The organism is Streptomyces sp. CCM_MD2014 (genome assembly GCF_000772045.1).
GTDB lineage: Bacteria > Actinomycetota > Actinomycetes > Streptomycetales > Streptomycetaceae > Streptomyces > Streptomyces salinarius.
Map to the genome: position 1 here is coordinate 1 of NZ_CP009754.1, position 113,457 is coordinate 113,457.

Annotated in this window: 103 protein-coding genes, 13 pseudogenes and 2 riboswitches (1 of these 118 only partly in view); of the genes and pseudogenes, 43 read left to right on the forward strand and 73 right to left on the reverse strand. The window is 70.1% G+C overall.

Annotation, left to right across the window (positions count from 1 at the left end; genetic code table 11):
* Positions 1-82: 82 nt before the first annotated feature.
* Positions 83-379, reverse strand: coding sequence for a hypothetical protein (locus NI25_RS00005; RefSeq protein ID WP_061440421.1), 297 nt, complete (start codon positions 377-379; stop codon positions 83-85).
* 247 nt (positions 380-626) lie between these two features.
* On the opposite strand from NI25_RS00005, the gene NI25_RS00010 reads away from it, so the two are divergent.
* From NI25_RS00010 to NI25_RS00020, 3 genes are all read left to right on the forward strand, one after another.
* On the forward strand, positions 627-968 hold the full coding sequence (locus tag NI25_RS00010; protein ID WP_061440422.1) for a hypothetical protein: 342 nt from the start codon (positions 627-629) through the stop codon (positions 966-968).
* A gap of 84 nt (positions 969-1,052) precedes the next feature.
* On the forward strand, positions 1,053-1,472 hold the full coding sequence (locus tag NI25_RS00015; protein ID WP_148315096.1) for a hypothetical protein: 420 nt from the start codon (positions 1,053-1,055) through the stop codon (positions 1,470-1,472).
* Positions 1,473-1,503: 31 nt separating this feature from the next.
* Positions 1,504-4,170, forward strand: coding sequence for a DEAD/DEAH box helicase (locus NI25_RS00020; protein ID WP_078884460.1), 2,667 nt, complete (start codon positions 1,504-1,506; stop codon positions 4,168-4,170).
* Between the two features lie 47 nt (positions 4,171-4,217).
* Here the strand turns inward: NI25_RS00020 and NI25_RS00025 are convergent, their stop codons facing one another.
* The 6 genes from NI25_RS00025 to NI25_RS39330 form a co-directional block, all read right to left on the reverse strand.
* Positions 4,218-4,796: a DUF6262 family protein gene (locus NI25_RS00025; protein ID WP_061440424.1), complete on the reverse strand. Its 579-nt coding sequence runs from the start codon at positions 4,794-4,796 to the stop codon at positions 4,218-4,220.
* Positions 4,797-4,824: 28 nt separating this feature from the next.
* On the reverse strand, positions 4,825-6,759 hold the full coding sequence (locus NI25_RS39860) for a tyrosine-type recombinase/integrase (protein WP_233520657.1): 1,935 nt from the start codon (positions 6,757-6,759) through the stop codon (positions 4,825-4,827).
* Positions 6,760-7,386: 627 nt separating this feature from the next.
* Positions 7,387-7,743, reverse strand: a complete 357-nt coding sequence (locus NI25_RS39865; RefSeq protein WP_233520658.1) for a tyrosine-type recombinase/integrase — start codon at positions 7,741-7,743, stop codon at positions 7,387-7,389.
* Entirely contained in the window at positions 7,740-8,564 is an 825-nt protein-coding gene (locus NI25_RS00050) for a hypothetical protein (protein ID WP_233520659.1), read from the reverse strand. Before NI25_RS00050 ends, NI25_RS39865 begins: the two co-directional genes overlap by 4 nt.
* 180 nt (positions 8,565-8,744) lie before the next feature.
* Entirely contained in the window at positions 8,745-9,395 is a 651-nt protein-coding gene (locus NI25_RS00055; RefSeq protein WP_233520660.1) for a DUF6308 family protein, read from the reverse strand.
* 265 nt (positions 9,396-9,660) lie between these two features.
* On the reverse strand, positions 9,661-13,476 hold the full coding sequence (locus NI25_RS39330; RefSeq protein ID WP_158508425.1) for a hypothetical protein: 3,816 nt from the start codon (positions 13,474-13,476) through the stop codon (positions 9,661-9,663).
* Between the two features lie 76 nt (positions 13,477-13,552).
* Between NI25_RS39330 and NI25_RS37070 the strand changes: the two genes are divergently transcribed.
* Positions 13,553-14,370, forward strand: a protein-coding gene (locus tag NI25_RS37070) for an IS5 family transposase (RefSeq protein ID WP_420710689.1) whose coding sequence is annotated in 2 segments (ribosomal slippage) — positions 13,553-13,916 and positions 13,916-14,370 — 819 coding nt in all. Because the reading frame shifts where the segments join, the coding sequence is not laid out codon by codon here.
* Here the strand turns inward: NI25_RS37070 and NI25_RS39205 are convergent.
* The 5 genes and pseudogenes from NI25_RS39205 to NI25_RS00090 form a co-directional block, all read right to left on the reverse strand.
* Complete coding sequence (locus tag NI25_RS39205; protein ID WP_061440432.1) at positions 14,272-15,018, reverse strand: hypothetical protein; 747 nt, start codon at positions 15,016-15,018, stop codon at positions 14,272-14,274. The two genes, NI25_RS37070 and NI25_RS39205, sit on opposite strands and share 99 nt — an antisense overlap.
* 16 nt (positions 15,019-15,034) lie before the next feature.
* A pseudogene (locus tag NI25_RS37075) lies at positions 15,035-15,888 on the reverse strand (IS5 family transposase).
* Between the two features lie 15 nt (positions 15,889-15,903).
* On the reverse strand, positions 15,904-16,392 hold the full coding sequence (locus tag NI25_RS00080; RefSeq protein ID WP_061440433.1) for a hypothetical protein: 489 nt from the start codon (positions 16,390-16,392) through the stop codon (positions 15,904-15,906).
* Positions 16,383-17,321 carry a caspase family protein gene (locus NI25_RS00085; RefSeq protein ID WP_078884461.1) on the reverse strand — a complete coding sequence of 313 codons (939 nt, stop codon included), beginning with the start codon at positions 17,319-17,321 and terminating at the stop codon, positions 16,383-16,385. Before NI25_RS00085 ends, NI25_RS00080 begins: the two co-directional genes overlap by 10 nt.
* Positions 17,318-17,686: an effector-associated constant component EACC1 gene (locus tag NI25_RS00090; protein ID WP_233520662.1), complete on the reverse strand. Its 369-nt coding sequence runs from the start codon at positions 17,684-17,686 to the stop codon at positions 17,318-17,320. The genes NI25_RS00085 and NI25_RS00090 overlap by 4 nt, the downstream gene beginning before the upstream one ends.
* A gap of 924 nt (positions 17,687-18,610) precedes the next feature.
* On the opposite strand from NI25_RS00090, the gene NI25_RS00095 reads away from it, so the two are divergent.
* On the forward strand, positions 18,611-18,886 hold the full coding sequence (locus NI25_RS00095; RefSeq protein WP_061440434.1) for a hypothetical protein: 276 nt from the start codon (positions 18,611-18,613) through the stop codon (positions 18,884-18,886).
* A gap of 9 nt (positions 18,887-18,895) precedes the next feature.
* Complete coding sequence (locus NI25_RS00100) at positions 18,896-19,909, forward strand: helix-turn-helix domain-containing protein (RefSeq protein ID WP_061440435.1); 1,014 nt, start codon at positions 18,896-18,898, stop codon at positions 19,907-19,909.
* Positions 19,910-20,074: 165 nt separating this feature from the next.
* On the opposite strand, the pseudogene tpg reads toward NI25_RS00100, so the two are convergent.
* A pseudogene (gene tpg / locus NI25_RS00105) lies at positions 20,075-20,631 on the reverse strand (telomere-protecting terminal protein Tpg).
* Between the two features lie 14 nt (positions 20,632-20,645).
* A pseudogene (locus NI25_RS40680) lies at positions 20,646-20,827 on the reverse strand (hypothetical protein); the annotation flags it as partial.
* Between the two features lie 362 nt (positions 20,828-21,189).
* Here NI25_RS40680 and NI25_RS40685 point away from each other — a divergent pair.
* Positions 21,190-21,348, forward strand: a complete 159-nt coding sequence (locus NI25_RS40685; protein ID WP_404054559.1) for a DUF6924 domain-containing protein — start codon at positions 21,190-21,192, stop codon at positions 21,346-21,348.
* A gap of 110 nt (positions 21,349-21,458) precedes the next feature.
* Positions 21,459-21,599 (forward strand): DUF6924 domain-containing protein, encoded by a 141-nt coding sequence (locus tag NI25_RS40690; protein WP_404965563.1) that lies wholly within the window; start codon positions 21,459-21,461, stop codon positions 21,597-21,599.
* A 22-nt stretch (positions 21,600-21,621) separates the two neighbouring features.
* Here the strand turns inward: NI25_RS40690 and NI25_RS00110 are convergent.
* Positions 21,622-22,743, reverse strand: a pseudogene (locus NI25_RS00110) (IS630 family transposase).
* 83 nt (positions 22,744-22,826) lie between these two features.
* Positions 22,827-23,702 carry a glycosyltransferase family 2 protein gene (locus NI25_RS00115; RefSeq protein WP_061440436.1) on the reverse strand — a complete coding sequence of 292 codons (876 nt, stop codon included), beginning with the start codon at positions 23,700-23,702 and terminating at the stop codon, positions 22,827-22,829.
* A gap of 82 nt (positions 23,703-23,784) precedes the next feature.
* Between NI25_RS00115 and NI25_RS39870 the strand changes: the two genes are divergently transcribed.
* From NI25_RS39870 to NI25_RS39210, 5 genes are all read left to right on the forward strand, one after another.
* Entirely contained in the window at positions 23,785-24,141 is a 357-nt protein-coding gene (locus NI25_RS39870) for a hypothetical protein (RefSeq protein WP_233520663.1), read from the forward strand.
* On the forward strand, positions 24,108-24,395 hold the full coding sequence (locus tag NI25_RS39875) for a hypothetical protein (protein WP_233520664.1): 288 nt from the start codon (positions 24,108-24,110) through the stop codon (positions 24,393-24,395). The genes NI25_RS39870 and NI25_RS39875 overlap by 34 nt, the downstream gene beginning before the upstream one ends.
* A gap of 102 nt (positions 24,396-24,497) precedes the next feature.
* Complete coding sequence (locus NI25_RS00125) at positions 24,498-24,629, forward strand: hypothetical protein (RefSeq protein ID WP_404055105.1); 132 nt, start codon at positions 24,498-24,500, stop codon at positions 24,627-24,629.
* A 71-nt stretch (positions 24,630-24,700) separates the two neighbouring features.
* The gene (locus tag NI25_RS00130; RefSeq protein WP_061440437.1) at positions 24,701-24,982 is read left to right on the forward strand and encodes a hypothetical protein; all 282 of its coding nucleotides are present in this window, start codon (positions 24,701-24,703) and stop codon (positions 24,980-24,982) included.
* 92 nt (positions 24,983-25,074) lie between these two features.
* Positions 25,075-25,398 carry a hypothetical protein gene (locus NI25_RS39210; protein WP_148315097.1) on the forward strand — a complete coding sequence of 108 codons (324 nt, stop codon included), beginning with the start codon at positions 25,075-25,077 and terminating at the stop codon, positions 25,396-25,398.
* A gap of 31 nt (positions 25,399-25,429) precedes the next feature.
* On the opposite strand, the gene NI25_RS00140 is transcribed toward NI25_RS39210, so the two are convergent.
* Together NI25_RS00140 and NI25_RS00145 are read right to left on the reverse strand one after the other, a co-directional pair.
* Positions 25,430-25,825: a cupin gene (locus NI25_RS00140; protein ID WP_061440439.1), complete on the reverse strand. Its 396-nt coding sequence runs from the start codon at positions 25,823-25,825 to the stop codon at positions 25,430-25,432.
* On the reverse strand, positions 25,822-27,270 hold the full coding sequence (locus NI25_RS00145) for an MFS transporter (protein WP_061440440.1): 1,449 nt from the start codon (positions 27,268-27,270) through the stop codon (positions 25,822-25,824). Before NI25_RS00145 ends, NI25_RS00140 begins: the two co-directional genes overlap by 4 nt.
* Before the next feature lie 57 nt (positions 27,271-27,327).
* Between NI25_RS00145 and NI25_RS00150 the strand changes: the two genes are divergently transcribed.
* On the forward strand, positions 27,328-27,996 hold the full coding sequence (locus tag NI25_RS00150; RefSeq protein WP_061440441.1) for a TetR/AcrR family transcriptional regulator: 669 nt from the start codon (positions 27,328-27,330) through the stop codon (positions 27,994-27,996).
* 189 nt (positions 27,997-28,185) lie between these two features.
* On the opposite strand, the pseudogene NI25_RS00155 reads toward NI25_RS00150, so the two are convergent.
* From NI25_RS00155 to NI25_RS00170, 4 genes and pseudogenes are all read right to left on the reverse strand, one after another.
* Positions 28,186-28,921, reverse strand: a pseudogene (locus tag NI25_RS00155) (transposase).
* 65 nt (positions 28,922-28,986) lie between these two features.
* Complete coding sequence (locus NI25_RS00160; RefSeq protein ID WP_061440442.1) at positions 28,987-29,667, reverse strand: hypothetical protein; 681 nt, start codon at positions 29,665-29,667, stop codon at positions 28,987-28,989.
* A gap of 186 nt (positions 29,668-29,853) precedes the next feature.
* Positions 29,854-30,387 carry a hypothetical protein gene (locus NI25_RS00165; RefSeq protein WP_148315098.1) on the reverse strand — a complete coding sequence of 178 codons (534 nt, stop codon included), beginning with the start codon at positions 30,385-30,387 and terminating at the stop codon, positions 29,854-29,856.
* A 709-nt stretch (positions 30,388-31,096) separates the two neighbouring features.
* A complete protein-coding gene (locus tag NI25_RS00170; protein WP_078884462.1) occupies positions 31,097-34,354 on the reverse strand; it encodes an RHS repeat-associated core domain-containing protein in 3,258 nt (1,085 codons plus the stop codon).
* Between the two features lie 536 nt (positions 34,355-34,890).
* On the opposite strand from NI25_RS00170, the gene NI25_RS00175 reads away from it, so the two are divergent.
* Complete coding sequence (locus NI25_RS00175) at positions 34,891-35,205, forward strand: hypothetical protein (protein WP_061440444.1); 315 nt, start codon at positions 34,891-34,893, stop codon at positions 35,203-35,205.
* Positions 35,206-35,434: 229 nt separating this feature from the next.
* Positions 35,435-35,761: a hypothetical protein gene (locus NI25_RS40695; protein WP_061440445.1), complete on the forward strand. Its 327-nt coding sequence runs from the start codon at positions 35,435-35,437 to the stop codon at positions 35,759-35,761.
* Positions 35,762-35,963: 202 nt separating this feature from the next.
* On the opposite strand, the pseudogene NI25_RS37090 reads toward NI25_RS40695, so the two are convergent.
* Positions 35,964-36,148 (reverse strand): annotated as a pseudogene (locus NI25_RS37090) (transposase); the annotation flags it as partial.
* A gap of 255 nt (positions 36,149-36,403) precedes the next feature.
* Between NI25_RS37090 and NI25_RS00185 the strand changes: the two are divergent.
* Positions 36,404-37,036, forward strand: coding sequence for an IS5/IS1182 family transposase (locus tag NI25_RS00185; protein WP_061440446.1), 633 nt, complete (start codon positions 36,404-36,406; stop codon positions 37,034-37,036).
* Between the two features lie 77 nt (positions 37,037-37,113).
* On the opposite strand, the gene NI25_RS00190 is transcribed toward NI25_RS00185, so the two are convergent.
* Entirely contained in the window at positions 37,114-37,542 is a 429-nt protein-coding gene (locus NI25_RS00190; RefSeq protein WP_061440447.1) for a VOC family protein, read from the reverse strand.
* 343 nt (positions 37,543-37,885) lie between these two features.
* Between NI25_RS00190 and NI25_RS37095 the strand changes: the two genes are divergently transcribed.
* The gene (locus NI25_RS37095) at positions 37,886-38,269 is read left to right on the forward strand and encodes a hypothetical protein (RefSeq protein ID WP_233520869.1); all 384 of its coding nucleotides are present in this window, start codon (positions 37,886-37,888) and stop codon (positions 38,267-38,269) included.
* Positions 38,270-38,274: 5 nt separating this feature from the next.
* On the opposite strand, the pseudogene NI25_RS00195 reads toward NI25_RS37095, so the two are convergent.
* From NI25_RS00195 to NI25_RS00245, 11 genes and pseudogenes are all read right to left on the reverse strand, one after another.
* Positions 38,275-39,104: pseudogene (locus NI25_RS00195) on the reverse strand (IS5 family transposase); the annotation flags it as partial.
* A gap of 217 nt (positions 39,105-39,321) precedes the next feature.
* Positions 39,322-40,809, reverse strand: coding sequence for an NF041680 family putative transposase (locus NI25_RS00200; RefSeq protein ID WP_061440448.1), 1,488 nt, complete (start codon positions 40,807-40,809; stop codon positions 39,322-39,324).
* Between the two features lie 572 nt (positions 40,810-41,381).
* Positions 41,382-42,239 (reverse strand): class I SAM-dependent methyltransferase, encoded by an 858-nt coding sequence (locus tag NI25_RS00205; protein ID WP_061440449.1) that lies wholly within the window; start codon positions 42,237-42,239, stop codon positions 41,382-41,384.
* 21 nt (positions 42,240-42,260) lie between these two features.
* Positions 42,261-42,605 (reverse strand): VOC family protein, encoded by a 345-nt coding sequence (locus NI25_RS00210; protein ID WP_061440450.1) that lies wholly within the window; start codon positions 42,603-42,605, stop codon positions 42,261-42,263.
* A 1-nt stretch (position 42,606) separates the two neighbouring features.
* Positions 42,607-42,786 carry a CopG family transcriptional regulator gene (locus NI25_RS00215; RefSeq protein WP_061440451.1) on the reverse strand — a complete coding sequence of 60 codons (180 nt, stop codon included), beginning with the start codon at positions 42,784-42,786 and terminating at the stop codon, positions 42,607-42,609.
* A gap of 72 nt (positions 42,787-42,858) precedes the next feature.
* Positions 42,859-43,011: a hypothetical protein gene (locus tag NI25_RS39575; RefSeq protein WP_199561143.1), complete on the reverse strand. Its 153-nt coding sequence runs from the start codon at positions 43,009-43,011 to the stop codon at positions 42,859-42,861.
* Positions 43,012-43,243: 232 nt separating this feature from the next.
* The gene (locus NI25_RS00225) at positions 43,244-44,626 is read right to left on the reverse strand and encodes an MFS transporter (RefSeq protein ID WP_061440452.1); all 1,383 of its coding nucleotides are present in this window, start codon (positions 44,624-44,626) and stop codon (positions 43,244-43,246) included.
* Positions 44,627-44,678: 52 nt separating this feature from the next.
* Positions 44,679-45,602 (reverse strand): amidohydrolase family protein, encoded by a 924-nt coding sequence (locus NI25_RS00230; protein WP_061440453.1) that lies wholly within the window; start codon positions 45,600-45,602, stop codon positions 44,679-44,681.
* A gap of 14 nt (positions 45,603-45,616) precedes the next feature.
* Positions 45,617-46,300 (reverse strand): 4-carboxy-4-hydroxy-2-oxoadipate aldolase/oxaloacetate decarboxylase, encoded by a 684-nt coding sequence (gene ligK / locus NI25_RS00235; protein ID WP_061440454.1) that lies wholly within the window; start codon positions 46,298-46,300, stop codon positions 45,617-45,619.
* A 64-nt stretch (positions 46,301-46,364) separates the two neighbouring features.
* Positions 46,365-47,390, reverse strand: coding sequence for an amidohydrolase family protein (locus NI25_RS00240; protein ID WP_061440455.1), 1,026 nt, complete (start codon positions 47,388-47,390; stop codon positions 46,365-46,367).
* A complete protein-coding gene (locus tag NI25_RS00245) occupies positions 47,387-48,574 on the reverse strand; it encodes a 4-oxalomesaconate tautomerase (protein WP_061440456.1) in 1,188 nt (395 codons plus the stop codon). Before NI25_RS00245 ends, NI25_RS00240 begins: the two co-directional genes overlap by 4 nt.
* 224 nt (positions 48,575-48,798) lie before the next feature.
* On the opposite strand from NI25_RS00245, the gene NI25_RS00250 reads away from it, so the two are divergent.
* Complete coding sequence (locus tag NI25_RS00250) at positions 48,799-49,464, forward strand: GntR family transcriptional regulator (protein WP_061440457.1); 666 nt, start codon at positions 48,799-48,801, stop codon at positions 49,462-49,464.
* 192 nt (positions 49,465-49,656) lie between these two features.
* On the opposite strand, the pseudogene NI25_RS40700 reads toward NI25_RS00250, so the two are convergent.
* A pseudogene (locus NI25_RS40700) lies at positions 49,657-49,839 on the reverse strand (hypothetical protein); the annotation flags it as partial.
* Between the two features lie 62 nt (positions 49,840-49,901).
* A riboswitch (cobalamin riboswitch) is annotated at positions 49,902-50,028 on the reverse strand.
* A 68-nt stretch (positions 50,029-50,096) separates the two neighbouring features.
* Positions 50,097-51,077 (reverse strand): ferric reductase-like transmembrane domain-containing protein, encoded by a 981-nt coding sequence (locus NI25_RS00260; protein WP_061440459.1) that lies wholly within the window; start codon positions 51,075-51,077, stop codon positions 50,097-50,099.
* A 283-nt stretch (positions 51,078-51,360) separates the two neighbouring features.
* A riboswitch (cobalamin riboswitch) is annotated at positions 51,361-51,510 on the forward strand.
* Positions 51,511-51,583: 73 nt separating this feature from the next.
* Between NI25_RS00260 and NI25_RS00265 the strand changes: the two are divergent.
* Positions 51,584-52,423, forward strand: a pseudogene (locus NI25_RS00265) (asparagine synthase-related protein); the annotation flags it as partial.
* A 167-nt stretch (positions 52,424-52,590) separates the two neighbouring features.
* On the opposite strand, the gene NI25_RS00270 reads toward NI25_RS00265, so the two are convergent.
* Positions 52,591-52,788, reverse strand: a complete 198-nt coding sequence (locus NI25_RS00270) for an antitoxin (RefSeq protein ID WP_053639679.1) — start codon at positions 52,786-52,788, stop codon at positions 52,591-52,593.
* Between the two features lie 145 nt (positions 52,789-52,933).
* Complete coding sequence (locus NI25_RS00275) at positions 52,934-53,722, reverse strand: sulfite exporter TauE/SafE family protein (protein ID WP_078884826.1); 789 nt, start codon at positions 53,720-53,722, stop codon at positions 52,934-52,936.
* A gap of 102 nt (positions 53,723-53,824) precedes the next feature.
* On the opposite strand from NI25_RS00275, the gene NI25_RS00280 reads away from it, so the two are divergent.
* The 4 genes from NI25_RS00280 (at position 53,825) to NI25_RS00295 (ending at position 56,455) form a co-directional block, all read left to right on the forward strand.
* On the forward strand, positions 53,825-54,631 hold the full coding sequence (locus tag NI25_RS00280; protein ID WP_061440460.1) for an AraC family transcriptional regulator: 807 nt from the start codon (positions 53,825-53,827) through the stop codon (positions 54,629-54,631).
* A 219-nt stretch (positions 54,632-54,850) separates the two neighbouring features.
* On the forward strand, positions 54,851-55,033 hold the full coding sequence (locus NI25_RS39580; RefSeq protein WP_061440461.1) for an ATP-binding protein: 183 nt from the start codon (positions 54,851-54,853) through the stop codon (positions 55,031-55,033).
* An 886-nt stretch (positions 55,034-55,919) separates the two neighbouring features.
* The gene (locus NI25_RS40445; protein ID WP_267886327.1) at positions 55,920-56,045 is read left to right on the forward strand and encodes a hypothetical protein; all 126 of its coding nucleotides are present in this window, start codon (positions 55,920-55,922) and stop codon (positions 56,043-56,045) included.
* A gap of 179 nt (positions 56,046-56,224) precedes the next feature.
* On the forward strand, positions 56,225-56,455 hold the full coding sequence (locus NI25_RS00295; protein ID WP_061440463.1) for a hypothetical protein: 231 nt from the start codon (positions 56,225-56,227) through the stop codon (positions 56,453-56,455).
* Between the two features lie 18 nt (positions 56,456-56,473).
* On the opposite strand, the gene tatA is transcribed toward NI25_RS00295, so the two are convergent.
* Positions 56,474-56,746: a Sec-independent protein translocase subunit TatA gene (gene tatA, locus NI25_RS37115; protein WP_078884464.1), complete on the reverse strand. Its 273-nt coding sequence runs from the start codon at positions 56,744-56,746 to the stop codon at positions 56,474-56,476.
* Positions 56,747-56,897: 151 nt separating this feature from the next.
* Here tatA and NI25_RS00305 point away from each other — a divergent pair, with 151 nt between their 5' ends.
* Complete coding sequence (locus NI25_RS00305; RefSeq protein WP_061440464.1) at positions 56,898-58,454, forward strand: LCP family protein; 1,557 nt, start codon at positions 56,898-56,900, stop codon at positions 58,452-58,454.
* On the opposite strand, the gene mgtA is transcribed toward NI25_RS00305, so the two are convergent.
* Positions 58,445-61,174, reverse strand: coding sequence for a magnesium-translocating P-type ATPase (gene mgtA, locus NI25_RS00310; protein WP_078884465.1), 2,730 nt, complete (start codon positions 61,172-61,174; stop codon positions 58,445-58,447). The two genes, NI25_RS00305 and mgtA, sit on opposite strands and share 10 nt — an antisense overlap.
* Positions 61,167-61,529: an ArsR/SmtB family transcription factor gene (locus NI25_RS00315; RefSeq protein ID WP_037798922.1), complete on the reverse strand. Its 363-nt coding sequence runs from the start codon at positions 61,527-61,529 to the stop codon at positions 61,167-61,169. Before NI25_RS00315 ends, mgtA begins: the two co-directional genes overlap by 8 nt.
* 530 nt (positions 61,530-62,059) lie before the next feature.
* Here NI25_RS00315 and NI25_RS37120 point away from each other — a divergent pair.
* The gene (locus NI25_RS37120) at positions 62,060-62,245 is read left to right on the forward strand and encodes a hypothetical protein (RefSeq protein WP_078884466.1); all 186 of its coding nucleotides are present in this window, start codon (positions 62,060-62,062) and stop codon (positions 62,243-62,245) included.
* A gap of 1,024 nt (positions 62,246-63,269) precedes the next feature.
* Here NI25_RS37120 and NI25_RS00325 read toward each other — a convergent pair.
* Genes NI25_RS00325 through NI25_RS00340 form a run of 4 tightly spaced genes read right to left on the reverse strand, consistent with a single transcriptional unit; the run spans position 63,270 to position 69,389 of the window.
* Complete coding sequence (locus tag NI25_RS00325) at positions 63,270-66,737, reverse strand: serine/threonine-protein kinase (protein ID WP_061440466.1); 3,468 nt, start codon at positions 66,735-66,737, stop codon at positions 63,270-63,272.
* A complete protein-coding gene (locus NI25_RS00330) occupies positions 66,734-67,471 on the reverse strand; it encodes a hypothetical protein (RefSeq protein ID WP_061440467.1) in 738 nt (245 codons plus the stop codon). Before NI25_RS00330 ends, NI25_RS00325 begins: the two co-directional genes overlap by 4 nt.
* Positions 67,468-68,709: a protein kinase domain-containing protein gene (locus NI25_RS00335; protein WP_061440468.1), complete on the reverse strand. Its 1,242-nt coding sequence runs from the start codon at positions 68,707-68,709 to the stop codon at positions 67,468-67,470. The genes NI25_RS00330 and NI25_RS00335 overlap by 4 nt, the downstream gene beginning before the upstream one ends.
* Positions 68,710-68,720: 11 nt before the next feature.
* Positions 68,721-69,389 carry a DUF7019 family protein gene (locus NI25_RS00340; protein WP_061440469.1) on the reverse strand — a complete coding sequence of 223 codons (669 nt, stop codon included), beginning with the start codon at positions 69,387-69,389 and terminating at the stop codon, positions 68,721-68,723.
* 187 nt (positions 69,390-69,576) lie between these two features.
* Here NI25_RS00340 and NI25_RS40705 point away from each other — a divergent pair, with 187 nt between their 5' ends.
* On the forward strand, positions 69,577-69,792 hold the full coding sequence (locus NI25_RS40705) for a LacI family DNA-binding transcriptional regulator (RefSeq protein WP_199560792.1): 216 nt from the start codon (positions 69,577-69,579) through the stop codon (positions 69,790-69,792).
* 356 nt (positions 69,793-70,148) lie between these two features.
* Here NI25_RS40705 and NI25_RS00345 read toward each other — a convergent pair whose 3' ends face one another.
* Complete coding sequence (locus tag NI25_RS00345) at positions 70,149-71,459, reverse strand: phytase (RefSeq protein WP_061440470.1); 1,311 nt, start codon at positions 71,457-71,459, stop codon at positions 70,149-70,151.
* 226 nt (positions 71,460-71,685) lie between these two features.
* Here NI25_RS00345 and NI25_RS40710 point away from each other — a divergent pair.
* A pseudogene (locus NI25_RS40710) lies at positions 71,686-71,861 on the forward strand (transposase); the annotation flags it as partial.
* Between the two features lie 83 nt (positions 71,862-71,944).
* Here the strand turns inward: NI25_RS40710 and NI25_RS39885 are convergent.
* From NI25_RS39885 to NI25_RS00360, 4 genes and pseudogenes are all read right to left on the reverse strand, one after another.
* Positions 71,945-72,404, reverse strand: a pseudogene (locus tag NI25_RS39885) (hypothetical protein); the annotation flags it as partial.
* Between the two features lie 67 nt (positions 72,405-72,471).
* On the reverse strand, positions 72,472-73,404 hold the full coding sequence (locus NI25_RS00350; RefSeq protein ID WP_061440471.1) for an MBL fold metallo-hydrolase: 933 nt from the start codon (positions 73,402-73,404) through the stop codon (positions 72,472-72,474).
* A gap of 144 nt (positions 73,405-73,548) precedes the next feature.
* Positions 73,549-73,779 carry a TetR/AcrR family transcriptional regulator C-terminal domain-containing protein gene (locus NI25_RS39890; RefSeq protein WP_061440472.1) on the reverse strand — a complete coding sequence of 77 codons (231 nt, stop codon included), beginning with the start codon at positions 73,777-73,779 and terminating at the stop codon, positions 73,549-73,551.
* On the reverse strand, positions 73,776-74,771 hold the full coding sequence (locus tag NI25_RS00360) for an amidohydrolase family protein (RefSeq protein WP_061440473.1): 996 nt from the start codon (positions 74,769-74,771) through the stop codon (positions 73,776-73,778). Before NI25_RS00360 ends, NI25_RS39890 begins: the two co-directional genes overlap by 4 nt.
* A 99-nt stretch (positions 74,772-74,870) precedes the next feature.
* Here NI25_RS00360 and NI25_RS00365 point away from each other — a divergent pair, with 99 nt between their 5' ends.
* The 3 genes from NI25_RS00365 (at position 74,871) to NI25_RS39340 (ending at position 76,333) form a co-directional block, all read left to right on the forward strand.
* Complete coding sequence (locus NI25_RS00365) at positions 74,871-75,497, forward strand: TetR/AcrR family transcriptional regulator (protein WP_061440474.1); 627 nt, start codon at positions 74,871-74,873, stop codon at positions 75,495-75,497.
* A 319-nt stretch (positions 75,498-75,816) separates the two neighbouring features.
* The gene (locus NI25_RS00370; RefSeq protein WP_061440475.1) at positions 75,817-76,122 is read left to right on the forward strand and encodes an SMI1/KNR4 family protein; all 306 of its coding nucleotides are present in this window, start codon (positions 75,817-75,819) and stop codon (positions 76,120-76,122) included.
* A gap of 70 nt (positions 76,123-76,192) precedes the next feature.
* Positions 76,193-76,333: a hypothetical protein gene (locus NI25_RS39340; protein WP_158508426.1), complete on the forward strand. Its 141-nt coding sequence runs from the start codon at positions 76,193-76,195 to the stop codon at positions 76,331-76,333.
* Positions 76,334-76,373: 40 nt separating this feature from the next.
* Here NI25_RS39340 and NI25_RS00375 read toward each other — a convergent pair whose 3' ends face one another.
* Positions 76,374-77,192, reverse strand: a complete 819-nt coding sequence (locus NI25_RS00375) for a DUF1963 domain-containing protein (protein WP_061440476.1) — start codon at positions 77,190-77,192, stop codon at positions 76,374-76,376.
* Positions 77,193-77,560: 368 nt separating this feature from the next.
* Here NI25_RS00375 and NI25_RS00380 point away from each other — a divergent pair, with 368 nt between their 5' ends.
* Both NI25_RS00380 and NI25_RS00385 read left to right on the forward strand, forming a co-directional pair.
* Positions 77,561-79,276, forward strand: a complete 1,716-nt coding sequence (locus NI25_RS00380; RefSeq protein ID WP_061440477.1) for a CocE/NonD family hydrolase — start codon at positions 77,561-77,563, stop codon at positions 79,274-79,276.
* A 23-nt stretch (positions 79,277-79,299) separates the two neighbouring features.
* Positions 79,300-80,697: an alpha/beta hydrolase family protein gene (locus NI25_RS00385; protein ID WP_199560793.1), complete on the forward strand. Its 1,398-nt coding sequence runs from the start codon at positions 79,300-79,302 to the stop codon at positions 80,695-80,697.
* 69 nt (positions 80,698-80,766) lie between these two features.
* On the opposite strand, the gene NI25_RS00390 is transcribed toward NI25_RS00385, so the two are convergent.
* From NI25_RS00390 to NI25_RS00425, 8 genes are read right to left on the reverse strand one after another with little or no spacing between them, the layout of a single operon-like run.
* Complete coding sequence (locus NI25_RS00390; protein WP_061440478.1) at positions 80,767-82,239, reverse strand: MDR family MFS transporter; 1,473 nt, start codon at positions 82,237-82,239, stop codon at positions 80,767-80,769.
* Positions 82,232-83,485: a 2-hydroxyacyl-CoA dehydratase family protein gene (locus NI25_RS00395; RefSeq protein ID WP_061440479.1), complete on the reverse strand. Its 1,254-nt coding sequence runs from the start codon at positions 83,483-83,485 to the stop codon at positions 82,232-82,234. The genes NI25_RS00390 and NI25_RS00395 overlap by 8 nt, the downstream gene beginning before the upstream one ends.
* Complete coding sequence (locus tag NI25_RS00400; protein WP_061440480.1) at positions 83,482-84,633, reverse strand: 2-hydroxyacyl-CoA dehydratase subunit D; 1,152 nt, start codon at positions 84,631-84,633, stop codon at positions 83,482-83,484. The genes NI25_RS00395 and NI25_RS00400 overlap by 4 nt, the downstream gene beginning before the upstream one ends.
* A gap of 58 nt (positions 84,634-84,691) precedes the next feature.
* Entirely contained in the window at positions 84,692-85,930 is a 1,239-nt protein-coding gene (locus tag NI25_RS00405; protein ID WP_061440481.1) for a CaiB/BaiF CoA transferase family protein, read from the reverse strand.
* Positions 85,927-87,069: a CapA family protein gene (locus NI25_RS00410; protein ID WP_061440482.1), complete on the reverse strand. Its 1,143-nt coding sequence runs from the start codon at positions 87,067-87,069 to the stop codon at positions 85,927-85,929. The genes NI25_RS00405 and NI25_RS00410 overlap by 4 nt, the downstream gene beginning before the upstream one ends.
* Positions 87,066-87,866, reverse strand: coding sequence for an amino acid ABC transporter ATP-binding protein (locus tag NI25_RS00415; protein ID WP_061440483.1), 801 nt, complete (start codon positions 87,864-87,866; stop codon positions 87,066-87,068). Before NI25_RS00415 ends, NI25_RS00410 begins: the two co-directional genes overlap by 4 nt.
* Positions 87,863-88,792, reverse strand: coding sequence for an amino acid ABC transporter permease (locus NI25_RS00420; protein WP_233520665.1), 930 nt, complete (start codon positions 88,790-88,792; stop codon positions 87,863-87,865). The genes NI25_RS00415 and NI25_RS00420 overlap by 4 nt, the downstream gene beginning before the upstream one ends.
* A 3-nt stretch (positions 88,793-88,795) precedes the next feature.
* Positions 88,796-89,650, reverse strand: a complete 855-nt coding sequence (locus tag NI25_RS00425) for a transporter substrate-binding domain-containing protein (RefSeq protein WP_107071573.1) — start codon at positions 89,648-89,650, stop codon at positions 88,796-88,798.
* Between the two features lie 206 nt (positions 89,651-89,856).
* On the opposite strand from NI25_RS00425, the gene NI25_RS00430 reads away from it, so the two are divergent.
* Positions 89,857-90,861, forward strand: coding sequence for a PaaX family transcriptional regulator C-terminal domain-containing protein (locus tag NI25_RS00430; RefSeq protein ID WP_061440485.1), 1,005 nt, complete (start codon positions 89,857-89,859; stop codon positions 90,859-90,861).
* 109 nt (positions 90,862-90,970) lie between these two features.
* Here NI25_RS00430 and NI25_RS00435 read toward each other — a convergent pair whose 3' ends face one another.
* The gene (locus tag NI25_RS00435) at positions 90,971-91,435 is read right to left on the reverse strand and encodes a MarR family winged helix-turn-helix transcriptional regulator (protein WP_061440486.1); all 465 of its coding nucleotides are present in this window, start codon (positions 91,433-91,435) and stop codon (positions 90,971-90,973) included.
* Positions 91,436-91,622: 187 nt separating this feature from the next.
* On the opposite strand from NI25_RS00435, the gene NI25_RS00440 reads away from it, so the two are divergent.
* Genes NI25_RS00440 through NI25_RS00455 form a run of 4 tightly spaced genes read left to right on the forward strand, consistent with a single transcriptional unit; the run spans position 91,623 to position 95,458 of the window.
* Positions 91,623-92,534 carry an SDR family oxidoreductase gene (locus NI25_RS00440; protein ID WP_061440487.1) on the forward strand — a complete coding sequence of 304 codons (912 nt, stop codon included), beginning with the start codon at positions 91,623-91,625 and terminating at the stop codon, positions 92,532-92,534.
* A gap of 16 nt (positions 92,535-92,550) precedes the next feature.
* Positions 92,551-93,423, forward strand: a complete 873-nt coding sequence (locus tag NI25_RS00445) for an amidohydrolase family protein (RefSeq protein ID WP_148315173.1) — start codon at positions 92,551-92,553, stop codon at positions 93,421-93,423.
* 11 nt (positions 93,424-93,434) lie between these two features.
* Positions 93,435-95,003, forward strand: coding sequence for an acyl-CoA synthetase (locus tag NI25_RS00450; RefSeq protein WP_061440489.1), 1,569 nt, complete (start codon positions 93,435-93,437; stop codon positions 95,001-95,003).
* Positions 95,000-95,458, forward strand: coding sequence for a MaoC family dehydratase (locus tag NI25_RS00455; protein ID WP_061440490.1), 459 nt, complete (start codon positions 95,000-95,002; stop codon positions 95,456-95,458). The genes NI25_RS00450 and NI25_RS00455 overlap by 4 nt, the downstream gene beginning before the upstream one ends.
* A 252-nt stretch (positions 95,459-95,710) precedes the next feature.
* On the opposite strand, the gene NI25_RS00460 is transcribed toward NI25_RS00455, so the two are convergent.
* A complete protein-coding gene (locus NI25_RS00460; RefSeq protein WP_061440491.1) occupies positions 95,711-96,436 on the reverse strand; it encodes a glycoside hydrolase family 11 protein in 726 nt (241 codons plus the stop codon).
* Positions 96,437-96,919: 483 nt separating this feature from the next.
* Positions 96,920-97,297, reverse strand: coding sequence for a hypothetical protein (locus NI25_RS00465; protein ID WP_061440492.1), 378 nt, complete (start codon positions 97,295-97,297; stop codon positions 96,920-96,922).
* Positions 97,298-97,431: 134 nt separating this feature from the next.
* Between NI25_RS00465 and NI25_RS00470 the strand changes: the two genes are divergently transcribed.
* Positions 97,432-98,994, forward strand: coding sequence for a glycoside hydrolase family 43 protein (locus tag NI25_RS00470; protein ID WP_061440493.1), 1,563 nt, complete (start codon positions 97,432-97,434; stop codon positions 98,992-98,994).
* 132 nt (positions 98,995-99,126) lie between these two features.
* Here the strand turns inward: NI25_RS00470 and NI25_RS00475 are convergent.
* Positions 99,127-99,599: pseudogene (locus tag NI25_RS00475) on the reverse strand (carboxymuconolactone decarboxylase family protein).
* 142 nt (positions 99,600-99,741) lie between these two features.
* Here NI25_RS00475 and NI25_RS00480 point away from each other — a divergent pair.
* Positions 99,742-100,347 (forward strand): dihydrofolate reductase family protein, encoded by a 606-nt coding sequence (locus tag NI25_RS00480; RefSeq protein WP_061440494.1) that lies wholly within the window; start codon positions 99,742-99,744, stop codon positions 100,345-100,347.
* Positions 100,348-100,375: 28 nt separating this feature from the next.
* On the opposite strand, the gene NI25_RS00485 is transcribed toward NI25_RS00480, so the two are convergent.
* Positions 100,376-101,023: a TetR/AcrR family transcriptional regulator gene (locus NI25_RS00485; protein WP_061440495.1), complete on the reverse strand. Its 648-nt coding sequence runs from the start codon at positions 101,021-101,023 to the stop codon at positions 100,376-100,378.
* Positions 101,024-101,197: 174 nt separating this feature from the next.
* On the opposite strand from NI25_RS00485, the gene NI25_RS00490 reads away from it, so the two are divergent.
* Positions 101,198-102,166 (forward strand): ABC transporter permease, encoded by a 969-nt coding sequence (locus NI25_RS00490; protein WP_061446677.1) that lies wholly within the window; start codon positions 101,198-101,200, stop codon positions 102,164-102,166.
* Between the two features lie 398 nt (positions 102,167-102,564).
* Here the strand turns inward: NI25_RS00490 and NI25_RS00495 are convergent, their stop codons facing one another.
* The 5 genes from NI25_RS00495 to NI25_RS00515 form a co-directional block, all read right to left on the reverse strand.
* Positions 102,565-104,229 (reverse strand): ADP-ribosyltransferase domain-containing protein, encoded by a 1,665-nt coding sequence (locus NI25_RS00495; protein ID WP_061440496.1) that lies wholly within the window; start codon positions 104,227-104,229, stop codon positions 102,565-102,567.
* 124 nt (positions 104,230-104,353) lie between these two features.
* Complete coding sequence (locus NI25_RS00500; protein ID WP_061440497.1) at positions 104,354-105,022, reverse strand: macro domain-containing protein; 669 nt, start codon at positions 105,020-105,022, stop codon at positions 104,354-104,356.
* Positions 105,023-105,246: 224 nt separating this feature from the next.
* Entirely contained in the window at positions 105,247-106,218 is a 972-nt protein-coding gene (locus tag NI25_RS00505) for a hypothetical protein (RefSeq protein WP_148315099.1), read from the reverse strand.
* A gap of 195 nt (positions 106,219-106,413) precedes the next feature.
* Positions 106,414-106,902 carry a MarR family winged helix-turn-helix transcriptional regulator gene (locus NI25_RS00510; protein WP_061440499.1) on the reverse strand — a complete coding sequence of 163 codons (489 nt, stop codon included), beginning with the start codon at positions 106,900-106,902 and terminating at the stop codon, positions 106,414-106,416.
* A 640-nt stretch (positions 106,903-107,542) separates the two neighbouring features.
* Positions 107,543-108,895, reverse strand: coding sequence for an MFS transporter (locus NI25_RS00515; protein ID WP_061440500.1), 1,353 nt, complete (start codon positions 108,893-108,895; stop codon positions 107,543-107,545).
* Positions 108,896-109,544: 649 nt separating this feature from the next.
* Between NI25_RS00515 and NI25_RS00520 the strand changes: the two genes are divergently transcribed.
* Together NI25_RS00520 and NI25_RS00525 are read left to right on the forward strand one after the other, a co-directional pair.
* The gene (locus NI25_RS00520) at positions 109,545-110,024 is read left to right on the forward strand and encodes a hypothetical protein (RefSeq protein ID WP_061440501.1); all 480 of its coding nucleotides are present in this window, start codon (positions 109,545-109,547) and stop codon (positions 110,022-110,024) included.
* 168 nt (positions 110,025-110,192) lie between these two features.
* Positions 110,193-111,059, forward strand: coding sequence for a phenylalanine 4-monooxygenase (locus tag NI25_RS00525; RefSeq protein WP_061446678.1), 867 nt, complete (start codon positions 110,193-110,195; stop codon positions 111,057-111,059).
* Between the two features lie 349 nt (positions 111,060-111,408).
* Here NI25_RS00525 and NI25_RS37135 read toward each other — a convergent pair.
* The 3 genes and pseudogenes from NI25_RS37135 to NI25_RS00540 all read right to left on the reverse strand — a co-directional run.
* A pseudogene (locus tag NI25_RS37135) lies at positions 111,409-112,262 on the reverse strand (IS5 family transposase).
* A 69-nt stretch (positions 112,263-112,331) separates the two neighbouring features.
* Complete coding sequence (locus NI25_RS00535; RefSeq protein ID WP_061440502.1) at positions 112,332-113,207, reverse strand: LysR substrate-binding domain-containing protein; 876 nt, start codon at positions 113,205-113,207, stop codon at positions 112,332-112,334.
* A gap of 146 nt (positions 113,208-113,353) precedes the next feature.
* Positions 113,354-113,457 carry the 3' end of an SDR family oxidoreductase gene (locus NI25_RS00540; RefSeq protein WP_061440503.1) on the reverse strand. Its footprint extends 646 nt past the window's final position, so 104 of the gene's 750 nt are visible here — the last part of the coding sequence; the start codon falls outside the window, past its right edge — the gene reads right to left on this strand; its stop codon occupies positions 113,354-113,356.

Here is a 113,457-nt window from a genome sequence, read left to right on the forward strand (position 1 = left end):
AGACTGTGAACAGACCACATGGCTCCGCCCGGCAGGCGTGGTCGGGGCCTGGCCGTGCTCCGCGAGCAAGGGTGACGGGCTCTCAGGCGTGGGCGTGGCGGCGGGTGCTTGGCAGCTTGTGCGGGGCAGCGTGGTGCGCGGGCCGGCCCGTTGCGGGAACTGCGAGGCGGCGAAGGGCGAGGCTCGCGGTGACGAGCAGTACGGCGAAGACGGCCAGGAGGAGGACGGACACCCACATCTGCCGGCTCCCCGGGGCCTGCCAGCCCGTCCAGGCAGTCGTCCCCGTCCACAGCAGGATGGCCGCAGCGTAGAAGGAGCGGATACGGCGCAACTGCCGCACGGCCCGCAGGAACTGGATGCGTTCGGTCTTCGGTGCCATGCGGCACCGTGTACCCCCGATGCGTGATGCCCATCAGGTCGGACGGGATCTCGTGGAGGGATCTGTCGAGGGAGTCTCACAAGACTGCCTCTCAATGTGATGCAGCATGTAGCATTAGCGCAAAGTGGGGACACCCGGTAGCAGGTCATATCAGCCTCGATACTTAGCGCTGCAGCGGGCTGATGACCTGGATACCGGTCGAGCTGAGCGGCGGCGGTGGTCGCCGTGCTTGGGGAGGAGCGGGGTTGTGGGCTGGTACGTGCTGGTGGAGCGGGTCAGTTACGGGGAGTGTGAACTGGTGGACAAGATCGCCGTCGAAGGCGGAGAGGAGGCGGCTGTTGCGCGCGCCGAGGAGAACGCTCGTACACGTCGCCCGAGGTACGGCACTGACTCCAGCCGGTCCGGCCGATTGGTCTTCCGCACTTCACCGACGAGCTGGCTTGTGGAGTTGACCGTGTCGTCCTGGAGCAAGGGCGACAAGTCGCCGACCACGTCCAGGGAGCACTTGCACATCCGTGTGGCCGAACTCGTCCACGTACAGGAGTTGGTCCCTGCCGAGCCTCCGAAGAAGGGCCGCTTCGGCCGGTGAAAGCATCGCGCTTCCTCGCCCTCGCACCGGCGGAAACTCCAGGGAGTGCGCGTGCCGAATGATCGCGGGCCTTCGTCCCTCGGCTTGGACTCCACTTATGGCGACGCCTCGATCTACGTGGACGCGGAGGCTGCCCCGCGGGTCCTGGGCCGGCTTCGAGGCGCCCTCGGTCTCATCGAGGACGACGGTCCGGAGCTGACTGTCGGGCCGGTGCGCGTGTACGGCGAGCGCAATGACTATGCCGCAGGCCGGCGCGCCCATCCCTTCGACTTCCTTCAGTGGCCGACCGTGCTGGAGTGCGAGGCCCCCGAGGGGACGCCTGCCGAGGTGGTTCAGGCCGTCACGGCCGTGCTCGAAGCGCTGTGGCACGGTGGCTTCAAGGCCCTGGCCGCCTGCGACTTCGAGGACGAGCTGCCTGCACGCGGCGGGGCAGACAGGTATCCCCGCCCCGCTCCTGCCCCGACGGGAGCGGGGGCTCTTCGAGCACGTGGTGGAAGAACCTGATTTTGCCCGGAAAAAGGAAAGGTAGAAATCTGTGATCAGCCTCCGGGAACATCAGGTGACCCAGAAAAAGGCCATTCGGGAATGGGTCAAATTCTTTGCAAGATCTTCTGTTCTCGAGCAGGGGGCTCGGGGCACGCTGGTGTCCGCCACCGGATCCGGTAAGACGATCACGGCTGCCGCGAGCGCGCTGGAGTGCTTCCCGGGCGGGCGGATCCTCGTGACCGTGCCGACCCTGGACCTGCTCGTGCAGACCGCCCAGGCGTGGCGGGCGGTCGGGCATCGGGCGCCGATGGTGGCGGTGTGTTCGCTGGAGAACGACCCGGTGCTGGGCGCGCTGGGGGTGCGCAGCACCACGAATGCGATCCAGCTGGCGCTGTGGGCTGGAACCGGGCCGGTGGTCGTGTTCGCTACGTATGCCTCGCTGGTGGACCGTGAGGACTTCGACGACCCGATGGGCCAGGGGAAGGTTAGTGGGCCGCTGGAGGCCGCTCTGGCGGGCGGGGAGCGGCTGTATGGACAGCAGATGGACGGTTTCGCGCTCGCCATCATCGACGAAGCCCACTCAACCGCAGGTGATCTTGGTCGGCCGTGGGCGGCGATCCACGACAACCAGCGGATCCCCGCCGATTACCGGCTCTACCTCACCGCGACCCCGCGCATCCTCGCCGCGCCCCGCCCGCAGAAGGGCGCGGGCGGGATGGAGGTGGAGCTCGCGAGCATGGCCGACGACCCGGACGGCACCTTCGGGGCCTGGCTTCCCGGCGCCGAACTGGGGCTCTCGGAGGCGATCGAGCGGGGCATCCTCGCCGGGTTCGAGATCGACGTCCTCGAGATCCACGACCCCTCCCCCATCGTCGGGGAGTCAGAGGAGGCGCGGCGGGGCCGGCGCCTGGCGCTGCTGCAGACCGCACTTTTGGAGCACGCCGCGGCGTACAACCTGCGTACGGTCATGACGTTCCACCAGAAGGTCGAGGAGGCCGCGGCGTTCGCGGAGAAGCTGCCGGAGACGGCCGCCGAGCTGTACGCGCGCGATGCCTCCGGCGAGGACCTGGCGGCCGCGGAGAAGCTGCCCGCGTCGTCGATCGGCGCTGGGTTCTACGAGCTGGAAGCCGGCCGGCACGTGCCGCCGGAGCGGGTGTGGTCGGCGTGGCTGTGCGGCGACCACCTCGTCACCGAACGACGCGAAGCCCTCCGCCAGTTCGCCAACGGCATCGACGCAGAGGGCCGGCGCGTCCACCGGGCGTTCCTCGCCAGCTGCCGCGTCCTCGGCGAAGGCGTCGACATCACCGGCGAACGCGGCGTCGAGGCCATCTGCTTCGCCGACACCCGCGGCTCACAGGTCGAGATCGTCCAGAACATCGGCCGGGCACTCCGACTCAACCAGGACGGCTCCACGAAGATCGCACGGATCATCGTGCCCGTCTTCCTTCGGCCCGGCGAAGACCCCACCGACATGGTCGCCAGCGCCTCGTATGCCGGGCTGGTCGCTGTCGTCCAAGGCCTGCGCTCCCACGATGAACGACTCGTCGAGCAGCTCGCCTCCCGCGCGCTCACCAGCGGCAAACGCAAGACCCACATCCAGCGCGACACCGACGGGCGGATCATCGCAACCAGCGGCGGGGACGCCGGCGAGGACCAGGAGGGCGGCACCGACGGTGCGGTCGAGTCCGCATTGCTCCACTTCTCCAGCCCGCGCGACGCGGCCACGATCGCGGCGTTCCTGCGCACCCGCGTCTACCGGCCCGAATCCCTGGTCTGGCTGGAGGGCTACCAGGCGCTGCTGCGCTGGCGGAAGGAAAACGAGATCACCGGGCTGCACGCCGTTCCCTACGACACGGAGACCGGGGTCGGCGTCACAAAGGCCTTTCCGCTGGGGCGATGGGTGCACCAGCAGCGCAAAGCGCTACGGGCCGGGGAACTCGAACCGCGGCGCAAGAAGCTCCTCGACGCCCCCGAGGCAGGCATGGTCTGGGAGCCCAGCGAAGAAGCTTGGGAAACCAAGCTCGCCGTGCTCCGGTCCTACCGGCGCGCCACCGGACACCTCGCACCCCGCCAAGACGCGGTCTGGGGCGAGAGCGAGACCGAGGACCTCGTACCGATCGGGCAGTTTCTGGCGAACCTGCGTCGCAAGGGCGGCCTCGGCAAGAACCCCGAACGCGCGGAGACACGCGCCGCGCAGCTGACCGGGATCGACCCGGACTGGGACTGTCCCTGGCCACTGGGCTGGCAACGCCACTACCGCCACCTCACCCACCTCGCCGCCGATGAACCCGACGGAGTCCTGCCCGACATCGCACCCGGCGTACAGGTGGACGGCGACGACATCGGACGATGGCTCCATCGGCAACGCCGGAACTGGAGACTGCTGTCGAGCGAGCAGCAGGACCGGCTGACCAAGCTGGGCGTACAGCCCGCCCAGGAGCCGCCTCCCGCCCCAACGATCAAGGGCGCGGCAAAGGGGAGCAAGGCCCAGCAGGCTTTTCAGCGCGGACTGGCAGCCCTCACCCAGTGGGTCGAACGGGAAGGCTCTCACCGGCCCGTACCGCGTGGTCATGCCGAGGAGATCGTGATCGACGGCGGGGCGGAGCCAGTGACCGTGAAGCTGGGTGTGTGGGTCTCGAACACCAAATCGAGGCGGGACAAGCTCACCCAGGACCAGCTCGACGCATTGCGGAAGCTGGGCATCGACTGGATCTGACGGTCCTCGGCCAGGGCCCTCTCGTTTGGCATCGATCCGAGGTTGGGTCAGGGACGCGGGGGTGGTGTGGTGAGGTACGGCGCGAGTTGGGCTTCAAGATCTGCGATGTGTTTGTCCAGGAAGCGGTTGTTCTGGCGGGCGCTGGCTAGACGCTCTTGGAGGCGCTGGTTGTCCTGGGTGAGTTGTCGTACGTGCTGCTTCAGCGTGGTGTTCTCGGTGACGATCCGTTGAAGTGAGCCTTCGGGGAGATCGTGTTCGAGGTCGCGGATCTTGCCGAGGAGTTCTGCGATGCGGGTGCGCTGGGTGCGGATTTCGCGCTGGGTCTGGGTGAGTGCGTCTTCGGCGTTGAGGGCGCGCTCCCTCCAGGCGGGGTGTGTGCGGCTGCGGCTGCTGGAGGTGCCGGATTGGGGTCTGCTTGTGCGGGTGACCTGTTCGATCAGGGCTCTGGCCTGCTGGTTTTGGTAGAGAAAAGTGCGTGAGACACGGGCGGTACGGGCGAGGGCTGCGACGGTGACAGGCGTATGGTCGCGGACTGCGGCCGCCAGGGCGGTTTGGAGGCGTTGAAGCATCTCTTGGGTGGCTTGGCGGCGGGCTCGGACGGCCGCGTCTGTGCGGGAAGTGCTCATGCCTGTCCTGTGGCGTCGTCGGGGGCCTTCAGTGATGCGAGATCGCGGGCGCGGAAAGCGGTGCTCCAGGTGCGGTGGAAGTAGTCCTGGGGGCGCCGCAGGTCGAGGGTGAGGGCTTCGTCGAGGATGCCGAGGGCGGCCAGGGCCTGCTCGAGTCCTTTGATGGCCTTGGCGGTGGGTTCGAAGACGGTGTGGAGGTAGTCGGCGGTGGCATCGTCGGGGGCGTTCTCGGCGATGGATCGCCACTGTTCGGCTTTGCGTCGCCAGTAGAGGAGGTCTGCGGCGGAGAGGACGAAGTTGTCGCAGTTCTCGCAGTCGAGTTTCCAGGGGCAGGATCCGCCGTCGACGACGGGTTGGTAGGTGCAGAATCCGCCGTCGGCGGGGGTGCTGCGGCGGGAGAGGTCCAGGGCCAGGGCCAGGGCTGTCTCGCGGTTGATGGGGGTGGTGTCGCAGGAGAGGAGTTTGCCTGGGTTGGGGCGCCGGGCCCGGCTACCCAGATGGTGTTCAGGACGTCTTCGAGGTCGCTGTTGGTGATCTTCACGTAGTGCTCGGCCATGCGTTCGGAGAGCTGGCCGAGGTAGCGGCGGATGTGGGTGAGTGTGGCGCCGGCGCGCAGCAGGTTGGTAGCGAGGGTGTGGCGGGCTTGGTGGGCGACGTAGGCGCCGCCGAGGTCGAGGTCGGCGATCCAGGTCTTGAAGCGCTGGTTGAAGTGTCCGTAGGAGATCGGCTGTCGGCCGTTGGGGTTGCGGATGCGGGAGGGGAACAGGGCCAGGCCGGGGCGTTCAGCGGCTGCTGGGGTGCGGCCGTAGCGTTTTTCGAAGAGCTGGAGTGTCTTGGTGCGGCGGGTATCGAGGCGCTGGTAGATGGGCTCGGGGATGCGGATGCCCTCGTTGTAGTTGCCGACCTTGGTCTGGTCGTGCCACAGCATGGCCAGACCGCGGTAGCGGCCGATGCAGTCCAGCCGCAGTCCGACGACCTCGCTGCAGCGACGTCCGGTGGCGACGATGGTCTCCCAGATGTCCCGCAGGCCACGGTCGTTGAGGTCGAGTTCCTCCAGGCGGCGCAGGTTTGTCTCGTCGGTCAGCGCGCGGGCGACGTCGTCGCTGAAGGGCTGCGGGAACGCTGCTTGAGGCCGGTGCCGCCGAAGGGGATGGCGGTCAGGAAGCCGGTGTCGATGCCGAGGCGTTCGGCGTGGCCGGCGGTGATGGCGCTGTAGAGCAGCTTGCGGGCTTGGTTGAAGACGAATTGGCAGCTCAGGTCGGTGACGGTGGGGGATCGTCCGTCGACCAGGACCATGCCCAGGGGCGGCAGGCCGTGGCGGGCGCGGTGGCGCTGGTCGGCGACAAACCGCTCGGGTGCTCACGGCGCAGCACAGTGGGGTCGTGGCCGGCGTCGGGGGCGTCGGCTTGGAGGAAGGCGCCCAGTTCGACGGCGGCGCGGCGCATCTGGTCGAAGGGGCCTCTGGAGCGGGGGCACTGCGGGGGTCTGAGCCACTCGGCGAGGTGATCCAGAGCAGGTCACGCAGCCACCGCTGGGAAACGGCGGTGATGTCGAAGTTGCTCTGGGCGTTCTTGAAGCGTCGTCCGAAGTGATCGGTTTCCAGGAAGCCGGCGTCCTTGGTGTCTGAGGGGCTGTAGTAGACGCAGCGCAGGCCGTTGATGATCTCCCGGATGATCTTGCGGACTTCGGAGTCCATCTGCTTGCGGGTCAGGTCTTTGAAGTCGGCGTCGTGCAGGTCCATCAGGGACGTGATGCTGCCTCGCCAGCAGTATCTGACGAGATTCCTGATGCCGTTGGTGGTCCATTCGGAGTGTTGTGCGGACTGGGCGTGGGCATGCAGGCCCCACTGGATCTCGGCCCGCAGCAGCGCGGGCAGGCAGTGGAGGTTGACCAGCCCTGGCTGCGTGACCGGCTCCGCAGTGGCGCACCAGGCGCGGAATGCCTTCTCGTCGCCGTAGGTCACCGGGAGCGGCTGGCCGTCCTTGAGGGGGCCGCGTAAGTTCTGCGACCGGGCTGCCCCCGGACGGTTGTCGATCTTGTACCGGTTCAGGTGTTGGAGGCACAGGCCCAGTGAGGTGCAGGCCAGGAAGGGGCAGCGTGCCTGGCACAGGCCGTAGCCGGGCAGTGGGTGCTGGGTGCTGGGTGCGGGCCCATTGCTCGAACTGGTCTCGGTCCATGTCGGCGGCCTCGCCGTACTGCCACCTGGTCTGGTGTTGCTGGCACAGCCGGGTGGTGGGGTTGATCGCCGGGCGGTCGGGGCAGATCAGGCACCGGCCGTAGTCCACTCCCCGCGCGGCGGGCAGGGCGGTGGCCGCGTCCATGAAGGCGCGCTTGGTCTGCCCCGTCTGTTCGGCCTGCTCCCACTCCAGGTTGTGTGTGTTGCACAGGTTGTGGCTGATCCGGCGGATGCGCTTGCAGCCGTCAATGGCGCACTGCCAGGCGTAGACCGGGTGCTGGGGCGGGATGAAGATCAGCGTGTCGCGAAAGAGCGGGTCGAATGCGGGGGCCTCGATGAGGGCTGTGAGCAGTTCGAGCCGGTCACGGCCGATGCGGGTGGTGTCGGTGCGGCCGGGCAGCAGCGTCAGCGGGATCACGGCCGTGTCCCCCACACCTGCTCCAGCGCCGCGGTGAAGACCGGGTCGTGGACGTCCACGTGGCCGTAGACCTGCTCGACGGTCGCGGCCGAGGCCCAGCCGCCGGCCTCCCGTGCGATCACCGCATTGCCCCGTGCGGCGTCCAGCACTGCGGTGGCGAAGCTGTGCCGGAAGGCGTGCGGTACCACCCGGCCGATCTGACCACGGGCTGCGGCCCGGCGCAGCATGCCCCGGGCCGCAGCGGTGGTCCACGGCTGGCCTCGGGAGGGGCCGTGCAGGCTGACCAGGAGCATTCCGTGAGCAGTCTGGGCGGGGTACTGGGTGGTGATGTACTCGAAGTAGGTGTGGATCATCGCCGGCTCGCCCGGCGCACCGTACCCCCGCACACGGCGTTGTCCTGCCAGGTCCAGGGCGTCTTGGTCTTGACCCGGGCCCGGTTGGTGTTGTCCTCGCGGTGGCAGAGGTGCACGTGCGGCCCCCGGCATTGACCGCACGCGGCTTGCTCCCGCAGGTGCAGATTGACCAGGCGCAGCCCGCACAGCTCGCCGATCCGGAACCCACCGTCGGCCAGCCACGTGACCACCATCCGGTCCCGCGCGCACGAGGCCGCCCCCAGCAACAGATCCCGGGCACCCTCGGGCAACATCTTCGGATGCCGACGCACCCGCTCCGCGGGAGCCAGAGGGTTCGCGGGCATGCTGTGCAGGACGTGTCCGAGCATCGCCCGCCGCCGGTCCGCCCGCGTCGGCAAACGGGTAACGCGCAGTGCCTCCGCCAGTGCCGGGTTCACGCCGCGGGTGCCCAGGTGGAGGTAGAAGCCCTTCAGGCAGGCCGCCGCGGTCTTCAACGTGCTGTGTCCGTAGGGGCGCTTGCCTTCCCGCCACGGCAGACCGAACGGCCCCGGGTAATCCGCCCCGAGGGCCGCCATGTAGTGCCGTAGGTCCTCAAGCGACACCGACTCTGTGTCCAGGCCCGCGAACCGCAGCCACCGCAGATGATCCACCAGCACATACGCGTACGTCCGGTCCGTACCCGCCCGGCAGGTACGCAGGAACCCGTCCGCCTCCTCCACCACCGAGCAGTCCGCATCCACGACCGTGTAGCAGACCCGCCCGTCGGCACGGACGATCTCCTGCACTCGTAAGTCGCCCACCACCAGTCGGCTATCCATCATGTACCGCCCCCTCCGAACCGGGAACCACCCCGCCGGCGGCACCTTCCGGTCCCGAGTCCACACCCCTCCCCCACCCCCACGGACCACTCCACACGAACGTCCCACACACCCCGGCGACGGTTGGTAAAGTCCGTCACCCTCACACGCCAGAACGCCGCAGGAGCAATTTCGCTGCCGACGTCAGCGAGGACAGGCGTGCCCCTCCGCCCGGTGCCCCATCCACACCGCCACGTCGCACACCCGCAGCGCACTCACCGTCTCCGGCACCCCGGCGATCTTGCGCAGCGCGAGCAACTGGCGATGCAGGGCGCAGTCGTCCGCGCGCAGCTCGGCATGCAGCGCCAGCCAGAACGAGGGGCGCGGGCGGCCCAGAGCGCAGCGCACCACACGGTCGTAGACCGGCAACAACCGCGGACGCTTGCGAGCCAAGAGCTTGCCAGCGATGACCCTGTTAACTCCGCGCTGGGCGCAGAGGAGGTGCCAGGCCTGGTCCGCCGGCGAGCCCTCGACCAAGACGTCCGCTTCGGCGTCGACCATGTCGATGTCCCTGGGAATGGCGTGCAGCAGACCGGACAGCCGCACGCCGAGAGGGCCCTCCAGAAGATCCAACGCGACAGACGCCGGAACGGTCACCGACAACGTCTGCACCGCGACCAAGTCCTCCGCCGTGACCCGGTCGGCAACGTCCGGCCGGTCTCCCCCACCCGCCAGATGCTCGAACCGACTGCCGGTGAACACCACCGCGCCGGGCGGCAGGCCCATGCCGAAGTAATGCCGCAGGTCACCGACAACGCGCTCGGAACTCAGCAGTCCGTGCAGCCGCTGCCCCAACGGCGACGACGCCCCACCAGATACACCGGGCGCAGCGGTAGGAGAGGCCATGAGAACTCCGTCCTTCGTCGAGCTCGTGAGCGGGTGAGCAGCGCCAGAAGGTCCTGCCCGAGAAGCATCTGGTCAACGCTCTGCCGCAGCCACACCGGAGTTCCTCCACCAGCTGATGGCGGCCGGTGCCCCTGCGTGACCCACCGACCGGCTCGCCACAAGGCTTGAGGGGGTTGTACATCGGCTTGAGAGTGCCGCTGGCGGCTGGTCGGCATTACTCGTCGATGCGTTGAAGCTCGACAGCTTCTCGGTCGCCAGCGGCGGCGAGGCCGTCGACAACGCGGCGCCATCGGCTCAGAGCAGCGGTGCCAGGTAGCCCGGTTTCGCGGAGTTCGGTGAGCCAGCCGGTGACGTTCCAGCAGTGGTTGGCGAAGGCGTCATAGCGGCCGTCGATCACGTGTTCCAGCCATGGCAGGCCTGTCGCATACTGCCAGGTGGACGGGGTGGTGCGGGCGAAACGTGCCAACGTATCGGCGGCCTTGGCCTCGCCTCGGGCCCGGTCGAGCCATCGTTCGGTCGCGTCGCTGATGGCGCTGGGTGCGAGCCAGTCGCGGTTCGCGCGGTTGAGGGTGTCGTCGGGGTTGAGGTCGGAGGTGCGCAGTTGTGGAGTGGGAAGCAGTGCAGCAATGGCGTACTCAGCCCAGCGACTGTTGTCCGCTCGCAGGGTGGCGCCTGCGTCAAGAGCATCGAGCGTGGTGGTGAGGATCAGCGGCCACACTGCTGGGAGAAGTGCGCGAAGCGGGGCGTCGTAGGTAAAGAGGGTAGCGGCGTCGTGCAGTAGCTGTTGCAGGGCGTTGGCGTTGTCAGCGAACGTCCGCAAGTGCGTGGTGAGGGGTTCCGTACTGCCTGCGGCGGCGAGGGTGATGAGGGTGCGGACGACGAGTTCGCGCTCGGGGCTGTCGTATCCGGCGTAGCCCTCGGTCATCCAGTGGTCGGCGCCGTTGCGGTGCGCATCCATCAGGATCGGGAGGAGGAGGGTGGCCTGTTCGGCCAGGCAGGTGGTACTGCGGGCGGCGGCTGTGCAGGCGATCGGCATGGCAAGCCGGTTCACGAGCAGGTCGGTGGCCGGAACGGCGGGCAGAGTGTCGGAGTAGGGGGGCGGCAGGAACTCCGGCTGACGGTTTCCTGACCGCCAGGGGCCGAGGCGACAGCCTCCGAGGCCTGCTTGGACGGCGGCCCACAGGGGCTGGTGGCGCCGGCAGGGTGTGTCCGTGTCCTTGTCCGCTTCGCAGGGGGACTCCCACACGGGGGCGCAGCCAGCGGCGAAGAGGGTGCGGATGCCGTCTGGCAGCGCGGCCAGGGCGATGGTGTTCTGTTCGATGCGGTCCTGCGCGATGCCGAGGTGATCGAACTGGGCGAGGAGGAGAGAGGGGAGGGCGCGGGCGGCTGAGCCGGAGGCAGCCATCGGATATACCCAGCTGTCGTCGTCCCTGCTGCCGGGGGGCGCGGTCGTAGGGGTGGTGAGGAGCCTGTCGGCGGCCCATAGCAGGTCGTCGTCGGGGACGACCGCGAGCCCGCGAGCGTGGCTGACGACGGCGGCGGCCGCGACGGCGGTCGGAGCGTCTTGCGGATGCAGGGTGCCGAACAAGGGTGGATCGGAGGCGACCTTCCGCGCGAGCGCAAGATCAGCGAGAAGCGCATCGGCCTGCCACTTTTCGGGCCAGTTGTCGTAGTCGCCGTAGGTGTGCTGCAGGCGCAGCGCTTCACTGCCGGCTGCGACCTGGGCGGCGAGCGGAGCGAACTGCTCGGCGACTTCCGCGGGAGGCGTGTACTGCAGGACGACCATGTCGTTAGTCCGGTAGGCGGGATGGTTTTCCGACCGCAGCAGTGACGCCCACCCCTGGACCCTGGTGAGTTGCCCGTCGGAGTTGTCGCCGGCTTCGGCTCGCGCGGTAGCAACCAGTCGGTCGGCGACCTCGGCCAAAGCGTCCAGCCGTGCCTGATCTCCTGCGACCATGGCACGCTGAGTCAGATCAGCGGCAACTTCGCGCGGGGGCGTCGTGCGCCGGTCGGCACCGGCCACATCGTCCAGCGCCGGTCCCCGCACATGGAAGTGGCCCTCGGTAGTCGTCCTCGAGCTCTCCAGGCCCCACACTGCCGGCGAAGTGAGCCAGACATCCAGCAGATCCCCGGCGTCTTCGAGACGACGGACGAGCAGGCCGACGACCAGGCCGGCCATAGCGAGATTGTTGCAGCCGCGCAGCAGCAGACGCACGACCCTCTCGTAGGGCATACCCGCCGCGATAAGGCTGTCGGCAAGCTGCTCGACCGCCATCAAGGCGCTCATGCACGGGTAGGGGCCGACGGTCGAAGCGCGGTACCAGCCCCAGACATGGCTGTCGCCGACGAAGTGGCGAGGCCCGATGCCAGGGATGTCGAGGCTGATTCCCTCGAGCGGGGCATCCAGCTCGTCAAGGTTCGAGCTGAGCTGGTGGAGCGTGCGGACACGACGTTCCGCTGCATGGTCGAGCATCCGATTGATCATGTCGAGGGCGTCGCCGGGCAGGCTGTGCAGAAGCCAGTAGAACGGTCCGAAGTGCCAGGCGGCGAAGGGCGGGCCGAAGCCCGTGTGGCGGTGGCTGCGGATCCCCTCGTCGCGCAGTCCTCCGCCGCCCCAGCGGCTTCGCTTGGGCTGGTGGATGTAGTAGGCCTCGGTGAGGTCCAGGAGCAGTCGCGGATGAGTCCGGGCCATGAAGACGGCACCGAGCGACTCCACGGCGGCTGCCAGGTGGCTTGGGGCCTTGGCGGCTGTGTTCCGCAGCCACTGCTCGCTGGCTTCGTCGGTGTCGGGCCCCAGGGTGGCGAGTGCCTCGACCGCAAAGTCGTCGTAGCGTTCCGGGTGCGCGGCGAGGACGCGATCGCGGACCTGCTGGCGCAGCGGGTCGGGCCCCTGGGTGTCGCGGGCCATGCCGCGCAGCCATGCCAGCACGAGTTCGCGGATAGTCTTGCCCATCCCCCGGGGGTATGCATCGTTCTGTCCCAAGTCACGGTCGGTGCAGTAGGTCAGGGCGACCACCGGTGCAAGGGTGAACGGGTCTGCGACGGTGCTGGTGATGTAGCGCAGGTCGGCTAGGCGCAGCAGGGTTTTGAGGCCGCGGTGGTCATCGGCGGCGAGGTCGTCCCAGACGTTTTCGATCGCGGTCTGGGCGTTGCCGAGGGTGAGGAGTGCTTCCATCGGAACTTCCGTCCACCGCTCCCCCTCGTCCTCACCGAGCTGCCGGAATTCGCTGTGCAGTTCGCGCCAGGCGGCTGCTCGGTCCCCGGCGAGCAGCTTCGCCTGGCAGGCGAGTCGTACCGCGCGGATCGCCCAGCGGGGCGCTCCGGCCTTCCTCAAGGGCTCCCATCCTTCGATGAAGAACAGGCGACACAAGGCGAAGTCGCGCATTAGGTCGGTGGCGAACTCGTCGCCTGCGGCGAACGCGGGGTTGGCCGGGGGGCGCAGGACCGCGTCGGATCGCAGTCGCGGCAGTGACGCACCAGCGGCGGGTGGGCTGTCCGGCAGCTTGAGCGCGCGGCGGGCAACGGCGAGGACGGCCTGTTCCCGCTCGTCCGGTGACGCGCCTCCGGGAAGGTACTCCTCGCCGTTTCGGACGAGTCCGTTCCAGACGGCGACGAACACATCGGCTTCGGACAGCAGCGTGCTGGTCTCAGTGACGGTGCCGGCCCGCAGCAGGACATCGACCAGGCCCGGCCGACCGACCAGCCAATCGGCTCGCGTGTCGGCGCTGAAGCGGATCAAGGTGTGAAAGGTCTCGGCGAGCTGGCGACGCTCGTCGAGAGTGAGCCGTGATACGACGTGCTGGGCCACCGTTTCGGGGCGGTCAGCCTGCGTTGCGGCGGACTGCACAACCTCGCGCACCCGCGTGGCCCCGTCACTGCGGGTCACGGCAACCACTCCGAGCCCGGCCCTGAAAGCAGCAGTGGCGACGTCCCTCAGCAGATCACGGCGACCCTCCAGGACGGCTTCTGCACCATCGATCACGAGCAAACGAACCGCCCGGATCTCTCCCGCCGCGAACACATCCGTCAACGGGCGCCCGCCTAACTGGCTCTAACAAAAGCTGCTGATCATGAGACTGTCGGCCTCTCCGCTCGTAGGTCTGGGCATGGGAAACCGTCAGTCGCGGCCGTGGATCGTGTCGGATGAACTGTGGTCGCTGGTCGAGCCGTTGCTGCCGACGCCAGGTCCGAAGAAGGTCCAGGGCAGACCGCGGGTGCCGGACCGGCAGGCCCTGTGCGGAATCCTCTTCGTCCTGCACACCGGCATCCAGTGGGAGTACCTCCCTCAGGAACTCGGCTTCGGCTCGGGCATGACCTGCTGGCGGCGCCTTGCGTCCTGGAACGAGGCCGGCGTCTGGGACCAGCTCCACCAGCTGCTGCTGAACGAGCTGCGGTCGAAGGACCGGCTGGACTGGGAACGGGCGGTGATCGACTCCTCGCACGTGCGGGCTGCCCGACGGGGCCCAAAAGCGGACCGAGCCCGGTCGACCGCGCACGGCCGGGCAGCAAGCACCACCTCATCGTCGATGGTCAGGGCATCCCGCTCGCGGTATCGCTGACCGGCGGCAACCGCAATGACGTCACCCAGCTGCTGCCCCTCCTCGACAAGATCCCGCCCGTCGCGGGCCGGGTCGGCAGGCCCCGCCGGCGGCCGGACGCTCTGCTGGCCGACCGCGGCTACGACCACGACATCTACCGCCGCCAGCTCTGGCAGCGCGGCATCCGGCCCGTGATCGCCAGACGGGGCGAGCCACACGGCACCGGCCTGGGCATCTTCCGCTACGTCGTCGAGCGCACGATCGCCTGGCTCCACGGCTTCCGCCGCCTACGCATCCGCTGGGAACGACGCGACGACATCCACGAAGCATTCCTCGGCCTCGCCACCTGCCTGATCACCCACCGCCACGTCCAACGCCTTTGTTAGGACCTCTAAGAGGTGTTGGACCTGCACTACCGATTCGGGAAGGTCACGCAGGCTCAAGCAGGCCACTGCCGCGCCGTGTTCGGTGAGCTGCTGTGCGGTTCGGATCGTCAGAGCGGACTTCCCGACGTCGGGCTCCCCCGTTACCACCAGGCCCGAACCCGCCCGGCCGGTCTGATCCATCAAAACGGCGAGCCGCGCCCGCTCCTCGGTCCGGTCGAGTTCCAGCCTCACTTCGCCAGCCTGCAAATCCGGGCGGGTCCCCTCCCGGAGGCGATCCGCCATACCGTCCAGCATCGACCAGGCCTGCTGGTAGGAAAGGGTCCGGACCAGCGGGAAGCCGCTGAGTTCACGGCGCACCATCGTCCGGTCCAGGTCCGCGGCAGACGAAGCCCAGGCACCGGAGCGCTCCGCAAGGTGAGCGAAGACGCCGTCAGCCGCTGCCGTCGCTTCGTCAGCAACGATGCGCCGCAGCGCGGAGACGGCCGTGCTCCGGTCGGACTCATCCACGCCCTCCAATCGCATCTGCCGTACCCGCAACGCCATCAGCCAGCGCCACGTCAGCTCCTCGGCATCAACCTGCGACAAATCGTCCTGGTCCTTGACGGCAGCAACGACCAGGGCATCCAGATGCTTGAGACGTGTCCGCACGGCGGCCTTAGAGGTCCTAACAAAGGCGTTGGACGTGGCGGTGGGTGATCAGGCAGGTGGCGAGGCCGAGGAATGCTTCGTGGATGTCGTCGCGTCGTTCCCAGCGGATGCGTAGGCGGCGGAAGCCGTGGAGCCAGGCGATCGTGCGCTCGACGACGTAGCGGAAGATGCCCAGGCCGGTGCCGTGTGGCTCGCCCCGTCTGGCGATCACGGGCCGGATGCCGCGCTGCCAGAGCTGGCGGCGGTAGATGTCGTGGTCGTAGCCGCGGTCGGCCAGCAGAGCGTCCGGCCGCCGGCGGGGCCTGCCGACCCGGCCCGCGACGGGCGGGATCTTGTCGAGGAGGGGCAGCAGCTGGGTGACGTCATTGCGGTTGCCGCCGGTCAGCGATACCGCGAGCGGGATGCCCTGACCATCGACGATGAGGTGGTGCTTGCTGCCCGGCCGTGCGCGGTCGACCGGGCTCGGTCCGCTTTTGGGCCCCGTCGGGCAGCCCGCACGTGCGAGGAGTCGATCACCGCCCGTTCCCAGTCCAGCCGGTCCTTCGACCGCAGCTCGTTCAGCAGCAGCTGGTGGAGCTGGTCCCAGACGCCGGCCTCGTTCCAGGACGCAAGGCGCCGCCAGCAGGTCATGCCCGAGCCGAAGCCGAGTTCCTGAGGGAGGTACTCCCACTGGATGCCGGTGTGCAGGACGAAGAGGATTCCGCACAGGGCCTGCCGGTCCGGCACCCGCGGTCTGCCCTGGACCTTCTTCGGACCTGGCGTCGGCAGCAACGGCTCGACCAGCGACCACAGTTCATCCGACACGATCCACGGCCGCGACTGACGGTTTCCCATGCCCAGACCTACGAGCGGAGAGGCCGACAGTCTCATGATCAGCAGCTTTTGTTAGAGCCAGTTAGCCGCCCCGGGACGCTGCACAGCAGTGCGAAATCCGGCAGCAGAGGACACGGACCGCGCGATCCGGGCCAGCGCGTCGGTCTGCTGCACAGCCGTACTGGAGACGCCGACCGCGAGCGCCACCCGCCAGCGACCGGCCGCCACCTCATCCCAGTGTCCGGTAACCACCCGCAGGAAAGACCGCACCAGCGGGACCGACTTCTCATCGCTCGTGGTCAGGCTGGGATCCCGGCGTACCCCGATCGACACCCGCCGCACGAGGCCGTCACGGGTGCTCCCCTCCACTACGACGTCGTCGATCGGGCTGATGTAGCTGGCCTGAAGACGTACAGAATGCGGGACGACATCGTCACCGAGCTCGCTAATCGGATCCTCGGTCAGCAGGGCGGCAGCCAGCGTCGCCGCGTAACGGTGTTCGATCCAGACACCGCCCCCACCAGTGGAGTACGGAGAAGAGGCATCAGTCGTCATCGGCACGCCTGCCAGCTTACGAGCAGGCACTGACACCCCGACCGGCCGGCAGAACGCTCGCCGACTGCCCGGTGGGTCAGGCCGCTGATCACCCGGACGTCTGCAAGGGCGGTGAAGAAGCCCGTGACGGTGCGGACGGACCGCGGATCCGGCCATGGTCGCTCACCGGTCACGGTGCCGAATGCAAGAACGGCCGGGGAAGCGGGTAGGGCTGCGTGGTTGCGTCCAAGTGCCAGCCGGGCACCGCTGTTGCGGTCCCTGGCCTGCGGGACGGGATGTCCCCTCGCTTCCAGGGTGCGGCGCAGATGCTGGTAGAGGGCCGCGAGATCGAGCAGGGCCGGACCGCCCGGAATGCCGTGGTGCAGGGTGTCGAGCAGTGCGCCGGTGAAGGCGGTGCAGGTGTCCCCGACCGGCGCCAGGGCGGTCCGGGTCTCTGCGGCGGCCGCCAGGAGGAAGCTGCCCTCCACCGCGGCCTGGTCAGCGAGCCCGGGTGAGGCGCTCATCCTCCCCGGAGCCAGGCCGCTGCAGCAGCAGTCCAGAATCACGACGTGCCGCTCGGCACGGGAGTCAAGGAGGAGAACCTGGCGCAGCCAGTCATAGGGCAGGCTGGTCTCGATGCGCCCGTACTCGGTGTCCGGCAAGGCCAGGCTGAGCGCGTCCGCATCGACCGAGCCGTGCCCGGCAAAGTAGACGATCAATGTGTCGGTGGCTTCGGCAGCCGCCTGCCTCACTGCCCCCACCGCGCTCTGCCCGGCGGCCGGGCTCTCGACGACGCGGACATTCTGGGCGGGCAGGTGCAGGGACACCGGGCTGGTCAGGAGGCCGGCGAGGGCCCGTAGATTGTTCGAGACCGCCGGCAACTGCTCGAGGTGCCGGTAGCGGCTCGTGCCGATCAGGACCGCGCGCGACGCTCCCGGGTCGGGCAGCACACTCACCGGCCTGCCTCCCCGTCGCCGTCGAGGTGGTCAAGTGCCCGCGTCGCCTGCTGGATCTCCTGTTCGGAACAGTCGGTGAGAACGATGACCGTGTCCCCGCGGCGAATCTCCACCCGCGGCCGCTGCGGGCGCGTCTGCCGCCACGCCGCCACCGCCAGCACGAACGATGCCGCACTCCACCCATTGCCCGTCACCAACTGCAGGACATCAAGCGCCGTGCCCATGTCTCCCGGACCGGGGACACCGCCCCGCACGTATGCCGTCGCCGACCGGCGCGCCTCGGGATCCGCACGCAACCAGCCTTGCAGTGAACGCAGTTCCCCCGCAGACGGATCGACCCGCACCTCTAGCAGCACTGCGCCCACCCCGGCTCCCGCACCGATTCCAACGACGATGCAGACCTATCCCCCGCGATGGCTGGAGAATCCAGAACGCTCGCGCGGGCTGTCTCCGTACCGGCCCCGCAGCCGTGCCCAGTACGCGGCACGGTAAGGGGAATGCGGGCACTCAAGAAGAAGGCATCCCATCCGGCACGCTGCCTGAAGGCCGCGGTATGACGGTCGCGTTGCGGCGGGCGCGGCGCCGTCGCCCGGCCGGGCTGGGGCTGTCGTGCCCCCCCTCCTTGCAGCCCGGGCAGACCGTTGGCCGGCTGCGTGTACGGGCCGCACGAGGGACGCCTGTGTCCTGCGCCGGCGTGGGGCACCGTCGGCTGGCCGGCGTCGTGCCTGCCGTGTACGCCGGCCGCAGGGGTGTGCGGGACCACACGCGAAAGCCGGCGCCCGGGGGACGGGTGCCGGCTCGGTGCGGGCAGGCCACGCGCCAACGTGGGTTGTGCCGGGTGTCCCTGTCAGCATCGGTTGCAGCCAGTAGCAGTTCAAGGACGTTCGCGGCCGGCAGGACCGGCCTCGTGGTGTTGTGCGGCCCACCATCACTCATAGACAGGGACTGCGGCAAGCCGAGCGTGGACGCGAATGAACCATCCCGGCGGCCGGGCCCGTCCTGCGCCGCCGTCGTACGACACCAGTGCTGGTCAGAGGGGGACGCAGGAGCGGGGGGTGAGAACCGCTCTCTTGGACACCAGCGAACCAAAAAACTCCCATACCCCACATGTGGAATTTTACGGGCGCTGATCGCTCTGCGGGGAGCGGCCTCGTCCTGGAATGATGGAGATCTCCCCCGGCACAGCTGGTGACGCCAATCGCCGCTGTGCACACGGGGTTTGCAGCCAGTAGCAGTTTCGCGCCCGGCCCGCCGTCTTCTGGCGGCCGGGCATGCCGAGAGGACGTCATATGCCCACCGAGACCACCCCCGCAGTGCCCGTCCCCGCCGAGCCCGTGCGGACGGACCCTGCCTCCCGGTTCGGCGCGCCGCAGGCCTTCACCGCTGTGTCCTTCCCCGTCCTGGGCGGTGCCCTGCACGTGGCCGGGGTGCCGCTGCAGGACATCTTCGTCCTGCTGGGCGGCTGCGGTGCCCTGGGCGCGGCGGCGGTCGTGGCCGTCGGCGGCGGCCGCCGCCGTGCGGCGGCGCTGGCCGGTGCGGTGCTGCGCGCCGCCGCCGGAAAGTAGGAGGCCGCGATGGGACGCCGGGAGAATCCCGTCGACCACAGCCGGCCCGCCCGGGGCCGGCTGGCCGCATATCTGCGCCTGCGGCGGCAGTCGGCCGCCATGACCTACCGGGAACTGGCCCGTGCGACGGGGCTGTCGCCGGCCACGCTCAAGCGGGCGGCCTCGGGCACCGTGGTGCCCCGGCACACGACGGTCGAGGCCTACGTCGAGGGCTGCGGCGGCGGGGCGGCACAGGTGCAGTACGCCGGTGAGCTGTGGCGGCACGCGCGCATCGAGGAACGCGGCCGGCTGTCCGGGCTGCACGCCCCGCGGCCCGAACTCATCAGCGACGCCGCTGACCTGAGCCGGGCTCTGGAAGTGGTGTGGGAGCAGGCAGGGGCACCGAGTCTACGGGACATCCGGGACCGTTCGGGCAACCCGCTGGCCCTGCCCGTCAGCAGTGCCGCCCGCATCGTCAACCGTGACGCCATACCCGCCGACGAGCAGCAGCTGGAGGCGTTCCTTGCCGGCTGCGGCGTCCCGCCCGACAAGCACGCCGCCTGGACGGCCGCCTTCGCCAAGGCCACCACCGCCGCGCACGAGCTGCCGCAGGAACCGGCAGCTGCGGACCGCCCCGTCGAGCGGCGCCTGCTGCACATGGCGTCCGCCCACGCGGGCGGGCCGGGTACGCGGACCAACAGCCAGGCATGGAGGCGGCTGGTCGAACTGCTGCCGCCCGCCGCGCTGGATGAAGCCGTCGCGATCGGCATGCACAGCTACCTGGCGTCGCAAGCCTCCCTCAACGGCAAGAGCCCGCACGCTCCACTCGCCTGGCAGCCGGACCTCTTCACGACGCACGACGGCCAGTACGTGGCGGTCGAAGTGAAGACCCTCTCCAGCCGGGGCCGCGGCGGCCCCGCAGCCGGCGGGAGTGTGCACAAGCCCCGCACACCGGCCGGAGGAAGCCCTCCCACCGCCCGGGCCGCACAGGTCCAGGCGACGCGCCGCCAGCCGGCCACACACCGGCTGACGGCCGTCCGCTGACCTCCCCCGGACAGCACACGGACCGCATCAGGCGGTCAAAGGGGCCCCTGCTGGGCAGGGTTTCGCTGCGGTGAAACGCTGCCCAGCGGATGGGCACGAGCAGCCGGGCGGGCGCGCGGGCCTCGGCAGCCCGGGGCTCTCGCTCCGCAGGCCGGGGCCTGGCTGTTACAGGTCGAACTCGAGGTGCTCGATGTCCGTGAAGCGGACTTCTCTTCCAGGGAGCAGGCGCGGCGGCCGCCGTCCTGGAAGTACACGTCTTTGAGGGCTTCGGCCGCGATCTCGCGCAGGCGGGCGCCGCTGACGCCGGCTTCACGGGCGCCGAAGAGCTGGGCGGCGTAGTGCGGGGGCAGGGTGACGGTCAGGTGGCGGACGCGGTCCTGGTCGGTGGATCCGATGGGTGCGGTGCAGCCCAGGCGGGCGCGGGTGTCGATGACGATGCCGTCGGTGGTTGCCGCCCGGTGCCGAGCCCGGGCACGGATCTGCAGCTGCCACCGCTGGGTCACCTCGCGCTCCTGGCGGGCGGCGACACCGGGGCGGGGCTGAGTGATCTGGTTCTTGACGTAGCGTTCGACGGTGCGCTGGACAATTCGCAGCAACTGGGCCACCGCGCGGGTGCCTTTGCGGTTTCTGACGAGGTAGCGCATCTGCGCGGGCGCGGTCTCGAGTACGGGGCGGGCGAACGCCTTGTGCACGGCGTCCAGGCCGTCCGCGAACATGCTCATCGGCCGTCTGCTCCCTACTCGCCGTGGCCGGTGTCGGTGACGGTGCCGTCCTTGATGTACCGGGCGAGGTTGAGGTCGGGGGCGTCGTAGCGGTCGCGGACCTCTTCGCCCCACGGGACACTCCGGGCGCCCCCGTGTTGACCAGGCCGGGGTTGATGCCGAGTTTGAAACCGCCGGGAAGCGGCTTGCCACAGCGGCGCAAGCCGGCCGGTATCCGGCCAGCCGCAGCCCGGCAGGGTGCGGCGCAGCGGGGGCGAGAGTGCAGAACTCTCACTGACACCGGCGCCCCCGCCCGACACCTGGATACCGGGCGCATCCCAACAACCCCCGGTTGCACTGATGTTGCGGTTACCGGCCGGTTCTGCTGCGCGGCAGGTCAGGTATGGCGTTGTGCGGAATACGTGATCACCGACAGCAGCCAGGAGGCCGCATCGTCCGCGGTACCCGAGGCCAGGTGCCGCATCCCCGAGCCGCACAGCACGCATGGTGCTGTGCGACACGAAGGCGCTCTAGTGCTGCGACCGGATTGGTTCACCGGGTCGGCGGTACTGTCCGCGCATGCATCAGTTCCCATGCACTTTGGAAGCCCTCGTTGTGCGCACCGATCTCTCCGCAGACAGTGCTTGGGACGCTCTGCGGGCGGCGCTGCGCTCGCCCAGCAGGGACGGCTTCTTGGCCAACGTCGCACTTGCCGATGACCGGAGATACGAGGGCTAGACGCCCGAGTCGGCCCTCGGCCTCATCCCGGCGGAGTATCAGCATCCACTTCTTGTCCTTGCAGACCCTGTAGCTGTCGCCTCGCCTGACTTGCCGCTTCTCGTAGTGATCTGCGGCGTGAGCGTGGGCGGTGTGTCCGCGTTGTGGCAGCCGAGCTGTGGAGCATCGAGAACAACCTCTCGGAGGCGAACATGGACTTCGAGGAGTTCGCCGGCGCCGTCGACGACGACGGCGTTTTCCGCGGCTTCTGAGTCACTGGCCGCCAGGCGGTGTTCAGGCTGCGGGTGCGAGGGAGCGCCCGCCCCAGCGGATGCCCTTTTCGCTGCGGATGCGGGCGCGATCTCTGCGCTGGGCTGCAAGGACGTCGGGGTGACGGGCATTGGTATTGCGCCAGCACAGGTATCGGTGCAGGGCCCGGGTTTGCGCGGGGTCGCTGCGATGGTTCGAGCTGGCCAGGGTGAACTGCCGCAGCGGGCCGAAGTGGGCCTCAATCGGGTCGGCCCAGCAGGCGTAGGTCGGAGTGAAGCACAGCTCGACCTTTCTCTTCTCCGCCCAGCGGCAGATGTCCACTCCGGTATGGGCGGAGAGATCATCCAGGATGATGTAGATCGGGGCGCCGTCGGGTCTGGCGGCGCGGATCGACGTCAGGGCGGCCAGGGTGTTGGCAGTGCCCTTTCCGCGACGGTTGACGCCCCACAGACGGTCGTCGCCGACGGAGTAGCAGCCGTGGAAGTAGGTGACGCCGTGGGTGCGGCGGTAGGTTGCCGGCAGGCGGGCGGGCTTGCCCTGCTTCGCCCAGCAGGAGCCTGCGATGGGTCTGATCCCCAGGGGCCCAAACTCGTCGAAGGCGAACACCCGGTCCGGGAAGCGGTCCAGCACGCGCTCGATGCGGTCAAGCCTGGCGGCACGTTCGGGGCCGGGCGACTCCTTCCATGTCTCGGTGCGCTGGAAGGTGATACCGCAGCGCAGCAGCAGGCACCGTAAAGCCTCCCGGCCGATGCGGATGACGCGTCCGTGTACGCGGCGCAGGTAGGCGGCGCGTTTACAAAGCGACCAGCGGGTGAAGGGCTGGCCGAGCTTGGTGGGGCGGGTGGTGGCCGTCTGGACGACGTACTCCTCGTCGTCACGACTGAGCAGGCGGGGACGGCCTCCCGCCCATCAAGGGTCCAGACAGGCCAAACCGATCTCGATGAACCGGTGGATCACATCCCGGACGGTGTCCTCGTCGGCCTGGACCAGCTGGGCGATCACCAGGACGCGGATTCCGCCGACGGACACCAGCAGCATCATCACCCCCCGGTAGCGCACCGAACTGGTACTGCCCCGCCGCACGATCTGCTGCAGCTTCTGCCCCTCCTGGTCCGTCAGTCTACGCACCCGCACAGGCTGCGCCACCACACCTCCAACGGTCGGAACGAACGTCACCACCCATCCAACCGCCCCGATCACCAACCCGGCGAACCTTCCCGGCCAGAACACTAGATGATGGGCGGGCGGCCCAGGCGGGTCATCCGTGCCACCGTCGCCCACCGCATCGGCCGCCGCTGACCGCCCGACTCCCGGACACCCTCGGCGAAGCCGCCCGCCCAGGCACGCCATCCGTCCCACGACCGTGTGCGCACCACCGTCAGCGCAGCCCACACCCCGAGATAGACCGGGACCAGGGGTGCGGGCAGATGCCGCTTGGCCAGCCACACCCGGTTGCGGGCCGTCATCCGGTAGTAGACCGCGTGCCGGGCCGGTGACGTCCAGGGGTGCTGCAGCAGCAGCGACGGCTCGTACACCACCCGCCAGCCGTCATCCAGCGCCCGCCACGCCAGATCGGTCTCCTCATGTGCGAAGAAGAACTGCTCGGGCCAGCCGCCGATCCGCTCCAGCATCCGCATCGACAGCCCGTGCCCGCCGCCCAGGAACGTCGTCACTTCCCCGGCCCGCATCGGGTCCTTCGACCGCAGGCGCGGCACATGCCGGCGCTGCGTACGTCCCCGCTCGTCAGCGATCCGGAACGACACGATCCCCAGCCGCTCATCCGCCTCGTACATCGAGGCCAGCTTCGCGCACACGCCGGTGTCCACGAGCAGCCCGTCGTCGTCCAGGTCAACGACGACATCCACGTCCCCGCATGCCCGCAGATGCTCGATGGCCACGTTCCGGCCCCCGGACACCCCGAGGTTCTCCTCCAGCTCGACTCCGTCCACGCCCACGGGCAGCTCCGGCAGCGGGCTGCCGTTGCCCACCACCACGATCCGCGTGGCCGGCAGCGTTTGCCCAGCCACCGACTTCAGCAGCGCCTTCAGCTCGACAGGCCGGTTGCCCATGGTCAGGACCGCGATCCCCAGGCGTGGACGACTCACAGGTGAACTCCGATCGACTTCCGATCGACGCAGCCTAGCGGCCCGCCACCGCTTCACGACGACACGGACAGGAGACCATCGCGTGACGACACCGCACTTCCTCTCTCTCGGCAACTACCTCACCCACCCGGCCGACCCCGCCCTCGCCTCCACCGCATACGCCCGCCCGGCCTCCAGCGACCTCGCCGCATGGCTGACCCAGTGGCCCGACCTCCACGCCCAGGCCCTCAAGACCCTCGCCCGCCGCATCCATCCCACCGCCCGGATCCACCCCACCGCGATCATCGGCGACGACGTCATCATCGGCCCGACGTCAAGGTCTGGGAGTTCACCACCGTCCTCGGCCACCGCATCGGCCTCAACCGCACCCTTGTCAGCGACCAGGCCCACCTTTCCGCCGACGTCATGGCAGCAGCGCTCCACCTCACCACCGACATGACACACCCCAGCCGCGACACCTTCCTCCGGCTGCCCGACGGCATCTACCCCTGCCGCACCCCGCGTTTCGGCGCCCTCATCGGCGACCGCGTCCAGACCGGCAGCCGCATCACCCTCGGCCCCGGAACCGCCATCGGCCGCGGCTGCCTCATCCACTCCCACACCGCCGTCAGCCCGACCGTGGTCGTACCCGACCACCACACCATCACCCCCACCGACCGCCCCACCCACCACACACGCATCCGGCGCACCTGACCGGCCGGGACTACCCAACTCTCCCGGTGCTGCAACACCACGAGGGGCGGGGCCCGGGCCGGGGCGTGCTGCACGCGCCGGACTGCGAAGAGGCACCCGAGGGTGCCGCTGCTCGATGTGCAGCGGGTCCTGGACGTCGCGGAGAACCCGGGGACGCGGCTGTGCACGCTGTGCGGGTGCGCTCAGGACCTGACGCCGCTGCTGAGCGGCTTCGACCACATCACCGACTCCTGACTTGCCCCGCTGTGGGCCGTACGGGTGACTGCGCTGGTCAACAGGGGTGCAAGGGACGGACTATGAGGGCTATGAGCACAGACGAGCCTGATGTTCCGTCGACCGACTTCCAGCCGGGTGATTCCCTCACCGGCTCCGCCTGGCCGGGCATCCTGGGCGCGGCCTTGCCCGTCGCCACTGCGGTCACGGTCGCCGGGCGGGTGGCGAAGGCACACATCGAGCAGCGCGGCGAGACGGAGCGGACGGCCATCGAACAGCGTGGCGAAACGCAGCGCGCGGTCATCGCTGCCGAGGTCGAACGTGAGCGGATCCGCCAGCCTCAGCTTCCGGCCGGCGACGGCGACGCCGCCTGAACGCTCCGGACCCTCGGGACCCGGCGGACCCGCCGGACCTGCGGCCACCGCTACTCGGTGGTGTGCTCAGGGTCCGGCAGTTGGAGCGGGAAGTGGCGCTCAAGGATCTCCACCCACCGGTGCAGGACTACAAAGCCGGTGGTGCCGGCCTGCGCCTGGACCAACTCGAGTTCGACACCGACTTCATCGCCGAGTTCGCCTCGGTGGCAACGAGGGAGAACCTGTCCAAGGACGTGCTGCGGCCGCCTGCTGCTGGTGTTGTTGGGGCTGGGCACCAGCATGGGCATCAAGCGGGTCGTGGCGACCGGCAAGCACGGCGAGTCCGAGGCGACGCTGCGCCGGGTGCGACACCTGTTCATCAACCTGTGCCGGTGGGACCAGGCACCGCCAAGCCTTCGGGCGAGGTTTCGTGGTGACCCGGCAGCCCTATTACCGGGCCACCTCCGATCAGTGGGTTTCGGTGCGCCTTTCGAGGCGGGTGCCGTGGCGGAGGGTGATCGACATCAGGTCGCTGGGAGCGTCCAGTTCCAGACGGTGCCAGCGGCCGCGGGGGACGATCACAGCGGCGCCTGCCTGCAGTTGCACCATGTCCTCGGTCCCGCCGGGCGCGTCGGGACGGAAGTAGAGGCGGATGCCGCCGATCAGGCAGCACACTGCTTCCTCAGCCTCCGGGTGCATCTCCCAGTGGTCGGCGTGGACGTCGGCGTTGGTCTCCACGTGAAACGTAGCGATCTGCCAGGCGCCGGAACTGCTGCTCGTCATCTGCCGTTCGACGGCTCGGACATCGCCGTCGGGGTGGAAATGCAGCGCCGAGGCGAACAGGTCGACGGGGGTGGTCGTCATGAAAGTGTTCCTTCCAACTGGTTCTCTGCGGGGTCGGTGGATCGCGGGACAGGGGTGACGGCTCTGCGGCGCGGCAGTACACCGATGGCCACGACTGCCGCGAGCCCGAAGATGGCGGCGGCGATGGCCAGGCCCAGGGCGTAGCCGTCGTTGAGTGCGGCGGGGTCGGCGGTCGTGCCGGTGTGGTGCGCGGCGATGGTGGCCAGGGCGGCCAGGCCGATGCAGCCGCCGAGTTGGCGGGAGCTGTTCATGAGGCCGCTGGCCATGCCGGCCTCACGCGGAGCGACGCCGGTGGTCGCGGCGGCGGCAACTGGAGCCAGGACCAGCCCGGCGCCGACGCTGGTGACGAGGGACGGGCCGAGCACGTCGGTGAGGAAGCTGCCATCGGGGCTGATGAGGGCGAACCAGGCCATGCCCGCTGCGGCCAGCAGGGCGCCGGGCACCAGGGATGCGCGGGGGGTGCGGGACGCGGTGACGCGGGTGGCGACTATGGTTCCCGCGACCAGGCCCAGGGAGAAGGGCAAGAATGCGGTGCCGGTCGCTGCGGCACCCATGCCCAGGACCTGCTGCATGTACAGGGACACGAAGTAGAACGCCGTGAATTGTCCGGCCGCGGCCAGGAACACCAGCACGTTCGCGCCGGCGACCCAGCGGCTGCGCAGCAGGCCGAGGCGCAGCAGCGGTGCGACGACCCTCGCCTCGGCGAAGGCAAAGATGCCCAGCATCACGGCTGCGGCGGCAAGGGTCGCCCACGTGGCCGGGGAGCCCCAGCCCAGGGTGTCGGTTCGGACGACGCCGAGCACCAGTAGCCCGACTCCGCCTGTAGCCAGGACGGCGCCCAGCGCGTCCAGCCTCTCGCGCCGAGCAGGTGCTGCTCCGGCGGATACCCCTGCGGGGATGAGCGCGAGAGCCGCCGCGACGATGGGTAGGTTGATCAGCATGACCCAGCGCCAGCCCGCGTACTCGGTCAGCAGTCCACCTGCCAGCACGCCCAGCGCGCCGCCCGCGGCGTTCACCGCGCTCCACACCCCCAGCGCCCGAACACGCTGAGGGCCTTCGGCGAAGGTGGTGGTGAGCATCGCAAGCGCGGCCGGCGCGGCTGCGGCGGCGCCCAGGCCCTGACCGGCGCGTGCGGCGATCAGTTGCCAGGGATCCTGGGCCAGCCCGCCCACCAGCGAGCACAGCCCGAAGACGGTCAGCCCCAGCACGAACATCCGACGCCGGCCGTACAGGTCGCAAGCATGTCCCCCCAACAGCAGGAACCCGCCGAACGTAAGCGCATATACGTGCACGACCCACGACAGGTCGAGCGGCGCGAATCCCAGCGCCGTGCGGATCGCGGGTAACGCGACGTTGACCACGGACATGTCCAGGGCGACGACGAACTGGGCGACGGCGGCTGCCGCCAGCACCACTCCGGGCCTCCCGCGCGAGTTTCTATACATGTAAGAAAAGTTAGCGTCAGGGTTCGCCGTTGTCGACACCTGGGGAATGATGGGGGCATGCCGCAACCGTCCGCACCGCGCAAAGCCCTGGGCCGACCTCCCCGCATCTCTCGCGAGGAGATCATTGAGACAGCCCGCCGGATCGTGGATGAGGGAGGCGTGGACCGTCTGACCATGCGGCGGCTGGCCACGGAAGTCGGCAGTACGCCGATGGCGCTCTACCACCACGTCCGCGACAAGGAGGAACTGCTCGTCCTCCTGCTGGACGACTACGCCGACCGGACCCTAAGCCGACCGGAACTGCCCGCCCACCCTCGCGAGCGGATCATCGTGGCCGCCACCGCAGTCCACGAGGCGCTCGCCGCCTGCCCCTGGATCGTGGAGGTGCTGACCGCCGACGACTTGCTGTCCACGAGCGCGCTGTGGTTCGTCGAGCAGATCGTCGACGGCTTGGTCGAATGCGGCCTCTCCCTCGACCTGGCCGTGCACGGCTACCGTGCGATCTGGTACTACACCGCCGGAGAAATCGTGGTCAGGACAACAGCGGCCCGACGGCGCGCAGACGATGACCGTGCGACCTACCGGGAGCACGTCTTCGCCGATCTCGACCCAAGCGAGCTGCCCCGCTTGGCACAGGCCGCAGACCGTTGGGCTCCGCTGACCGCTGAGGACACCTATCGGGACGGGCTCCAGGCCCTGGTGGACGGCCTTCTCGTCCCCCGCTGACAGGCTCGCCGCCAGTGATGTGCCTGGCCGCTGACACCACGGCTCCCAAGTGTCGGAAAACGATCGATTGCCGACAGGCGGCCGACGCGTCCAATGAACCCGTGCAATCCGGAGGTTCTCGGCGGCACGAATCTAAAGTCTGTCCCGTAAATGATCTATGGCATGCTGACTGACCAGCGGTGCTGCCCCTCACCCTGTGAGGGTGAGGTTGTGGAGGCGGGCGATGCCGAGCGTGGTGTGGTGGACGCCCTCGTCCTTTAGGCGGCAGTCGCGGAGGATCTTTCACGTCTTCATGCGTGTGAAGGCGTGCTCGACGCGGGCGCGGACCTTGCGGTGGGAGGCGTTGTGCTCCTCTTTCCATGTTGGCAGTTCGGCCTGGTCGCGTCCCCGGCGGTGAGGGATGACCAAGCCGGTGCCGCGGTAGCCGCCGTCAGCGATCACGGTTGTCCTGCCGACGGCGGCCTTCGCCCCGGACAGTTCCCATGCCTTGCAGTCGTTGCGGTTACCCGGCAGGGGAGGACCGACGGCGACGACGCGCCGGGTGTCGGCGTCGATGACGACCTGGTGGTTGGTGGGGTATCGGTAATTCTTCGAACGCTCGGCGATGCTGTGGTCGCGGGTGGGGACCAAGGTGCCGTCCACAATCAACACGGCATCCTTGCGAAACCGTCGGCGTTGGCGCAGAGCGAGGGCGGGCCCGAGGTGGTCGATGATGCGGTCGGCGGCCGACTTCGATATCCCGAACAGGAGGGCGAGCTGTCGCAGTGTCATGTAGGTCCGCCAGTAAGCGATGACCAGTAGCACGCGGTCCTCCAGCGGGAGACCCCACGGCCGTCCCCTGCGTACCGGGACCGCGCCTTCCTTGCGCAGAGCGGTGATGAGCGTGCCGAACTGACTGCGGGCTCAGCCCGGTGAACGGGCTCATCCAGCGGGGCTCCGATGCCGTGATCACGGCGAGATCATCTCCCGGCCCCGAGGAGCCGTGCTGAGCTACGGGATGTCGGGGTACTGAGGGCGCTTCCGTTTGAGCTTGGCCAAGTCACTGAGATCGATGCCCGTAGCCTTGGCATACTGCCTGGACCAGTCGGCGACGGCCTGCCGGAACAGGTAGTCGGGGCGGCGAGCCACCGGCTTCTCGCCGCGGTTCCGCAACTTAGCGACAGCGGCCCGCTCCAGATCCCGATCACCGCACTGACGAGCCAGAAGGATGGCTTTCGCAAGTCGTGACGGCTCGTTGATGGCCGGCGCGAACGACCAGACCCCGTCCCGGTGAACATGGGTGTCCGCCAGGAGCAGCAGTCCCAGGTCGTGGGAGTCGCGGACAAAGCGCAGGGACGGCGGCCCGTAGTAAGTGACGTCGGCGGAGACTGCAGAGGCGAGCGGAGCACTGCCCGCTGGCCAGGGATAGCATGCAGCGGGAGGAATGTCAGTCGGACCTGCGTCGCCGGACGGCGAGTGGTGGTCGATCCGGATGCCCACTCCACCAAAGCCGTCCATCCGGTCACCGAGACCGCAGTGGTCCGTGTGCACCATCCAGCCGAAGAGCGACCGGTCGTAACGGTCCTTCCAAATCGAAAGCATGGTGCACAGGCTTCCCCGGACGAACTTCAGCTCACCACCATCGATGCTGGTAGGAGCCATCCCGAGCAGCTCAACAAACTGCTCGGCCACCCTTCGTACCGTCCACGGTCGCGTCACGAGGGCATGGTAGGTGCTACCCACGACGCGCCGACCGACCGGAGCACCAGCGTGCCTGCCAGGTCACTCGCCACCCGAAGATCGATTACGGGACAGCCCTTAGGGCCGACATACTCACCCGCGCCGGGGAGGGGATGTGTCAGAGCCCCGGCGCATGGTCTACGCGGCGCTTGGAGGGGTCGGCGCACTTGCAGGGGTCGGCGCACTTGCAGGGGTCGGCGCGCCGGACGGCGCGGGGGCCGTGAAGCGGGCGATGTCCACTCCGCGTGACCGCAGTCGTTCCTCCGCGCTGTCGGCCAGTCGGCGGTAGTGGGCCCAGGTCGGAACCCCCGGCCAGAACGCGTCCCGGTGCGAGAGAAAGTCCCCGGCGGCGTACTTCACCTTGGTCAGCGAAGGCGCCCAGAGATCCAGGACGTCCTTCTCGCTGACGTACTTCATGTGGCAGTACAGGCCTGCGGCATCGAACACCGCCAGCGCGCGGTTCACGCTGGTGTAGTCGTCGGGTGGCAGATCCTCCACGCGTCCGCCTCGCGCGTAGAGCTCGAACAGTATGCGTCTGCCGTTCTGCAGCTCGGGGCTGATCAGCAGTTCGTGGAGCTTGAGGAAGGTGTCCCTCCGATCCTTGCGCCGATTCACGTACAGGGACAACAGGCTGATGGTGACTGCGATCGCGGAGATGATGATGGACGTCATGCGGTACTCGACCTCCCAAGTGTCCACGCTGTGCGTGGGATGGCTGCGTGACACCCTCAGCAAACCCCGGCGGATGGGTCGGCAGCCAGAGCGCGTCCCGTGTCCTGCGCCGACCAATCCCCACCGTTGGCCAGCCGGCCGTCGCCCCGTCGGGATCGATCCCGGCCAGTTCCCAGGTGGTGTCGCGTACGCCGAAAACGATCAGTCCGCAGCGGGCGTTGGCCATCGCAGCGACGTCCTTGGCCCGTTCGACCGGCCGTCCCGCAGAGGGCCGAGGAAGGTATTCCATCCAGTCCAGGTCGTCGGACAGGGATGCTGGTGCTTCCAGGACGCCCCAGTGGTGGGATGCGCGGGGACGCAGGTGTAAGGGCAGAACGATGCCCAGGTATGCGCGGCCCTCGTGGCCCGGCCAGGTCGGATCGATGACGTGCCCGTCCGCGTCCGTGCACCAGGCGTGGGGGTCTACCGCCTACTACTAAAGCGTGAGACAAGCAGGGCGCATGTACTGAGACAGGCGAGTCCAAGTGCGCTCCACCATACGGGCATGATGTCAAGAGCGTTGGGTGAGAAGATAATCAGAGACAGCACCGCAACGATCAGACACGCGAGGAAGACGCCTTGCAGTTGTTTCGACATGTTGCGTCCCCTTTCTCCGGGAGTGCCCTGGCCCCCGTGCTGGGGGCCAGGGCAGGGCAGCCGTTATCGACGGTTAGCAGGCGTTCTCGTCTGACACGCCACACGCGATGGCGCCAACGAAGCCCGCCTGAGATACAGCCAGACCAATACCGCCAGCCACTGTCAGCGAAGCACCGCCAGTCGGGATGGCTGTGATCAGAGCCACCGTCGCAAAAGCGGTTGCGACCGTGTCCCACCCCGTCCACAGCCCGGTCGGGTCACCGTGGTTGATGGGATCGCCAGCGGCGTAGAGGTAGGGGTTGGTTTCCTGGCCGGAGGGGTCGGGCTGGGTGAAGCGGCCGAGGGCGGGGTCGTAGTAGCGGTGGCCCATCTTGTACAGGCCGGTCGGGTCGGCGTACGCGCCCGCGTAGCGGTACGGCTGGGGGGCGGCCTCGGTGGTGGTGCCTCGGGGCGTGCCCGTCGGACCGTAGGCGTAGGTGTGCGTCCGCTTGCCGGTGTCGTCGACGAGGCCGAGGACGTTGCCGGTGGCGTCGGTGAGGTAGTAGTAGGACTTCCCCCCAGTCGTCATGGAGTTCAGCGTGCCCGAAGGCTCGCGGATGAATCCCGTGTCGACACCGTTCGTGGTCGTGGACGCGAGACCCAGTGCGGTGTGGTGGAACCACGTCGAGCCGAGCTTGGTGCGTTCGGCGTTGGTGGTGCCGGCATGGACCAGGTCGTAGTTCGTGCCGCCAGTGGTGATGCCGGCGAGCTGGCTGTAGTCGGTCCAGGACTCGTTCGTGCGAGCGGTGCCGCTGGCTGCGCCGGTTTCGTTGCCGAGCTTGTCGTAGGACCAGCCCGTGGTGGAGCCGTTCTTACCGGTCAGCTCGCTGGCGTCGTTGTAGGTGTACGTGGTGCCGCCGGGGCAGGTGTTCTTGCTGCCGTCCTGGCTGGTGAGGTTGCCTGCCTTGTCCCAGCAGTACAGCCACGACGCCTTCCGCGCACCCGCCGAGTCGGCCTCCAGGGCGTAGGAGAGGCGGTCCTGGGAGTCGTAGGTGTAGCTGGTCTTGAGCTTGGTGAGGTTGTCGGTGCGGGTACGGATCTTGGTGGTGTCCTTGCCCGCGCTCGCGTAGCTGTAGGTGAGGTCGACGAACGTCTGCGTGCCCGAGGTGGTCTTGATGCGCTCGGGGCGGCCGTTGTCGTCGATGGTGACGGTCTGGGTGGTGCCGCCGGGGTAGACCGTCTTGGTGCGCTTGTCGTTGTTGTTGTAGTCGAAATCCGACTTCTTGCCGTCCGGCGCGGTCAGGTAGTCGAGGCGGCCGGCCTTGTCCCAGGTGTAATCCGTCGTCCCGGTCGGGTCGGTGTAGAAGTCGACGTCACCGCCCGGGGTGTACGCCAGCGCGGTCTGCGCGCCGTTCTGCAGGGTGCGCACGCTCTCGCGGTTGAGCTTGTCGTACTCCCACTTGGTGAAACCAGAGGCGTCGGAGCGGGTCGTGACGTTGCCGTCGCCGTCGTAGGTGTAGGTGACGGTGAAGTTGGTGGAGGAGACCTCGCGCACCCGGTCGCGGGAGTCGTAGCCGTAGACGGTGGTGACGCCGCGGCCGTCCTCGACCGTCTCCACCCGGCCCAGCGCGTCGTAGGTGTAGGACGTCTCCCCCAACGGCGCCGGCGGCTTCACCCTGATCAGATTGCCCTGGTCGTCGTAGGTGAAGGAGGTGACCTTGCCGTTGCCGTCCTTTGCCGTGCAGCGCTGGCCTTCGAAACCGCCGCAGGTGGGGGTGTCCTTGTTGTAGGTGTACTCGCGGGTCGCTCCGGCGGTGCCCGAGGTGGTCACTGACAGGGTGTTGCCGTTGGCGTCGTACTTGAAGGAGTCCTTGCGACCGTCGGCGGTGGTGAAGTCGTTGGGCAGGTCGGTGCCGGCGATCGTCTGGTAGGCGGTCACCGATGCCGTCGCGCCCATCGGCAGTTTCTGGGATACGGCGTTGTTGCGGTCGTCCCAGCCGTAGGTGGTGGTGTTGCCGCCCGTGCCGTCCGTGCCGGTGCCCATCGCGTCGGTCGCGGTCTGGGTCAAATGGTTTTTGTACGTGGAGTGGCGGGAATGACCGAGCGGGTCGGTGACCTTGGTGATCTCGCCGTCCGCGTTGTGGACGTACTTGGTGGCGTCGCCGTCGGGATCGGTGACCGTCGTCGTGCCCGCATCCGACGGGGTCGCGGCTGTGTAGTCGTAGCGCCAGGTCGGGCCCGTGTGACCGCTCGACGACGACTCCGTTGCCCGTTGCATGGAGGTGACGCGGTTGTGGCTGTCGTAGGTGAAGACCGTGACCGTGCCCTCGGGTGTGGTCACCTTCGTCACCCGGCGCGAGGAGTCGTACTCATAGGTGGTGGCTTTGCCGGCGGTGTCGGTGACCTTGGCGAGGTTGCCGGCCTCATCGAGGTCAAAGACGGCGGTACGGCCGGTGTGGTCCTTGGCCTGCCACTGGTTCGGGTAGGTCTTGACCAGGTCGATCCAGCGGCCCGAGCGGGTTTCGGTGAGCTTGAAGCCCTTGTGCTCGCTGCCTTCGTCGTGCTGGTCGACGGTGATCGTGCCGTCGTTCTTGTCCGTGACCTTGGTCAGGGTGCCGTACTGGTTGTAGGTGTCCTTGGTGCCGGACTTGCGGTCGGTGAGGGTGTAGGTGCCGTCCGCGTTCTTCTTCAGGTCCTTCGAGTAGCCCGTCGGCGTCGTGTACGTGCCGTCCGCATCCACGGTGAAGCGCAGCAGGTTGCCGGTGGTGTCGAAGACGTCGACCTCGCCGTCGTTGATCTGGAGGTAGCGCTCATAGGCCTGCCACCAGCGCTGGGACACCTTCCCCCACGGCGCCTCGAGGGAGTTGTAGGTGCGGGTGAGCTGGAGTTTCTGGCCGACTCCGGCGATGTCGAAGTCCGTGGCGGCGAGCATCAGGTTGCCGTTGGAGACGTTCACCCGCGCGACCAGGGCGTCGTTGAGGCGGGTGTCGCGGATCTGGTGCCAGGGCACCTCGCCCTGGCCCTCGGGCAGGTAGTCGTCCATCACTTCGGCAGCGGCCGACCGGGACGCGGAGCTCTTGGCCTTCCCGCCCGTGGCGCGGGCCTTCTGAGCTGAGCGCCAGGCGGTCACCTCGGCCGGCAGCTTGGCCTCCGCCTCCGACTCCGGGGCTTTGGTTGATCCGGCCGGCGTGGCGGGTGCCTCGACCTTCGTCGGCTTCGTCCACGGACTCTCCGGCTCAGGCAGCCTCGGCTTCGGCGTCGCCGCCAGGCCGGGAGCCGCAGCGATCACCACCGCCGCGGTGGTGATCGCGGAGACGAGAGCGGTTCTGTGTGTTCTCCGGGCACGCCACATGGGCGTGCGCGCAGCACGCGAGTGCATCGGCTTCCCCCACAGGAAGTCAGACCCGGCGACCCCAGCGGTCGCCAGCGGCACACAAGCTGTCACAAGAAGCACACAAATCGGCGCTGCGTCCCCTCGAACGTCAAATGCACACGGGCCGGAATACGCCCCACCGCTTAACCGGGCAATATGCACTTCTATCGTCGCAATAGGGTTGTCGAGCAGGCCCAGTTGATGGAAGCTTCACCGATCTTGGCGTGAGATTTGACTGAATACGCTCGAACAGGGCCCGTGCCTGAGGGTCCAAGGCCAGCGACCGGGCCTTTTCAGTCAGGTTCGGACCAGCAGGCCGGCCATGAGGCGGTAGTCACCAAGTCGTTCATGCTGGCCATGCCATGAATGCACTGGTCACAGAAGTTGTCTCAGACGCGGTGGCGTACACGGGCAGTTCCTGAATGCAGGCTTCACGGAATGCACACTTGCCCCGTCCTGCATGCGTGGTCCCCCAGCCCGCGGCAACCACCCCTGCTGTGAAGGACCCCTCTCCGATGAACGCACCGGGCAGACGCATGCCCTGCTCCCGCTCCACCCGCCACCACTCCCCCGCCCCCTGCCGGCTCACCCTCGCCGTCCGGTGGGCCGGACGCCTGCTGTGCTGGAGCCTCGCCGCCGGCATGACCACCGCCGCCCTCGACCTCCTCGCCACGCCCCAAGCAGCCTGGTGGCCCACCGTCTGGCCACTGCCCTGGTACCTCACCTGCCTCTCAGTCCCGGCCTGGGCCATCCTGCGCGCCCGCGAAAAGGCCACACAGGACCCGCCCGACGAGGACACCCGCCCGGACCACTGGGACCGGGCAGCATAGGAACGGCCGACCCTTCAAGAACACGGCCGGCACTGAAAACGGCGGCCATGCTGATCGCCACGTACTGCCAACGCACAGGCGTGGGCAGGGAGTCCCTGGCGCCGTACCTCCAGCTGGAACAGCAGCGCGACCGCGCCAAGGCCCAGCAGAGGGAGAGTGGGCGCACCTGGCGGGCCTGCTGGGCGAAGGCGCCCCCGCCAGCGCGAGCGAGCCGGGGACCTGGGCCAGCATGCAGTTCCGCACCGGTCAGAGGCACGCCACCAACGCGCAGCAGGCGGAGGACGACCCGCAGAAGCTGTTCACCGAGGCGTGCATGCACGACATAAAGGCCCGTCTGTGCGACGACGTCGGCTCCCTGGACAGCTACCTGACGCCGCACTCGCGGAGCTGGCAAGGAAAGTCGCCAGCGTTCTGGAGGTACCGCGAACGCGACATCCGAACCTGGCTCGCCGACTGGAACGAGCACCCCAGACCGTTCGTCTGGACGAAGAGCGCCGACGAGATCCTTGACAAAGTCGCCGCCTACTGCCGACGAATCTCTGACTCAGGTCACTAGTAGCCCGGCATGTTGGGGTTGAGGCCCAGGTACTGCGAGTCCGCGAGATCCTTCGCCGTCTTACCATCACGCTTCTCGAACCAGGCGGCAAAATTCGCGTCTGCCGACCCAATTGCCGGGCTATTTGCGTTCTCCCGGGCCTCCTTCTCCGCCTGCCATACACGGTCTCCCAAGGCGGGAAGTCGTGCGGCAGGTAGCGTCATTGCACCCCGGTGCGGTCCACGTACAGGATGGCGTTCATGATCTCGTGCAGATCGTGCTCGGGCGGCTGGCCGATGTTCAGTGCCTGCCGACGACGCTCGGCCCGCCAGGCGCGGTCAGCACCGGCTCGATCAACTCCCAGCGGGCATCGGACAGATCACTCGGATACGCGCGACGTTCGGCCATGACTTGGACGTACCGCCGCTCGGGGGCGTGTGCCCAGGCGTGCACCGCAAGCGGCGGAAGCACGGGCCGTGCGACGGGCGTCTTGGGATGAGACAGACGCAAGCCGCGCTGCGCCCCAGGCGTCACCCCAGGAAGCACATGCACCACATCTTCCCCACCAGACCCGGCGCAACGACCAACCCGCACCGAGATATGCAGGATGAAGCTCCTAAGGGCTGTCCCGTAATTGCTGGTCACGAGTGAGATGATCTTGCTGTGTCTGGTGTGATCACGGCGTCGGAGCCGTCCTGGATAGCCCCGTTCACCGGCCTCAGCTCACGTCAGTTCGGCAAGCTCATGACTGCGTTGCGGCGCGAGGGCGCGGACCCGGTCCGCAAGGGCCGGCCGTGGAGCCTGTCGCTGGAGGACCGCGTCCTGCTGGTTGCCGCGTACTGGCGGACCAACCTCACCCTGCGCCAGCTGGCCCCGCTGTTCGGGGTTTCGAAGTCGACCGCCAACCGTGTCATCGTCCACCTCGGGCCGTCGCTCGCACTCCAGCAACGCAGAAGGTTCCGCACGGACGCCGTGCTGATCGTGGACGGCACCCTGGTCCCGACCCGCGACCACACCATCGCCGAGCAGTCAAAGAATTACCCGTACTCCACCAACCATCAGGTCGTCATCGACGCCGACTCTCAACTCGTCGTCGCCGTCGGCCGGCCGCTGCCCGGCAACCGTAACGATTGCAAGGCGTGGGAACGTTCCGGTAAGGTCCGGGCCCGCGTCGAGCACGTCTTCGCGCGGATGAAAGCCTGGAAGATCCTTCGTGACTGCCGCCTGAAAGGCAGCGGCGTTCACACGGCCATGCTCGGCATCGCCCGGCTGTACATCCTCGCCCTCGCGGGGTAACTCCCGGCCTGTACGAGACCAGGGAGGCCCAAGGGAGATGGCTCCCCGCCTCCCCGCCTCCCCGCCTCAAAGGACGATCAGTCGATACAGAACTCGTTGCCCTCGATGTCCAGCATCGGGATGCACGAGTCGTTGCCGTCGTACAGCGTTTGCACATGGACCGCGCCGAGCGGGATCAGCCGTTTGCATTCGGCCTCGAGTGCGGCGAGGCGTTCCTCACCCACGAGTCCCGTGCCGACCCTCACATCGAGATGCACCCGGTTTTTGACGGCCTTGCCCTCGGGGACGCGCTGGAAGTACAGTCGCGGGCCCACACCCGAGGGGTCGACGCAGGCGAACCACGCATCCCGCTCCTCAGGCGACTGTGAAAGCTTGAAATCGTCCCAGGTGGCGAACCCCGCGGGTGGCGGCGGCACGACGTAGCCCAGCACCTCGCACCAGAAGCGGGCGAGGCGCTCGGGTTCCGCGCAGTCGAAGGTGACCTGGAAGGTCCTGATAACTGACATCGGCGCACCGTACCGCGTCCCATGGGGACCCCGCCGCTCATTTCCCCAGGCGGATCCGTCCGCCACCCGTCGCATCCTGGGCCACCTTGGACACCAAGTGATCAAACCGAGCAGTCCAGGAGAACCACGCGGCCGTGGCGGCGGAGCGCCCCAGTAGTCCCCAGGATCCAGTCGCTGACCAACCACCTTCAGATCAAGATCATTTGCGGGACAACCCTTAGCGAGGGTGAAACGACCTCTCAAAGAGCGTTTTGTCCTGGCCAGGGTGCTTGGTAACTGGTGCGGTGCCGGGCCAGTTGGAGCCCGTGCTGGCGTGCGAGGATCCGCCTGTGGAGTGTGATGTGTGCGGGCGGTCGATGTGGCGGTGGCCGGTGCCTCCGACGGTCTGGGAAGAGAGATCTGGTCCTGCTTGTGGTGCCATGCGGCCACCCATGTGGGCGGCGAGTGGTTCGAGATTGCGCGACCGCCGTATCTGCCCCTGGGGATGCGTTGGGAGAAGGCCGTCGCGGACGGCCTTGTCTCTGGCGTCTCTCACGCGTTCGGCATCTTCGACAAGACGCTGTGCGGCATCCAGGAAGCCGGCATGTCACCGTCCGACCACTGGTGGCTGCCGGAACGGGAAGACGCCTGCGGCGCCTGTCGGGAAGCGGCGCGTCTCATCGATGACCGCTGGCCGCGGGCGATGAGAGGTGAGGACGCGCGGGTCAGCGTGGCTCGGCGGCTATGAGTATTCCAGTTCGGAGTCGATTCTCGGGTGAGTCTGCGGCTCATCAGGTCGACCATGGCCACCTTGATCATGGCTGCGGAGCGGTGGGGGTGGGTTTCGTAGTCGTGGGCGAGGCGACGGTGGTGCATGAGCCAGCCGAAGGTCCGCTCGACGACCCAGCGCCGCCAGATCACCTTGAAGCCCTTCTGGGCAGGGTCGCGGCGGGTGACTTCGACGTCGATGCCCAGGCGGGCGCCGTGGTCGATGCCTTGGTGCGGTAGCCGGTGTCGGCCCAGGCTTTGGTGATGCGGGGGTGGGCTGCGGCGATGTCCGAGAGCAGGTGGATGCCGTCGGCGTTGTCGGAGACGCTGGCGGCGGTGACCAGCACGGCCAGGAGGAGGCCGAGTCTGTCGACGCCGATGTGCCGTTTGCGTCCCGCGATCTTCTTGCCCGCGTCGATGCCCTGGCCGGCCGCGGGCACATTGGCCGAGGTCTTGATGCTCTGGGCATCCAGGACACAGGCGCTGGGCTCGGCGTCACGGCCTTCGGCCTCCCGGACCAGGCGCCGCAGGAGACCATTGAGCTGCTCGAAGACCTCACCCTTCTGCCAGGCGGCGAAGTACCCGTAGACGGTTTCCCATGGAGGGAAGTCGTGCGGCAGGTATCGCCACGGGATCCCGGTGCGGTCGAAGTAGAGGATGGCGTCCATGATCCGGCGCAGATCGTGCTCGGGCGTCCGGCCGATGTCCAGGCCCTTCCCTCTCCGTTCGGCCCGCCAGGCTGTCAGAGTTGGTGTCAGCAGATCCCAACGGGCATCGGACAGGTCACTCGGATACGGCCGCTGCTTGCGAGGCATGTTTCCGTAGTACCGATGGCCGCCGGCCCGCTACAGGGCGCAAACCCGCTTGACCGGGGGCGAGTTGGGATCAGACAAGAGCGAAGGGCCCGAAACGGGCCCTTGAAGACTGTCATCCGCCGCACCCGCCACAAGAGCTGACCCGAAGCGGTCCGCCGCCTGAACTGCAATGAAGCACCCTGGCCAGGACAAAACGCTCTTTCAGCTTGTTCTTTATCTACCAAGATCTTCCGGGCTTGCCGATGGCCTTGAGAGTTTCGGGGCGTTTGACGGTCTTGCCGACGTCGTAGCGGGGTGCCCGGTGTCTGTTCTTGACGCCGGGTGGCCGTCCAGGGCCGGCGCCTCGGGGTTTGGGAACACGGGCCGGGCAGACGAGGTGAGCGCGGATGTTCCTGAACCCCCGGCGGACCCGGGCCGGGGTGAGCCGGTCGGATGCGGCGGGCTTCTCCCAGGGGCGGCGGAGGTCCGCAGCCAGAGGCCGGGCGAGCCGGAGCTGGGTGTGAGCCACGATCACGATCCAAGTCCAGCGGTCCGCGGCCTCGGGAGTACGGAGTTTCGGGGTGGTCCAGCCCAGGGTCTGCTTCGCGAACCGGAAGGTGTGTTCCAGGTCGAAACGGCGGAGGAATGCCTGCCAGAAGCGGTCCACGTCGTCCGGGGTGGCACTGGTCTTGGAGGACCACAACCACACTGGCGGGGCATCCCGGTCCTTCGACAGATGCTCGACCTTCAGCCGCATCAACGTCCCCTCGACCACTGGGAGTTCACCGTCGTGGTCGAGCCAGGAAGAGCGGTGGGTGAGCCGGGGGTGAACCCGGTCCCACGCCCGGGTCTCGGCCTTGCCGTAGTTGGTGGTGTCGGTGACGGTGGTGATCGCGGGCTCGGGCCAGGTCTCCGGCTTCGTGAAGCGGAACTCAGGTCCGTGCTTGGGCGGGCGGCCGTTGACGCCGTGCTTCCGCGGCGGCTTCGGCAGCCGCATCACACGGTCGGAGCGGACCCGGCCCACCAGCTCGACCGGCAGGTCGCACAGAACCCAGGCCAGGCGGGTGACGTCGTAGCCGGCATCGCTCACGACCACGATGTGCGGGTCCCCGTCCTGCCACTGACCAGCGGCGATGAGCCGCTCAACCACTTCTCTCAGCTGGGCGGCGGTGACCGCGGTCGCGTCGTCGGCAGGTCCCAGCCGGACTGCGTCCAGGATCGCGGTCCAGGATGTGGCACCCGGCTCCAGCACTGCGACGAAGGAGTAGGGCCAGCCCGGAATGAACTGCGAGGCCGTCTTCGCACGCCCGTAGACGTGGCAGAACAGCCGATCCGCCGAGCACGGCGCGTCCGACCGGAGCCACGGCGACACATCGACCGCCAGGACCAGGCGCCCGCCGTCGAAACGCGGCAGTGGCAGTCCGGCCAGCACGGCCCGCAGCCGGCCGACGTCGATCCGGCCGTGGTTCAGGCCGCCGTACATCGCTCCGTGCCCACGACGATGCTCGGGCAACAGCGTCAGGTCCACCGGGGACCTCACCGCACCGTCCGCACACAGCACGGCGTCGGCCAGTTCGAACAACTCATCCCGCCGGGCAGTCAGACACTCGTAAAACTCGCCCCGGAAGCGTGACGCTTCCGCGAACGCTTCCCTCCGGACAGCCTCAGGCAGCAGACTCACCTCACGGCCTTCGTCGTGTTCACGTGCACCTTGGTCGGAGCACATGATCAGACGAAGGCCGCCCTCACGTCCGGTGAACCCTCAGGCGAGCGAATCCGTTCGAGGGACTGTTCGAGGTCGTGGCACCATGTACGGCATGACGACCAACCGAAAGGTCCATGCCGCGTAGACGGCCAGGACGCATCCGGGCCAGCATCCCGGACCGACAGCAGTCACAGCACTCAAGGCCAGCCATCGACCGCCTCTCCTCACGAGCGTTGGCCGAGATAGTTCGCCTTGAACGCACTCGGAACTATCTCCAGCCGGGTGACACCAGCGCGGCATTGCGCCTGTGGAAGGACTACGTCCACCGCCCCGCACGCGAACTCTGGCACGACGACGAGTTCGGCAACGTGCACTGGTACTGCTGCGGCAACCCTCTCGATGGCCGTGCCCTACTCGACGACGTGATCCGAGCAATGTCACCTCGCGGAGCCCGCGAACTCCGAAAGCTCATCGAAGATCTGGACGCCTGCATGGGCCCGGCTGACCCGGCCACAGACCACCGAAGATAAAGAACAAGCTCAGAAGGTGTTTTTGAACCGAAGACTCGGAGACCGGACGACGTTGACGAGGGATCAGATGGTGGCTAGCAGGAAGTCCTCTCCGCTTGACGGGCGAAGTCCGTCGGTCCGGTCTGTGAAGTAGCGCTCGGCGAGCGAAGTCCCCGGTACGTGCCGGGCGTCTGCGAAGCCGGCTTCGCGTGCCAGCGCCAGCATCTCCTGCGGGGTGTAGAAGCTGATGAACGGTGTTCCAGATCCTCGTGCGCCTTGCTCGCTCGCCCGGAGGCCGGGGCGGTCGGCGTCGTCGACAAGTTCGGTCGGCAGCAGGAAGGTCATGGCGAGCGTGGTGCCGGGTGCAAGCCCGGCAATCTGGCGCAGGGTGGCCGCGGTGGCGTCTTTGGTGAGATACATGGTGACGCCGGTGGAGACGATGACCGCTGGCTGGCCGGGATCGAAGCCGGCAGTGGACAGCCGCCCGGGCCAGGACGCGCCGGCCTCGAAGTCGACCGGTACCAGGCGCAGCCAGTCGGGGATGTCGTAGCCGAGTTCGACCAGGCGGTGGCGCTTCCATGCCTGGGTGCCGGGCTGGTCGATCTCGAAGATCCGCAGGCGGGAGGCGAGCTCCGGCTTGCGCTGGGCGAAGGTGTCCAGGCCGGCTCCCAGGATGACGTACTGGGTCACGCCCCGGTCGGCCTGTTCAGCGATCAGGTCCTCGATGAAGCGAGCTCGGGCAACGATGGCTGCCCGGAACCCGCTGGTGGCCTGCGGGTCCATGTCCGGGCGGTCGCGCCAGTCATCGCCGGGGGCCACCAGTTGCAGGCCGATTTCGTCCTCGATCACATGCGGGGGCGGGTCGACCTGGAGGTGCATCGCCCGCCAGAGGGCGGTCCGCACTGCTGTGTTGTCCGGTTGCCCCATCTGCTCGTGCGTCATGGTATTCCCCCTTCGTCGCGGTCAGTTCTTGGCGGGAGCCTGGAGACTCCACAGGCGCCCGTCGGGGTCGCGGACGGTCATCTCCTTGGTCCCGTAATGGGTGCCCTCGAACGGCGTGACGATCTCGACGACAGGATCGGGACGGAACGCGTCTGCGTCCGGCACCTTCAGCGCGATCCGTGTCCGGGGCTCTTGGTCCTCGGGGACCTCGGCGATGAACACGGAGGGACCGTCGCCGTTGCGGAGCTGGCCGGAGTTGTGGTCCGTCGCGAACTCCAGCTCGTAACCCAGCTCTTGGAAGAACTTTGCCGCCTTGCCCCAGTTGTGCGTCGTCAGGAATACGGCCTCGATGCCTTCGGTCGTCATGTCAGGTCTCCTTCTCAGGCGATCGCTGTTTGTTTCCGTGGACGTCGTCGAGGTAGGCGCGCAGAGCGTCGGCGGCCAGTGCCGACAACGACATGCCCGACTCGATGGCGCGGTACTTGACCTGCTTGATCAGCCCGATCGGCAGGTACACGTTGAACTGCTTGACTTCCTCATCACCCACGAGCCGGATGCTAGCATCCTAGCAAGCTAGATCGTCATGCTGCGCCGATACGGCAAACCAGCCCGAGCCGGTTCAGGTCGCCGGTGCCGACTTCTTCGCCCAGCGCGGTGCCGGGTGCTTGCGGGTCAGGCGTCGGGTCATGGTGGAGATGAGCGCCCAGTTCAGGTGGGCTTCGGAGTGCTGGGGCAGGCGCTCGCAGTCGCGCGCGTTACGGCGGGCGTTCATGCACCAGCCGATGGTGCGTTCGACATTCCAGCGGCGTGGCGGGACGATGAAGCCCTTGGTGCCCTTGGGTCTGGAGACGACGCGCAGGGTGAGCCAGAGGCGTTCGCGGGCCCGTCCTCCGAAGGCCGCTGAAAGTGCGTGGATACGGATTCCGATTAACTGCCCATGTCCTTGAGATGAGGAGACGGGCGGGCCGGAGACGTCTCCGGCCCGCCCGTCTCGCGTGGGGTTCTCAGGGAGTAGCGGTGACGGATCGCGGCCGGGACTGCGCGGCCGCCTCCGCCGCCAGCCGGCGCCGCCGGGTCGCCGGTCCGAACACCGCCAGGACCAGCGCGCCGAGCGTCCAGGTTCCCGCGATGACCATGAAGACTGCCTGGTAGCCGACGCCGTTGTACACACCGGCGATCATCAGCGGGCCCACCGCGTTCGACAGCCGCCCCAGACCGTAGGCGATGCTGGTGCCCAGCGAGCGCCCCTCGGTGCTGTACAGCTCGGGGGCGTATGCGTACGCCAAGGCGGTGTAGCCCCGCTCGAACAGGTTGACCAGGAAGCCGAAGACGACGATCAGCACCGGGGTGAACGTCAGCCCGTAGAGCAGTCCGGACACGGCGATGACCAGTCCGAACACCACCAGGCACCACTTGCGCTCGAAGCGGTCGGTGACCAGCGCCGCGAGGAAGGAGCCGAGTGGCGCGCCCACTGTCGTCAGTGCGACGTAGAAGATCGAGTCCTCCACGCTGACGCCCTCGGCGGCCAGCAGGGTCGGCGCCCAGCTGGAGTAGCCGAAGAAGCCGATGGTCTGGGTGATCCACAGAACCGACAGCAGGATCGTCGGGTACAGGAACTTCTTGTCCTTGAGCATGCCCAGACCCGGCTTGACCATGGGGCCCTTGGGCTTGGGCTGCTGCGGCTCGGACAGCGGGCCGTGCTCGGCCACCGCGCGGGCCTCGATGCGGGACAGAGTCGCCTCCGCCTCCTCGTGCCGGCCGCGCGCCTCCAGCCACAGCGGGGACTCCTCGAGCCGCCGCACGAGGAACAGGAACAACGCGCCCAGCGAGCCCCACAGGTACACCAGCCGCCACGACCAGTCCGACAACGGCACCACCGCGGAGGCGATCAGGTTGGTGACGGGCGTGCCGCAGATGCCGATGACGATGGCGTACGCCTGGAACTTGCCGCGCTTGGCGCTGGGGAACAGCTCGCTGATGTAGACGACGGCGACGACCGTCATCGCCGACAGGCCCGCGGAGGTCAGCACGCGGAACACGCCGAGGGACCAGATGTCCCAGGCGAACACGCAGGCGAACGACCACACCGTGAACCACAGGGTGGTCAGGGTCAGCGTCTGTTTGCGGCCCAGCCGGTCGGCCAGCCCGCCGGCCACGACGGCGCCGACGAACATGCCCACGAAGGACAGCGAGGTGACGTACGCGACGTGGTTCACGTCGGCGCCCCACTGCTCGCGCACCACCGGTGCCGTGATGGCGAAGGTGTTGATGTCAGCGAACTCGAAGAAGTAGGCGAACGCCACCGCGAGGATGGTCCGCTTGTGGAACTTCGTGATCGGCAGCCGGTCGAGCCGGTTCGCCGCGTTGGTGATGCGGATGTGCTGCACTGCACGCTCCTGGGAAAAGGGGTGGACCCGTCTCACCGGGCCGGGGGTGACGTCAGCGGGCCTCTTCGGGCCAGTACAGACGCAGGGGGTTGTCGACCAGCAGTGCCCGCTGCTGCTCGGCGGTGGTGGCGATGTGCGGGATGTGGTCGACGAGCAGACCGTCGTCGGGCATGTGGTTCTTCAGGTTCGGGTGCGGCCAGTCGGTGCCCCACAGCGCCCGGTCGGTGAATTCCTCGACGACCTTGCGGGCGAAGGGCACCACGTCCCGGTAGGCCTGCCGCTCCCCGTCGAGCGCGGGCGGTCCCGAGACCGTCAGCCGCTCGGGGCAGGAGACCTTCACCCACACGTCGTTCGCCGCCACGAAACGCAGGAAGCGAGCGAACTCGGGTCCGTCCGCGCTGCGGGTGACATCGGGGCGCCCCATGTGGTCGATGACCAGCGGCACCGGCAGGGAGGCGAAGAACGGCTCCAGGTCGGGCAGGTCCGCCGCCTCGAAGTAGAGGACGACATGCCAGCCCAGCGGCGCCACCCGGCGGGCCACGGCATCCAGGGCCTCGCGCGGCGCCGCGTCCACCAGGCGGCGGACGAAGTTGAAGCGCACCCCGCGCACCCCTGCGTCATGCAGCCGCCGCAGCTCCGCGTCGGTGACGTCCGGCCGTACCGTCGCCACCCCGCGGGCGCGACCGCCGGCCGCGTGCAGGGCGTCCACCAGGGCGCTGTTGTCCGCGCCGTGGCAGGTGGCCTGCACGATCACGTTGCGGTCGACGCCCAGATGGTCGCGCAGCGCGAACAGGTCGTGCTTGGAGGCGTCGACCGGCGTGTACTTCCGCTCCGGGGCGAACGGGAACTCGGCGGCGGGGCCGAACACGTGGCAGTGGGCGTCCACCGCTCCCGGCGGCAGGACGAAGGCGGGCTTGGTCGGCCCCCGGTACCAGTCGAGCCAGCCCGGGGTGACCGCGGTGTCGTGGTCGCTCATCATGCTCCTCGGGTTCAGTCGACGTAGGTGAGGCCGAGCTCGGCCAGCGGGCCGCGCATGCCGTACATGTCCAGGCCCAGCTCGCCGGTCCGGAACCGCTCCCGCTTGCCCTCCTCCGCGGCCTCGCGGCGCGCGGACGCCTCGGCGACCTCGGCGGCTCGGGCGGCCGGCACGACCACCACGCCGTCGGCGTCGGCGACGATCACGTCACCAGGGTTGACCAGGGCGTTCGCCACGACGACGGGCACGTTCACCGAACCCAGGGTGGCCTTGACGGTGCCCTTGGCGTTGACCGCCCGGGAGAACACGGGGAAGTCCATCCGGCGCAGGTCGTCCACGTCACGGCAGCCGCCGTCGATCACCAGGCCCCGGGCGCCCCGGGCGCGCAGCGAGGTGGCGAGCAGCTCCCCGAAGAAGCCGTCCTCGCTCTCGGTGGTGCAGCCGGCCACCACCACGTCGCCCTCGCGCACCTGCTCGGCGGCGACGTGCAGCATCCAGTTGTCGCCCGGCTGCAGCAGCGCCGTCACCGCGGTGCCGCACAGCTTCGCTCCCTCGTACACGGGCCGCATGTAGGGGCGCATCAGGCCGAGGCGGCCCATCGCCTCGTGCACGGTCGCGACCCCGAACCGCGACAGGGCCTCGACCGCGGCCGGGTCGGCGCGGTCGACGGTCCGGTGGACGACTCCGAGGTGGTGCATGGTGCGGCTCCTTGCTTCTGCGGGCATTCTCGGCCCGTGGTGAACGGTCGGGGACGGCGGGGGATCAGCGGCCCTGGGCGGTCAGCCGGGCGTCGAGGCGGGGGTAGACCCGCCGCGCGTTGCGCTCCTCGACGGCCGCCAGGTCCTCGGGGGTCAAGCCCGCCTTCTCGACGTAGCGGCGGGTGTCGTCGAAGTGGTGGCCGGTGCGCGGGTCGATGCCGCGCACCGCGCCGACCATCTCGGAGGCGAAGAGGACGTTCTCCACGGGCATCACCTCCAGCAGCAGGTCGATGCCCGGCTGGTGGTAGACACAGGTGTCGAAGAAGACGTTGCGCAGCAGCGACTCCTCCGGCTCCGGCCGGCCGAGCGCCTGCGCCAGCCCTCGGAAGCGGCCCCAGTGGTACGGCACCGCGCCGCCGCCGTGCGGGATCACCAGCCGCAGGCCGGGGAAGTCGGCGAACAGGTCACCGGCCAGCAGCTGCATGAACGCGGTGGTGTCGGCGTTGAGGTAGTGCGCCCCGGTGGTGTGGAAGGCCGGGTTGCAGCTGGTGGAGACGTGCACCATGGCCGGCACGTCCAGCTCGACGAGCTTCTCCCACACCGGGTACCAGGACCGGTCGGTCAGCGGCGGAGCGGTCCAGTGGCCGCCGCTCGGGTCCGGGTTGAGGTTGACGGTGACCGCGCCCAGCTCCAGCACCGCCCGCTCGATCTCCGGGACGACGGTGGCCGGGTCCACGCCGGGGGACTGTGGCAGCATGGCGCCGGGGACGAAACGGTCCGGGTACAGCTCGGACACGCGGTGGCACAGGTCGTTGCAGATCCGCGCCCAGGCGGCGGACGTGGCGAAGTCGCCGACGTGGTGCGCCATGAACGAGGCGCGGGGGGAGAAGACGGTGACGTCGATGCCGCGCTCGTCCATCAGCCGCAGCTGGTTGGTCTCGATCGACTCGCGTATCTCGTCGTCGCCGATCGCCGGACCCGCCGGGTCGGGCGCCAGTGGCGGGTCGGTGAGCGCGGCCACCTGCGCGTCCCGCCACTGCCCGAGGGGGGCGGGGGCCGTGGTGTAGTGACCGTGGATGTCGATGATCACGCGTGCTTCTCCTGACGGGTGGGAATGGGGTCCCAGACGGATGGGGGAACGAGCAGGTCGCCGGCCATGAGCAGGCGAGCGGTGCGTAGCAGCGCGGAGCGGGTCACCCGCTGCGGGTCGTCGGGGTGGAGGCCGAGGGTGACGCTGAATTCGCCGGACGGGTGCTCGACGGAGACGGTGGGCTCCGTGCCGGACACCCCGGCCGCCACGTCCCGGGCGACGGTGCCCTCGATGACGCAGGCGGTGGCGGCGGTGACGGCGGCCAGCACGCCGATCGACTGGTGGCAGACCCGGGGAATGAGGCTGCGGGTGGTGAGCGTGCCGCCGTGCCGAGGCGGCGCGACCAGGGTCATCTTCGGATAGTTCCGCCCGCTGACGTCACCGAGGCCCATCGCCTCTCCGCACACCAGGCGCAGCGCCTCCACGCGGGCCTTGAGTGCCTCGTCGGCGTCGATGCCCGCGGGGGACTCGTAGCCTGTGGCGCCCAGACGGGCGGCCTCGACGATCACCAGCGGCTGGCCGTTGTCGATCAGCGTGACGTCCACGGCGCCCACCCCCGGTACCTCCACGGTGTCCCGTGCGCGCCCCGTGGGCAGCAGGGACCCCGCGACGGAACCGGCGGTGTCGAGGAAACCGATCTCGACCGGGGCGGCGGTGCCGGGAACGCCGTCGATACGGGCGGCGCCCTCGTAGGAGACGTGCCGTGTCCCGTCGGCGGCGACGGGGGTGGCGACGGTGATCTCGGCGACCACACCGGTGTTCCGGGTCAGCACCCGGGCCGTCGTACGGTCCCCGGTCGGTACGACCATGCCGGTCTCCACGGCGAAGGGCAGCACGGCGGCGAGCATGTTGCCGCAGTTGGCCGACGTGTCGACGGTGTTCCCGTCGGGCTGCACCTGTGCGAAGGTCCATTCCACGTCGATCCCGGCCTGCGTGCTCGGGCACACCAGGCCGGTCTTGCTGGTCAGGGGGTGTGCCCCGCCGATGCCGTCGATCTGCCGCGGGTCCGGCGAGCCCAGCGCCGCCAGCAGCACGGCGTCCCGCAGGTTGGTGTCGGCGGGCAGCAGCCGCGCGTCGAAGAAGGGCCCGCGTGAGGTGCCGCCCCGCATGAACAGGCACGGAATCGCGGTCTGGGAACCGCGTCGGATGACCTCGCGGGCCCGGGCGGCTGCGACGGCGGACATGGTCGCTCCTTCGGTGGACGGATCCGACGCGGTGGACACAGGGGAGCGCCGGGGTGATGTGAAGATGCGAGGAAGCTAAATCATCAACGAGATTGTTGACAAGATGTTCCGAAGAAAATGCTGACCAAATGGATCCCGGGTGCGGCCGCCTCCGTACCGCACACTAGGGTTCTCCCTGCGAGGGCCGCCGAGTATGGACGGAAGACGAGGGAGAGGTCGACGGAGTGACGGACAAGCTTACGGGCGCTGCCGGCCGGGAGTATGTGGCGAACACCATCAGGCAGGCCCTGCGCTCCGGGGACCTGGTGCCCGGGCAGCGGCTCGTCGAACTCGACCTCGCGGAGTCCTACGGCGCCACACGCGGCGCCGTCCGCGAGGCGCTGCAGGACCTGGCGGCCGAGGACATCGTCGAGATCGTCCCCCGCCGCGGCGCCCGGATCCGCGCCGTTTCCGTCGAGGAAGCCGTGCAGATCACCGAGTGCCGGTCGGCACTCGAGCAGCTGTGCGCGCGCAAGGCGGCCACCCGGGCGGACGAGGAGCAGCGCGCCGAGCTGCGTCTGATCGGCGTCGACATGCGGCAGGCCGTCGCCGACGGGGCCTGGGACACGTACTCCGCCCTCAACCAGCGCCTCCACGAACTCGTCATCGAGGCCAGCGGACAGGAAGTCGCCCGCCGTCAACTCGAGCGGCTGAACGGGCCGATGGTCCGCTTCCAGTTCCGGCTCGCCCTGCGGCCCGGACGCCCCGCCCAGTCCCTGCCGCAGCACCTGGCGATCATCGACGCGGTCGCCGGCGGCGACCCCGACGCGGCGGCGCGGGCAGCCGCAGCGCACCTGGACGACGTGATCGAACAGCTCAAGTCGTCGGCCGCACAGACCGCGGCACCCTGACGACGAAGGGTTCACCCTCTGCGGCAGCACCGGTTGCCGCTGCCCAGTGACGGTACGCGGCGGCCGCGTACCCGGCCGTGGTGCCGATCACCGAGACCCACGAGCCGCGTCGGGGGCGACGGGCTTGTACGAGCCTGGCGCCGAGTGGTCTGCCCGACTGGATCGGTGTCCCTTGCCGACCACGAGGATGTCCCGGCCCGCGTGGTCGACGCCGGTCACCTTGGGGCTGCGGCAGCAGCAGTCGCGGCATACGACGATGCGGCACGGCACGGGGCCGGTGGCCGTCGCAGGCCTCTCGTCGTCCGTCGTTGGTCCGGTCGGGGCCGTCGTTGGTCCGGTCGAGTCCGTCGTTGGTCCCCTCGGTGTCGCGGGCATGCGGCGCCGTCCCTCTCTCCGGGGAGATCCGCCCCTGTGGTCCGTCGAGGAGGCGACCGCGTGAGTCTCCTGGCTCTCGGGGCGATGCTCGTCCCGGCCTTCCCACCCGTTGCGGGGCAGTGGCCTGTCGGGACTCGCTCGCCGATCACAGTGGTGGGACCGCGCCGGATTCACACCGGCTTCCTCGTTCCGCCGGCGCTCTGTCGTCCGTCATCGTCCCATCCCGGTACGTCCTCCGGCCCGCCCGGTGCCGGCCGTCAGTCCGTCTCCTGGGCGTGCGGGGCCGTCGCGGGCGGATGGGTCGGCCGGTCCCGTCCGCCGTCGCGACCGGACACCACCGCGACGACCAGCCCGACGACAACGGCCCCGACCGCGAGCCGTCCCGCCCCCCGTACCCACCACCCCGGCCTGGCCACGTCCCTGCCGGGTGGACCCAGTCGTTCGGCCCGCCTGGCGGGCCGCAGCAGACGGACCAACAGGAGTACCGCGACCGGGAGTTGCAGCACCCAAAGGACGGTGCGCGGCCACTCCCCGTACCAGACGTTGGTTCCGTACAGCAGCGTGTGCCACACGCTCAGCACGTAGACGACGATCACGAACCGGTGGAGCCGTCGCCAGGTGTTCGCTCCGATGCGGTGCCGGACGTAGAAGAGCAGCCCCAGCGGAATCGCCAGGTAGAGGGCACCCTGGCCGATGGGGATGGCGATCCGGCCGGTTCCGGAGTCGTACCAGCCGGGCACGAAGCTGTCGGCGAAGGCCACCCAGAGCCGTTCCGCCCAGTCCACCTCGGTCTCGTAGCGTACGAGTTCCGCCGCGAACATCAGCGCGTGGGCGAACATCAGCGCCATGGTCGTCAGGCTCGTGGTGCGGTGCCAGCGCTCCAGCACCTGCCGGGAGACCGGCAGCCGGACTGGTCGCGGCCCCGACAACAACAGGCCGAGCATGACCGTGCCCCACGCCCACAGCAGCCCCGACCAGCCGAACGCCTGGCTGAGCAAGTACATCCAGTAGGTGCCGGCATCGTCCATGAACGGCATGACCGCGACGGTGTCCGAAGCACCCGACTCCATGCGGGCCCACAGGAGGGCGAACACAAGCGCGGTAACCACCACCGACGCGGTGGCGTCGGGAAGGGCGGACCGCAGATCGCCACGCAGAGCGACACGGTCCCCGGGAGGCCGCAGCCGTCCGGGCGGGGCCACTGCCCCGTCTTCGTCCGGCCTCGTGTCTGACGTCATCAGGGGCCTCCCGGTCACGGGTCACCGCAGCAGCAGCGGTGCTCATGTGGCGTCATGTGGCGTGGGGCAACAAGTCTGGCCGATGAGAGAGTGATCTCCAGAGGCTCTATCCGGCCAGAGCCGCCACGAGGACTGCACGGGGGGCCACACCTGGTTTCTGCCGCCCCTCCCCATGCAAGACAACAGCCGAAGCCCCACTGCCGCGGGAATGGACGCGCCTCTGCGCTGATGCACGCAGTCGGTTCGCGCCTCCCGTCCGCCCGGACGCCGGCGGCGCGACGCCAGAGGGAACCCGGTGCGAGTCCGGGACTGTCCCGCAGCGGTGAGTGGGAACGAAAGCCGTCGATGTCACTGGGCCCGCGTCAGGGCCGGGGAAGAGACGGCCGGCAGGTGTCCGCCCTTTCGGCGGACGAGCCCGCGAGTCCGAAGACCTGCCACTGCGCCCGCGTTGCGCGCGGGCCGTGCACGTGACCTCGTGGACTGGGTCGGCTGGACGCCCAGGCCCCCTCGCCGACCCCGGGGTCCGTGCCGAGGTCGTCCGCGCCCGGGACCTGCCGGCCGGCCTCGGCGACATGGACGCCTCCCTGTACCTGCTCTTCCGGGCGATCCGCGACCACTCCACCGTGGCGCTGTCCGGCGAGTCCGCCGACGAGGTCTTCGGCGGATACCTGCAGTTCTTCGACGAGGAGGCACGCCGCGCCGACACCTTCCCCTGGCTGGTGTCGATGATCCGCCACATGGGGGAGGACACGGACGTGCTGCGCCCCGAGCTGACGGCGGAACTGGACCTGCCCGCGTACGTCGCCGACGGCTACCGCGACGCCGTGGCCGGCATCCGGCGCCTGGACGGCGAGAGCGACTTCGAGTACCGGATGCGGCGGATCTGCCACCTGCACCTGACCCGCTTCGTGCGCATCCTGCTCGACCGCAAGGACCGCGCCAGCATGGCCGTCGGCCTGGAGGTCCGCGTCCCCTTCTGCGACCACCGGCTCGTCGAGTACGTGTACAACACCCCCTGGGCGCTGAAGTCCTTCGACGGCCGGGAGAAGACCCTGCTGCGCGAGGCGACCGCGGACGTGCTGCCGCAGTCCGTCTACGACCGGGTCAAGAGCCCCTACCCGTCCACCCAGGACCCCCAGTACGCGGCAGCCCTCCAGGACCAGGCCAAGGACCTGCTCACCCGCACCGGCCACCCCGTCTTCGACCTCGTCGACCCCGGCCGCCTGCGGCGGGCCGCCGAACGGAAGGCGCCGATGAACAGCCAGACGGACCGGCGCGGCCTGGAACGAGCCCTCGACCTCGCCCTCTGGCTGGACCTCTACCAGCCCGAACTGGATCTGAGCTGAACGACTCGTCCCTGGACCTGTCCTGTCGGCCCGGATGCCCGGGTGCCCGTGTGCCCGGTGCCCCGGCGGGTCGGTGCTTCCCTCCGCCCGGCCCCGGGAGAGGGGCCGGGCGGAGCTGAACGGTTCGGCACGGACAGGACACGGGGCTCGTACGCGACGGCGTGTCGTCAGTCCTTCTTGTCGCCCAGCTTCTCGATGTAGTCCTGGGCCTTGTCGACGGCGGCGTCGATCTTGTCACTGTGCTTGCCGCCGGTCTTGTCGTCGATGAGGTCGCCGGCCTTCTCCAGACCACTGGTGATCTTGTCACCGTGCTCCTCGGCGACATCCTCCAGCTTGTCCTTGAGGTGCTTCAGGCTGTCGAACATGAACCGTCCCCCTTCTACAGGGCTGTAGTAGTCAGGTGCTCATGATCTCACCCGTAAACGGCCCGAAGGGCCGAGCAGGGCGTGAAGCCGAAGGTCGGCCCGGTCCCTGCCCGGCGACCGGCGCCGTACCGCAGCCGTCAAGCGTTCACCGCACCATCGCGAGAGCCACCGCGGCCAGCAGCCCTACGTACGTCCAGGCGTGCAGGCGGTCGGGGATGCTCGGCGGGCGTCGGCGCAGCACCGCGATCACCGGCAGGGCGCCCAGCAGCAGCGCTCCGGCCGCGCGCGGGTCGACGAGGCCCACCAAGGTCACGTCGGCCTCGGTGCCGACAAGGCCCCCGGAGCCGCCCAGGAAGACGGCGGCGGCCGGGAGCGCGATCGCGAGGGTCAGCGGGTTGGCCAGCGCGGTCGCCACGTGCATCGTGTACCCGGCCCGGCGCATCGCGGGGACGGTCATGACACTACCCCCCACGCCGAGGAAGGCGGCGACCGCGCCGACGGGTGCGCCGACGGCGGCCGGCAAGGGGCGCGGGGCACCCGGGGCCACCGCGGCCCGGGCGCGCGGGCGCAGGAAGCCGGGGCGCAGCAGCAGGTCGACGACGGTGAGGACGACGTACGCGACGAACGCCCAGCGGATCAGCCCGGCCGGCGCGTGGCGCGCGGCCAGTGCCCCGGCCGAGGCGCCGGCGCCGAGCAGGAGGAGCAGCGGGCCGCCGCCGCGGAGGACGCCCAGCACCCGGCGGGGCGTGACGACGGTGGCGAAGGCGGCGTTGGCCACCATGACCAGGGCCGAGGTGGCCGTCGCCACCCGTATCGCGTCCGCGCCGAGCGCGGAGTCCGCCCACACCACGACGGGGACGGTGACGAAACCGCCGCCGAACCCGAACAGGACGGTGGTCACACCGGTCAGGAGCCCGATTCCGAGCAGAGCCACGAATTCCACACCGGCCACTTCACCAGTCCGGCGGCGGCGCCCGCATTCGATGTCCGGCACCATACTTTCGCGACCCGGCCACGACGGCCGTAGGCTGGCCGGGTGAAGAACGTCCCCTTGGCCGACGTCGACGACGTGGACCGGGCCGTGCTGCCGATCGGCACCGATTACCCGCCCGGCCACCTCCTGGACTGGCACGAGCACCGGCGCGCGCAGTTCCTGTACGGCGCCACCGGAGTCATGGTGGTCGACACCGACGACGGCACCTGGACCGTGCCGCCCGAGCGGGCCGTCCTGATCCCGTCCGGCACCCGGCACCGGGTGCGGATGCTGGGCGTGAGCACTCGCAGTCTGTACATCGAGCCGGACGCCGTGCCGTGGTGGCCCGACACCTGCACGGTCGTGGACGTGCCGCCGCTCCTGCGTGAACTGCTGCTGGCGGCCGTGGAGTTCGAGGCCGACTACAGCCTGGCCGGACGCGACGGCAGCGTGGCCGACCTCCTGCTGCACGAGATCGCCGCGCGTGCCCCGCTCCCGTTCCACGTCCGCATCCCCGCGTCCGCGGACCTGGCGGCGCTGTGCCGGGAGTATCTGGCCGCCCCGGACACCGGGGTCTCCAATGCCGCCTGGGCGGCGCGGACGCACCTGAGCGAGCGGGCGTTCACGCGGCGCTTCCGGGCCGAGACGGGCGACAGTCCGGCCGTCTGGCGGGGCCGGGCGCGCCTGCTCGCGGCGGTGCCGCTGCTGCGGTCCGGTTCGGTCAGCGAGGTATCCGGCCGGCTCGGCTACGCCTCCCCCGCCGCGTTCACCGCCGCCTTCACCCGCACCTTCGGTGTCCCACCGTCCCGGTTCACCCGGGGGCACCGGGGGCGGTCGACCGTGCACGGCCTCGTCAGGGACCCTTCGTGAACAGAACGCCCGGCGACCCGGAGGCGTCTCCCTCCAGGTGACGGTTCCATCGGCACACCCGGGTCCTCGGGGCGACGGCTACCGCGGCGAGGGCCGACGCTCGCGTGCCGAAATCCGTCGACGACCACGTGCGCGGCGGAGAACATCCGGGGCCATGACTTCTGTCGACGAACCCGCGCCCCCCGGAGCGGTCCGTCGCGCGGATGTGGCGGCAAGACCGTGAGTGGCGAGCCGTTCCCCGTGCTGTGGCTCCGCGGTCCGCCGGGAGTCGGGAAGACCACGGTCGCCTGGGAGCTGTACTCCCGCCTCGGGCGGGACGGGATCGAGGGCGCCTTCGTCGACGTCGACCAGGTGGGGATCTGCTACCCCGAGCCTGCGGGGGTCCGGGGCGGCACCGTATGAAGGCACGCAACGTGGGTGCCGTGGTGGCCGGATCCGGGCGGCCGGCGCACGGTGTCTCGTCGTGCCGGGTGTCGTCGGTCCCGCCCGCGGAGCCACATGGAGGAGATTCCGCGGGCCGCGGTGACGGTCTGCCGTCTGCGTGCCGACCGGGAGGTGCTCCGGCAGTGGCTCACCGGGCGTGGAGGGCCTGCCGAGGTGGTCGACGAGATGCTGTGGGAGGCCGAGGTGCTGGACGTGAGCACCTTCGCGGATGCCTGCGTCGACACCAGCGGATTGCGGGTGGACGAGGTGGTGCGGCGCGTGGGGGAACGGACCGGTGGCTGGCCGGTCCCGGCTTTCGGCCGGCCGGCTGACGCGTCCGAGCCTTCGGTGGTCGCCGCCGGGCACGGGAACCCGCGCCCGGCGCGGGCGGAGCCTTCCGCCCGTCCTCCGGTTCTGTGGCTGTGCGGCACGACCGGCGTCGGCAAGTCGGCCGTCGGCTTCGAGGTCTACCGAAGAGTCCTGGGCGCCGGTGCCACCGCCGCGTGTCTCGATCTCGACCAGCTCGGTTGGTGCGGCCCGGTTCCGGGTGGTCCCGCCAACCACGGGGTCAAGGCCGGCCCGCAATCCGGCCGCCGTGTGGCGGACCTACCGCGAGGCCGGGGCCCAGTGCCTCGTCGTGTCCGGCCCGGTCGAGGGCGAGGCCATGGTCCGGGCGTACTCCGAAGCGGTGCCTGCGGCCGCGTTCGCCCTGAGCCGACTGCACGCCGGACGACGGCACTTGGCGGCACGCATCATCTGCCGCGGTCGAGGCCGCAGTTGGACTCAACCGGGCGGCCCTCTACGGGGTCAGCCCGTCGCACGCCTCCTGCACGTCGCCGACCAAGCGGCGGCGGTGGCCGCCGGCATGGAAGACGCCGGGACCGGTGATCGGTGCGTCGACACCGACGGACTCACCGTCGAGCAGGTGGTCGATGCGATCGTGGCCGGTGCCGCGGTACCCCTGCTGTCGGTGCCCTTGTCGGGGCAGTAAACGGCGGGGACGACGTCCTCGATGGCCGGGTCGTCGCGGCGGAGGTGGAGTTCACCGCCGGCAGGGTCCGCCGGAGGCAGTCGTCCGGCGAACCCTGCCGTTCGCCGGAGGCAGTCGCCCGGTCCCCCGTGATCCACCTCACGACACTCGTAAAGTTGCGCAACCTCTAAACTGTCACCATGGACACTGCCGACGCGACAAGCTGGGAGACCGCGCTGCTCACCGGGGGGCCGGTCGACGGGGCACACATGAGGGTGGCGGGGCGGCCCTGGGTGATCCAGGTGACCCGCCCCTGCGCACCGGACGACGTGCCCGACGGAGTGCGGGTGGAGGCCGTGTACGTCTACCGGCGCGACGTCCGGGTGAAGGACCAGCCCCTGCGGTACGGATTCGACGCGGCCAGCCCCTGATCCGGGGACGCCCGGGTCTCAGCGGGCCGAGTCGCCCCCGGCGGCCGGCCGGGCCTCCCCCGGCGCGGTGCCGCCCACTCGCGGCACCGCGGCGGTGGGGGTGGGCGCGTCGCCGGTCCCAGCGGGACGCGTGGCGTCGTCGGCCTTCATGGCCTTGGCCTCGCTCTTGAGGATGCGCATCGACTTGCCCAGGGCGCGGGCGGTCTCGGGCAGCTTCTTCGACCCGAACAGCGCGATGGTCACGATCGCCACGATCAGCAGGTGCCAGGGTTCCAGTCCATTGCGGAGCATTCCGTCCACTCTCCTTGTCGCCGGTTGGCGGTCCGCACCGGACGGCACGGAGCCAACAATTGCTATATTGCGCAACTGTACAACCATGGGAGTGGGGTCAGTCGTCCCCTCCGTATGAGCCGTATGGATGAGGACGTATGAGGACGCGCCAGTGACCACCACGCACGATCGCACCAGCCCTTCCCGCCGTCGGCGCCGGGTGGATCCGCCCCGCCGCGGTGGATCCACCCGGCGCCGCGCCGCGACAGCGCGGCGCCGCAGGCGCAGCACTCTGCGGATCACGCTCCTGACCGCACTGGCCGTGACGGTGCTGGGCACGGCCGGCCTGGGCTGGATCTATCTGAAGCTCAGCGGCAACATCGACACCTTCGACGGCGACGGCCTGTCCAAGAACCGTCCGGAGGCCGGCTCCTCCAAGGGCGGGAACGTCCTCGTCATCGGCTCGGACGCGCGCACGGACGGCAACAGCGCGCTGGGAGGCGGCAGCAAGGACGACGTCGGCCGCTCCGACACGGCGTTCCTGCTGCACATCCACGCCGACCACAAACACGCGACAGCCGTCTCCATCCCGCGCGACACCTTGCTGACCATCCCGCCGTGCAAGCTTCCCGACGGCACCTGGACGACGACGCGGACCAACGCGATGTTCAACTCGGCGTTCTCGGTGGGGCAGACGGCGAAGGGCAACCCCGCCTGCACTCAGAACACGGTCGAGAAGCTCACCGGTCTGCGCGTGGACCACACCGTCGTCGTCGACTTCAAGGGCTTCGCGGCACTGACGGACGTCGTGGGCGGGGTGGACGTGTGCCTCCCCGGCGACGTGCACGAGAAGGACCTCAACCCCCACCGCACCACACAGGGCCGCCTGCTCTTCAAGAAGGGCGAGCAGACCGTCGCCGGACAGCAGGCCCTCGACTACGTACGCCTCCGGCACGGCATCGGCGACGGCTCGGACATCGGCCGCATCAAACGCCAACAGGCCTTCGTCGCCAGCCTCATCGGCAAGATCAAGAGCAACGGGCTCACGCCGACCAAGCTGCTCCCCCTCGCCGACGCGGCCACCAAGTCGATGACCGTCGACCCGGGCCTGGGCACGGCCGACAAGCTGATCTCCTTCGCGATGTCGTTGAAGGACATCGACCTGCACAGTACGAAGTTCGTCACCATACCCTGGCGGTACGAGGGCAGCCGCGTCGCGATCGTCGAGCCGGACGCCGAGCGGTTGTGGGCCGCGCTCAGGGCCGACCGCACCGTCGACGGCACCGATGCCAGCGGCAGGAGTACGGCACAGGCCTCCGCCTCCGCCTCACCGAGGGCGGAGGCCGAGGAGCGGGTGTCCGGCGACGGCATCGAGGTCGCGGTCTACAACGGCACCACCGTGCCCGGCCTGGCCTCGAACGCCGCGGCGACGCTCACCGAGCACGGCTTCACGGTCACCGGCACCGCCAACGCGAACAGTCAGGACCACGCCACCACCGTGATCGAGTACGGCGCGGGCCTCGAAACCCAGGCCCGGACGGTCGCCGCGGTCTTCTCCGGCGCTCAGCTCCGGCCCGCCGACGGGTCCGGCGTCCGTGTGGTCCTGGGAGCGTCCTACGCCACCAGCGGCAGCTCCGCCGCGCCCGAACCGTCCACCGTGCCCTCCTCCGTTGCGGACGGGGCCCGCTCCGCCGACGACGACCTGTGCTCGGACCTGTCCTACGGGTGACGCGGGCCGCGGACCGGACGGATGCGCCCGGAGCCGGGCCCTCGCCGTTGGTCGTAGCGCGTCCTCGCCGCCGTCAGCCCGGCCGCGTAGAGCACGAGGACGACGGCGAGCAGCACGTAGTACAGGACCGGCAGGGCCGTGAGGCCGAGCAGGGAACCGAGGGGCGAGACCGGTAGCAGCAGTCCCGCGGCGGTCAGCGCGACCGCCGCCCAGGCGACCGGGCCCGGGACGCGCCCCGCGCCGCGCAGGATCAGCATCACCAGGGCCTGGGTGACCAGGTTCTCGGTGAACCAACCGGAGTGGAAGACCGCCTCGTCGTCCAGGCCGTCGGGCCCGTACAGGGTGAGGGCGAGGACACCGAAGGTGGCCAGGTCGGCGACGGCGTTGAGCAGGCCGAAGCCGGTGATGAAGCGCAAGAGCTGGCGCGGACGCAGCAGGGTGGGGCGGCGCAGCGTCCGCGGATCGGGCCGGTCGTGGGCGAAGGCGAGCTGGGCCGCGTCGAAGCAGAGGTTCTGGGCGAGGACCTGGGCCGGGAGCATCGGCAGGAAGGGGAGCAGGAGCCCCGCGGCGAGCATCGCGATCACGTTGCCCAGGTTCGAGGACAGGATGATGCGCAGATAGGTGGCGATGTTGGCGCCGGAGTGACGCCCCGCCGTGATGGCGTGGTCGATCGCGGTGAGGTCCTTGTCCGCGAGGACCACGTCGGCACTCTCCCGGGCGACGGCCACGGCGTCGCGGTGGACGATGCCGACGTCGGCCGCGTGCAGGGCCGGCAGGTCGTTGACACCGTCGCCGAGGAAGCCGACGGTGTGCCCGCCGGAGCGGAGGGCGGCGGCGATCCGGGCCTTGTGGTCGGGAGTGCAGCGCGCGAAGACGGTGGCACGCCGTGCGGCAGCGGCGAGTTCGTCGTCGCCGAGCCCGTCGACGTCCGCGGCGGTGAGGACGGCCTCCGGGCCGACCTGGACGCCCAGGTCGCGGCAGGCCCGGACAGCGGTCCCCGGGTGGTCGCCGGTCAACAGCTTGACCGTGACGCCTCGGTCCGCGAGGGCGGTCAGCGTGTCGGCGGCGGTGGGCGCAGGTGCGTCCCGGAAGGTGACGAAGCCCCGGAAGACCAGGCCGCGTTCGTCGGCCGGGGTGTAGTCGCGGGTGCGAGCGGGTCGTTCGGCGGTGGCGACCGCCAGCACGCGCAGGCCGTCCTTCGCCTGCGCGGTGGCGCGGGCGAGCAGGCCGTCCCGCTCGTCCTCCGCCAGCGCGCAACGCTCCAGAACGGCCTCGACGGCTCCCTTGACGACCAGCGTGTGCGTGCCCAGCCGGCCCGGCGTGCGGACGACCGCGGTGGCAAGGCGCCGCACCGGGTCGAAGGGCAGGACCGCCACCGCGTCGTGCGACATGAGGGCGTCTTCGTCCACCGCGTCCAGGACCGCCTCGTCGAGGGCGTCGGGGGCGGGCAGATCGGCCAGATGAAGGGTCGACCAGGCGTTCACCGCGGCCCAGCGCAGCGCCGCGGAGTTCTCGGTGCCGTCCGGGTCGAGGGCGCGGTGGACGACGGGACGGTCCTGGGTGAGGGTACCGGTCTTGTCCAGGCAGAGAACGTCGACGGCGCCGAGGTCGTGCAGGGCCGTCAGCCGTTTGACGATCACCCCGTGCGTACGGGCCAGCAGCGCCGCCGCGCGGGCCATGCAGGTGGAGACGATGACCGGCAGCATCTCCGGGGTCAGCCCGACCGCCACCGCGACGGCGAACGGCACCGTTTCCAGGCCGCGCCCGCGCAGCGCGGCATTGGCCATCAGGACCAGCGGCGGGGTCAGCAGCATGAACCGGATCAGGATCCAGGAGACGCCGCGCACGGAGCGGTCGAAGGCGCTCGTCTCCCGCTGCACGGCGAGGCGGCCGTGGGCCTCGGCGAACCGGGTCCGCGCACCGGTCGCCACGACGACCGCCGTGCCGCTGCCGGAGGCGACGCTGCTGCCCTGGAAACAGAGGCGGGGATCGTGGAATCCCCCCACTCCGGGATGCGTGCCGCGCGCGGCGGAACCCGTGTGGGAACCGGCCACGACCGGCGTGTCGCCGGCGTCCTTGGCGTCCTTGGCCACGGGGGCCGACTCCCCGGTGAGCGCGGCCTGATACACCGTCAGCCCGCGGGTGCGCAGCAGCCGTACGTCGGCCGGGACCGGGTCCCCCGGACCGAGGCGGACCACGTCACCGGGCACCAGTTCGTCCACCGGTATCTCACGCGGCACGGGAGCCGCGTCGTCCTCCGTGCGGCGCTGGGTGGCGGCGGTGGTGGCGACCATCTTGCGCAGCGTGGCCATGGAACGGTCGGCCCGATGCTCCGGGGTCGCGCGCAGGACGCAGCTGACTCCGACGAGCAGCAGGATCACGCAGGCCGTGCCCCACGAGGCGACGGTCGCCGACACCAGGCCGAGACATCCCAGGACCGCCGTGAACGGGTCCCGCAGGCTGCGGGCGAAAAGCCGCGGCCACGAGGCTCCGCGATGCACGGGGAGCGTGTTCGGCCCGATCCGTGCCAGCCGCTCCTGGGCCTGCGCCTCGGTCAGCCCGCGCGGAGTGCTGTCGAGTCGCCGCAGCACCTGCAGCACGGTCGGAACACGGGGGCCTGCGACGGGGACGCCGGCGGCCGCGAAGTCCTCCCGCGCCGACGCGGCACCCTGAGCCGGCCCTTCACCGCCGGGCTGCGACGCCGGGGCCGGCTCACGCACCGGACCCGCGCAGCCGGCGCACCGGGGCGGATGCGCCCTGGGCCCGGGCGGTGAGCTGGCCGACCATCAGGCGCACCACCGTCACCACGTCGGAGTCGTCGACGAAGTAGACGACCCGTCGGCCTTCCCTGCGGGAGCGCACCAGACCGGCCAGCTTGAGCTTCGCCAGGTGCTGGCTGACCGCGGGCAACGCCCCTCCCACCCGGTCCGCGAGGTGACTCACGTCACTCTCACCCTGCGACAACGCCCACACGATGTGCAGCCGGGCGGACGACGCCAGCAGCCCGAACGCGGCGGCCGCCTCCGTCAGCACCTCGGCGGGCGGATCCTCGGACCCACCGACGTCTGACGCCACGGTCCTGCTCCCTTCCGGCCTGATCACCAGCTCCGTGCCTTGCGCCGACCAGTCTAGTGCTCTGACCAGGAAGGTTCGCCGGGTTGGTGAAGGGCATCCGCTGGGGCGGACGCCCGCTCACGATGGCGGCCTGACCAGCTGTTCCGGCAGCTCAGACCACCAGCGTCGCGTGGAGCGCACGGAATGCTTCACGGCATCGTCACCGTTGGGAGTCGGGCGCACGAGAAAGGCGAACCCGTCCTCGACGGGCTCCGCCTTCAACGTCAGCAGATTGTTCCGCCCGGGAAGCGCGGCACCTGCCGCCTCTTCGTACTGCCCGCGAACTGCCCCATCGCCAGGATGTCGCTTGCGACGCCCTCCTTCTTCATCGCGCCACTCGCGAGACTCAGCAACGACACCCTGCTGGGGTCCGTGTTGTTGATCGGGTCGCCGCCCGCGTAGAGGTGGGGGTTGGCCTCCTGCCGGGAGGGATCGCGGTAGTGATGCGCCGCGGGGGGGGCACTCGGAGGAAGTACGGAGGGAGCTCCGAGATGGCGGACGACGACTTCTACACACGAGACCGGCCGGCAGATGCACCGCTGCCGGAAGATCGTCCCCGGGGCGGAGGAGGCCCCGAGGATGTGGCGGGCCGCGGCAGGAGCCGGCGGGGGAAGTTCTGGCTCATCCTCGCCTTGATCGTTCTGGTGGTGATCTTTCTGGCTCTCTTTATGCCTTGAGCAGGTCCGGAAGGCCCAATGCCCGCGACCAGCGCACCGTCGCCGGGGCTGAACGGGGCGGCGGAGCTCGGACAGCGGGCCCGCCATGTGGCTGCAGCGGTCGGCCAACACGTGGCGGGAAGTCCGACACCTCCCCCAGCGCGTGCCGGCCGGGAGTGACCACATGCGCCACATACCCGGCGTGGTGGGCGCCCGACGCCTGCCGGTGGGCCAGGTGGCCGCCCAGCGCGCCGCCGACACCGGTCAGCGTGAGTCCGATCAGGCTGAGCCCTCTGCCCAGGGCGTGGCTGTTTCCCGGGAGCGTGCCATGAGGGAGGCGGTGAATACGCCCACGGCCGCGACGTCGGACAGGGCGTGCACAAGGCCGACGCGCTGCTGCTGGCGGTGGAGCTCGGCCCAGTCGCCCCACCCGGAGACCGCGGCGGGAAGGGCACCTTCACCCCGGGTGAGGAAGGACGTCAGGACCCCGAACCCCGCCGGGGTCCGAGTCGACGACGTGGCCGTGCAAGATGTTGTAGAGCCTGGTCTGGAGATCCAACGCGGCCCGCGCCAGGGAGGCCCCGTACCGGTCCATGTAGCTGCGTTGCTCCCACGCCGAAGGCGGCGTTGCTGCCAGTACCTGAAAGGCGTGGCGACCGCGTCAGCGCAGACGGCGACAATCGCCGACGCCGGAGACAACGAGTCCACGTATCCCCGGGCACGGTACCGTCCTGCGCCACCAGGCTGGGCAGTTTCGTTTGGATCAGTTGGTTGTTGGTCCGGGTGTGCCGTTGACTGATGCGCAGTGGGCGCGGATCGAGCCGTCGGCTCCCGGAGTGGGTGCACCTGCCGGAGAAGTACGGCAACTGGCGAGGGGTCTACAACCGGCTGCGGATGTGGCCGCCGACGGCACCTGGGAGCGGGTGTTCACCGCCCTGGTGGCCCAGGCCGACGCGGACGAGGACCTCGACTGGGCCGTGTCGGTGGGCTCCACGACCGGGGACGACGTGGTCGCGTCGCCGGGCTCCCACGGCCCCCGGGGGCCTCAGCATGGATCCTGCTCGGCCAGTTCCCAGTCGACGTCCCAGATGTGCACGGAGCCGTCGTCGCCGGCGGCCAGGACGTGCTGCCAGTCGGCGGTCATGCACACGGCGTTCACGTCGCAGCCGTGTCCGTCGAGCCGGCCGGCGTTCTGTCCGGTGGCGACGTCCCACAGGCGCAGCACGTGGTCCGTACCGGCGGTGAGGACGAAGCCGCCCACGGGCACGGCGTGGACGGCGCGCAGCAGTCCCGCGCCGATCCCGGCGTCGAGGCGGCGGACGAAGCGGCCGGAGGCCAGGTGCCGGATGCGCACGCCGCCCTGCGACGGCAGCATCGTGGCCGTCACGAGGTGGCCGTCCGGGGTCAGGCACAGGGAACCGGGTCCCTCGGCCGGGTAGGTCTCCGGGATCCGGACGCAGCGGCCGGTGCCCAGGTCCCACTGGCGGACGCCCGCGTCGAGGATGCCGGCGGACAGGACGAACCGGCTGTCGGGCGTCACGCACACGGACCCGACGGGTCCCCGGTGGCCGGTCAACGTGTGGACGCACGCGCCCGTGCCCAGGTCCCACACCCGGACGGTGCCGTCCGCGCCACCGGTCACGGCACGCCGGCCGTCCGGCGTCGCACAGACGGCGAGCACCTCGGCGCCGTGCCCGGTGAGGGTGTGGTAGCGGCCGGAGAACACGGTGTCCGGCGGGCGACGCGGGTCGATGGGCGGCACGGTGAGGTCCCACATCCGCACGGTCCCGTCCGCGCCGCCGGTCACGGCGTACCGGCCGTCGGACGTGACGCACACGGTCAGCACCCTGCCGACGTGGCCGACGAGTTGCCGGACACAGCGGCCGGTGGTCAGGTCCCACACTCGGACGGCGTCGTCGGCGTGGCCGCTCGACAGGGCGTACCGGCTGTCGGGGGTGACGCAGACGCCGGTGAGGGAACCGCCGCCGCCGTCCAGGCGTCGGCTGTGCCACGCCGTCCGGAAACCGGTCGGCCGGGCGCCGGGGGCCGCGCGCCGCCAGGCCGCCATCAACTCCGGTGAGCGCTCCTGGCCCGGCAGTGACCGGGCCTCACGCAGCAACCCGAGCGCGGCCCCGATGTTCCCGCGCTCGCGCTCCCGGTCCGCCCGCGCCGCCAGTTCCTTCCCGCGGGCGTCGTCGACGGCGGCGGCCAGGGCGGCGCGGGGGCGGCACACCTGCAGCGGCGCGGGACGGGGGCGCGGCCACAGGCTGCGTACGACGACCTTCCGGCTGCCGGCCTGGAGCAGGTACCGGCCGTCCGGGGTGAGGTGGGACCACGCCCCCGACACGTCTTCCTGCTCGAAGGCGTGGAGGCAGCGCCCGGTGGCGAGGTCCCACACGCGTGCCGGGCCACGGAGTTCCGTGGTGAGGGCCAGTCCCACGGAGGCGTCTGCGAACGCGACCCCGTCGACCAGCCCGGTGTGTCCGGCCAAGGTGCGTACGCAGTCCCCGGTGTCCAGGTCCCACAGCCGTGCCACGTCGTCGCCGCCACCGGTGAGTGCGGACCGTCCGTCCGGGCTCACGGCGAGCGCGCCCACCAGGCCGGTATGTCCGTCGAGCCGGTGCAGGCACCTGCCGCCGGGGACGTCCCAGACCCGGACGGTGAGATCGTCGTGATCGCCGGAGGCGGTGATCACGCGCCGACCGGCCCGGTCCGCGGCCGCTTTCCGCACCGACCGGGTGTGGCCGCCGAGCGTGCCCCGGCGCAGGCCCCGGGGCCAGTCCCACACTCCGATGGCGCCGCCCTCCTCGGCGAGCAGCACGGTGCGGTCGCCGAGGAAGAGGGGACTCGCCGTCACCTCGGCGGCGGCGCGGACGACGTAGGGGCGGCGGCGGCCGTCGAGCCGCCAGATGCGTACACGATCGCGCTGTACGGAGACCCGGTGCAGGGCCATCACGCGGAGATCGGGGGCCACGGTGATCAGGGCGGTGGGCCCCCGGCGCTTCTTGGCGCGCAGACAGGCGCCGGTGGTCAGGTCCCAGACCTTGACGACGCGGTCCGTGCCGGTACTGACGGCATGCCGCCCGTCCGCTGCCACGTGCACCGCGTTCACCGAGTGGGGCGCGTGGCCGTCGAGGGTGCGCACCGTACGGCCGGTGGCCGTCTCGTGCAGGGTGAGCCGGCCGTCGTCGTGACCGGCCACCAGGTGCCGCCCGTCGGGCAGGGCGCGCATCACGGCCACCCTGCTGGTACCGGTCACACGGATGGTGACGGCCGGTGCCGTCGCACCCCGCTCGGTGTCGACGAGTTCCATCAACCGCCGGATGCGAGAGCGGCGTTCGGCGCTCGCCCGGTCCGTTTCCGCGGGCAGGCCCGACCGGAGTTCGTGCAGCACGTCCGCGGCGGTGATCTCGCCGGCGCGCCAGCGCAGCACCCCCAGGTTGTAGGACGCCTCGGGGTGGCGCGGATCGGCCTCCAGGGCCCCGTGCAACAGCCGCAGCACCTCTTCGTCCCCGGCCCGCCGGAGGTCACGGAGCGACAGTGCCCGGTTGTTCAGCTCGTCGGCGCGCAGCCTGGCGGCGACCGGCCGCTCCCGGGGGTGGGCCCGCCCGGTGAGCTCCTCGTGGACGGCGGTGAGCTCGGCCGCGACCTCCGCCATGCCCGTCGGCCGGTCCTCGGGCGCGGCGGCCAGGCACCTGGACAGCAGGCCGGCGAGCCGCTCCGGCATGGGCCACAGCCGCGCCCAGCCCTCGCCGCGGGCACGGTAGTCGGCGAGCGCGTCCGCGACGGCGGCGCCCTCGAGCCAGGGACCGCCTCCGGTGAACATCTCCAGCACGGTGGCCGCGAAGCTCCACAGGTCCGTGGCGGGGCCCGTCGCGGAACCGGCGGCCTGTTCCGGTGAGCGGTAGCGCGGGGTGCCGCGGTGGGCGAGGGGTGCCTGAGCCAGTCCGAAGTCGGTGACCCTGACCTGTCCGTCGTCGCCGACCAGGATGTTTCCGGGCTTCACGTCCCGGTGGACCACGTGGTGCGCGTGGGCGTGTTCCAGGCCCCAGGCCGTCTGCACCGCGATGTCCACGATCCTGGCGAGGACGGCCGGCTTCTCCCCCCGGTACAGCGCGGGGTCCTCGCCGCGCATCCGGTCCTCGAGGCTGCCGCCCTCCACGTACTCGGCGAACACCCGGGGGAACTCGTCCACCGTGCGCACGTAGTGGCAGGCGCAGATGTGCGGGTGCAGTCCGAGGCCGACCCAGGTCCGGGCCTCCCGCTCGAAGCCCTCCCGGTCGGCCGGCCGGCTGAGCAGGTGCCGTTGAGGGCTCTTGACGGCCAGGAGCGTGTCCCATTCGAGGTGCCGGGCCGGGTAGACGACGCCCATGCCGCCGCTCCGGGGAGCGCCGGTGATCTCGTAGGTGCCGAGCAGTCGCGTGCCCACGGGCCATTCGGCCGGCCGGTCCGCGGAGGCGGTTGGTCTGCCGGTGGCGTCGAGCGTGGGGTCGTCGTCGCCGTATCGGGTCATGCGCCCTCCCCCGGCGGTCGCAGGCCGTTGATCGCCATGGTGCAGGCCACCGGGAGCAGCGAGGGCAGGTAGACCTCCTCTTCGGGCGGGGCGGGCCAGGCCCCGGGTCCGTTCTCGATGCCGAAGAGCACGGCATAGGGATAACCGTGGCGGTGCAGCGCGGTGACCTCCTCCCAGGACACACCGGGCGCCGCGTAGGCGCGCATCCACTGCTTCATCCGCAGCAGCAGGCGCCGGGTGCGGCGCCGGTCCCGTCGGTGCCAGGCGAGGCCGTCCGCCTTGATCCTCCGGTGGACCAGCTCGGCCAGCAGGTCCCAGGCCCGCCCGTCGGTGCGGCCGGCCAGCCGGACGCTCTCCTCCGGGCCGAGGATCACCTCCAGCAGCAGGGCCTCCTCCGGATCCGTCGGCACGGGGGCGTCGGGATGCCGGGTGACCACCAGCCCGGCGGGGCCCTCGTACTCGCCCCCGTAGCTCAGCCACAGGTGCCCGCGCATCGCGAGGTCGGCGAGTTGGGCGGCCACCACCCGCCCGAACCGGTGCTCCGGCGCCTCGTTCAGCGCCGGCCACACCAACGCGCCCGCCCGCAGCAGCGTCATCTCCGCGGACACGCCGCGGAACATCAGCATCAGGCGGATGGGCCGCGGCAGCGTGTCGAGCGGGACACCGGCTCCGGGCGGGTGCCCCATGATGCGCGTGTGCAGGCGCGCGTACGGACCGTCCGACGATCGGCTCACAGCGACTCCCCCAAGGCACGTGCGAACTCCTGGGCCGACGGTGTGGGCCGCTCGTCGCGGTCCCCGTCGGCCAGGACGCTGTCGACCAGTCTCGCAAGCCGGCCCGGGATCCGGTGCGTTCTTCGCCGGACGGGCTGGACCGGTGCGCGCAGGACCACCTCGGCCGGGTCCGCGCCGGACGGGAAGTCACGGGGTGTGGTCCCGGTGAGCGTCCAGTACAGGCAGGCCGCCGCGGCCCACACGTCGACGCTCGGTCCGGCGTACTTGTAGTTGACGATCTGGGACCGCGGCATGAAGGCGAAGCTGCCGCCCAGGGCGCCGGTCACGGTGTGCCCGGACAGTCCCGCCCGCTCGAAGGCCTTGGCCAGGCCGAAGTCCGCGACCTTCACCTCCGGCTCGCTCCGGCGACCGGTCAGCAGGATGTTCGACGGTTTGACGTCCCGGTGCACCATCCGGTCCGGGGGCGCCTGCTCCGGGCCGTCGCTCGCCCCGGCGGTGCGCGTGCCGTGCAGGTGTGACAGACCGTCGAGAACCTGGGTGATCAGGGCGACCCCTTGCTCGGGCATGAGCCGGCCGCCCTGTTCCGCCACCCGCTGGGCCAGGCTTCCGCCGTCGCAGTACTCACAGGCCATGAAGAGTCGCGTTCCGGTGGAACCGGCCTCCTGGAAGGCGACCAGTCGGGGATGGCGCACGGTCCTGGTGGTGCGGATCTCCCGCAGGAAGCCGTGCACCAGCTCGGGCCGGAGGACGGCGTCGGGACGGAGCATCTTGAGCGCGCGAAGTTCCCCGGAGGGTTCGTGCCGTGCCAGATGGACGCTTCCCTGAGCTCCGCTGCCGAGTTTTCGCACAAGCGTGTAGTCGCCGGCCCGGGTGGCGTCGACCGGGGGTGGTGGACGGTGAGGTGCTGCGTGGCCGGCGCCGGTCGAGGAGACGCTCACCACCACGCCGCCGAGGCGCACCTCGTCGCCGTCGGCCAGTTCGTACGGACGCGCAGCGGTGGCCGCGAGCCTGATGCCGTTGACGTACGTCCCGTTGTGGCTGCCGAGGTCGCGCACCCGCACCGTCGGGGGGTCGATGTCGAACGCGCAGTGGCGGCGGGACACCTGTCGATCGCCGGCCGGGGCCCGCAAGTCGCAGTCCTGCGTGCGGCCCACGACGAAGGCGGCCGGTGCCCGGAAGACGAACGCGCGCACCGGCGCGACGGTGCCGCCGGCCTCCAGCCGTACCGTGCCGCCCATGGCCGCCCGTCTCAGTCCGCGAGGGCCACGTACAACGGCGTGCCGAGCACCACCGTCGCCCCGTCCCTGCCGTCGGGATCGGGCCCGTGCAGCAGTCGCCTGGCCACGAAGTCCAAGGTCTGCGCCGGTCCCCGCAGCCCGTCGGTGGCCTCGCGGACCGCCCGCAGGGCGAGCCCGTCGGGGTCGACGGGCGGCGACGGGTCGGCAGCGTTGAACAGGGCCGCGATCCGGGGGTCGAGGCGCAGCCCGTCGAGCAGGGAGGGGAGCAGCGACCGGGCCAGCGGCGGGCCGCTCGCCGCGTCGTCCGAGGACCCCACGACGTGCCGGGTGGAGCCGCCCAGGGAGACGACGGTGTCTCCGGTGCGGCCGCCGAAGAACACCAGCGAGCTGTCGTCCCCGTGCGTCGGCGCACCCCAGCGCATCGGCAACCGGCCGCGGAAGAAGGGCCCGGGCTCCGTCACCGTCCCGATGGCGTCGTCCTTCTCCAGTCGCCTCAGCACCTTCTCCAGTCGGCTCACGGCGTCCGCGTCGGCCGTGCGTTCAACGGTCCGCTTGCCGCTGACGACCTTGAGGTCTACGCCGACCTCCGTGGTGCGCGTGCCCGCGGACGACCGGCCGAGCTGGGCCAGCAGCATGTCGACCTTGACCTCGCTGATGTACAGGTAGAACCGGTACGCCACCGGGCAACCTCCCCTCACACCTGAGTGGTCAGTATGAAGCACCGTCAGCGGGCGCCGCACCGCTTCCGCCCGTCTCGGCGTCGGGTGCGCGGCTCGGTGCTGCACGGTGCCGCCCCGAGCCGGGCACCCCGTCGGCCTCCGGACGCAGGCGGATGTGCACGGCTCGGGCCGCGTCAAGATCGTGAACGTGACGACCGCCGCCGGAGTCGGCGTGACGACTGTGTCCCATGTGATCAGTGGCCGCCGGCCGGTGTCGGCGGCCACTCGTGCCCGGGTCGAGGACGCGGGCGCAGCCTCGGCCACCGGGCCGACCCGTCGGCGCGCGGCCTGCGCACCCAGCGCACCGACACCGTCGGGTTCGTCGCCCCGGACATCACCGACCCGTTCAACACCGAGCCAGTGAGGCATCCAGCCCGTCGCTTGCGCCCGCGGCCTCCTGACGACGGTGTGCTGGACGCTCATGGCGGACGGTCCGCGCCTCCCGGCCGCACTGCGCCAGTCGACCGCCGGCGGCTCGACGCGACCGTGCTCGGGTGGTTCGGCGCACAGCGCGCGGACCTCGACCTGATCGCCGGTTCCGGGGCCCGCCCGTTCCGCCTCGGCACACGGGTCGCCGACGGTCCCGGTGATGGGGTGCGCGGGGTCGATGCTCTCCCCCACGCTGACGGCGGTCGTCGACCCGGCGCCAAAGATCGGCCGTTCGGCGGCCCGGCTCCTCGTCGACCGGCTCGACGGGGATGCGGGCCGCCCGGGAGGCCGTCAGTCGTCGAGGGCCTCCAGGACGTCGGCGAGGTCGACGAACTTGAAGCCGGTGGCCTCCCGGTCGCCGTCCTCCGGGGCCGTGTGGCCGTCCTGGACGACGAGCAGGCCGTCCGGGTACCTGCTGCCGAGCGGCTCGGCGAGCACGTCGGCGCCGTCGCACTCCTCGGAGCCGTCCAGCGACCCGGACGCGGCACCCACCCGGAAGCCGCCCTCGTACTCGTAGTCGTCGGAGCGTTCACGGTCGTAGGCGACGAACGTGTCGTCGCCCTGGCTGGAGGCGAGCAGGTAGCCGTCACCGTCGTCCTGCCTCAGCAGGGTCAGGCCCTCGACGTCCGCCGACACCCGGTCACCGCCGAAGCCGGGGTCGTCACCCGCCAGGCACTCGTCGGAGGCCTCGTCGTACGTGGCCGGCACGCCGTACTCGCGGACCTTGTCCTGCAGGACGGGAGCACCCTTGAGGTCAGCCGGCAGGCGCCAGATGCCCACGTCCTCCTGCCCGGCGAAGAGCGTGCCCGTCTCCGGGTCGACGACCATGCCCTCGACCTGCGGACCCTCGCCGGGATCGCCACAGGGGGCCCACTTCGTGCCGTCGGGCATCGTGAAGACGGCGGGCAGGTCCAGGGTGCGGACCTTCCGATAGGACACGGTGCCCCGGCTCGTCGGGGTCAGTTCCAGCAGCGCGATGCGGGTGGTCGCGTTCTGGCTGACGAGCGCATAGGACTTGCCGGTCGCGGAGTCCGTGTAGGCGGCCAGGCCGTAGGCGGTGCTCTCCTCGTTGACCTCCTCCTGCGAGCCGGAGAAGATCCACGGCGCCGAGGGGTCCGTGACATCGGTGAGCGGGGCGCCGGGCCGGTCGCCGTCGACGCGGTAGATGCGCAGCTTGTCGCTGCCGCGGTCGCTGACGACCGCCAGGTCCGTGGCGCCGGAGCCCAGGGGCGTGTCGTGCACCAGGTCGACGTTGTTGAAGCGGCCGGGGGCGTCGTCCGCGCCGGGCGCCGCGGGCGCGGGGACCGACTGCACCTGCCGGGCGTCGAGGTCGTAGACCCGCAGGCCGCCTTCCTTGGCCGTGGCGATGACGAGGCTGGCGTCCGGGTCGGCGGAGTTGCGCCAGATCGCCGGGTCGTCGGCGTTCGCGTTACCGCCCTCGTCGTCGTCGAACAGCGCGGCGGTCTCGGCCCGGGGAACGACCACGGGCGGTGCGGCGGGCGCCGAGGCCTCCGCCGAGGGTGTGTGCGCGACGGCGGCGGTGAACACCAGCGTCGCCGTCGCCGCGACGACACGGGAACGGCGTCTTGTGAACGCGAGCACGGACGGTCTCCTTCGTCAGGGAAACTGGTGGGACCGGCCCACAACCGGCGTCCGGCCGCGACCGCACCCACCCATGGGACGACGTCACATGATCGGGAACGCAGGCGGAGGGCACGCATCGCCCCGGCGACCCCTCGACGACGGGCGCATGGCCGAGCGGTGAATGTGCCCGCCCCGCCGTCCACACGACCGGGCCGGCGCAGCGGACCGGCACCCGCGGTCCTCTTTCGTCCTGCACACCGGCATCCAGTGGGAGTACCTCCCCAGGAACTCGGTTTCGGCTCGGCCATGACCTGCTGGCGACGCCTGGCGGCCTGTAACGACGCCGGTGTCTGGGTGCGGTCCCGCCGGCTGCTGCTGACCGAACTGCGGTCGAAGAGCCGGCTGGACTGGGACCGGGCTGACTTCACCCATGTGCGCCCTCATCAGTGGCTCCGACTGACGCGGGCGAAACGGCCTGCGGTGCGGAGTGGAGTGTTCATTCGGCCTGTGAGGGCGAGGTGGTGCAGGCGGGCGATGCCGCGTATGGCGTGGTGCACGCCGTCGCCCCTGAGACGGCAGTCGCGGAGGCTCTTGTGTCCCTTCATACGGGCGAAGGTGTGCTCGATGCGGACTCTGATCCGCTTGTGTGAGTCGTTGTGTTCACGCTTCTAGAACGGGAGCTGAGTCTGGCCGTTCGCGCGACGGTGCTGGACGGGCCGCCCGGCATGCGGCAGGTCCCGTTGCGATCCGCCCCGCCGACCGCAGCGGTGGTGGTCACGGGCCAGTCGCCGTCAGCCACCATGCTGGTCCGGCCGACGGGGCCCTTCGCATCGGACAGCTCCCATTCCTTGCAGTCGTTGCGGTCCCCGGCACTGGCCGGCCGACGGCGACGACAAGGCGGGTGCCGGCGCCGACGGCGACCAGGTGGGTGGGGTACCCGTAGTTCTTCGACTGATCCGCGATCCCACGTCGGCTCGTCCCGCGCCGCGTCCGGCACCCTGCCGCCGGTGAGTTCCGCGGCTCGGTCGGGTCAGCGGCGTGGGAGGTCGGCCCAGGCGGTGAGTGCGAAGCCGTCGCCGTCCCGCCTGACTTCGGCGGCCCCGCGTCCCGGCCAGTGGGCAGGGATGACGAGTTCGCGCATCTCGGCGGCGCGGGACAGGTAGGTAGAGCGGGTTCGGGCCGCGAGAACAGGATCGTCGCAGAAGCAGCTGTTCCACGAGGGTTCGAGGACCTGGACGGGGCTGTGCAGCATGTCGCCGACGAAGACGGCGCGGTCGGTGCGTGAGCGCAAGGTGAGGACGGAGGAGCCGGGTGTGTGGCCGGGCGCCGCCTCCAGTGTCAGGTTGCCGTCGATGCGGTGGGTTCCTTCCCACAGTACGGCTTGCCCGGCTCGGTGGATGGGGGCAATGCTGTCATTGAAGACGAGCTTGCTGCCCTCCCAGCGGACCCGTTCGTGCTCGTCGCGTGGCGCCCTGCTGCGGCCGGGGCCCTCCGGGTCGAAGTAGAGGTTGTCGGCGCGTGGGATCAGGTACGTGGCGTTCGGGAAGGTGGGGACCCATGCGCCGTCGCGCCGTTCGGTGTTCCAGCCGACGTGGTCGTAGTGGATGTGGGTGTTCACGACCACGTCGACGTCCTCGGGTGCTACGCCGGCCTGGCGCAGCCGTTCGGGGAAGTCGGTCTTCAGCCCGGCGAACTGAGGTACCTGCGGACGCTCACGGTCGTTGCCGACACCGGTGTCGACCAGGATGGTCTGCCCTTCGCTGCGCAGGACCCAGGTCTGTACGTGGCATCGGTAGGAGTCGACGTCCGCGGTCCAGAAGTCCGGCTCCAGCCACTGCCGGTTGCGTCGCCAGGTGTCCTCGTCGCTGTCAGGAATGATGAACCGGGCGGTACGGACAGGGCCGGACCACTCGATGACGCGGGTGATCGATACGTCGCCGAGTGTCATGGTGTCTGCGGGCATACGAGTTCCCTGAAGAATGGGGGCGCGGCGGGTACGGAGCCGGAGGCCGGCGCCGTGCTCGCACGCAGCGGGTAGTCGGACGGAGCGCTGGTCGGTCTGGTGCGCGTGCATAGCAGGCCAGGACGGTACGGACGGCCTCCTCGATCACCACGTCCACCGAGGGCTGTCCGCGGTCTCCTCTTCGAAGGCCATGACGCTCGGCCAGACGAGGAACTCCTGCTCGGGCCCCTTGAGCTGGCGAGCCGCCAGGTGGGCAGCGGGGCATCGCAGGCGGCCGTCGACGACCAGCGCTTCGACGCAGACCGCGAACGTCCGCGATCGGCCCTTTGCCTTGCCGAGACAGCTCCTCTGCCATCCAGGGCAGCAACTGATCACAGGCCCAGGAGCCGTTCGGCGGTACCGTGGGCTATGCGGTTCTTGTCCTGGACACTCAGGTCTGCCTCGTCGAGGAAGGCTGTGACGCCTTCGTTTCCCACGAACGGATAGTCGACGGCGAGGACGATTCGTTCGACGCCCAGCGTCTCCACGCAGAACCGGAGCTGTGCCTGGTTCCACATGCCACTGGGCGTGATGTGGACATTGTGCCTGAAGTACTCCGCGAACGGCCGGTCGAGTTTTGTGATCTCCTGAGGCAGCAACTCCTCGATCCTGTCGAGATAGAACGGGATCATCTCGCCCCAGTGACCGAGGATGACCTGGAGGTCCTGGTACCTGTCGAAGACACCGGAGAGCACCATGTGGATGAAGTGCTCTGCGGTCTCCACGTGCCATCCCCACGCCGCGGTCTGGAGCCTGCCGGTCACGAGCGAGGGGAGGCCCTCGTAGCTGGCCTCGGTGACCGCGCGCGGCGGCATCGCGGGGTGCAGGTAGATGGGCACACCGAGGCGACTGGCCGTGCGTAGGACAGGGTCGAATCGCGGAGCATCCAGGAACTCGTCCTCGGTACGCCCGTTGATCAGCGTCCCGACGAAGCCCAGGTCGCTTACGCAACGTTCCAGTTCATTCGCGGCGGCCTCGGGGACGGCAGTCGGCAGAGCGGCGAAGGCGGCGAAGCGCCCGGGGAACGCGTTGACCGCTCGTGCCGCGGAGTCGTTCGCGGCGCGGACAAGTTCCGGCGCCACGCCGGCCGGCGCCTGCTGCGCCCACAGACAGGACAGGACCTGGGTGGTGATGCCGTTCAGGTCCATGTTCGCGATCCGCTTCTCGCCGAGGTCCAGCAGCAGGGACTCACTCTGCAGCGAGCCCGCGAACCCGGTCCCGGCTGCGTAGGCCGCAGCGAAGTTCGGGGCGAGTCGGTTGATGGTCGGACTGCTCGCCGCTGCGAGCGCAGGGTCCACGAAGTGCTCTTCGAGCGTGATGATCTTCAAGACAGCAACCCAAATAGAGGACGATTTTGTCTCTTACATTGAAGGGTACAGGAGCACTCGGCGTGACGCGAGCACGGGCGAGCAGCTATAAAAGACACGATGAGCCGCCCCTCCCCCACCCCTTCGAAGGTCCGTGCCCCTGTCGCCGCGGAACGGCCCACGCGTCGGCGAGGCACGGAGCTGACCCGGGCGATCTACGAAGCGGCACTGCGGGAACTTGCCGAGACGAGCTTCGAGGAACTGAGCTTCGAGTCGGTGGCATCGGCCGCAGGCACGGGCAAGTCCGTGCTCTACCGCCGCTGGAGCACCACCGCCGAACTTGTCCTGGCAGCGCTCAAGGACTACGAGGTGGGTCTGGCCAAGCCCGTAGTGCCGGACACGGGCACGCTGCGCGGAGACCTGATCGTCATTCTTTCAACCCTCGCCCAGGTTCTGGACGAGCCGCGTGGACGCGCGTTGTGGCCCCTGATGGTCCAGCGTGCCCGCCACCCTGAACTCTTCCAACAGGTCATGGACCAGGTCAGCCACCCCCACCGGGTCGCCCTGCTCGCATGCATCCGCGGGTTCGCCGACCGGGGCCAGGTCAGCCCGGCCAGGGCGACGGCACGCATCGCAGCCGTAGGCCCGCGCCTGGTCATCGCCGAGTGCCTCGAGACGGGGAGCGTGTCCCGCGACGACGTGGTATCCATCGTGGACGAGGTGCTGCTGCCCCTGCTGACGTCGTGACGGCCTCAAGGCCGACCTCTGTACCCGCTCAAGAGCTGCAGAAGGTACTGCCGCCCGGCGCCGGTACCCGGCCTCCTGTCACGTCGTCCGAGCGAAAGTGCGGTCGTCGGCCCCATACACACGGATCATGTGCCCAGAGCAGCGAGGCGCATCCTCCGCCGCCGCGCTGGACACACTCGTAGGCCCACCGCACAAGGGAGCGAGATCGGCAGCTTTGCCCCCGATCTCAGCAGTTCGCCAGTAACCCAGCCACCCTGGTTGCACCGTTCGTTCGACAGACCCTTCTGGACCGTCGGGCGCCTGACAGAACCTTCCCGACATGGCGCACGAAGCGGTCGAGGAAGGCTACGAGGAAGAAGTGGTCGGGCGCACCGCTCAGACCCAATGGGTTCCCTTCGCTCAGGCCCTCACCGGTGACCTGTTGTTCGTCGACCACCGTACGGACCACTATGGAGAAGTCGGCGAAATTTCGTTCGGCGACCCCGAGTACCTGCCGCTCTGGCCGTCAATGACTCTCATGCTGACCGACTTGTACAACGCGGTGGAGGGATCACTGCCGCTGCCCACCGCACGGCGTCGTCCCGCGGTCCATGAAGGGCGCATGCTGGAGTGGGTCACGGGCTGACGGAAAGCGAAGCGTCCTGCCGGATCACCATGATCCGGCAGGACGCTTCGTTGACTGCCGTTGCCAGCTGATGTTGCAGGCCGACTTGATGTCGCAGTACTCGAACCCGGACTGGACGAAGACCGGCGGCCGGACCCTCTCCCTGCAGCCCCGCGAGGTTCAAGACGTCCTCGACCACGCCCGCCTCCAGCAGCGCGACGAGCAGCGGTGAGCCAACTACGGAACCCGTGCCGTCAGCCCGCCCTGCGCGGTCAGGCCATTTCGACGCAGCGGTGGACCCGGTCGAAGCGCCGGGCCGCCACGTCCCGGCGGCGGATCACCCAGTGAGCAACGCCGGAGTCCAGTTCCCTGACATCCTCGCCGCATCTCCAGGTGGCCAGAAGAACCCAGTCATCGGCGTCCTCTCCGTGGGCCGTACCACCCTGCTCGCAGGGCCCGGACTCCTCGGAATCACGGGCGTAGAAGACGGGGTCGTTCTGGGGCGAGACCGGATGACCGCCGATCTGCAAGGCCCAGGGAGGGCGGTAGCCGCCCACGTCTGCCCAGGCGTCGTCGAGTTCTTCGGCCAGTTCGCACTGCTCGTCCTCAGGAAAGTCGCCCCATCTGTCGAGGGCAAAGCTCTCCGGCATCTGCGCGCTCGGCTGATGCCAGACCGTGCGGAGCTCACGCTGCCGGTACGGCTCGCGCCAGCTGTTCTCGAGGGGGCTCGGGGTAGTCGGCGTCCCGGCGGGGACGTACAGCACCGCGTCGGGCACGTCCTCCCTGATGTGCACATCGGTGCCGGAGAAGAGGAGCAGATGGCCGTCGGCTGGCAGCGGAAGGCCGGTCGCGCCCGGCGGGAGAGCAGCGAGGTCGACGCAGGCCACGAGGGGATCGGACGGCTTCGGCGTGCCCTGCGGCAGCAGGGGATCACCGCCGATCCGGGCCACGAGGGGACCGTCACCGCCTTCCGCCAAGTACACCGCCGGACGGACGACACGTATCCATTCCTCAACGTCCTCCGCCGGCAGCCCCCGGGATGCCGCCTCGCCCCGGAAACGCTTCACTCTGTTCTCGGTCTCGTCAGTCACCGGGCCACCCTATGACCGTCACACCGGGTGGTGTTGTCCGCGTCCCGGTGTAGGTCCCACATGAGCAACATGACAAGGACCGGTGGGATGGACTACTGACCGTATGGTGGGCGAGTCGCCCGCAAATGCGCTCCTTGCGAGACGAGTCGGCAGCGACGCGCACTGCTCGCGGGATCCCCACCACAAAAAGTAGGCGACACAATCATTGACGCTCGACACCATCAAAGACCATTGTGTGTCAGGCGTGGCACGCCTGAGGCCCGCCCGGTTCTCAGAAGCCTGGACGGAGAAGGCAGACAATGAGATGGAAACGGTTGACGCCTGCACTCACAGCGCTCCTCGTCGCCACCACTGCCGGAACGCCGGCCGTGGCCAGGACACACGAACGAGTCTCCCGCCCCGGTGAGTACGCCGGGTACGCCCCCGTGCTCTACGACGAGTGGGTGCGCACCTCGCAGTACCTGCCCACACGCGACGGCACCCGGCTCGCCGTCGACCTCTACCGTCCCGCCGTGGACGGCAAGGCCGTCGAGCGTCCCTTCCCCGTCGTGTGGGAGCACCAGCTCAGCAGGGCCTCGCGCACCGAGGACGGCACGATCAGCCTGCGCGGGGTCACCAGCGGCATGGCCGAACTCACCAGGTACGGCTACACGGTGGCGTTCGTCGACCGCCGGGGCAATGGCGCCTCCTTCGGCACCATGACGGGCTATCACTCCCGCACGGAGGCGTCCGACGCCTATGACGTCACCGAATGGCTGGCCGCTCAGTCCTGGAGCGACGGCCGTGTCGGTGTGTTCGGCTGTTCCAACACGGGCGACGCGGCGATGCAGGCTGCGACCGTGGGGGCTCCCCACCTCAAGGCCGTCTTCGCGGGCAACTACTCCTTCCACAAGTACGACGCCTTCCAACGGGGCGGAATCAGGGCCAACTGGGGGGCCGGTCCCAACCGCACGCGTGAAGAGGACCTGCGCAACCTGCCGGTCGACGCGGACCGCGACGGCTCGCTGCTGCGTCAGGCGGTGGCGCAGCACCAGGCGAACACTTCGCTGAAGGACATGTGGCGGGCGGCCCCCTACCGGGACAGCGAGGTCGCCTCGGTGGGTACCCGGCCCTGGCACGAGTACAGCGTGGCCACCTACAAGGACGCGATCGAGCGCTCGGGCGTCCCCGTCTACAGCTTCGACGGCTGGGACGACGACTTCCGCAAGGAGAGTCTGGTCAGTGCGGCGACCCTGTCGAACCCGCACAAGGTTCTCGTCGGCCCGTGGCCGCACTGCGGCAGCGAGGGCTTCGACATCGTCGCCGAGCGCCACCGGTTCTTCGACTACTGGCTCAAGGGCGTCGACAACGGCATCATGCAGGAGCCGCCGGTGCACTACTACACCGGTTCGTCCGACGGCACGGGAGAGTGGCGGAACGCCCGGCAGTGGCCGCCGAACCCGCCTGCCCGCCAGACCCGTTACTACCTGGACGGCGGCAGCAGCGGCACCGTCGGCTCGGTCAACGACGGCACGCTGGACCGCTCACGGCCACGCGGCCACGGCGCCGGTGACGCCTACCGAGTCGACTACTCGGTGAGCTGTCCCGAGCCGGTCGGGCTCGGCCAGACCTGCCCGCAGGACGAGAAGGGACTGACCTACACCACGGCTCCCCTGCGGGACGACGTCGAGCTCACCGGCCACCCCGAGGTCTCGCTGCACCTGTCCTCCACCGCACCCGACGGCAACGTCTTCGCCTACCTCTCCGACGTCGCCCCGGACGGCACCGTGCGCATCCTCACCGACGGCCGGATCCGCCTGGCACTGCGCAGCACGCAGCGGGCGCCCTACGACGTGCTCGGCACACCCTGGCACCGCGGCAACGCGGGCGACGCCGAACCCATGCCCGCGGCCCGCGCGGAGCGCGTCGACTTCGACATGCTGCCCCTGTCCTCGGTGGTGCCCGCCGGCCACCGGCTGCGCGTGACCGTCACCGGGGCCGATGTGCGCGAGAGCGACCGCACCGAGCTGAGCCCGGCCCCCGTGTACACCGTGCACCGCGAGCGGGCGCACGCATCGTCCATCACCCTGCCGATCGCGCGGTGAGCGCCGTGACGACGAGGAGGACCATGGGAACGAGAAGACTGCGCGACGCCGTCGTCGTGTGCCTGGCGGCCGTGGGGGTGGCCGCGCTCGCCGCCCCGACGGCGGAGGCCGGGCCGCGCGGCGGCGCGCCGTGTCCCGAAGGGAGTCCCGCCGACGTGACCTGTACGGGTGGGCAGTTGACCGACGGCACTCCGTACCGGTTCGTGGTCCCCGACCGCTGGAACGGCGTGGTGATCGTCGACCTCGACTTCGTGAGCCGCCCCGCCGAGGAGCCGCTCACCGCGGAACTCACCGGGCGGGGTTATGCCGTGGGCGGCACCACCCGCGACGTCACGGGCTGGCGCATCGCCGAGGCCATCGACAACCAGGCTTCGGCGCTCCGGCGGTTCGAGGAGACCGTCGGCCGTCCCCGGTGGGCCGTCGCCTCCGGACGCTCGATGGGCGGTTTCGTGTCGGCGGGCGCTGCGCAGGTCCACCCCGACGTCTTCGACGCCGCCGTGCCCTTCTGCGGCGGTCTCGGCGGCGCCGTGGGGCAGTGGAACCAGAAGCTGGACACCGTCTTCACGCTCAAGAACCTGCTCTTCCCCGACAGCACGCTGCCGGTCACCGGGATTCCCTCCGACACCGGACAGGCCACCGCGCGCTGGAGGTCGGCGCTGGCCTCCGCCCAGCAGACCCCTGCGGGCCGGGCCCGTATCGCGCTGGCCGCGGCGATCGGGCAGTTGCCGGGCTGGGGCCTGGACGCCGACGGCGCGGCGACGCCGATGCCCGATCCCGGCGACGCGGACGCCGTGCAGGAGGGCATGTACCTGGCCCTCGCCGGCGGCGCGCAGCCGTACGTCGGTCAGGCGATGAGCAGTCGGCGGTCCATCGAGACCCTGGCGGGCGGCAACCCCTCGTGGAACACGGGCGTCGACTACGCTCGTCAGTTCGCGTCGGCGAGCCCGGAGCAACGGCGGACGGTCCGGGAGATGTACTCCCGTGCGGGCCTGGATGTCCGCGCCGACCTGGGGGTCCTTTCCCGGGCGCCGAGGATCCGGGCCGACCCTGCGGCAGTGGCGTACCTGGAGAAGGGCATCGTCTTCGACGGAGACCTGGAGATCCCGGTGCTCACGGTCAATCCGATCGGCGACCAGATCTCCACCGTCGCCCAGCAGCAGTCGTACGGAAAGGCGGCACGCGCGGCCGGGAAGGCGGCGCTGCTGCGGCAGAGTTACGTGCGGTCGGTCGGGCACTGCGGCTTCACGCCCGGCGAGCAGGTCGCGGCGATCACGGCGATGACGCAGCGGCTGACGACCGGGCACTGGTCCGACTCGGCCACCCCGGAGGGCCTGAACCGCTCGGCCGGCCGGGCCGGGGAGGCACCCGGGCGCTACGTGCACTACCACCCGCCCGTCTTCAACCGCCCCTACCCCGGCTGACCGGCTGACCAGGTGGCGCAAGGGCCCCGCCGGACGAGCGTCCGGCGGGGCCCTTGCGGCTGCGGCGAACTACCCGCGTGTGTCGAGCGGGGTCTCGCGGAGCAGGAGTACGGCGGCGAGGGCGGCCCCTGCGAGTGGTACGGCCACGAGGAACACGGACGCGAGTCCGGCGCTGTAGGAGGCCCGTACCGAGTCGGCGACCTGGGCGGGCAGTTCGGCCACGCGCTCCGGGGTCCCGAGCAGGCTGCCCGGATCCTGGCCGGAGGGCGTCCCGGAGCGCAGCCGCGCCGAGATGATCGCGCCGAACGCGGCCACGCCGACCGCTCCGCCGAGTGTGCGGCTGAAGGTGGCCGCCGCGCCCGCCACCCCGACGTCGCCGGTGCCGACGGAGGTCTGCGCGACCAGCACCAGCACCTGCTGGGTCAGCCCGGTGCCCACGCCGAGGACGGCCATGGCCGCGGCGAGCCACCACGGGGAGGTGTCCGGCGCGATCGGTGACAGCGCCACGGCGCCGGCTGTCACCAGGGCGCAGCCCGCGACGGGGAACACCTTCCAGCGGCCGGTCCTGTTGATCAGGTATCCGGAGAGCGTGGAGGCCGCGATCATGGTGCCGACCTGGGGCAGCATGAGCAGCCCGGCCTCGGTCGCGCCGTGGCCCCGCACCACCTGGAGGTACTGGGGCAGGTAGATGACGCCGCCGAACATGACCGCGCCGACCAGGAAGCTCGTCGCGCACGCCACGGCGAGGCCGGGCCGGGTGAACAGCCGGGGCGGCAGGATCGGGTCCGCGGCGCGGCGTTCGCGGCGCACGCAGGCCACCGCCAGCACGAGCACGCCGGCGCCGAGCGCGAGCGTGGGCCAGGACGGCCACGGCCACGCCCGGCCGCCGGCGGAGAGCAGCAGGACGAGCCCGGAGGCACAGGCGGCGAGCAGGGTGGCGCCGAGGACGTCGACGCCGCCGCGGGGAGCCTCGGGGGCGCGGTGCGGTGCGAGCCGGACGAGCAGGGCGGCGGCCAGCGCGACGGGGACGACGCCGAGGAAGCACCAGCGCCAGCCGAGGCCGGGCAGACCGACGAAGAGCCCGCCGACGAGGGGCCCGGCGACGGATGCGGTGCCGAAGGCCACACCGAACCAGCCGGTGTAGAGGCCGCGTCGGCGCGCCGGGACGAGCCCCGCGACGAGGGCGTTGGTGAGCGCGAGGACGCCGCCCGCTCCGACGCCCTGCAGTGCGCGTCCGACGATGAGCGCACTCATCGACAGGGCACAGCCGGCCACCAGCGAGCCGGCCACGAAGACGCCCAGCGCGGCGAGGAGCAAGGGCCTGGGCCCCTTGCGGTCGGCGGCTTTGCCCCACAGCGGCGTCGCCACGGTCATGGTGAGCAGCGCGGCGCTCGCCACCCAGGGCACCTGGTCCTGGCCGCCCAGCTCCCCGGCGATCGTCGGCAGCGCGATGCCGACGATCGTGTTGGTGAGCGAGCCGACGAACAGGGCGGCCAGCGCCCCGGAGAGTACGGTCCGCGGGGCGGGCGCCGGGTCAGTCACCGGCGAGGACGTGCCGGTCGAGCCAGTCGCCGACGGTGCGGGTGAGGGTGTCGCCGTCGGCGCTGCGGGTGTCCACGTTGTCGGCGTGCAGTTCGAGCACCGGGATGCCGGCCGCCTTCAGGGCACGGGTGGTGAAGTAGCTGCCCCGGGCGTCCTCGGAGACCAGGTGCACCACGCCGTCGACGCCGTGGTGGCGGGCCTCCTTCACGTACCACTCGGCCGACCAGGGCGGCGTGTAGAGCTGGTCGGAAAAGGCGGCGAAACGGGCGGCGAGGGCGCGCAGCGGGTCGTCGCCGTAGCGCAGGTAGCCGTCGGCGGCGATCGCGAGGTACATGGACCAGACGAACACCGCGCCGTGGCTCTCCTCGAAGCGCCGGTAGAAGTCGAGATCGAACCAGAGCCCGCGGCCGATCCACATGAGCCTGGCCCGTTCCTCCGGGCAGACGGACGTGCCCGTGGACACGCGCTCGGCGACCTCGTCGTGGAAGGCGCGGGCGGCGTCGCGCGCCCAGGCGGTGCCGCGGTGCCACTGCGGGATCATCACGCTGGGGATGCTGTCGTTGACCGGCAGCGGGCAGGGGCGTGCCCGGGCGATCAGGTCGCGGGTGCGGCGGTTCCACTCCTGCTGCTCGTTGACGAGGGCCATGACCTCGGTGAAGCGGGTCTCGGAGAACACCCGGCCGGTGGTCTGCTCCAGGAACCTGATGAGGCCTTCGAGTTCGCCGGTCATCAGGTCCAGGCGGTCGCTGCCGACGGCCCGTTCCCAGTCGCGCGGCATCAGCTCCCACCAGCGCGCGGGGACGTCGTTCTCGGCGGCGCTCTCCAGGGGGTAGAAGGAGACGCCGGGCTGGGTGTCCCAGATGTCGAAGATCTTCCGGGAGGCGTCGCCCGTGGTCTCCGCGAGGACGATGGTGGGCCGGGGCAGGCCGCCCCAGGGCGCGTTCGCCGGGTCGGGGTCGAAGGCCGAGGCCAGGGGGATGGAGCTGTACTGCTCGCTGTCGTCTGGGTAGCCGCGCTCGCGCAGGAGTCCGAGGTAGTCCTGGGCACGTCGTTTGGCCGTGACGATCGAGGACCACCACTGATTGACGACGTAGGGGATGCCCATGGCACGGAAGATCTCCTGCGGGGCGTCGGCGTTGACCAGCGCGAGAGGTCCGCCGTCCGCCACTTCCTCCCTCAGGTCGGCGAACCACTGCCGCTGGTGGGCGGTCGCCGCCGACGCGGAGGCCAGTCGGGCGGCGCTCATCGGGCCGCCTCCGCGCGGGCACGCGGCCCGGTCGGCTGCGTCGTCCGCGTCAGTTCCGCCAGTGCCTCGGCCGCCTCTTCGCCGAGCGCGCCGTACGGCTGCCGGTTCAGCAGCACGGACGGCAGTCCGGTCGCCTCCCGCTGGGCCGGGTAGTCCCAGCCCGGGGCGTCGTCGTGCACCCGGGCGTAGCTCACGAGTGCCTGCGCGCCGCACTCCCGCGCCGCACTCCGGGTGTGTTCGGCGCGGGCGCGGATGGAGGCCCGGGGCGCCGAGGGCCCGTTGTACTGGTAGCGCTCGGCGAGGGCGGCTTCGGTGGGGGCCGCGGTCCGGCGCAGGGAGAGCAGGTCGCCCCAGTCGTGATCCTCGCCGACGACGAGCAGGCCGCTGTCCTCCAGAGCGTCGTAGACGTGGACCGTGTCGTGCGGGCTTCCGGTGAGGAACACTCTGACTCCTTCGTGCGCGGGCAGGTGGTCCGCCTCGGTGAGCAGTTCTTCGAGCAGCGCGGTGGCACGCTCGACGGGCAGTACGGTGGTCGCGGCCACGACGGTCAGCGTCTGGGCACCGGTGAGGCGGGCCGGCTGGGACCGGCGCAGGGCGGCGACCCGGGTGAGCAGTTCCCGGAGCCGGTCGTGGGCGGTGATGGCGTCGGCGAGTGCCCGGTCGTCGATCGGCCGGCCGGCCCACGTCTCCACGGTGGCGCGCAACTGGCCGAACTTGGCGCGCACGTAGCGGGTGGTCGTGCGGTGCGGCAGGTGCAGTACGTCGACCAGGTGCACCGGCGGCAGGGCCAGGGCGGGGTCCACCCGGCGCAGTTCGCGCAGTGCGTAGAACAGCCGCAGGGACGCCTCGCAGTCGCGCGAGACGACGATGCCGTCCAGCGGACCGAAGTCGCCTGCGAGCAGTCGGGTGAGGACGGAGCGGGCCGCCGGGTCCAGGCCGGTGCCGAGGTAGCGGTCGCCGTCCGTGCTCGGGGTGCCGGGGCTGCCGGACAGGCGCAGGGGCAGCAGGCCGGCCGCGGTGATGTACTCGACGGGGACGTCGGCGCCGATGTAGCCGATCACCCCGCCGTGGTGGCGTGTGCGGAACGCGTCGGCGGCCGCGCGACGGTCGGTGCCGTGGGAGGTGAGCTGCGCGAGGGCAGCGGCCATGGGGGTTCCTCCAGAAGGTGCGAGCGTGCGGTGGAGCGGCGATGCGGGCGCTGCGGGGTCAGATCACCGACTCGGCGGCCAGCTCGGCGAGTTCCTCGGGGCTGTAGCCGAGCTTCTCGCGGTACACCGCGTCGTTGTGTTCGCCGAGCGCCGGGGCGGGCCGGTCGAAGCCCGCGCGGGCGGCGGAGAAGCGGATGGGGACGCCGGTGGTGGCCAGGCCCTCGACGGGGCCGTGCGTCGGGTGGGTGACGGGGACGACCTCCTCGCGCTGCCGCACCAGCGGGTCGTGTACGGCGTCCCTGGGGTCGCGCACCTCGGCCGCCGGAACGCCGTGCTCGGTGAACGCGTCGAGCGCCTCGGCCGTGGGGCGGGTGCTGCTCCATTCCCGGATCAGGGCGTGGATCTCGTCGGCGTGGCGGACCCGCTGGTCGCGGCTGTGGAAGCGGGCGTCGTCGATCAGGTCGGGGCGGCCGACGGCGCGCAGTACGCCGTGGGCGAAGGCGTCGGTGGGCGCGGACAGGGCGATGTGGCCGTCGGCGGTGGGCAGGATGCCGAAGGGGGCGAGGCGGGGCACCATCGCTCCGGTGCGCTGCGGCATGCCGACTGCGGCGAAGGCGTCGAAGGGCTCGCACGCCACCAGGGAGGTGAGCGCGCCGAGCATGGAGACGTCGACGTGCTGTCCCTCGCCGCTCTGGTCGGCCTGCATGAGTGCGGACAGGGTGCCGATGACCGCGAACAGCGGGGCGAGCATGTCGCCGACGGGAAGTCCGAAGCGCACCGGTCCCTCGTCCGGCTCGCCCGCGGTGAGCATGACGCCGGACAGCGCCTGGATGATGGAGTCCATGGCCTTGCCGGAGCCGGGCCCGCCCTGGCTGCCGAAGCCGGTGATGGACGTGTAGACGAGCCGTGGGTTGAGCTGGTGGACGGCGGCGTAGTCGATGCCGAGGCGGCCGGTGACGCCGGGGCTGTAGTTCTCCACGAGGACGTCGGCGTCGCGCACGAGGTCCGCGAAGACCCGCCGGGAGCGCTCGTCCTTGAGGTTGAGGGTGACGCTGAGCTTGTTGCGGCCGCGGGCGAGCATCGAGACCGACATGTCGTCGGGGCCGCGCCGGGTCACGGAGAGGCCGTCGCCGCCGACGTAGGGGGCGTTGTTGCGGGAGGAGTCGCCGCCGGTGGCCGGGTTCTCGACCTTGATGACGGTGGCTCCGAGTCCGGCGAGGAGCAGGGTGGCGTAGGGGCCGGCCAGCGCGGTGGTCAGGTCGATGACGGTCCGTCCGGCCAGTGGCTGGTCGCTCATGATGCCCTCTCGGTGTGCAGGTCGATCCGTACGCGGCCGTCCTCGCGGACGAACCGGCCGTTCAGGCCCGCGGTGCGGGTGATGTGCTCGATGTAGTCGGTGACCCGTCGGCCTTCGTCGGTGTCGCCACAGGGCACGGGGCGTCCCCCGTCGTCGATCCAGCAGGGCTCGAAGCCCGCCTCGACGAGGCCTTCGCCGTCGAAGCGGCACACGGCGATCGCGGTGTTGCGGCTCTCCGGGTGGAAGGGGTAGGCGGGCATGCCGGGGTCCGGGGCGAAGCCGTACAGCTCCTTGCGACGGCGGGCCCATGCGGTCAGTTCGGCGCTGGAGCGGCTGCTCGCGTCCGGGGTCAGCGCGCGGGTCACGGTGACGAAGTTGCCGAGGCCGTGGAAGATCGGGCGGCCCCGGTAGACCTCGATGCCCCGCATGATGTGGGCGTGGTGGCCGAAGACGGCGTCGGCGCCGGCGTCGATGGCGGCGCGCGCCACCGGTGACTCGTACATGGCGACGGCGGCGGGGGTGTGGCCGACGCCCTTGTGGAGACCGACGAGGACGACGTCGGCGCGCTCGCGCAGGGCCGCGACGTCGGTCTGGAGGCGGGTCAGGCTGTCCGGGTCGGCGAAGGTGTAGGTCTTCGGCGGGCCGCCGGGGCTGGCGTGGTCGAGCTCGTAGTGGGTGAGGACGTGGACGTAGGCGCAGCCCGCCTTGCGGGAGGTGGCCCAGGACTCGCGCGGGCCGACGCAGTTGTAGGACAGGACGCCGATCCGCAGCCCGCCGCGCTCGACCACGGCGGGGGTGCGGGCCTCGTCCAGGTTCGTTCCGGCGCCGACCGTGGCCAGGCCGGCCCGCCGGGCGTGCGCGACGGTGTCGGTCACGCCGGTGTCGCCCGCGTCGTAGATGTGGTTTCCGGCGAGTGTGACGATGTCGAAGCCCGCCTCGGCGAGCGCGGTGAGGGCAGCGGGGTCGGCCGGGGGTGCGGGGACGTCGGTGCTCTGCTGGGCGGTGGTGGTCGAGTGCGGGACCTCGACGTGCCCGACGGTGACGTCCGCGGCGCTCAGCAGGGGTGCCGAGGGGGCCAGGAACGAGGCGGGATCGGGCTCGTCGAGGATGAGGTCCCCGACCGAGGCGACGGTGATCACGAGACGGGCTCCTGGGGGGTGGTGTCGGTGTCGCGGTGCCGGGCGAGGAAGGAACGCAGGCGCGCGGTGCGGGGGTTGGTGAGCATCTCGTCGGGTGTTCCGCTCTCGACGATGCGGCCCGCCTCCATGAAGACGCAGCGGTCGGCGACCTCGCGGGCGAAGGCGATCTCGTGGGTCACCACGACCATCGTCATGCCCTCGCCGGCCAGCTTCCGCATGACGCCGAGTACCTCGTCGACGAGTTCGGGGTCGAGGGCGCTGGTGGGCTCGTCGAAGAGCATGACGCGGGGCCGGGCGGCGACGGCCCGCGCGATCGCGACCCGCTGCTGCTGGCCTCCTGAGAGCTGGCGCGGGTAGTGGGCGGCGCGGTCGGCGAGGCCGACGCGTGCGAGCAGGTCACGGGCCTCGGCCTCGGCCTCCTCGCGCGACCGGCCGTGGACGCGCACCGGGGCCTCGGTGATGTTGCGGAGCACGGTGAAGTGCGGGATGAGGTGGAACTGCTGGAAGACCATGCTCATCCGGCTGCGCTGGGCGGCGACCCGACGGGCGCTGAGCGGACGCAGACCGCCGCGGCGCCGTTCGTGGCCGAGCAGTTCGTCGTCCAGGTAGATCGCGCCGGAGTCGATGGTCTCCAGTTGGTGCACGCACCGGATGAGGGTGGACTTGCCGGAGCCGGAAGGCCCGATGATCGTGACGACCTCTCCGTCGGCGACGTCGAGGTCGACTCCGTCCAGGGCGGCGTGCTCACCGAAGTTCTTGCGTATGCCCCGCACGCGCAGGGCGGGTCCAGTGGTCATGCGGACGCTCCGTCCGTCATCTTGTTCGGGCGGCGGGTGAGGCCGCCGGTGGTGTGGCCCCGGGAGAAGTGCCGTTCCAGCCAGCGCTGTCCGACCGTGAACAGGGTGACCACGGCGAGGTACCACAGACAGGCCACGATGAGCATGGGGACGATCTCGTAGGTGCGGTTGTAGACGACCTGGACCGAGTGCAGCAGGTCGGCCATGGAGATCACCGAGACCAGCGCGGTCCCCTTGAGCACGCTGATGAACTGGCTGCCGCCCGGCGGGATGATCACGCGCATCGCCTGCGGGAGCACGACCCTGAAGAAGGTCTGGCCCGGGGTGAGGCCCATCGCGCGGGCCGCGTCGCGCTGTCCCTGTTCCACGCCCAGCAGTCCGCCGCGGATGATCTCCGCCATGTACGCGGACTCGACCAGCGACAGCCCGATGACGGCGGCCGTGACCGGCGTGATCACCTCGTTGGCGTCCCAGGAGACGAACTCCGGGCCGAAGGGGATGCCGAGGGAGATGCGCGGCAGAAGATAGGCGAGGTTGAACCAGAAGATGAGCTGCACCAGGGGCGGGATGCCGCGGAAGACGCCGATGTAGAGCGTGGCCGCCCAACGGACCGGCGGGAACTGGGACATCTGCGCCGCGGCGAGGATTGCGCCGACGACGGCGCCGACGACGGTGGCCGCGACGGCGAGCCACACCGTGGTGCCGAGCCCGGAGAGCACCGAGGGTTCGAAGAGGTACTCCGCGACGACGCCCCACTCCAGGCGCGGATTGGTCACCAGGAAGTGGACGAGGAGTACGGCGACGAGCGCGAGTACCGCGCCGGCCACCACCCGCCAGGGCCGCACGCGCCGCCTGGACAGTGCGACGTCGTCGGTCTTCGGGTTGGCGGGGATCCTGCTCTCCGTCACTGGGATGGGTCCGGCCACGGTTCAGCTCTCTTTGCTGGCGATGTTGAGGACGGGTTCGTCGACCATTACGTCCTTCAGTCCCCAGTGCTCCATGACGCGTCGGTACTCACCGTCGTCGACGAGCTTCTGGAAGGCCTTCTGGAGCACCGGGCCGAGCTTGCTCTCCTTGGGGACGAGGAGGGCGAGGTTGTCGGTGGTGGCGCCCTGCTCCTCGGTCTGGGTGACGTAGGTGTACTTGTCCGACTGGGACCCGGTGACGTCGATGGCGGCGGCCTGGGTCATCCCCGCGGCGTCGGCGCGGCCGGACTGTGCGGCGAGGAGGGTGGCGTTGGTGTCGTCGAGTCCGATCGACCGGGTGGGCTGCTTGCCCTGGCCGGTGCAGTACGCGGACAGTTTGGCCAGCTGGCTCTCGACGATGCTCGACTTCACCACGGCGACCTGCTTTCCGCACAGGTCGGCGGCGGAGGAGATCCGGGCCTTGCCGGTCTTGGGCACGACGTAGGACGTGCGGCTGGTCATCCAGGTGATGGTGTCGAACTGGCGCTCGCGTTCGGCGGTGGCCTGCACGGGCCCGTTGAAGCCGTTGTAGCGCCCGCTGAGCATGCCCTGGAGCGCGGCGGGGAGGTTGTTCACGATCTTGATCTCGGTGCGTACTCCGAGGACCTGCCCGAGCGCTTCCTGCAGGTCCTGGTCGATGCCCGTGACGGAGCCGTCGGCGCCGACCGAGCGGAAGGGCGGGTGCGAGTCACCCGCGAACCGCAGGACCCCGGCGTCCTTGACGGCCTGAGGCAGGGCGTCGTGGAGGGCGGCCACCTCGGGGACGGAGGGCTTGGAGACGCCTTCCTCCTCGTCCGCCGCGCAGCCGGCGAGGGCCATGGCGGAGACGAGCGCGGTCGTGAGGGTGCAACATGTTCGCCACCGACGGTGGCCTCGAAAGTTACGCATGAAGGTGTTCCCTTGCATGGGAGAGGATCCGCGTCATTGTCGGTATCGATGCCGAGCGTCGCATGAGGTGTCGCCTATGACAAGAGTCGTGCGATACTTCGATGCGACGCGAAGGCCACCGAGGAAACTGAGGTGCCATGGGGAAGGACCTGTCGAAGGCCGAGCTGCCCCGGGCTCAGAACGGGGCGGAGCCCCAACTCCTGCTGACGTCCCTGCTGGGCGACTTCTGGTACTGGCGGGACGAACACATCCCCGCCACGGCCCTGGTGAGGCTGCTCGCCGACTTCGACGTGACGTCCGACGGCGCCAGAGCCGCGATGCGCCGGCTGGTGGCCCGCGGGCTCCTCGACACCTCCCGCAGCGGACGCACCACGGCGTACGGGATCCCGGCGCGCACCTCCGAGGTGATCGTCGAACGCACGCACCGGATGCTGACCTTCGGCACGACCGCGCCCGAATGGGACGGACAATGGACGGTCGTCGCGTTTTCCGTCCCCGAACAGGCGCGCGGTCTGCGCACCGCGCTTCGCTCCCGGCTGCGACTGCTGCGGTTCGCCGCGCTGTACGACGGCGTGTGGGTGTCACCGCACGACCTGGGCGCGGACGCGCAGGCACTGCTGCGGGAACTCGGCATCGAGACCGCGACCGTACTGCGCTGCGTGGCGGTGCCCGGCGGCCGCCCGGGCGACCCGGTCTCGGCGTTCGACCTGGCGTCACTGGGCAAGGAGTACCGCGCTTTCACCGAACGCTACGAGCCGGTGCTGAAAAGCCTCGCGGCGGGCTTGATCAGCCCGGCCGAGGCGCTGCGCACCCGCACCGAACTCCGGGTGGCCTGGCGGCGGTTCCCGGAGACCGACCCGGACCTGCCCGCCGAACTGCTGCCGTCCGACTGGGACCGGCCGCGCGCCCAGCAGGTCTTCCTGGAGATCTACGACCGCCTGGGCCCCCTGGCCGAACTGCGGTTCCGGCAGATCCTCGGCACGGTCTCACCCGAACTGGCCGAACTGGCCTCCCATCACGACTCTGCGGCCATAGCCGACCTGTACGCCTCGTTGGGCGACCGCAGGGCGCACGGGGACACGCCGTTCGAGCGGGCGACGGCGGCACGGCGGCTGGACGAGGTGGCGCGCTCGAAGTCGTGACCCCGGCGGCCGGGCTCCGGTCCCGGCCCCTCCCCCACCACACGGCTGCCCTCCCCCACCACACAGCTCCCCTCCCCCACCACGCGGGCTCCGTCACCCGCGGCGCGGGTCAGGACAGGGCGCGGTGCGCGCTCTTCAAGGCGTCACGGAAGCGCTCGACGTCGGCGGGGCCGAGGTCCGCCACCATCCGTTGCTCCAGCATCCGGGCCGGTTCGGCGTGCTCGGCCAGCAGCCGCCGTCCCGCGTCCGCGAGCAGGATCACCTTCTCGCGCCGGTTGCCCGGGTTCGGCTCCCGGCGCACCAGTCCCCGGCTCTCCAGCCCGCGCACCATGTCCGCCATCGACTGCGCCGTCACGAACGAGTCGCGGGCCAACTGGGCGGCGGAGATGCCGTCGTGGCGCTCCAGCACGGTCAGCGCCGTGTACTGCAACGCGGTGACGCCCGCCGGCTTGAGCAACTCCTCCAAGCGGGCGCGGACCACGAGTTCGGTCCGCTTGAGCAAGTAGAGCAGCGACGGCCCCGCTTCGGCCGCGGATCCGGCACCCCCCGCGGACCGCTCCGGCGCTCGTGTCATCCCGTGCCTCCACTGACTGCCGATCCGTGTCTCACGGTGCACCACCCTAAGCCATTGACAGGATTCCTGTTAAAAGAGAACACTGGGAACCGACCGACAGGATTCCTGTCGATCAATCACGGGTGACGGCCCGGTCGGCCTCACCGCCCCCTCAGGAACCTCACCGCCATCAGGAAGAGGCACAGTCATGGATCTGCAGGGCAAGGTCGCCGTCGTCACCGGAAGCGGGCGCGGGCTGGGACTCGCCTACGCCCGGGCCCTGGCCGCCGCGGGCGCCGCCGTCGTGGTCAACGACGTCGACGCCGACGTGGTCGACGAGGCGGTCGGCGCCATCACCGCGGCAGGCGGCCGGGCCGTCGGCGTCGTGGCCGCCGTGGGCGACAGCGAGGCCGCCGAGCGGCTCACCGAGGCAGCGGTGGGCGAGTTCGGCCGCCTGGACGTCCTCGTCACCAACGCCGGCATCCTGCGCGACCGGGTGCTGTGGAAGATGACGGACGACGACTTCGACTCCGTGGTCAAGGTCCACCTGCGCGGCACCTTCACCTGCGCCCGGGCCGCGGCGGTGCGGATGCGCGAGCAGGGCGAGGGCGGACGGCTGATCCTGATCTCCTCCCCCGCGGGCCAGCGCGGCAACTTCGGCCAGACCAACTACGCCGCCGCCAAGGCCGGCATCGTGGCGATGGCCCGGACCTGGGCCATGGAGCTGGCCCGCGCGGGCATCACCGTGAACGCGGTCGTCCCCGTGGCCGCCACGGAGATGACCAAGACCATCCCGGCTTTCGCCCCGGCCATCGAGGAGGCCGAACGCACCGGCACCCCACTGCCGGACTGGCTGCGCAAGGACGAGGGACTCGGCACCGTCGAGGACGTGGCGGGTCTGATCACCTTCCTCGCCTCGGACATCGCCAAGGACGTCACCGGGCAGGCCATCGGCATCGGCGGCGACCGGCTGGCCCTGTGGGCCCACCCCAAGGAGAAGTCGGTCGCCCTCACCGACGGCGGCTGGAGCGCCGAAGCGATCGGCGAGCACTGGCACGACGGCGTCGGCGCCGAGCCCGAGACGTTCGGCATCCCGGCTCCCAAGGCACCGGAGGCCTGACATGAGCGATCCGGTCATCGATGTCGACGCCCTGACCGCCATCGACGTCCACACCCACGCGGAGATCTCCCGCACCGGTCACGGCGCGCTCAGCCCGGAACTCTTCGGGGCCTCCGAGGAGTACTTCAAGGCGCACGGCCACCGGCAGCCGACCATCGACGAGATGGCCGCGTACTACCGGGAACGGCACATGGCCGCCGTGGTGTTCACCGTGGACGCCGAACACGCCACCGGCCATCCGCGCATCGCCAACGAGGAGGTCGCCGAGAGCTGCGCCGCCCACGCCGACGTGCTCGTCCCGTTCGCCAGTGTCGACCCGCACAAGGGCCGTGCGGGCGTTCGGGAGGCACGCCGCCTGGTCGAGGAGTACGGGGTACGCGGCTTCAAGTTCCACCCGAGCATCCAGGCGTTCTCCCCGGACGACCGGATGGCGTACCCCCTGTACGAGACGATCGAGGAACTCGGCGTGCCCGCGTTGTTCCACACCGGGCAGACGGGGATCGGCGCCGGGGTGCCCGGGGGTGGCGGCATCCGGCTGAAGTACTCCAACCCCATGCTCGTCGACGACGTGGCCGTGGACTTCCCAGAGCTGCGGATCATCCTGGCGCACCCGTCGTTCCCCTGGCAGGACGAGGCCCTGGCCGTCGCCACGCACAAGCCCTACGTGTACATCGACCTCTCGGGCTGGTCACCGAAGTACTTCCCTCCGCAGCTGGTGCGGTACGCCAACACGCTGCTCAAGGACAAGGTGCTCTTCGGCTCCGACTACCCCGTCATCACCCCGGACCGCTGGCTCGCCGACTTCGAGAAGCTCGACATCAAGCCCGAGGTCCGGCCCAGGATCCTCAAGGACAACGCCGCCCGCCTGCTCGGCCTGCGCAAGGACTGAGGGAGGACGCCGTGTTGAACCAAGGCATCGGCTCCTGGCCCGCCCGCCGGGCACGCAAGACACCGGGGCGCACGGCCCTGGTCCACCGGGACGCCGAGATCACCTATCGCCGACTGCACGAGCGGGTCCTGCGTCTGGCACACGGGCTGAACACCCTCGGCGTCGCCCGCGGCGACCGCGTCGCCTACCTGGGCGCCAACCACCCGGCCTTCCTGGAGACCCTGTTCGCCGCCGGCGTTCTCGGCGCTGTGTTCGTGCCGCTCAACACCCGCCTCGCGGACGCCGAGTTGACGTACAACCTCGTTGACTCCGGCAGTACCGTGCTGGTGCACGGCGCCGAGCAGGCGGCTGCCGCGGCCGCGGCAGCCGCGAGCAGCGGAGTCCGGCACCGCGTCACCCTCGGCACGCCGGACGGCGAGGGCATCGGCTACGACGATCTACTCGCGGCTGGTGACACCGGTCCGCTGGACGAGCCCGTCGCCCCGGACGATCCCTGCGTCATCATGTACACCTCCGGGACGACGGGCCGCCCCAAGGGCGCGGTGCTGTCGCACGCCAACATCACCTGGAACAGCGTCAACGTCCTCGTCGACACCGACCTGACCGGCGACGAGGTCACCCTGGTCGTCGCCCCGCTGTTCCACACCGCCGGGCTCAACATGACCTGTCTGCCCACCCTGCTCAAGGGAGGACGGGTCGTGCTGCTGGAAGCCTTCGACCCAGGGACGGTGCTGGACGTCGTCGAACGCCGGCGGGTGACGTACATGTTCGGGGTGCCCACGATGTACGACGCGATGGCCGCCCATCCGCGCTGGGAGACGGCCGACCTGTCCAGCCTGCGCTCCGTGAGCTGCGGCGGCGCACCGGTCCCGGCACGCACCATCGAGCGGTACCTCGCCCGCGGCCTGGCCTTCAGCCAGGGGTACGGCATGACCGAGGCATCCCCCGGCGTGCTCTTCCTCGACCGGGAACAGACCTCGGCGAAGGCGGGTTCGGCGGGCGTCCCGCACTTCTTCACCGACACCCGGGTCGTCCTCGCCGACGGCAGTCCGGCGGGGCCCGGACAGCGCGGTGAGGTCCTCGTCCAGGGGCCCAACGTGATGTCCGGCTACTGGGGCCGCCCCGAGGACACCGCGGCGGCCTTCACCGGCGACGGATGGCTGCGGACGGGCGATGTCGCCCGCACGGACGCGGAGGGCTACGCCTACATCGTCGATCGGGTCAAGGACATGTTCGTCTCCGGCGGGGAGAACGTGTACCCGGCCGAAGTGGAGGACGCACTCCTCAGCCACCCGGCGGTGCGCGAGTGCGCGGTGGTGGGCGTGCCGGACGCGATCTGGGGCGAGGTCGGCCACGCCGTCGTCGTTCTGGAGGCCGGCCGCCGTGCCGACGGCCCTGACATCCTCGCGCACCTGCGGGGCCGGTTGGCCAAGTACAAGATCCCGAAAACCGTCGCCTTCACCGACGACCTGCCCCGCACGGCCTCCGGGAAGATCATCAAACGGGCCGTGCGTCAGGCCCACCCCGCCCCCTCTCCCGAAGCCACACCCCCAACCCCGTGGAAAGGCAGTACCCCGTGACCACCACCGCCCAAGGCCTCGAAGGCCTCGTCTCCCTCGCCGGCCGCGACCTCGGTCGTACCGACTGGCTGGAGATCACCCAGGAGCGTGTGAACACCTTCGCCGACGCCACCGACGACCACCAGTGGATCCACACCGACCCCGAGAAGGCACAGCACGGTCCCTTCGGCGGTCCCATCGCCCACGGCTACCTCACTCTGTCCCTGATCATCCCGATGTTCGGCGACCTGTTGGAGATCTCGGGCATATCCATGAGCGTCAACTACGGCCTGGAGAAGGTGCGCTTCCCGAGCCCGGTGCCGGTCGGCGCGAAGATCCGCCTCCACGGCGCGGTCGACTCGGTCGACGAGGTCAAGGGCAACGGCGTGCAGATGGCGCTGACCTTCACCGTGGAGGTCGAGGGCCGCGAGAAGCCCGCTTGCGTGGCTCAGGCTGTGTACCGCCACTACGCCTGACCGGACGGCTGCTCGGCGAGCTGCGCCGGGCCGGCCTGGTGGAGTCCCGGCGGAGCCTGGGCGGCGGGCCGGTCCCGGAGACGCGAGCCGGAGTCGACGACATTCCTCGACGTGTACGAGGCGGTGGAGTCCGGCCCGCTGTCCGCGATGCGCCATGCCCCCTACCAGCCCCCTTGCCGATCCCGTGATGGACCGTGGTTGTGGGCCCCGCCCGTAGACGGGGCCCACAACCCGCTGTCCACCGGACAGAGGTCAGCCGCTGACCGTGATGTTCGAGCTTCCGCTGCTCTGATAGCCCTCGGTGGCCATGATCATGTAGTACTTGAACTGGCCCATGTTCATGCCCGCGCGCGCCCAGGCGTCGAAGTGGTTGCCGGTGGTGATGGTGCCGGAGCCGCTCGTCACCTTCGATTGGCGGACGCTCCAGTACTGCTGGAAGGTCTTGGTGCCTTCCACGGACGGGGCGTTGTACCGGGTCGTCTGGTAGATGTCATAGGTGCCGCCGTCACTGGAGACGGTGCCCTTGTACGTGCCGGTGGGCCGGTAGCTGCCCCAGTTGTCGACGATGTAGTACTCCACCAGCGGGTTCGAGGTCCAGCCGTAGAGGCAGCCGTAGCCGTTGCCCGACGGGTTGAAGTAGCCGTTGTAGCGGACCGTCCTGCGTCCGCCGGTGCTCCAGCCCTTGCCGGCGACGAAGTTGCCGCAGTTGGTCCACTGGGTGCTGTAGCTGCCGCCCCCGTTGAGCGTCATGGAAACGGAGCCGCCGCCGTCGGTCCAGAACGAGTAGTACATGCCGTCGGTGCCGGTCTGGTTGGTGGTGATGGTGGTGGCGGCATGGGCGGTGCCGGGCAGCAGCAGCCCGGACGCGGTTGCGAGCGCGAGGGTGCCGGCGCCACCGAGGAAGCCTCGTCGGCTCACTCCGTCGAGGGGGGCGCGCTTCTGCTTGGTCCAGTCCTGCTGTGTGCCGTCCTGCTGCATGCGTTCTCCCGATGAAGGCGGGTGGGGGGCGAGCGACTTCTGCCGCCCGCTGCCTTGCACGAACCACGCGGGGCCGCCCGGTCGTCACGCCGTGACGACCGGTCGCCGTGCCCCGCCACTTGACGCGAACGGGCCGACGGCCGCCCTGTCGTTCAGTGGCCACAGCTTTCGCAAGGCGCCATGACCCTGTCAATACTTTCGACCGACTTTCGGAAACTCTTCCCGCCACGGGAGGAGGCTCTGGCGAGCACTAACTCCCTGCTCGTGACGCTTTTTGCCAGAGACATCGCAAGAACTGAGATGAGAAACGGGAGGGCTGGCCCGCAACCGCCCGCATGCTGTTCGAAAGTTTCGAACCTCGGAGTCGAGTCAGCAGCGGAGACGGATGGCGGCACCGCGCTGACGCTGCCGAAGTCGTAGCCCAGCCCCTTCGCGGCATTGAGACCGGCCTGCCCGAGAGAACGGCAGCGACAGAAGGACGGCTCAGGAGGCGGCCGGCTCGATCTCCCCCGCGAAGACGATGACCTGGTCGATGAGGCTCCGTCGCAGATGGACGACGTCCGTTCCCGCCAGGCGGGGGCCTCCGTCGGGTGTGGTGAAGACCCACTGGTACCGGGCCCATTCGTCAGGCATGTCCACCGCGGAGCACCGCACCATCGTGCCCGTCCCCGCCGGGTGGCGCCGGATGTCCAGCACGAACCGCTCGACCGCCGCGATTCCCTCGCTGCGGCCCAACGGCCCCCAGAAGACCACGTCCGAGGTCAGCGCCTGGGAGAGCAGGGCGGTCACATAACTGTCGTCCGAGGCGTTGAACGCGGAGATGAACGTGTCGATCGCGGCGCGTGCGGTCTCTTCATGCATGCCTCAGTAATATCAGCCGTTTCGCGTGCGCTCGTCCTGCGAGACCCCTTCCGGTCACGGTCGATCTTCCCGGTCACAGCACTGGTTAGACTCTCGGCACCCGGGCGGCTCGAAGGGAAGACACTTCCGTGCGCATGTACGACAATCCGGTGATCAGCGGGTTTCATCCTGATCCGAGCGTGTGCCGGGTCGGTGACGACTATTACCTGGTGTGTTCCAGCTTCGAGTACTTTCCCGGGCTGCCGCTCTTCCACAGCAAGGACCTCGTGCACTGGGAGCAGATCGGCAACGTGCTCGACCGGCCCGGGCAACTGCCGCTGCCTGTCCCCGGCGCCAAGGCGTCCGGAGGCCTCTACGCCCCGACCATCCGCCACCATGACGGCCGTTACTGGGTCATCAACACCAACATCGACGGTGGCGGAAACTTCGTCGTCTCGGCCGAGCGACCCGAAGGGCCCTGGAGCGACCCCGTGTGGATCGACCTGACCGGAATCGATCCCGACCTGGCATGGGAGGAGGACGGCACCTGCTGGTGTGCCTTCTCCGGCCCCGAAGGGGGCATCAACATGGCCAGGATCGACCCGGTCAAGGGCGAGGTGCTGGAGAAGCCCTTCGCCACCTGGTCGGGCAGCGGCCTCAAGTTCCCCGAGGCGCCGCACCTCTACCGCATCGGCGACTGGTGGTACCTGCTGATCGCGGAAGGCGGCACGGAACGCGGTCACAGCGTGTCCGTGGCCCGCAGCCGCTCACCTCGCGGCCCCTGGGAAGGCGCGCCCGCCAACCCCCTGCTGTCCCACAGCGGGACCGCCCGCTCCATCCAGAACACGGGCCACGCCGACCTTGTGGAGGCTCCCGACGGCAGCTGGTGGATGGTGCTGCTCGGCGTCCGTCCCCGTGGCTTCACGCCCGACGTGCATGTGCTCGGCCGCGAGACGTTCCTGACCCCCGTATCGTGGGACCGGGACGGATGGCCCGTCGTCGCGCCCGTTCCCGTGAGCCATGCGGCCCCGGGTGGGGCCTGGCACCCCCTTCCGGGCCCGCCCGCCCGGGACGACTTCGACGGGTCCTGCCTCGCACCGCACTGGATCTCGCCGTTCGCCCGCCGGGAAGGCTCCTGGTCACTCGCCGAGCGGCCGGGCTGGCTGCTCCTCAACGCCACCGGTTCGTCCCTCGACCGCCCCGGGTACACCTTTGTCGGCCGGCGCCAGCAGCACCACGACTGCCGCGTCACCGCCCTGATCGACCCGGGTACGGGACGCGGCGGACTCTGCGTACGTCTCGACGAGGCCCACCACTACGAGGTGGAGGCCGGGGGCGGGGAGGTCCGCGTCGTCGCCCGGATCGGGCCGCTGCGCCAGACCGTGGCCCGCCGACCGGCGCCGGCCGGGCCGCTGCACCTCACCGTGACGATCCGGACGTCGAACCTCGTTCCCGCGTCGCCCGAACTCACCGACGGCGGGACCACGGGGCCCGACACCATCGTCTTCGGGCTCGGCGACCCCGACGCCACGGATTCCCGGCCGCTCGCCGAGCTGGACGGGCGCTACCTGTCCACCGAGGTGGCCTGCGGCTTCACCGGCCGTGTGATCGGCATGTACGCCACCGAGGGCACGGTCGCCTTCGACTGGTTCGAGTACGCCCCGGCAATGGTCCGGGACCACCGTCGCGGCCAAGGGAAGGAAGGTATGCGGCTCTGACCGCGCGGAGCCCTCGGTGAGGTCCTCACCGAGGGCTCGTTGCCGCACCGCGGAAACTGACACGGCACCACATCAGTGGGCGGGAGGCGCGGTTGGGGTGGCCCGTGTCACCCGGACCGGCCACGTGTCCCGTCAGCCGAACCGGCCGGGCTGACAGCTTCCGGCGGGCTGCCGGTTGATGACGTTGATGCGGTTGCAGGCGTTGATGGCGGCGATGAGGGAGATGAGCGCGACGCGTTGGTCCTCGCCGTAGTCTGGGCGGCGTTCTCCCATGCCTCGTCGGTCGCTCCGCCGGCGGCGTCGGCGGTCCGGGTGCCCTGCTCGGCCAGCTCCAGCGCGGCACGCTCCGCGTCGGTGAACACGGTGGCCTCACGACAGGTCGCAACCAGGTTGAGCCGCAGCGGGCTGTCGCCGGTGACAGTGGCATCCTTCGTGTGCATGTCCGTGGAGAAGCCGCATGCGTTGATCTGGCTGGCGCGGATCTTCACCGGCTCTTGCGTGGCGACCGGCACGCCTGATTCCGAGGCGACCTTGCCCGCGGAGTTGATGTGCCTGAGGATCTTGCCCGCGAGGGGGTTCCCGAAGGAGGTGAGACGCGGTTGCATGGCGTCTTCTCCCGGTCGAGTCGCGACGTACGCACTACTGACCGGGTGGCCGGGAGATGTGCGGCAGGACGCGGAGGGCCGAGGTCCTGCCGATGAGTTTCCGGTGGTTGCGCCGTCTACCCCTCGAGGAAGGGAGCGCACCATGCGCAAGGTCATCGTTTGCACGTTCCTGACGCTGGACGGCGTCATGCAGGCACCGGGCGGTCCCGACGAGGACGCCGAGAGCGGCTTCCGGCACGGCGGCTGGCAGAAGCCGGTGGACGACGACGAGGTCGGCACGGCCATCGCGGACTGGTACGAGCACTCCGACGCGATGCTGCTCGGCCGCAAGACCTACGAGATCTTCGCGGCGTACTGGCCGGCCGCCGATCCCGGCAACCCGTTCACCGACCGGATGAACAGCATGGACAAGTACGTGGCGTCCAGGACCCTGACATCTGTCGAGTGGCAGAACTCCACGCTGCTGGAGGGCGACGTCGCCGATGCCGTACGCCGGCTGAAGGCCACCGGAGGCGGCGACATCAACGTCGTCGGCAGCGGCGACCTGGCCCAGACCCTGATGCGGCACGACCTCGTCGACGAGTACCGGCTGACCATCCACCCGGTGATCATCGGTACCGGCAAGCGACTGTTCGCCGACGGCGCGATCCCCACCGCACTGGAGCCGGTCAGCGTCTCGACGACGAAGGGGGGCACCGTCGTCGGCGTGTACCGGCCGAACGGCAAGCCGAGTTACGACAGCTACTAGGGTCCGCCTTCCACGACGTTCGAGGGCGTCAGCTCGCACGCTCCGCGCTGGCGGCACTCGCGGTCGCGCCCATGGACATGATTCCGCGCAGTCCGTTCCGGAGCACCTCGACGTCGACCATGCCGAACAGGGCCTGCTGGGCGATGAAGCCCTGGACGGCCCCGATCAGGGTGCGTGCCATGTGGTCGGCGGGGATGTCCTCCCGTACGAGCCCGGCCTGCTGATAACTCTCGACCAGTCCCGTCCAGCCTTCACGCAGATGACCGAAGCCGTCCCGGAGAATCGCGGCGAGCTCGTCGTTGCGCAGGGTCTCGGACCACACCTGGAGGATCAGCCGGGCGAAGGACTCCCCGTCTCCCTGGGTGAAACCGGCCGGACCCTCGTACACCTGGTGGAGGACGCGGCCGACGATCACGTCCGGGGGCGGCGGCGGGGTCTCGCGAGAGGCGTCCTCGAAGGCGGCGCGGACGGTGGCGAAGCACTCCCGCGCGATGGCACCGATGATCTCTTCCTTACTCCGGAAGTACCGGTAGACCGCGCCCGCCGACAGGCCCGCCTCGCGCAGCACGTCCTGCATGGACGTGGCGTGGAAGCCGTTGCGGGCGAAGCAACGGGCCGCGCCGTCGAGGATCTGGCGGCGGCGGGCGTCGAGGTGCGCCTGGGATACACGAGCCATGCGCCCCAAATTAAAGCGAACGTTCCTTCTTGACAAGCGTCGAGCAGCGGAGCAACAGTGGGACTCCTAAAAAACGAACGATCCTTCTCTTTGACCGATCATTCTCTCTGAAACGAGGGCCCCGCCGTGTCCGCTGCAGCCCCCGCCCGGCCGCCCCTGCCCGCGGCCCGGCAGATGCTCGTGGTACTCGTGATGGTGCCGGTCGTGATCGCCCTGGCTCTGTGGGCGTTCGCCTGGCCCAATGCCCGGATCGCTCCGCACGACCTGCCCGTCGGCGTGGCGGGCCCGGCGGCCGCTGCTGCGCCCCTGCAGCAGGCGCTCGAACAACGGGACGGAGCTTTCGACGTCCACCGCTACCAGGACGAGTCCGCCGCCCGCGACGCGATCGAGAACCGGCACGTCTACGGCGCCGTGGTCGTCACCCCGCAGGGCCCGAAGCTGCTGACCGCGAGCGCCGCGGGCCCCGTGGTCGCCCAGTTGCTGACCGATGCCGTCTCGCGCCAGGCGCCGCCCGGGACACGGCTCCAGACCGATGATGTCGTGGCCGCACCCTCGGCCGACCCGCGCGGGTCCGTACTCGGGTCGAGTGCGCTGCCGCTGGCGCTCGCCGGTGTCGCCGCGGGATCGCTGGTGACCCTGCTGGGGCTGCGCGGTGTACGCGCCGCCACCGCGCTGACCGGGGCCGCGGCCCTGGTCGGGCTGGCCGCGGCGGCGATCACCGACAGCTGGCTGGGCGTGCTCACGGGCAACTGGTGGGCGGAGGCCGGAGCGCTCGGGCTGATGGCGCTGGCCGCGGGCGCCACGGTGGCCGGGTTCGCCGCTCTTCTGGGGCGGGCCGGCATCGGCATCGGCGCCCTGCTCGTCGTCCTGCTCGGCAACCCGTGGTCCGGCGTCACGTCGGCACCGGAACTGCTGCCCGAACCGGTCGGCGCCATCGGTCAGTTGCTACCGCCGGGCGCGGGCGGCACGCTGCTGCGCTCCGTGGCCTTCTTCGACGGCAGCGGCGCGGGTACGGCGGTCGTGACGCTCAGCACGTGGACCGTGCTCGGTCTGCTCGTCGTGGCACTGACCGGCCTGCGCGGCCGCAAAACCCCGGTGGCCGAGGAGGCGCACGCGGCCCCGAGCCCGGCGCCGGTGTCCTGAAACCGGGCGTACCCCCGGTCGCGCGCCCTTGAGCGGCCGTACGCCATCCGCTGTAGCGGACGGGTGGCGTACGGCCTCGTCGAGTGCGTGTGCAGGGACCTGGGCTGCACGGGCCGCTCCGCCGGGTTCGTGACGGAGGATGCGGACGACGGCGTCATGGTGGGAGGGCCCGTTCCAGATGCCCGTGGCGGGCAGCGACACCTCGGTCCAGTACGAAGCGATGGTGCCGATGCCAGCCGGCCCGTCAACGGCGGCCTGGTCGTGCCGCGGGTCAACGGTGAGCCTGGCCGTGTTCGGCTTCGGGCGCAGCATCGCGATCACCGTCTCGTTGACGGTCATCGGGTGGCGGGCTCCTGCTGGAGCCCGCGCGGCGCCCCTGCGTGCCCGGCCAGGGCACGTTATGACACCAGGCCGGGTCCTTCCAGTTCGGTCAGCCGTACGGTGCACAGGCCCCCGCGTTCGGCCTTCACCTCCGTCACCTTCAGCTGTGTCCCCGGCGCGAGGAGGTACTCCTCCTCACCCGTGAACGCGGAGAACTGCCGGATCCCCACCGCCCGCGCGGGCGTCACCTCGAACAGCGTCCGCCGGCCACGCCCGCCCAGGAACGCGCGGGCCACACCCGGCTCGGACGTGCACGACGACACGCCCCACCACGTCACCGTCCGCCCCAACGGGTACTGGGATCGCAGATCCAGCGCCACCCCGCGCCACAACGGCCGCGTCTGCGCCGGCAACGCCTCCATCGCCGAGAACAGCAGCCGCAGGTACGGCAGGTACGGCACCACGCGCTCGCGGTCCGAGGAGCGCAGCACGGCGTTGATCTCGCGGTAGAAGCCCGACTCGCACGTGTACAGGTAGAGGGCCGAGATCGCGTCGGCCGACATGGTGCCCACGGCCTCTCCGGACGGCGCGGCCGCGGACGCCGCCTCCGCGGCCTTCGTCTCCCCGAAACGGCGTGACAGATCGATGTGCCGGTCCAGGTGCGCGAGCACCCGCGAGACCGGCTCGAGGGCCTTCAGGAAGTCCACCAGCGGCGTGTCGAACACTCCGGTGACGGGCGGCAGAACGAGGCCCTCGTCCTTGACGCTGGTGAGACGCTCCAGATACAGCTGGTGCAGCTCCATCGTGGAGGCGATGAACGCGCCCATCCGCTGCGCGACACCACCGTCCTCGGGCCCGCCGGCCCCGTCGGTCCCCTGGTCCCAGCCCTTCTGCGGCAGCCAGTCGACCGGCTCGGCCCCCACCACCGCCAGAGCGTCGTTCACCTGGGCGAAGTGGTCGCCCTCGCAGAACAGATCACCCTGCGCGGCAGGGTTGGCGTGGTCCAGGTGACGCACCTGCACCCCCGGGTACTTCTTCTCCAGCCGCTGGACGATCCTCTTCAGGCTGCGGGCGTGCGCGCCCCACCAGGCGAACACCACCCCTCGGTCGGCCTCCTCCACCGCATCCTGCTTCGCCCGGAGGATCTCCTCGACGATCTGCTCGACCACGGGGCGCCAGAACGACGTGTGCCGATCGGTCGCCATCGACCCGTCCGCGCTCGCCGTGAGGGACGCGTTCAACAGCAGCACACCCTGGGTGAGCATCGCCTGAAACCACTCGGGCGGCTGAACCGTGTCCTCCTTCTTCAGCAGCGCGCGGATGTCGGCGATCGGGGTCTTCTTGACTATGCCGTACTTCCACATCGCGGCCGCCTTGATGAGGCAGCGGATGCTGACGACCCTGCCGAACTGGCTGTCCTTCCAGTCGTTGAAGGTGTTGTCGAACATCGCGATGCCGGTCGCGCTCTCCGCCCGCGGGTAGGGGTTCTGTCCGAAGACGACCACCTTCCACTTCTCCGGCGGGTGCGGCTTCAACGCCTGGAACGTCAGCTCGCGCACCGGAACGACCTCCGGGCTGCGCTTCGGGCCGATGAAGTCGGCGGCTCCCGGCTGAGCCTCGATCACCGGTTTGAGCAGCGGCAGCCACGGCTCGCCGCCACCGGTGAACAAGTCGGCCAGTTGCAGCGGGTCTCCCGCCGTGGAACCGGCATCGCCCGCGGCCGTCACGTCGACATCACTCACGAGGGTGGAACTCCCGGCACTCGAACCGGACGCCTCCACGGGCGCCCCGGCATGCTGAACGGAAACGGGAAGGTTGTCACCGGCGTCCGCGTCCTGGGCGGCGCCGGCCTGCGACGCCTTCGGCTCAATGACGAAAGGAAGGCCGCTGCGGCACGTTGATCCGGACCCGCCGTGCGGACCCCGCTCCCTCGATGTCGTCGAGCTGCCTCAGTACGGCGGCCCGCAACTCGTCGTAGTCCGCGAAACCGTGGTCGTGGAAGAGCGTGTAGCCCGTCCACATCAGGTTGGCGCACACCTGCGCGGGCACCCGCCCGGTCTGCGCGCCCATCCCTACGAGGGCCACCGACCGGATACTGCCCGGCTTCGCCCGGTTCTGCAGATGCACCGCCTGGAAGGCGGCCGCGCAGGCCAGTGCCACGTTCAACGTGTCGCTGATGTTCTGTGACGACTGACGCATGGTGGGCGTCGAGATCAGGTACCGAGGGACGTCCGCCCCGGACGGAACGCACACCGCGCTGCCCACCGGCAGCCGCCCGCCGAACCGGTCGCGAATCGCCCGCTGCACTCGCACCTGGATACCCGCGCCGAGATACCGCTTGACCACGGCGTCGACCCCACCATCCATCCGCCCACGCTCGTTGGTGGGAGAGACCCAGGCATCGGCACCCACATCCAGGAGGGAACCCCGCCTGATCTCGACCTCCGGCGTGTCCGCGAAAGCAGACCGCCAAGCCGTGACCACCTCCTCGTTGACGTCGACCAGAACAACGCTCAACGCACTCGTGACACCCACGAATTCACCCCTCCCGCACCATGATCCCGAACGCTCCCCAAGCTACCGGGCACCACTGACAACGCCGGTCGACGGAGCTGCCCGAGCAGGGAAGGAAGGAGCGGGAACCGGCAGGTGGTCAGGAACCTGCCGGCTCGCGTCGCGACACCCGGCCAGACGGAAACCGTACAGTTTGTGCGGCTCCGGGAAACTTGGAGGGCAGTGACGACAGGCACGAGGCCCTCTCACTGAGCGGCTACACGAGCCAGGTCTGCGCTGAATTCCCGCAATTCCGGCGACGGCCGTGGCGCAGACTTGACCAACCGCGCTACGGAACGTGCTTGTTCGGAGATGCAGGAGGGGTCCATCAGCCCCGGTCCGCCCGGCTGCGGCGGACCCGTGGCCTGGTCCGCCAGGGCGAGAAATGCTGTGGCCATGTCGGTCGGAGCCAGGTAAGTGACCTCGGGCACCGTGACCGTGGCACCGTCGTCCATGTACAGGGAGATCGTGAAGGTGTAGATCCAGGGCATCGACCCCTCCCCGTACCGCTCGGGCCCCACCGTGAACGCAACCCGCTCCTGTGTATGCGGCGGCAGGGTGTACTTCATCTTCCGGGGTATTACGGCTCCCTCGCGGGCTTCGGCCGGGATCTTGATGTCGTACCGCGCAGTGATGTCGGTCGGCCCGGCGCCGTAGCGGCAGGACACCTCGGTGGCGGAAACGAGGTTCACTTCGGCACCGGTGATCAGAACCGGGTTGTCTGCACTGTTCCTCAGCGTCGCGCTGACGACGGACGCGGGTATCCGGACCTTCTCGGTGACTTGTCCGTCGAAGACCACATCGGCAGCGACGTTCGTCTCCCGGTCGACGTCCGAGTCGACCAGTTCGACCGCCGGCGCCGGCTCGGGGTCAGATTTGGGCTGCGCATCGGGCCAGAAGAGGAAGATCAGTCCGGCCACCCCGGCGACCGCCGTAACTACGGCACCGACGATCTCGAGCGCCCTGCTCTGCTTGTGCCAGAACCCTCCCTCCGGCTGCGGGCCGCTGTCGCCGGTTTCCGCTGCAGCCGCATCGTCCTCCGGCCGCGCAGGGCCCTGACCGTCCTCGTCGCCCGTTCGCCCGCCCGACCGCGGCGGCGCAGCGCTGCCGCTTGCCTCTTCCCGCGAAGGCCCGCACTGCTCCCCCTCAGGTAATCCGTCTGCCTCTCCAGAACTCATACTCGTCTCCTCCCCCGTCTCCGTAGCAGCCACCCACCCACACGTAGCCCAGCGACGGCTCCTCAGACAAACCCGTCCATCACCGGCGCGTCATGTCCTGTCCCAGCGAAGTCGGGCGCCCATCTCTGAGCTGGCCTGTGTCGACCGCACTGATGAGAGCAGGAGACCTGGTTCGTTGGGACAAGTATCGGCTCGCTAACGCGGCTGCGCGTTCCCCTCCTGGCCGCCCGCCTGCTCCAAGGCAGTCTCGTAGGCGTGCAGGGCGGTGATCACTGTGGCGCGTTCCGCGGGGTCGAGACCGCGCATCACGCTCTCCCAGGCAGCGGCGCTGCCGGAGAGCCATTCGCCGATGGGCGCGGCGTAGGCGGGGGCGATGGCGATGATGCGGCGACGACGGTCGGAAGGATCGGCGGTGCGCTGCAGGACGCCCAGCCGTGACAGGTCGCTGACCATGAGGCTGACGGTCGTCGGGGCCACCTCCAGCCGAGCGGCCAGTTCGTTGACGCTGGTGGGGCCGTCGTACTCCAGGTGGGCCAGCAGCGCGAGGTGCCGCGGTGCCAGGTCCAGCCCCTGCAACGCCGGCGGTACGGGGAGGCGCTTGGCGCGGCCCACCAGCCGCGGCATGAGCAACAGCAGGGTGCGGACGGCCTCATGGACGGCGGGACCGTCCGATTCCGTGGACATCAGCGACCTCTTCCAGGCACCTTTACAAGCAAAGGCTTTATATTCAAAGAGAATGAGGTCTACTATGCCGCATCTGGCGGCCACCTTCCAGAGAACAGACTGACCGGGAACGCCTTCGATACGGACCGCTGGGGGGGCCATGAGGCTCCACGCCGAGCGCCCTGGCCACCTGCGCTTCCGACAGCCGGTGTGTTCGCCCAGTTCACGGCGCAAGTGCGAGCGGGCAGCTCGGCCTCGGGCGTCACGGAGGCGGCAGCGAGCCGATCGAGTCGAAGCCGCCCGTGCCCGCCTCCCCTCCCCGTCACCACACTGAACGAGGCGCCGCTCCGCCAGCACCGGCGGCACGGTCTCCTTCTCCCCCGCGGGCCTTCCGGGCTGCGCGCCAGGCGGCCCGTCGGCCGACGGGTCGGCCTCCGTCTGCGAGCGGAGGCCTTGGTCCTGCTGGCCGGCGTTGCCGGGGCGTCGGCCTTCGTCGGCTTCGTCCGTTGACTCTTCGGCTCCCGTCGACGGTGCGGTGATGCAGGAGGGCAGGACGGGTATGTGCCCTGCGCTCCGCCGTAGAGGGGGCATTGACCAGCAAGTCCCGCCGGAGCGCGCGGCCTTGGCAGTGGGAGCGTGGCGCACCCCGGCGGGACGACACTTACCCGGCCTGTTCGTCCAGGTTCGCTGCGCAAGTCGGTGCGGGCATGCACCAGGCCACGACCGCACCGGTCAGGAGCCCCCCGGTGGCCAGCAGGGTGGCGACCAAGAACGGATCGAGGGAGTGCAGGGTCGGAGCGAACCCGATCCCGACGCAGACCGCTACCCCGGTTGCTCCGCCGAGTTGGTCAGCCGCGCGCTGGACGCCCGAGGCGATCCCTGCATCGTCGTCGGTGACGCCGCTGACCGCGACGTACTGCAGCCCCACGACGCCGAACCCCATCCCGGCCGCGATCAGGAGCATGGCCGGGATCATCGCCGCCCCGCCTGCCTGCAGCGCCGAGACGAGCGCGATCGCGGCCATCGCGGCCGTGGTGAACCCGATGCCGGCAAGCACACACGCGCGCGCTCCCCAACGGCTCAGCATCCGAGGCACGAGCACGGAGCACGCGATCAGCGAGACCGCCAGAGGCAGCATCATCAGGCCCGCACCCAGGGGGCCGATGCCCAACCGGTCCTGCAGGTAGAAGGTGAACAGCAAGAACGAGGTCGACAACCCTCCGCTCAGCAGCATCGTGATCAGGTTGGCCCTCACACGCGTGCGGTTGGCGAAGAAGTGCAAGGGCAGCAGCGGATTGCGCGAGCGTGCCTCGACACGCACGAAGCCGGCCCCGGCGGCCACCGCCCCGGCCAGCGCCCCCGGGACCATCCACGCGGGCGTTCCAGGCTCTCCCGCCTTGACCACTCCGAAGATGAGCAGCAGCGGGCAGGCGGTCAACAGCAGCGCGCCGGGAAGGTCCAGCGACGGGGCGTCCTTGGCCACGGACCGGTCACGCTCGACCAGGAGGACGGCTGCCAGCAGCACGACCAGGATGAACGGGACCGATACCAGGAAGACCCACCGCCAGCCCAGGTGGGCGGTGATGAGTCCGGACAGGACGAATCCGAGCACGAGACCGCAGCTGGCCACCGCCGCCCACACGCTCAGGGCCCGCGACCGACGCGGGCCCTCGGGGAACATCAGGACGATGGTCGCCATCGCGGCCGGCAGCGCGATGGCTTCACCGGTGCCCTGCAGCAGGCGCGCGACGACCAGCACGTCGAAGTTGGGAGTCAGGCCTGCCAGAAGGGACGCGGCGCCGAACAGGCCGGTGCCGAGCAGCAGCACGCGCCGCCGCCCGAGCAGGTCGCCCAGCCGGCCACCGAGCATCAGCATCCCGCCACCAGTGACCGTGTACCCGACCACGATCCAGGTCAGAGTGTGCCCGTCGACGTCGAAGTCGGCGCCGATCGAGGGCAGGGCGATGTTGACCACGGTCACGTCGACCGCGATGAAGAACTGCAGCATGGACATCGCGCACAGCACCAGCCATGCGCGTGCAGGTGACGGGCCGTGCCCGCGTGAAGAAGGGGTGCCTGGGAACATCAGGTGCTCCGTTGCTCAGAGGAAGCTCTGAGCAGCACGAACGTGCCGCTCCGGTCTGGTCACGAAGCGGCTGGACGTCCAGGAAGGATGTGTGAGTTGAACGTCCCGCCGCTAGCGGAACGTCCTGGTCACCGCGGCGCAAGCGGCCGCGCACGAAGCAGCAGACATGCCGCGAACACTACCAGCCGGGGCGCATCCTTCTTGACGGGACCGTGGTCACGGCGAAGGAGCAGCCCGTTAGAGTGCCAACGAGCCGGCGACCCGGCAGGTCGGGCGGCGCCTAGAGAGGGCTCCCCCCGGTGCTGATCGCCCCCTGGTGCGTCTCGGCGTGTTGCGCCGCGGTCGCAGCAGCACGTCCCGTTAGACACCGGCCTGGTAACTCGGCTCGTCAAAGGCACACACGCGGGCAGCGGGGGATCAGGCAGGTCGACGGCCCGAAGGCCTCCGCCCAGTGGTGGGCCGGAGCCTTCGACCATGGCTTCTCAGGAGCTGAGAGGGGCAGTTGGCCTGGACGGGGGCTTCGGTCGCCGGGTGCGCGACTCGCGTTCGGCAGCCGAACGGCAGGTAGGTTTTTGCCATGACTGGTGACTGGCGGATGGACCGGATCAGGGCTGCGCTGAGGGGCGAGAACCCGACCGTGCTGCGACGGTTGACGTCAGGGTTCGCCGTGATCGGGGATGTTCAGTTCCTGCCGGGCTACTCGGTTCTGCTCGTGGACGACCCGGACATACAGCGGCTGTCGGACCTTCCGAGGGCGAAGCGGCTGTCGTTCCTGTCTGACATGGACCAGCTAGGTGAGGCGGTCGAGCATGTCTGTCGTCGGCTGGACCCGGCCTTCCGGCGGGTCAACCTGGAGATCCTGGGGAACACGGACTCGTTCTTGCATGCGCATGTCTGGCCGCGGTTCGAGTGGGAACCGGCCGATGTGGTGGGCAAGCCGGTATGGCTCTATCCGCGTGAGCGCTGGGGTGACGATCGCTTCAGGCTCGGTTCTCAGCACGACGTGCTACGGGATGCGATCGGCAGCGAACTGGACCGACTCCGCTCGGTGGCTTGACGTTTCGGGCCCGCCGGCCGGGCGCCCGGGCGGCGGTGGGTGGGGTGGACCGGGCGTGTGATGGGGACGGCTGGGTGATCCGGGTGGGAGGTGGATGACGCCTTCTGGGGCAGGCGTGTCCGGGTGCTCCGGCTGTGCGCCGACCGCAACAATCGGTTCGTGAGAGACATGCACGTGCGTACTCCGATTGCGACCGACGGCCGACTCGACGCGGCCGCCAAGCACCCCGGCCTCAGTGACCCCCGCTATCTGATGCGGCGTCGGGCCATCGCCTCGCTGGCCCGCGGACACCGGGTCGGTGACCCCTCACCTCGGGTGGACTACACCGAGGCCGAGCACCGGACCTGGCGGACCGTCCACCGGCGGCTCTGGGATGCCCAACGTGAGCATGCCTGCCGTGCCGCTCTCGACGCCCGTGAACAGGCGCCCGTTCCGGCGGACCACATCCCGCAGCATGCCGAGGTCGGACTGCACTTGCGGAGGCTGACGGGCTTCGACTTCACCCTCGCGGGCGGCGTGGTCGGCAACAAGCGGTTCCTCGGGTCGATGGCCGACGGCTACTTCCACGCCGTGCAGTTCGTCCGCCACCCGGCCGTACCGATGTTCACCCCCGAGCCGGACATCATCCATGACGTCTTCGGTCACGGGATCCACCTGGCCTCGCCGGCCTTCGCCGACGTCTACCGGATCATCGGGGATGCGGCGATGCGCGTGCAGAGCAGGGACGTCCTCCAGATGATCAGCGACGTGTACTGGTTCACCCTGGAGTACGGAGTCCTCGACGAGGGAGGGACACCCAAGGCGTACGGGGCGGCTCTGCTCTCCTCGTCCGGGGAGATCTGCCGCCTGCGGCAGGCTCGGATCCGTCCGCTGGACATCCGCGCGATGCTGGCCACCGAGTACGACATCTCCGGGTACCAGCCAGTGCTCTTCAGCGCCCGCAGCCTGAGCGAGGTCACCGACACTCTGGGCGGCTTCCTTTCCGCGCTCGACGAGGAGAGCGCACCACGCTTCGGACGTGACGCGGCATCCTGAGGTTGGCTCGCGCCGATTTCCGGCACGGGTATGAACGACGACGAGTTGGTCACCCGCCTTGGCACGAACATGTTCTCCCGGCGGGTTCGCATACGGTCCGGGCTTGGCCTGCGCCGCGGAGAACGTTCCCCGGCTCGCGCCAGCCGGGGACGACGCACTTCACCGGATTCACGCCGGGTCCAGGCATTCGCCTGCCACAGGAAGCCGTCCGGTACGCCGCCGGGCTCATTCGGCGGCCGCTCCGGTCCGCTACGACGGCGCCTTGGTGGTCCATTCGAGTCCGGGGCCGTGAGCCTGACCGAGGTCGCCAAGGAGGCGGGGGGCGGACCGAGTTCAGCTTTTAGAGGTCCTAACAAAGGCGTTGGACGTGGCGGTGGGTGATCAGGCAGGTGGCGAGGCCGAGGAATGCTTCGTGGATGTCGTCGCGTCGTTCCCAGCGGATGCGTAGGCGGCGGAAGCCGTGGAGCCAGGCGATCGTGCGCTCGACGACGTAGCGGAAGATGCCCAGGCCGGTGCCGTGTGGCTCGCCCCGTCTGGCGATCACGGGCCGGATGCCGCGCTGCCAGAGCTGGCGGCGGTAGATGTCGTGGTCGTAGCCGCGGTCGGCCAGCAGAGCGTCCGGCCGCCGGCGGGGCCTGCCGACCCGGCCCGCGACGGGCGGGATCTTGTCGAGGAGGGGCAGCAGCTGGGTGACGTCATTGCGGTTGCCGCCGGTCAGCGATACCGCGAGCGGGATGCCCTGACCATCGACGATGAGGTGGTGCTTGCTGCCCGGCCGTGCGCGGTCGACCGGGCTCGGTCCGCTTTTGGGCCCCGTCGGGCAGCCCGCACGTGCGAGGAGTCGATCACCGCCCGTTCCCAGTCCAGCCGGTCCTTCGACCGCAGCTCGTTCAGCAGCAGCTGGTGGAGCTGGTCCCAGACGCCGGCCTCGTTCCAGGACGCAAGGCGCCGCCAGCAGGTCATGCCCGAGCCGAAGCCGAGTTCCTGAGGGAGGTACTCCCACTGGATGCCGGTGTGCAGGACGAAGAGGATTCCGCACAGGGCCTGCCGGTCCGGCACCCGCGGTCTGCCCTGGACCTTCTTCGGACCTGGCGTCGGCAGCAACGGCTCGACCAGCGACCACAGTTCATCCGACACGATCCACGGCCGCGACTGACGGTTTCCCATGCCCAGACCTACGAGCGGAGAGGCCGACAGTCTCATGATCAGCAGCTTTTGTTAGAGCCAGTTAGGGAGTCGGCCCAGGGTTACCGACGCGAACTCGGCATGAGGTCAGAGGGTGGCAGCGGCGAGGAACGCGTCTCGGGCGGGACTGGTGGTCCTCGGGGAGTAGAGGGCGTGGAGGGGTGCGTAGACGGGCGGGGTGAGGGCGAGGATGCGGGCGGCGCCGCCGGCGGCGGGGCCTGGGGCCGTGGTGACGAAGGCGACGCGGTCCGTGCCGATGACGGCGGTGACGGGTGGGGTGCCCTGGAGGGCGGTGCGTTCGGTACGGGGTTCGAAGCCGGCTGCCTGGCAGTGGGCGATGAGCAGGTCGGTGTAGCCGGAATGGCCGGGTTGTCCCCAGACGATGAAGCGCTGGTCGGCGAGGTCTGACAGGGCCACGGAAGTCCGGCCGGCGAGGGGGTGGTCGGCGGCGACCGCGATGTTGAGGGGGTGCTCCCCCAGGGTCGATCGAGCCAGTCCGTAGGGCGGCGCCATGGCCCGGCACAACCCGATGTCGAGGTCTCCGGCCAGCAGGGCTTCGGTCAGTTCGCCCGGGTAGCGCTGGTTGACGTCGGTGGCCAGGCGGGGGTGCACGGTCCCCACCTGCCGCAGCAGCACGATGATCTCCTCTCCGGTGACGGCCGGGGTGTGCCCCAGGCGCAGCACTTCCTTCTCACCGCGGCCGATGCGGCGGGCACGCTGGAGGGCGGCGCGTGCCGTGCCCCGCAGGACGCGGGCGTCCTCGACCAGGGCGGCGCCGGCGGGCAGCAGCACCACACCGGCGGCGGTGCGCTCCAGCAGGGGGACGCCCACCTCGCGTTCCAGGACGCGGATGGAGGTGGACAGCGCCTGCTGGGACAGGTGCAGACGAGCCGCGGCACGGGTGATGCTGTGCTCCTCGGCCACCGCGATCAGGTGGTCCAGCTTGTGCAGGTCCAGGCCCATGGGGTCAAGTCACCCTTCTGCGACGCCGGCACGGCGCGTCGCCCCGCCGCTCGCACTTCGTCCACTTCGCCCACGCTCGCAGGCGCCGGAGCGCTGTGGTGTCGTAGGACATCACAGCGCAGGACGAGCCGGTTCGGCAGCCGTGTTCATCGGGTGGTGTAGCCGCCGTTGGCGAACAGCGTCTGCCCAGTGATCCACGAGCCCTCGGTGGCCAGGAACTTGATCAGCGGGACGATGTCCTCGATGTGGG

Bases quoted from the DNA above. Each gene is read 5' to 3' on its own strand.
- NI25_RS00005 (WP_061440421.1), bottom strand. From the start codon at position 379: ATGGCACCGAAGACCGAACGCATCCAGTTCCTGCGGGCCGTGCGGCAG.
- NI25_RS00025 (WP_061440424.1), bottom strand. From the start codon at position 4,796: ATGAGCACTTCCCGCACAGACGCGGCCGTCCGAGCCCGCCGCCAAGCC.
- NI25_RS39865 (WP_233520658.1), bottom strand. From the start codon at position 7,743: ATGATCCACACCTACTTCGAGTACATCACCACCCAGTACCCCGCCCAG.
- NI25_RS00050 (WP_233520659.1), bottom strand. From the start codon at position 8,564: ATGATGGATAGCCGACTGGTGGTGGGCGACTTACGAGTGCAGGAGATC.
- NI25_RS00095 (WP_061440434.1), top strand. From the start codon at position 18,611: ATGCCCACCGAGACCACCCCCGCAGTGCCCGTCCCCGCCGAGCCCGTG.
- NI25_RS00100 (WP_061440435.1), top strand. From the start codon at position 18,896: ATGGGACGCCGGGAGAATCCCGTCGACCACAGCCGGCCCGCCCGGGGC.
- NI25_RS40685 (WP_404054559.1), top strand. From the start codon at position 21,190: ATGCATCAGTTCCCATGCACTTTGGAAGCCCTCGTTGTGCGCACCGAT.
- NI25_RS39875 (WP_233520664.1), top strand. From the start codon at position 24,108: ATGGCAGCAGCGCTCCACCTCACCACCGACATGACACACCCCAGCCGC.
- NI25_RS00130 (WP_061440437.1), top strand. From the start codon at position 24,701: ATGAGCACAGACGAGCCTGATGTTCCGTCGACCGACTTCCAGCCGGGT.
- NI25_RS00140 (WP_061440439.1), bottom strand. From the start codon at position 25,825: ATGACGACCACCCCCGTCGACCTGTTCGCCTCGGCGCTGCATTTCCAC.
- NI25_RS00145 (WP_061440440.1), bottom strand. From the start codon at position 27,270: ATGTATAGAAACTCGCGCGGGAGGCCCGGAGTGGTGCTGGCGGCAGCC.
- NI25_RS00150 (WP_061440441.1), top strand. From the start codon at position 27,328: ATGCCGCAACCGTCCGCACCGCGCAAAGCCCTGGGCCGACCTCCCCGC.
- NI25_RS00165 (WP_148315098.1), bottom strand. From the start codon at position 30,387: ATGACGTCCATCATCATCTCCGCGATCGCAGTCACCATCAGCCTGTTG.
- NI25_RS00170 (WP_078884462.1), bottom strand. From the start codon at position 34,354: ATGTGGCGTGCCCGGAGAACACACAGAACCGCTCTCGTCTCCGCGATC.
- NI25_RS00175 (WP_061440444.1), top strand. From the start codon at position 34,891: ATGAACGCACCGGGCAGACGCATGCCCTGCTCCCGCTCCACCCGCCAC.
- NI25_RS40695 (WP_061440445.1), top strand. From the start codon at position 35,435: ATGCAGTTCCGCACCGGTCAGAGGCACGCCACCAACGCGCAGCAGGCG.
- NI25_RS00190 (WP_061440447.1), bottom strand. From the start codon at position 37,542: ATGTCAGTTATCAGGACCTTCCAGGTCACCTTCGACTGCGCGGAACCC.
- NI25_RS00200 (WP_061440448.1), bottom strand. From the start codon at position 40,809: ATGTGCTCCGACCAAGGTGCACGTGAACACGACGAAGGCCGTGAGGTG.
- NI25_RS00205 (WP_061440449.1), bottom strand. From the start codon at position 42,239: ATGACGCACGAGCAGATGGGGCAACCGGACAACACAGCAGTGCGGACC.
- NI25_RS00210 (WP_061440450.1), bottom strand. From the start codon at position 42,605: ATGACGACCGAAGGCATCGAGGCCGTATTCCTGACGACGCACAACTGG.
- NI25_RS39575 (WP_199561143.1), bottom strand. From the start codon at position 43,011: ATGAACGCCCGCCGTAACGCGCGCGACTGCGAGCGCCTGCCCCAGCAC.
- NI25_RS00230 (WP_061440453.1), bottom strand. From the start codon at position 45,602: ATGAGCGACCACGACACCGCGGTCACCCCGGGCTGGCTCGACTGGTAC.
- ligK (WP_061440454.1), bottom strand. From the start codon at position 46,300: ATGCACCACCTCGGAGTCGTCCACCGGACCGTCGACCGCGCCGACCCG.
- NI25_RS00245 (WP_061440456.1), bottom strand. From the start codon at position 48,574: ATGTCCGCCGTCGCAGCCGCCCGGGCCCGCGAGGTCATCCGACGCGGT.
- NI25_RS00260 (WP_061440459.1), bottom strand. From the start codon at position 51,077: ATGACGTCAGACACGAGGCCGGACGAAGACGGGGCAGTGGCCCCGCCC.
- NI25_RS00270 (WP_053639679.1), bottom strand. From the start codon at position 52,788: ATGTTCGACAGCCTGAAGCACCTCAAGGACAAGCTGGAGGATGTCGCC.
- NI25_RS40445 (WP_267886327.1), top strand. From the start codon at position 55,920: ATGGAAGACGCCGGGACCGGTGATCGGTGCGTCGACACCGACGGACTC.
- NI25_RS00295 (WP_061440463.1), top strand. From the start codon at position 56,225: ATGGACACTGCCGACGCGACAAGCTGGGAGACCGCGCTGCTCACCGGG.
- tatA (WP_078884464.1), bottom strand. From the start codon at position 56,746: ATGCTCCGCAATGGACTGGAACCCTGGCACCTGCTGATCGTGGCGATC.
- NI25_RS37120 (WP_078884466.1), top strand. From the start codon at position 62,060: ATGGCGGACGACGACTTCTACACACGAGACCGGCCGGCAGATGCACCG.
- NI25_RS00325 (WP_061440466.1), bottom strand. From the start codon at position 66,737: ATGACCCGATACGGCGACGACGACCCCACGCTCGACGCCACCGGCAGA.
- NI25_RS00335 (WP_061440468.1), bottom strand. From the start codon at position 68,709: ATGGGCGGCACGGTACGGCTGGAGGCCGGCGGCACCGTCGCGCCGGTG.
- NI25_RS00350 (WP_061440471.1), bottom strand. From the start codon at position 73,404: ATGCCCGCAGACACCATGACACTCGGCGACGTATCGATCACCCGCGTC.
- NI25_RS00365 (WP_061440474.1), top strand. From the start codon at position 74,871: ATGAGCCGCCCCTCCCCCACCCCTTCGAAGGTCCGTGCCCCTGTCGCC.
- NI25_RS00370 (WP_061440475.1), top strand. From the start codon at position 75,817: ATGGCGCACGAAGCGGTCGAGGAAGGCTACGAGGAAGAAGTGGTCGGG.
- NI25_RS39340 (WP_158508426.1), top strand. From the start codon at position 76,193: ATGTTGCAGGCCGACTTGATGTCGCAGTACTCGAACCCGGACTGGACG.
- NI25_RS00385 (WP_199560793.1), top strand. From the start codon at position 79,300: ATGGGAACGAGAAGACTGCGCGACGCCGTCGTCGTGTGCCTGGCGGCC.
- NI25_RS00395 (WP_061440479.1), bottom strand. From the start codon at position 83,485: ATGAGCGCCGCCCGACTGGCCTCCGCGTCGGCGGCGACCGCCCACCAG.
- NI25_RS00400 (WP_061440480.1), bottom strand. From the start codon at position 84,633: ATGGCCGCTGCCCTCGCGCAGCTCACCTCCCACGGCACCGACCGTCGC.
- NI25_RS00405 (WP_061440481.1), bottom strand. From the start codon at position 85,930: ATGAGCGACCAGCCACTGGCCGGACGGACCGTCATCGACCTGACCACC.
- NI25_RS00415 (WP_061440483.1), bottom strand. From the start codon at position 87,866: ATGACCACTGGACCCGCCCTGCGCGTGCGGGGCATACGCAAGAACTTC.
- NI25_RS00425 (WP_107071573.1), bottom strand. From the start codon at position 89,650: ATGGCCCTCGCCGGCTGCGCGGCGGACGAGGAGGAAGGCGTCTCCAAG.
- NI25_RS00430 (WP_061440485.1), top strand. From the start codon at position 89,857: ATGGGGAAGGACCTGTCGAAGGCCGAGCTGCCCCGGGCTCAGAACGGG.
- NI25_RS00435 (WP_061440486.1), bottom strand. From the start codon at position 91,435: ATGACACGAGCGCCGGAGCGGTCCGCGGGGGGTGCCGGATCCGCGGCC.
- NI25_RS00440 (WP_061440487.1), top strand. From the start codon at position 91,623: ATGGATCTGCAGGGCAAGGTCGCCGTCGTCACCGGAAGCGGGCGCGGG.
- NI25_RS00460 (WP_061440491.1), bottom strand. From the start codon at position 96,436: ATGCAGCAGGACGGCACACAGCAGGACTGGACCAAGCAGAAGCGCGCC.
- NI25_RS00465 (WP_061440492.1), bottom strand. From the start codon at position 97,297: ATGCATGAAGAGACCGCACGCGCCGCGATCGACACGTTCATCTCCGCG.
- NI25_RS00470 (WP_061440493.1), top strand. From the start codon at position 97,432: ATGTACGACAATCCGGTGATCAGCGGGTTTCATCCTGATCCGAGCGTG.
- NI25_RS00480 (WP_061440494.1), top strand. From the start codon at position 99,742: ATGCGCAAGGTCATCGTTTGCACGTTCCTGACGCTGGACGGCGTCATG.
- NI25_RS00485 (WP_061440495.1), bottom strand. From the start codon at position 101,023: ATGGCTCGTGTATCCCAGGCGCACCTCGACGCCCGCCGCCGCCAGATC.
- NI25_RS00490 (WP_061446677.1), top strand. From the start codon at position 101,198: ATGCTCGTGGTACTCGTGATGGTGCCGGTCGTGATCGCCCTGGCTCTG.
- NI25_RS00505 (WP_148315099.1), bottom strand. From the start codon at position 106,218: ATGAGTTCTGGAGAGGCAGACGGATTACCTGAGGGGGAGCAGTGCGGG.
- NI25_RS00510 (WP_061440499.1), bottom strand. From the start codon at position 106,902: ATGTCCACGGAATCGGACGGTCCCGCCGTCCATGAGGCCGTCCGCACC.
- NI25_RS00515 (WP_061440500.1), bottom strand. From the start codon at position 108,895: ATGTCCATGCTGCAGTTCTTCATCGCGGTCGACGTGACCGTGGTCAAC.
- NI25_RS00520 (WP_061440501.1), top strand. From the start codon at position 109,545: ATGACTGGTGACTGGCGGATGGACCGGATCAGGGCTGCGCTGAGGGGC.
- NI25_RS00525 (WP_061446678.1), top strand. From the start codon at position 110,193: ATGCACGTGCGTACTCCGATTGCGACCGACGGCCGACTCGACGCGGCC.
- NI25_RS00535 (WP_061440502.1), bottom strand. From the start codon at position 113,207: ATGGGCCTGGACCTGCACAAGCTGGACCACCTGATCGCGGTGGCCGAG.